This window comes from Pseudoxanthomonas sp. SGNA-20, assembly GCF_003931635.1.
Lineage (GTDB): Bacteria > Pseudomonadota > Gammaproteobacteria > Xanthomonadales > Xanthomonadaceae > Pseudoxanthomonas.
Genome location: NZ_RRYK01000003.1, coordinates 112,103 through 222,968, shown reverse-complemented (window position 1 = coordinate 222,968; position 110,866 = coordinate 112,103). Strand labels below are relative to the sequence as shown.

The following is a 110,866-nucleotide window of genomic DNA, read 5'->3' as shown; positions in this document are numbered from 1 at the left end:
CAGGCGCTCCTTGACCGCGCGCTCGACGCGGACCAGGCCCACGCGGAACACGTTCTCGGCCATCTCGCCGACCGAACGCACGCGGCGGTTGCCCAGGTGGTCGATGTCGTCGACCACGCCGCGGCCGTTGCGGATCTCGGTCAGCACGCGCAGCACGTCGAGGATGTCCGAGGTCTCGCCCTGCTCGGACACCAGCGCCTTGGACTCGTCGTCGGCGCGCTCGGCGAAGTACTTGTGGTCGTACAGCACGGCCGGGCCGACGACGTCCTTGCGGCCGACGCGGCGGTTGAACTTCATCCGGCCCACGGCCGACAGGTCGTAGCGCTCGAAGGTGAAGAACAGGTTGTGGAACAGGTTCTGGGCCGCTTCCTTGGTCGGCGGCTCGCCCGGGCGCATCATGCGGTAGATCTCGACCAGCGCCTCCAGCTGGGTGCGGGTCGGGTCGATGCGCAAGGTGTTGGACAGGTACGGGCCGCGGTCGAGGTCGTTCACCCACAGGGTGCCGATGCTGGACACGCCGGCCTTGCGGAACGCGGCCAGGTGCTCGTCGGTGATCTCGTCGTTGGCGGCGGCCAGCAGCTCGCCGGTGTTGGCGTCGACCACGTCGTGGGCCAGGATGCGGCCCAGCAGGTACTCGTCCGGCACCGCCAGCGCGGTGATGCCCGACTGCTCCAGCTGGCGCACGTGGCGCGCGGTGATGCGCTTGCCGGCCTCGACGATGACCTTCTCGCCGTCGGACAGGTCGAAGCCCAGGGTCTCGCCGCGCAGGCGCTCCGGCACCAGTTCCAGCTGCACGCCTTCCGGCAGGATGTGGAAGGTGTTGATCTCGAAGAAGGCGCGCAGCATCTCCTCGTTGTTGTAGCCGAGGGCGCGCAGCAGGATGGTCACCGGCAGCTTGCGGCGACGGTCGATGCGGGTGTACAGGGCGTCCTTCGGGTCGAACTCGAAGTCCAGCCAGGAGCCGCGGTAGGGGATGATGCGGGCGCTGTACAGCAGCTTGCCCGAGCTGTGGGTCTTGCCGCGGTCGTGGTCGAAGAACACGCCCGGGCTGCGGTGCAGCTGCGAGACGATGACGCGCTCGGTGCCGTTCACGATGAACGTGCCGTGCTCGGTCATCAGCGGGATCTCGCCGAGGTAGACCTCCTGCTCCTTGACGTACTTGATCGCCTTGGTGGAGGACTCGCGGTCGTAGATCACCAGGCGCACGGTCACGCGCAGCGGGGCGCCGTAGGACAGGCCGCGGTTGCGGCACTCGCGCTCGTCGAACACGGGCTCGCCGAGCTTGTAGCCGACGTACTCCAGCGCGGCGTTGCCGCTGTAGCTGACGATCGGGAACACCGACTTCAGCGCCGCGTGCAGGCCGGTATCGCGGCGCTTGGCGGGGTCGGTGTCGGCCTGCAGGAATTCGCGGTACGAATCGACCTGGATGGCCAGCAGGAACGGCACCTCGAGGATGGAGCGCTGCTTGCCGAAGTCCTTGCGGATGCGCTTCTTCTCGGTGAACGAATACGTCGTCATGGATGTACCACCTTTGGCAGTGCGGGCCGCGCGTCCGCGGACCCGGGGGAACATGAAGCTGTCAGTCGGTAGTCGCTGGTATTGCCGGCACCAGCACGCCATCTCCCGCTACTTCCGACTACCAGCTCCCCTGTGCGGAACTGGGTTTTCTGTACTGCAGGCCCCTCGCGGGGCCCCTTCGGAGCCATGGGCCCCGGAAACGACCGAAGGCCGGGGGCTTTCGCCCCCAGCCTTTGGCGCATCACCGAGCGCTCCGGCGATGCAAGGTACTGCTTACTTGAGCTCGACGGTGGCGCCGGCGGCTTCCAGTTCCTTCTTGAACTTCTCGGCGTCTTCCTTCGACACGCCTTCCTTGACGTCCTTCGGGGCGCCCTCGACCAGGTCCTTGGCCTCCTTCAGGCCCAGGCCGGTGATGGCGCGGACGGCCTTGATGACCTCGACCTTCTTGTCGCCGGCGGCCTTCAGGACCACGGTGAACTCGGTCTGCTCCTCGGCGGCCGGACCAGCGGCGACCGGGCCGGCGGCCACGGCGACCGGGGCGGCGGCGGAGACGCCGAACTTCTCTTCGATGGCCTTGACCAGCTCCATCACTTCCATCAGGGTCTTGCCGGCGATGGCTTCGACGATCTGCTCGTTGGTAAGGGACATTGTGATTACCTTCTGAATGTTTTCTGGAAAGGGATTCGGAAATCGTCGATGACGCTTACGCGGTCTCGGCGGCAGCCTCGGCCGGCGCAGCCTCGCCGCCACCCTGCTTCTCGCCGACGGCCTTGACCGCGCGGGCGAACATGGTGACCGGCTCGGCCAGGACGCGGGCCAGCATGGCCAGGGCCTGCTCGCGGGTCGGCAGCGAAGCCAGGACCTCGACGTGGCTCGCCGGGTACAGCTGGCCGCCCATGGCGACCACCTTCGGCTTGAGCTTGTCGTTGGTCTTGGCGAACTCCTTGATCAGGCGGCCGGCGGCGCCGGGCTCCTCGGTCGAGAACGCATACAGCAGCGGACCCACGAGCGCGTCCTTGGCGCACTCGTATTCCGTGCCTTCGACGGCGCGCGCGACCAGCGTGTTCTTGACAACCTTCAGGAACACGCCGGTTTCGCGGGCCTTCTTGCGCATCGCGGTCATCTGCTCGACCGTGGTGCCAGCGTACTCGGCGGCGATCAGGGAGTGCGCGTTGGCGGCGACGTCGGCCAGTTCGGCGACGACTTCCTTCTTCTGGGACAGATTGAGAGCCATAACACTCCTCCGTATGAACTCCGCTCGCGGCTCCTGCCGCTTGCGGTCCTTGGCGGCGCCCCTCCCTGTGCGCCGGGGATGCCCGGGGCATCCCGGTGCTGGCCTTTCTGACCCGTACGTCCGAAGGTTCGGTCGTGCCGGGAACACATCCAGAAGGCGGCACCATCTACGCAGGCCAGGTCCCGGGGACCCGATTAAGCAGCCCCGCTGCACCGACGGCGATTCCCTGCCATAGCGAGCAATCCGTGCCCGTCGTCGATGTGCGCCGACCGCACCTGCGGTCTTTGACGGCTGTCGGCCCGTGGCGGCGCCGACTGCCCTCAAAAGCCGCCACCGTCCCGGGGCGGAGCCCGAAGCGGCAGCGGTGATTCCTTCACCCTGGTCCCGGCCGGAGCCGGGACCCGGTGTCTTCAGCTTCCAGCGCCCCGGGCGTGCCCCGGGGGCGCTGGTTCCCGGCCTGCGCCGGGGTGGTGCAACGCAAAGGCGCCCGCGCATGCGCGGGCGCGCCGTTGCATCACTTCAGGGACAGCGAACCCTGGTCGATGGTCACGCCCGGGCCCATGGTCGAGCTGAGCGAGATCTTCTGCAGGTACTGGCCCTTGGAGGTCGCCGGCTTGGCCTTGATCAGGTCCAGCAGCAGCGCCTGCAGGTTCGACTTCAGCGCCTCGTCGGCGAAGTCGGCCTTGCCGATGGTGGCGTGGATGATGCCGGCCTTGTCGGTGCGGTAGCGGACCTGGCCCGACTTGGCGTTCTTCACCGCCTCGGCCGGGTTCGGCGACACGGTGCCGACCTTCGGGTTCGGCATCAGGCCGCGCGGGCCCAGGACCTGGCCCAGCTTGCCGACCACGCGCATGGCGTCCGGGGTGGCGATGACCACGTCGTAGTTCAGGTCGCCGGCCTGCATCTTCTCGGCCAGGTCGTCCATGCCGACGGCGTCGGCGCCGGCGGCCAGGGCCTCGTCAGCCTTGGCGCCCGGCGGGCAGAACACGGCCACGCGCACGCTCTTGCCGGTACCGGCCGGCAGCACGGTGGAGCCGCGGACCTGCTGGTCCGACTTCTTGGCGTCCACGCCCAGGCGCACGGCCACGTCGACCGACTCGACGAACTTGGCCTTGGTGAAGCCCTTGATGATCTTCAGCGCCTCGTCGATGGGGTAAGCCTTGCCCGGCTCGACCGCTGCCTTGATCGCCTTCTGTCGCTTGTTCAGTGCCATGTGCTCAGCCCTCCACCACCAGACCCATCGAATGGGCCGAGCCCGCGATGGTACGAACCGCCGCATCCAGGTCGGCCGCGGTCAGGTCGGGTTCCTTCGCCTTGGCGATCTCCTCGAGCTGGGCGCGGGTGACCTTGCCGACCTTGTCGGTGTTCGGACGCTTGGAACCGCTGGTGATGCCCGCGGCCTTCTTCAGCAGGATGGTCGCCGGCGGCGTCTTGGTGATGAAGGTGAAGGTGCGGTCCGAGTAGGCGGTGATGACCACCGGAATCGGCAGGCCCGGCTCCATCTTCTGCGTGGCGGCGTTGAACGCCTTGCAGAACTCCATGATGTTCAGGCCGCGCTGGCCCAGCGCGGGACCGACCGGCGGCGAGGGGTTGGCCTGGCCGGCCTTCACCTGCAGCTTGATGTAACCGACGACTTTCTTTGCCATTTTTGTTTATCTCCGGGTGCTGACGCCTGTTCAGGCTCCCCATCGTTCCGGGAAAATCACGCGTCCCGGCCTCGCGTAGAACTCATGTGCCCCGTCGCGCGAAAGGCCGCCTGGGTGGCGGCCGTCGGGGTAGCCCGGCTGTCCGGACAGGAAGCCGCGCAGTATACCAGCTTTGGGGCCCCGTTGCCGGGGCCGGCGGCTCAGGCCTTCTCGACCTGGCCGAACTCCAGCTCCACCGGGGTGGAGCGGCCGAAGATGAGCACGGCCACGCGCAGGCGGCTCTTCTCGTAATTGACTTCCTCGACCACGCCGTTGAAGTCGTTGAACGGGCCGTCGATGACGCGGACCATCTGGCCCGGCTCGAACAGGACCTTCGGGCGCGGCTTCTCCACGCCTTCCTGGACGCGATCCAGGATGGCGGCGGCCTCGTCGTCGCGGATCGGCAGCGGGCGGTCGGCGGTGCCGCCGATGAAGCCCATGACCTTGGAGGTCTCCTTGACCAGGTGCCAGCTCTCGCTGTCGATGCGCGGGATGCCGTTCTCGTCGTGGGTCTCGATCTGGACCAGCACGTAGCCCGGGAAGAACTTGCGCTCGGAACGGCGCTTCTGGCCGGAGCGCATCTCCACCACTTCCTCGGTCGGGACCAGCACTTCGCCGAAGCGGTCTTCCATGCCGTACATGGCGATGCGGTCGCGCAGGGCCTGGGCGACGGACTTCTCGAAGCCGGAATAGGCGTGGACCACGTACCAACGCTTCACTTGGACATTCTCCTCAGCGGCCGAAGTTCAGGAACAGCTCGATCGCCCACTTAACGAAGAAATCGAAGCCAGCAAGGATCAGGCTCAGGACCACGACCACGGCGACCACGACCCAGGTCATGCGGGTGGCTTCCTGGCGGGTCGGCCACACGACCTTGCGCAGTTCGAAGCGCGACTCGGCCAGGAACTCGCGCATGGAGCGGCCCTTGGCGCTGAGCATGAACACGAAGGTGCCGGCGACCAGGCCGGCGATGACGGCGAGGGCCCGCAGCTGGCCGCCCCACTGGCCCAGCCGGGCCGCACGGGCGGCGTCACCGAACCAGAACCACACGAACAGCCCGCCGAGCACCAGCAGCGCCGCGAGCGCGTACTTGACCATGTCGCCGCCGCTGGTGGCGGTCTGTGCCGGATCGATCTTGCTGTTCAAGTCGCTGTCGCTCTCTTGACTGTTGCGGCGCGGGGACCGTTGCGGCCCCGCGTCGCGGGGGAAGTGGCACGCCAGGAGGGACTCGAACCCCCAACCTGCGGTTTTGGAGACCGCTGCTCTGCCAATTGAGCTACTGGCGTACGCGTGAACCTCGACCTTCCCTTAGACGGCGAAGGCGGACCGGGGTTCCGGCCCGCCCTTCGCGCTTTCTCCGGCGGCGGAGCCCGTCGCCGGGATCCCGCAGGGGGCTTACTTCAGGATCTTGGCGACCACGCCGGCGCCGACGGTACGGCCACCCTCGCGGATCGCGAAGCGCAGGCCCTCGTCCATGGCCACCGGGTTGATCAGCGACACCGACATCTTCACGTTGTCGCCCGGCATCACCATCTCCACGCCCTCCGGCAGCTGGACGGCGCCAGTGATGTCGGTGGTGCGGAAGTAGAACTGCGGACGGTAGCCCTTGAAGAACGGGGTGTGGCGGCCGCCCTCGTCCTTCGACAGCACGTACACCTCGGCCTCGAAGTCGGTGTGCGGGGTGATCGTGCCCGGCTTGGCCAGCACCTGGCCACGCTCGACCTCGTCACGCTTGGTGCCGCGCAGCAGCAGCCCCGCGTTGTCGCCCGCCTGGCCCTGGTCCAGCAGCTTGCGGAACATCTCCACGCCGGTGACGGTGGTCTTCTGGGTCGGACGGATGCCGACGATTTCCACTTCGTCGCCCACCTTGATCACGCCGCGCTCGATGCGGCCGGTCACCACGGTGCCGCGGCCCGAGATCGAGAACACGTCCTCGACCGGCATCAGGAACGGCTTGTCAACGTCGCGCTCCGGGGTCGGGATGTAGCTGTCCAGCGCGTCCACCAGCTGGATGATCGCCGGAACGCCGATCTCCGACTGGTCGCCTTCCAGCGCCTTCAGCGCCGAACCCTTGATGATCGGGGTGTCGTCGCCCGGGAAGTCGTACTTGCTCAGCAGCTCGCGGACTTCCATCTCCACCAGCTCCAGCAGCTCGGCGTCGTCCACCATGTCCGCCTTGTTCAGGAAGACCACGATGTACGGCACGCCCACCTGGCGGGCCAGCAGGATGTGCTCGCGGGTCTGCGGCATCGGGCCGTCAGCCGCCGACACCACCAGGATCGCGCCGTCCATCTGCGCCGCACCGGTGATCATGTTCTTCACGTAGTCGGCGTGGCCCGGGCAGTCCACGTGCGCGTAGTGGCGGGTCGGCGATTCGTACTCGACGTGCGAGGTCGAGATCGTGATGCCGCGGGCCTTCTCTTCCGGCGCCTTGTCGATCGCGTCGTACGCGTGGAACTCGCCGCCGAAACGCTCGGCACCGACCTTCGTCAGCGCGGCCGTCAGCGTGGTCTTGCCATGGTCAACGTGGCCGATGGTGCCGACGTTCACGTGCGGCTTGGTGCGCTCGAACTTACCCTTGGACATGGCTGCCTATCTCGCTGACGTTTTCGTGTTTGGGTGACTGCTGTGGTGGCGGCCAGGCGCCGTGGCGCCTGGCCTCCTGCGGGGAATCCCCGCGAATGGTGGTGCTCACGAATGGAATCGAACCATCGACCTCCTCCTTACCAAGGAGGTGCTCTACCGACTGAGCTACGTGAGCACAGGAAACCTGTTGTCGGAACCACGGGGGCGGCGCAATGGAGCGGGAGACGGGAATCGAACCCGCACCATCAGCTTGGAAGGCTGAGGTTCTACCATTGAACTACTCCCGCGAGGGGAACCGCTTTTCCCGGCCTACCGCTCCGGGCCTTGCCTCGTTGTTCCGTGTTACCTCTTCAAAAACTGGTGGAGGGAGGTGGATTCGAACCACCGAAGGCGTAAGCCAGCAGATTTACAGTCTGCCCCCGTTGGCCGCTTGGGTATCCCTCCGGGACCTCACCGCGGCTCAAATGCGACCGGGGTGAAACAGCCCGCTATTCTGGTCATGTCGAAACGATCTGTCAACGCTTCCGGCAACTTTTTTTCACATCAGACGTTGAAGCGGAAGTGCAGCACGTCGCCCTCCTGGACGCGGTACTCCTTGCCCTCCAGGCGCATGCGCCCGGCCTCGCGCGCGCCGGCCTCGCCACGGTACTTGATGAAGTCATCGAAGGCGATGGTTTCGGCGCGGATGAAGCCCTTCTCGAAGTCGGTGTGGATCACCGCCGCCGCCTGCGGGGCGGTGGCCCCGGCCTTCACCGTCCAGGCGCGGACCTCCTTCACGCCTGCGGTGAAGTAGGTCTGCAGGCCCAGCAGCTTGTACGCGGCGCGGATCACCCGGTTCAGGCCCGGCTCGTCCAGGCCCAGGTCGGCGAGGAAGGTGTCGCGGTCGGCGTCGTCCAGCTGCGCCAGCTCCTCCTCGATGGCCGCCGACACCGGCACCACCTCCGCGCCCTCGGCCGCGGCGTGGGCGCGCACGGCCTCCAGGTGCGGATTGTTGTCGAAGCCGTCCTCCAGCACGTTGGCGATGTACATCACCGGCTTGAGGGTCAGCAGGAACAGGTCGCGCACCAGCGCCCGCTCCTCCTCGTCCAGGCCGACGCTGCGCCCGGACTTGCCCTCGGCCAGGGCGGCCTGCAGCTTCAGCAGCACCGGCTTGCGCGCCGCAGCATCCTTGTCGCCGCCCTTGGCCGCGCGTTCGGCGCGGTTGAGCGCCTTCTCCACGCTGTCCAGGTCGGCCAGGGCCAGCTCGGTGTCGATCGTCTCGATGTCCGACAGCGGGTCAACCTTGCCGGCGACGTGGACGATGTCCGGGTGCTCGAAGCAGCGCACCACGTGGGCGATCGCATCGACCTCGCGGATGTGGGCCAGGAACTTGTTGCCCAGGCCCTCGCCGCTGGCGGCACCGGCCACCAGGCCGGCGATGTCCACGAACTCCACCGCCGTCGGCACCACCCGCTCGGGCTTGACGATCTCGGCCAGCTGGTTGAGGCGCGGGTCCGGCACCGGAACCACGCCCACGTTCGGCTCGATCGTGCAGAACGGGAAGTTGGCCGCGGCGATGCCCGCCTTGGTCAGCGCGTTGAACAGGGTCGACTTGCCGACGTTAGGCAGGCCGACGATGCCGCATTTGATGCCCATGTGAGGATCCGGGATTCGTGATTCGTGATTGGCGATTCGCGGCTTCCACGAATCACCAATCACCAATCACCAATTACGGTTTGCTGGTGTGGAGGCGCTTCATCGCCTCGTTGACGTCGCCGTTGACCACCAGCGGCAGCACGTCGATGGCGTCGTCGATGGCGCGCCCGATGAGGATATCGTCGTCCTTGCCCGGCTTGCCCAGCACCCAGCCCACGACCCGGTCCTTGTGCCCGGGATGGCCGATGCCGATGCGCAGGCGGTGGAAGCGGCCGTGGCCGAGCAGGCGGATGGTGTCGCGCAGGCCGTTCTGGCCGCCGTGGCCGCCGTCGAACTTCAGCCGGGCCGTGCCAGGGGGCAGGTCCAGCTCGTCGTGGACAAGCAGCGCCTGCTCCGGCTCGATCTTCCAGAACCGCAGCGCGGCGGCCACCGACTTGCCGGACAGGTTCATGAAGGTTGCCGGCTTCAGCAGCCACACCGGCTGCCCGCCGATCTCCACCCGCGCCGTCTCGCCGAACAGCTTCGGCTCCAGGCCGAAGCGCGCGCCCTGCCGAGCGGCCAGGGTGTCGACCAGGCGGAACCCGGCGTTGTGGCGGTCGAGGGCGTGCTCCGGGCCGGGGTTGCCCAGCCCGACGATGAGTCGGATTGCCATCGCGTGCGACACGGCCGTCGTCCCGCCCGGCGGACCGGGCGGGACGGCACGGACTTACTGGGCCTCGCCCTCGCCCGCCGGAGCGGCCTCGTCGGCCTCGCCCTGGGCGGCCTTGGCCACGACCACGGCCACGTCGTGGTCCGGGCCCAGGGCCAGCGCCGGGATCTCCACGCCGGTCGGCAGCTTCAGGTCGGACAGGTGGACGACGCCGCCCACGGCCAGGTCGGACAGGTCGACCTCGACCGCCTCCGGCAGGTCCTTCGGCAGGCAGGCCACGGTGACCTCGGTCAGCTCATGCATGATCACCACGCCGGCGGTCTTGCCGGCCGGGGACTTCTCCTCGTTGACGAAGCGCAGCGGCACGGCGGCGCGCAGCACCTGGTCGTCGCTGACGCGCTGGAAGTCCAGGTGCAGGATCTGCTGCTTGTACGGGTGGCGCTGCAGGTCACGCAGCAGGACCTTCTGGATGTCGCCGTTGAGGCTCAGGTCCAGGATCGAGGAGTAGAACCACTCGTTCTGCTGGGCCAGCCACAGCTTCTCGTGGTCCAGCTGGATGGAGACCGGCGGCAGCTCGCCACCGTAGACGATGGCCGGCACCTTGCCCGCGCGACGCAGGCGGCGGCTCGCACCCTTACCCTCGTCCTCGCGGCGTTCGACGTTGATCACATGATTTGCCATTTGTTTTTACTACCTGGGTTGATGAACCGCCTCGCGGCGGCTTGGGTGGCTTCCCCGCGACCAGGGAAGCCGGAAAAAGCGGCGATTCGTGATCCGTGATTGGGAAGGGCTTTTACGAATCCCCAATCCCCAATGCCGAATCCCGGCTCTTAATCCACGTACAAGGAACTGACCGATTCGCCGAAGGCGATGCGGCGGATGGTTTCGGCCAGCAGCTCGGCCACGCTGACCTGGCGGATGCGCGGGCAGTTGCGGGCCGCCGGCGACAGCGGGATGGTGTCGGTCACCACCAGCTCGTCGAGCTGGGAGTTGTTGAGGTTGTCCACCGCCGGGCCCGAGAGCACGGCATGGGTGCAGTAGGCGGCGACCTTGGTCGCGCCACGCGCCTTGAGGGCGGCGGCGGCGGCGCACAGGGTGCCGGCGGTGTCGACGATGTCGTCGACCATGACGCAGGTCTTGCCCTCCACGTCGCCGATGATGTTCATCACCGTCGACACGTTGGCGCGCGGGCGGCGCTTGTCGATGATCGCCAGGTCGGCGTCGTCCAGGCGCTTGGCCACCGCGCGGGCGCGGACCACGCCGCCCACGTCCGGCGAGACCACGATCAGGTTCTCGGTGCCGTAGGCGCGCCAGATGTCGGCCAGCAGCAGCGGCGAGGCGTAGACGTTGTCGACCGGGATGTCGAAGAAGCCCTGGATCTGGTCGGCGTGCAGGTCCACGGTCAGCACCCGGTCGGTACCCACCGCGGTGAACATCTTGGCCGCCACCTTGGCCGTGATCGGCACGCGCGAGGAGCGCAGGCGGCGGTCCTGGCGCGAGTAGCCGAAGTACGGCACCACCGCGGTGACCGAGGAGGCGCTGGCGCGCTTGAGCGCGTCGATGATCACCAGCAGCTCCATCAGGTTCTCCGCCGCCGGCGCGCAGGTCGGCTGGATCACGAAGACTTCCTGGCGGCGGACGTTCTCCTCGATCTCGACCTGGACCTCGCCGTCGGAGAAGGTGGAGACCAGGGCCTTGCCCGGGCGCACGCCCAGCTGGCGGCAGATGCTGTCGGCCAGCGGACGGTTCGCGTTGCCGCTGAAGATGAGCAGGTTGCGGTCTTCTTGCATCGTCTTCATCCCGGCGGCGGCTCGGATCGTTGGCGTTTCGGACAAGGTTGTTGGCGGTTGCCGCAGTCCGTGCGGCGTCTTGCATCCACGCCCCGCGGACGGGGCTGCGGGACCGTGGCAGGGGCGGCAGGATTCGAACCTGCGGATGCCGGGATCAAAACCCGGTGCCTTGGACCTCTTGGCGACGCCCCTGTGTCACGGTTCCACCGCCGCCGGGCGCGCAAGCGCGGCCCCGAGCGGCGACTGGTCCACGCCGGCGGCGAGCCAGGCCCGCAACCCGCGAGGCAACCGCGCCAGCGCCGCCTCGGCGCTGCCACGGTCGGGAAACTCGACGAAGCATCCGCTGCCGGTCCCGGTGAGCCTGGGCCTGCCGATCCGCGCCAGCGCGTCGAACGCGGCCTGCACGGCCGGCTCGCGGCGGCGCAGGACCGGCTCGAACGCATTGTCGAGCACCGTGCCTGCAGCGAAGTCCGCTATTGTCGCGGGCGGGGAATTACGCGTCAAATCCGGGGCTGCGAACAGGGCGGCGGTCGGCACCTGGACGCCGGGGTCGGCCAGCACGTACCAGGCCGGGGGCAGCTGCAGCGGCCGCAGCCGCTCCCCCACTCCTTCGGCCCAGGCGCTGCGGCCGCGCACGAACACCGGCACGTCCGCGCCCAGGCGCAGGCCCAGGCCCGCCAGCGCGTCCTCGCCCAGGCCCAGCCCCCACAGCCGGTCCAGGGCGCACAGCACGGTTGCCGCATCCGACGAGCCGCCGCCGAACCCGCCTCCGGCGGGAATGCGCTTTTCCACGGCGATGTCGGCACCAAGCGCGCAGTTGGCGTGCGATTGCAGGAGTTTGGCGGCGCGCACCATGAGGTCGTCGGCCTCCGCCACGCCGGGCACCGAGTCGCCGTGGCGCACGATCCGCCCGTCCCCGCGCACCCGCAGGCGCACGCTGTCACCCCAGTCCAGCAGGCGGAACACGGTCTGCAGCTCGTGGTAGCCGTCGGCGCGGCGACCGGTGATGCGCAGGAACAGGTTCAGCTTGGCCGGGGCCGGCCACTGGCTCCATCCACTCACGGGGCACTCCATCCATCCACCACCAGCCGCACCCGCGCCTCGCCGCGCTCGGCCTGCATGCGCCGCGGCATGGCCGGCAGGCCGCCGGCCGGCGGCATCCATTCCTGGTACTCGATGTTCCAGCCGGCGGCCCGCATCCGCTGCAGCCGGCCATCGGCGCCGTATTCGATCGCATCCGCGCCCGGGGTCTCCAGGCCGCGCACCCACCAGGCCAGCTCCTGCACCGGGACCTCCCAGCCGGTGGCCTCGCGCAGCAGCAGGGAGGCGTCCCCGCCCTGGCGCGGGCCGCCATCGATGCCCTCCAGCACCGCGCCGCCGCCGGGCAGCGAGGACAGCGACCAGCTCTGCCGGGTCACCGGCGCGCCCAGCGAGATCCGGTACTGCCCGTCCTGCCAGTTCCACTCCAGGCGGCCGCTGCCGCCCTTCTGGCCGTTGCTGATCGCCACCCGGGCCTGCAGCGACCAGGCCGCGATCCCTTCCAGTACTTCCCGGCGCTGGGCCTGCTGGCGCTCGGCCTCGGCCGCCGGCACCGCCGCGGCCGGGGTCCGGGTGGGGGTGCTGGTACAGGCGGCAAGCAACAGCAGCGGCAGCAGCGCCGCCAGGCGCATCCGGGCATGCATCAGGGCACCTCCGCGTGGCCGGCCGGGTCCGCCGGCGCGGCGGCCGGCTCCAGGCTGATCCCGAACTGCCGCAGCGCCCGGCGCAGGGCGCGGTTGTCCGGATCCAGCGCACGGGCCTCCTCGAAGTAGCGGCGAGCCTCGGCGCGGCGCCCCAGGGTCCACAGCACCTCGCCCAGGTGGGCGGCGACCTCCGGGTCCTTCATCAGCCCCCAGGCGCGGCGCAGTTCCACCAGCGCCTCCTGGGTACGGCCCAGGCGGTACAGCACCCAGCCGTAGCTGTCGACGATGGCACCGTTGTCCGGCTCGGCGGTGCGGGCGCGGTCGATCAGCTCCAGCGCCTCGCGGAAGCGGTCGGTGCGGTCGGCCAGGGTGTAGCCCAGGGCGTTGAGCGCGGCCACGTTCTCCGGATCCACCACCAGCACCCGGCGCAGGTCGGCTTCGGCGCGGTCGATCCGGTCCTGGCGCTCCCAGGCCAGGCCGCGCGCGTACAGCAGCGCCGGGTCGTCCGGCCAGGCGGCCAGGCCGCGGCCCAGCACCTCCAGCTCGCCCTGGGGATCCCCCTGGCGCTGGCGCATTTCCGCCTCCAGCAGGTAGGCGTCGCGGCGCACCTCGTCGGCCAGGGCCGCGTCGTCCTGCAGCGCGCGTGCCTCGGCATAGGCCTCGTCCTGGCGGTCCAGGGTGTGCAGGACCACGGCGATGCGCATGCGCGCCTCGGTGCGCTGGGGCCCGCCGGGCACGCCGCGGTACCAGTCCAGGGCCTCGGCCGGGCGCTCGAGGAACTCGGCGATGCGGCCCAGCAACAGGCGGCGCGAAGGGTCCGGACGGGCCGCGTCGGCCGCCAGCTCCTGGTAGAGCGCGGCCAGCTCGGCGGTGTCGCCGGCGCGCGCCAGCAGCGAGGCGCGCACGCCGTAAGTCGAGGTGTCCTGCGGGCCCTGGGCCATCACCCGGGCCGCGGCCGGCAGGTCGCGCGCGGCCTCGTAGGCCATCGCCAGCATCGCCCGGATCTCCGGGTCGCCCTCGGCCTGCGGTTCGACCTGGGCCAGGATCCGGCGCGCCTGCTCGCCCTGCCCGGCCTGCTGCAGCTGGGTCGCGCGCAGCAGCGCCACCCGCGGCTCGCCCGGGAAGCGCCTGACCACTTCGTCCATGATCCGCCGCGCCAGCTTCGGGTCGTCCAGGCGCAGGGCCATGCGCCCGAACTCCTGCCAGGCGGCGATGTCGGCGGGAATCGCGCCGCGCCGGACCAGGCGCTCCAGCACGCGCGCGGTATCGCGCGGCTCGCGCCCGCCGTTGAGGGCCATGGCCGCGTAGCGCCAGGCACGCGGGTCGCCGCTGGCCAGCAACGCCTCCAGTTCCGAGCCTGCGCGGCGCAGATGGCCGCCGCGCAGGGCCAGGGTGGCGCTGGCCGCGCGCATCGCCGGCGACTCCGGCGCCCGTTCCCGCCACAGCGCCAGCGCGCGGCCGGCGACCGCGTCGTCGTTGGCGAGGATGGCGATGCGGGTGGCGCGTTCGGCCAGCGGCACGTCGTCGCTGGCGCCGCGGGCGGCCTCCAGGTACCAGCGCGCGGCCTCTTCCAGCTGCCCGGACTGCAGCGCGAACTCGCCGGCCAGCAGCGGACCCAGCGCGTCGGCAGGCATGCCCTCGCCGGCATGCGCCAGCGGCGCCAGGACCAGGGCCAGCAACAGGACCAGGCGGCGCATGCGGCCGGCCCGGGGGCCGCGCGCGCGGCCCGGGAAAGGCAGCGGGGCGCGGGTGGAAAGCTTCAATTCGGGCATTGGCACCCACCGGGCCGTAAAATGGCGGCCCAAACAAGCCAGCAGATTAACGCAAGCACCTGAACATGACGCTTTGGCTCCTCGGCCTGAACCACCAGACCGCGCCGGTCGACCTGCGCGAACGGGTGGCGTTTGCCGGCGAAGCGCTGGGCCGGGCGCTGGGCGCGCTGCGCGCCCTGCCCGGGGTGTCGGAGGCGGCCCTGCTCTCGACGTGCAACCGCACCGAGGTCTACGCCATGGCCGAGGACGGCCAGGTGCTGGCCGACTGGCTCGAAGGCCACGGCGCCGGCATCTCCGCCTACCTGTACCGCCACCGCGACGCCGACGCGGTGCGCCACCTGTTCCGGGTCGCCACGGGGCTGGACTCGATGGTGCTGGGCGAGCCACAGATCCTGGGCCAGGTGAAGGACGCCTGGGCCCGGGCGCGCGAGCACGGCGCCCTCGGCAGCCGCCTGGACCGCCTGTTCCAGCAGACCTTCGCGGTGGCCAAGCGCGCCCGCACCGACACCCGCATCGGCGTGAACCCGGTTTCGGTGGCCTCCACCGCGGTGCGCCTGGCGCAGGATTCGTTCGCGCCACTGGCCGATTCCACCGTGCTGCTGATTGGCGCCGGCGAGACCATCGAGCTGGCCGCGCGCCACCTGGTGAAGGGCGGCGTGCGCCGCCTGCTGGTGGCCAACCGCACCCTGGCCCACGCCCAGGCCCTGGCCGAGCGCCACGGCGGCTATGCCCTGCCGCTGACCGAACTGGACCGGCACCTGGCCGAGGCCGACATCGTGTTCTCCGCCACCGCCGCGCGCGAGCCGGTGCTGCTGCGCACCCAGGTCGAGGCCGCGCTGGCCGTGCGCCGGCGCAAGCCGGTGCTGCTGTTCGACCTGGCGGTGCCGCGCGACATCGAGGCCGGCGTGGCCGCGCTGGACGACGCCTACCTGTATACCGTGGACGACCTGGAGCGCGCGGTGGAGGACAACCGCCGCGGCCGCCACGAGGCCGCCGAGGCGGCCGAGGCGATCATCGACCTGCAGGTGTCCCGCTTCATGGAGACCGTGCGCGCCGGCGAGCGCCAGGACACCCTGCGCCGCCTGCGCGCCATGGGCGATGCCGCCCGCGAGGAGATCCTCGCCCGCGCCCGCCAGCAGCTGGCCTCCGGGCGCGATCCGGACGAGGTGCTGCAGTTCCTCGCCCACACCCTCACCAACCGGCTGCTGCATCCGCCGACCGCGGCCCTGCGCGAGGCCGCGCTGGCCGGCGATACCGAGCTGGCGCGCGCCGCCGACCGCCTGTTCCCCGCCCGCGCGCCGTACTCGCACCCGGCCGCCGCCAACCTGCCCCCGCCCCGACTGCCCGATGACCCCGAGCCTGCGCCGCAAGCTTGAAGCGCTGGCCGAGCGCCGCGAAGAACTGGAACGCCTGCTCGCCGATCCCGGCGTGATGGGCGACCCTGCCCGCTTCCGCGACCTGTCGCGCGAGTTCGCCCAGCTGGAGCCGGTGGCCACCGCGCTGGCCGCCGAGGCCCGCGCCCGCGAGGACCTCGCCGCGGCCGAGGCCATGCGCGAGGACCCGGAGCTGGCCGGGCTGGCCGAGGAGGAAATCGCCACCGCGCGCGAGCGCCTGCAGCAGCTGGACCGGGAGCTGGCCCTGCTGCTGGTGCCCAGGGACCCGCGCGACGAGGGCAACCTGTTCCTGGAGGTGCGCGCCGGTACCGGCGGCGACGAGGCTGCGCTGTTCGCCGGCGACCTGTTCCGGATGTACGCGCGCTACGCCGAGCGCCAGGGCTGGAGGGTCGAGGTCGAGTCCGAAAATCCGGGCGAGCATGGCGGGCACAAGGAAATCGTGGCCCGCATCGTCGGGCGCGGCGCGTATTCCAAGCTGAAGTTCGAGTCCGGCACCCACCGCGTGCAGCGGGTGCCGGCCACCGAGTCGCAGGGCCGCATCCATACCTCGGCGGCCACCGTGGCGATCATCCCCGAGGCCGACGAGATCGAGGAGATCACCATCAACCCGGCCGACCTGAAGGTCGACACCTTCCGCTCCTCCGGCGCCGGCGGCCAGCACGTCAACAAGACCGACTCGGCCATCCGCATCACCCACCTGCCCAGCGGCCTGGTGGTGGAAAGCCAGACCGAGCGCAGCCAGCACGCCAACCGCGACAAGGCGATGAAGCGGCTCAAGGCGCAGCTGCTGGAGGCCGAGCGCAGCAAGCAGCAGGCCGCGCAGGCCGAGAGCCGGCGCCTGCAGGTGGGCAGCGGCGACCGCAGCCAGCGCATCCGCACCTACAACTTCCCCCAGGGCCGGATCACCGACCACCGCGTCGAAGGCCTGACCCTTTACGACCTGCCCAACATCCTCGAGGGCGACCTGGACCCGCTGGTCAGCCGCCTGCAGCAGGAATACCAGGCCGACGAGCTGGCGCGCCTGACCTCCGAATGAGCGCGGCCGGCGCGGCCCGCGCTAGGCTAGGGGCATGACCGTCCAGACCGACTTCGCCCCGCTGCAGCTGTGCGTGCTGACCGTGTCCGACACGCGCACCCTGGAAAACGACAGCTCCGGCGACTACCTCGCCGGCGCGCTGCAGGCCGCCGGCCACCAGCTGCACGCCCGCGCGCTGCTGCCGGACGACCGCTACAGGCTGCGCGCACTGGTGTCGGCCTGGATCGCCGAACCGGCGGTGGACGGCATCCTGGTCACCGGCGGCACCGGCTTCACCGGCCGCGATTCCACGCCCGAGGCGCTGCTGCCGCTGCTGGACAAGGAAATGCCCGGCTTCGGCGAACTGTTCCGCGCCATCAGCGTGGACGAGATCGGTACCTCCTCGCTGCAGTCGCGCGCCTTCGCCGGGGTGGCCAACGCCACCTTCCTGTTCGCCCTGCCCGGCTCGACCTCGGCCTGCCGCACGGCCTGGGAAAGGATCATCGTCCACCAGCTGGACGCGCGGACCCGGCCCTGCAACCTGGCCGGACTGCGCCCGCGCCTGCGCGAGGCCTGAGCCCGTCAGCCGACGCTGAAGCCCGGCGGCACCCGCTCCTGGTGCGGGAAGCGCTCCACCGCCTCGACCTTGGCCGTCGGCGGCCCCTGGCGCAGCCACTGCTCCAGCGCGTCGATCGCCTCCGGGCTGCCGGCGGCGACCACCTCCACGCGCCCGTCCGGCAGGTTCACCGCGCTGCCATCCAGCCCCAGGTGCAGCGCCTGCTCGCGGGTGGATGCGCGGTAGTACACGCCCTGCACCTTGCCGCTGACCAGGAAACGTGCCGCGTCCATGGCTCAGCCCTCCGCCTTGCCGGCCACCGCCAGCTCGATGTCGCTGGCGCTCACCGGCCCCAGGAACTGGCGCGCGACCTTGCCGTCCGGCGCGAGCAGGTAGGTCATCGGCAATCCGCGCGGAGTGGCAAAGTCGCCCGGCGGCGCGTACGGATCCAGCACCACGATCGGGTACGAGACCGGGCGCTCGCGCAGGAACGCCTGCATTTCCTCGGTGGCGATGTCCTCGTAGGCCAGGCCCACCACCTCGATGTCCTCGCGCATCTCGTGCAGCGCCGACAGTTCCGGCATCTCCTGCAGGCACGGCTTGCACCAGGTCGCCCAGAAGTTGACCACCACCCAGCGCCCGCGCTGCGCGGCCAGGTCGTAGGGCTTGCCGTCCACCGCGGTGCCGGTGAAGGACGGGTACTCGGCGGTCTGGTCGACCACGCCGGGGCTTTCCAGCGGCGGCGGCAATTCCTCGGCCGACGGCGGCGGGCTGGCGTCGGCCGCGGACTGCGGCTCCGTGGCCTGGCGCCCGCAGGCGCACAGCAGGGCCAGCAGGGCCAGGGCGGGAATCGGGAAACGCATGGTCAATCTCCGAGGGAATGGGGGTAGAGGGAGCCGACCCGGCGCCGCAGCACGTCGCGCAGCGGCAGGCGCAGGTCGTCGAGTACCGCGGTGGCGTCCTGGCCGAGCGGGTCCTCGCGGCACGGCAGCCAGGCCTCGTCCGCGGGCACGCGCACGCCGCAGGCCTCGTACAGCTCGCCCAGGCAGACGTCGTCCAGGTCGCGGCCCAGCAGCCACTCGCCCTGCTCGTCCCGGCGCAGCACGCGGATCTCCGCCAGCTGGGCGAGGAACTCCTGCAGCAGCGAGTCGGTGAGCATCGGCTCCAGCTCCAGGATCGCCGCCGTGTGCAGGCCATGGCCCTCGCGCCGGGCGTCGCGGAAGCGGCCGATCAGCCGCAGCAGCGCATAGACCTCGTAGCCGGCCGGCAGGCGCATGGACGCCGGCTGGTAGCGGAACGCGGCCAGCGACGAAGCCAGCGAGGCACCCAGCAGGATCGCGATCCAGCCCAGGTAGATCCACAGCATCAGGATCGGGATGAAGGCCAGCGCGCCGTACAGCTTCTGGTAGCCCTGGAAGCTGCCCAGGTACACGCCCAGCCCGGCCTTCACCGCTTCCAGCAGCAGCACCGCCAGCGCCGCGCCGGCCAGGGCGTGGCGCCACTTGACCGTGTGGTGCGGCACCACGCGGTAGACCAGCACCACCACCACCAGTTCGATCAGCACCGGCGCCAGGCCCAGGCTGAGGTCGGCGATGGCGCGCCCTTCCGGGGTGGCGAACAGCGGCAGGGCGAAGATCCGCGCCGAGATCGACAGCGAAGCGGCGGCCAGCAACGCGCCCAGGGTCAGCACCGTCCAGTACACCAGGTAGCGCGACAGCCGCGGCCGCGCGCTGGCCACCCGCCAGATGCGGTTGAAGGTGGACTCCACGCTGTTGAGGGTGACCAGCAGCGAGACCACCAGCGCAACCACGCCGGCGGCGGTGAGCTGGCGCGAGTTCTCGGCCAGGCGGTCCAGCGAGGACTCGATCGCGCGCGCCGCGGTCGGCATGAAGTTGGAGAACACGTAGTCGACCAGGGCGTTGCTCCACTGGTCGAACACCGGGAACGCGGCCAGCACGCCCAGCACCACCACCGCCAGCGGCACCAGGGCGAAGGCGGTGGTGTAGGCCAGCGCCGCGGCGGCCTGGAACAGGCGGTCGTCGACGAAGCGGTGCCACAGGAAGCGCGCGAATGCGACCGCGCGGGCGCGGTCGCGCATGCGTTCCCGCCAGTTTCCGGTCAGACCGTCCATGCGCATCGGGCAAGCCTACCCGATGCGCCGCACGCGCCGCATCGCCGATACTTGCGCCCCTGGCATACCCGAGGAAGCAGCACGCATGGCCGAGATCCTGGTCCTGTACTACAGCCGCGGCGGTTCGGTCGCGCGCCTGGCGCGGCAGATCGCGCGCGGGGTGGAGGAAGTGCCGGGCATGCAGGCGCGGCTGCGCACGGTGCCGCCGGTGGCGGCGGTGACCCAGCAGGCCGCCCCGCCGGTGCCGGAAGACGGCGCGCCCTACGTCACCAGCGCCGACCTGGCCGGGTGCGCCGGCCTGGCCCTGGGCAGCCCCACCCGTTTCGGCAACATGGCCGCGCCGGTCAAGCACTTCCTCGACGGGCTTGGTGGCGAATGGGCCAGCGGCACCCTCGCTGGCAAGCCGGCGGCGGTGTTCACCTCCACCGCCACCCTGCACGGCGGCCAGGAATCGACCCTGCTGAGCATGCACGTGCCGCTGCTGCACCACGGTTGCGTGATCGTCGGCATCCCCTATACGGAGCCGCTGCTGAGCAGCACCCGCAGCGGTGGCACGCCCTACGGCGCCAGCCACGTCGCCGGCGCCGACGACGACCCGCAGCCGAGCGAGGAAGAGGCCGTGCTGGCGCGCGCACTGGGCCGGCGCCTGGCCGATATCGCCGCGAGGCTGGCCCGCTGATGCGCGCGCCTTCGCACCGGGTGCTGGGCATCGCCCTGCTGGCCCTGGCCGGGCTCTACCTGGCCTGGTTCCACGACGACCGCCACGCCGCCGCGGCGCTGCTGGTGTTCGCCCTGCCGCCGCTGCTGCTGGCGGGGCCGGCCTGGCGCGGCGGGCGCAAGGCCGCGTTCTGGTCGGGCGTGCTGGCGCTGTTCTGGTTCAGCCACGGGGTGATGCACGCCTGGGCGCATCCGGAAGCCGGGCTGTTGGCCTGGGCCGCGATCGCGCTGTCGCTGGTGGTGGTCATGGCCTCCAGCTGGCCGGGGCTGAAGGCGCGCTTCGGCCGCCGCGGCTGAGCGAAGGTTTCATTCGCACCTTTTCGCCCACCGGCGCGATAATCGCGCCGCGGCGGTGCCCGGCACCGCCCTCCCCCGTCCACGGGTGCGGCCGCGGCCGCACCGCAGGAGCCGCTCCATGGAAGAACTGCTGATCGTCACCACCGGTGGCACGATCGACAAGATCTACTTCGACGACAAATCCGACTACCAGATCGGCGAGCCGCAGATCGGCATGATCCTGCGCGAGCTGGGGGTGAACTTCCGCTTCACCGTGATCCCGATCCTGCGCAAGGACTCGCTGCACATCACCGACGCCGACCGCGAGCTGGTGCGCGCCACCATCGCCGCGCAGCCGGCGCGCCACGTGCTGGTGACCCATGGCACCGACACCATGGTCCAGACCGGCATGGTGCTGCGCTCGATCGCGGACAAGACCATCGTCATGACCGGCGCACTGAGCCCGGCGCGGTTCCGCGGTTCGGACGCGGAGTTCAACATCGGCTGCGCGATCGGCGCGGTGCAGACCCTGCCGCCGGGCGTGTACATCGCCATGAACGGCCGGGTCTGGACCCCGGACAAGGTGCGCAAGAACGTGGCCGCCAACCGCTTCGAGCCGGCCTGAGGCCAGGCCCGTGTCGAAGGCGACCCGCGCCACCCGCGTCCTCGACGCCGCCGGCGTCGTCTACCGCCTGCATCCGTACGACTACGACGCCGAGGCCAGCGTCCTGGCGGGCGGCAAGGGCCTGCAGGCGGCCGCCGCGCTGGGCGTGCCACCGGAGCGGGTACTGAAGACGCTGATGGCCTGGGTCGACGCCCAGGCGGTGTGCGTGGTCCTGCCCAGCGACCGCCAGGTCCAGCTCAAGGCGCTGGCGGCGGCCGCCGGCGGCAAGGCCGCGCGGATGATGGAAGTGGCCGAGGCCGAGCGCCGCAGCGGCTACAGGGTCGGCGGTATCAGCCCGTTCGGCCAGCAGCGGCCGGCGCCCGTGTGCTTCGAGCGCGACGCGCTGGCCCAGCCGAGTGTGTTCATCAATGCCGGCCAGCGCGGCCTGCTGCTGGAGCTGGCGCCGGCGGATGCGGTGCAGGTGCTGCAGGCGCAGGTGGCGGCGATCAGCCGCGCATAGCCGCACGCAGCCGTGTCCGGCTACGCCACCCACGAATCCCGAATCCCGAATCCCGGCGCCCAGGGTGCGCGATGCGGACTCAGTACATCCCGGTCTCGAGGCGCGCGGCCTCGGACATCATGTGCCGGCCCCACGGCGGGTCGAACACCAGTTCCACGTCGGCCTGGCTGATGGTCGGGATCTGCTCCAGCTTGGCGCGCACGTCGTCCACCAGGATCTCGCCCATGCCGCAGCCGGGCGCGGTCAGGGTCATCTTCACGTCGATGCCGCGGGTGCCGTCGTCCAGGTGCTTCAGGCTGGCCTCGTAGACCAGGCCCAGGTCGACGATGTTGAACGGGATCTCCGGGTCGAAGCAGGTGCGCAGCTGGCTCCAGACCATGGCCTCGACCTCCTCGTCGCTGGCGTCGGCCGGCAGTTCCAGCTGCGGCGGCACTTCCTTGCCGATCGCGTCGGCATCCTTGCCCGCGATCCGGAACAGGTTGCCTTCCACGAACACGGTATAGCTGCCGCCCAATCCCTGGGTGATGTAGCCGACGCTGCCGGCCGGGAGGGTCACCGCCTCGCCCTGCGGCACCATGACGGCGGCGCAGTCGCGTTCGAAGCGGACGGGTTCGCTGCTGCGGGAGTACATGCGGCGGATATGGGGCAGCCCGCCCGCATATGCAAGGCGGCCAGCGGCCGGTGTGGGGAGGACGCTCATTCTAGCGCATGCCCGCCGGGCGTATCCTTGGCGACCCCTTCCGGATCCACCCGATGCCCCGAACCCTGCATTCCCATGGCCGCCCACGCCGCGCCTGGCTGTGGCTTCCCCTGCTGTTGCTGGCCATGGCCACCGCGGTGGTCGCCTGGGGCGCCCTGGGCCTGGCCAGCGGCCGCCAGCACGGCTGGGTGGCGCTGCTGGTGGCGCTGGAGTCGGGACTGATGCTGCGCCTGGGCGGGATGCGCCCCGGCTGGGGACGCGCCGTTGCCGCCGCCGTGGCCACCGTGCTGGTGGTGGTCGCGGTGCAGTGGGCGATTGCCGCCGGCCATATCGGCGCGCAGATGGGCATGGCACCGTGGCAGGCGCTGCCGAAGATGGGGCCGCGCTTCGTGCTGACCCTCAGCCAGCTGGCCAATACCCGCCTGGACCTGTGGTGCCTGGCGCTGGCGCCGCTGCTGGCGCTGCGCGCCGGACGCTGAGCCGCCACGCAGGCCCCGGCGGCGCGCGCCGGGGCCGCGTCCGCCTCAATGGCCGCCGTCCAGCGCCTTCAGTTCGCTGACCAGGGCGTTGGCCATGTCCGCGCCGTCGCCGTAGAGCATGCGGGTGTTGTCGGCGTAGAACAGTGCATTCTCGATGCCGGCAAAACCGGTGCCCTTGCCGCGCTTGATCACGATGACGTTCTTCGACTCGACCACGTCGAGGATCGGCATGCCGTAGATCGGGCTGGACGGATCGGTCTTGGCCACCGGGTTGACCACGTCGTTGGCGCCGATCACCAGCGACACATCGGTGTTCGGGAACTCCGGGTTGATGTCATCCATGTCCGCGATCAGGTCGTACGGCACGCCGGCCTCGGCCAGCAGCACGTTCATGTGCCCCGGCATGCGCCCGGCCACCGGGTGGATCGCGAACTTCACCTTCACCCCGCGCTCGATCAGCCGCTGCGCCAGCTCCCAGATCTTGTGCTGGGCCTGGGCCACGGCCAAGCCGTAGCCGGGCACGATCACCACGCGCTCGGCGTAGGCCATCATCGCCGCCACGTCGCCGGCCTCGATCGGCTTCTGCGAGCCGCTGATCTCCTGCGCCTGGCCGGCGGCGCCGAAACTGCCGAACAGCACGTTGCGGATCGGCCGGTTCATGGCCTTGGCCATCAGCCGGGTCAGCAGGATGCCGGCCGCGCCGACCATCATGCCGGCGATGATCAGCGCCTCGTTGCCCAGCACGTAGCCCTCGAACGACACCGCCAGCCCGGTGAAGGCGTTGTAGAGGGAGATGACCACCGGCATGTCGGCGCCGCCGATCGGCAGGGTCATCAGCACGCCCAGCAACAGTGCCACCAGGAAGAAGGCGATGATCGCCACCGGCTGCAGGCTGGTGGCCGCCCATGCCCCGAGCACCACCATGGCCAGCGCCACCAGCAGGTTGAACGCCTGCTGGCCCGGGAAGGCCACGCGCTTGTCCAGGCGCCCGTCGAGCTTGGCCCAGGCGACCACCGAGCCGGACAGCGACACCGCGCCGATCGCCGAGCCCAGCACCGCCAGCGCCAGTACCACTGCGCCCGGGCCGGCCGCCGGAGCCCCGGCCGGCGCGGCCTGCGCCAGCCCGGAGTAGCGCAGCAGCTCCACCGCGCCGATCGCCGCGGCCGAACCGCCGCCCATGCCGTTGTACAGCGCGACCATCTGCGGCATGTCGGTGATCGCCACCTTCTTGCCGGAGACCCAGGCCAGCACCGTGCCCAGCACCAGCGCCGCGACGATCAGCGCCAGGTTGTGCAGGTCCGGCAGCAGGAAGGTCGCGGCGGTGGCCAGCAGCATGCCGACGCCGGCCCAGTGGATGCCGCTGCGCGCGGTGGCCGGCGAGGCCATGCGCTGCAGGCCGAGCAGGAACAGGGTGGCGGCCACCAGGTAGCTGGCGCCGACCAGCCACAGGCGCAGGTCGAAGCCGCCGCTCATGCCTTGCCCCCGGGCTTCTTCGAGGACTTGAACATCTCCAGCATGCGCTCGGTCACCACGTAGCCGCCGGCGGCGTTGCCCGCGCCGAGGGCCACGGCGATGAAGCCCAGCGCCTTTTCCAGGGTGGTGTCGGCGTGGCCGAGCACCACCATCGCGCCGATCAGCACCGCGCCGTGGATGAAGTTGGATCCGGACATCAGCGGCGTGTGCAGGATCACCGGCACCCGCGAGATGATCACGTGGCCCGCGATGGCCGCGAGCATGAAGATGTACAGCGCTACGAAACCGTCGTTCATTGCGTCCTGCCTCCCCGGGCACGTGCCCGCCCGGATGATAACCGCAGGCTGAACCCGGCTGGCGCGTGTCAACCGCGGCCCGCGGCGGGCGTTTACTGGTGCATCGAACCGCCACGAACGGGTGCAGATGAAACCGACGATCCCGCCGCCGTTGCCCGCCATGGCCGTGGCGTCCGCCCGGATCCACGGTACCCGCACCGGGGGCCGTTAAGCTGTGCTGGTGACTCCGCCCGCATCGCCCGACACGGACGCGCCCGCCACCCCGGCCTGGGCCTCGCTGGACGCGTTCCTGGCCGACATCGGCACGCGCGCGTTCCGCTTCGCCGAGGCCGGCCTGCGCAACCGCGACGATGCGCTGGACGCGGTGCAGGACGCGATGATGCGCATGCTCGCCTACCAGGACCGCCCGGCCGCCGAATGGACGCCGCTGTTCTGGAGCATCCTGCGGCGGCGGATCATCGACCTGCAGCGGCGCTCGCGCTTCCGCCTGCGCTGGATGCTGCCGGCGGTGGCCAGCGACGATCCGCGCGGCGAGGACACCGGCATCGACTGGGCCGACACCAGCCCCGGCCCGGCCGAGGCCCAGGAGCGTGGCGAGACCTACGCGCGCCTGGTGGAGGCGCTGCGCCAGCTCCCGCCGCGCCAGCGCGAGGCGTTCACCCTGCGCGTGCTGGAAGAACTGGACGTGGCCACCACCGCGCAGGTGATGGGCTGCTCGGAAGGCTCGGTGAAGACCCACCTGTCGCGTGCGCGGCAGGCCCTGAATTCGCAACTGGAGGACGTCCTGTGACGACCGCACCCGATTCCCTCGACCGCCGCGCCCGGCAGCTGCACGCCGAAGCGCTGGCGCATGTCTCCCCCGAGGTGCGCGCGCGCCTGCGCCGGGCCCGTCACGAGGCCATCTCCGCCGGTACGGAGCGCCCGTCCTGGCGGCTGCCCTCGTGGCTGGCCGGCGGCGCCATGGCCGCGGCCCTGGTGCTGGCGGTGGTCCTGCGCCCGGACCCGGCGCCGCCGCAACCCGACGCCCTCCCCGCCGCCGGCGTGGCCGCCGCCACGCTGGAGGATCCGGCCGTCCACCTGGAGGAGGATCCCGGCTTCTACCTGTGGCTGGCCTCGGCCGACGTCACCGCCCTGGCCCTGGAGTAACCGCCATGAACCTGCGCCTGTCCCTCTGCCTTGCCGCGCTGCTGCTGCCGACCGTGGCCGCCGCCCGGCCCGCCCAACCCGCGCCCGCGCCGGCACCCGCCGCGCGCCAGGCGGAACTGCCGCGCTGGGAACAGCTGAGCGCCGAACAGCGCGAACTGCTGGTCGCGCCGCTGCGCGACCGCTGGAACGACAACCCGCAGGAGCGCGCACGCATGCTCGAGCGTGCCCAGCGCTGGAAGGAACTGCCGCCGGAGGCGCGCGAACGCGCCCGCCGCGGCATGCGCCGCTTCGAGCAGATGGACCCGGAGCAGCGCCAGCGCGCGCGTGCGATCTTCGAGGCCACCCGGCAGATGACGCCGGAGCAGCGCGAGCGTTTCCGCAAGGAGTGGGAGCAGATGAGCCCGGCGCAGCGCCAGGAATGGCTGCGCGCGCATCCGGCCAGGGACGCGCACTGAGTCGCGCGGGCCGGCCAGCGGCCGGCGGCTCAGGCCGCGGCGGTCGCCGCCGGCGGTTCCGGCCAGGCGGTCTTCGCCAGCAGTTCGTCGTTCCAGTCGAAGGACAGCGCGCCGTCCTTCAGGAACAGGGCCACGAAGTTGAAGACGTTGCGCGCGTACATCTCGCTGGCGTGCACCGCGCCCATGCTGGTCAGGTCGAGCGGACCGGCGATGGTCACGCCGTGGCGCTCGACGGTCTGCCCGCGCTCGGTCAGCTCGCAGTTGCCGCCGGTCTCGGCGGCCAGGTCCACGATCACGCTGCCGGGCTTCATGCCCGCCACCATCGCCGCGCTGATGATCTTCGGGGCCGGCCGGCCCGGCACCGCGGCAGTGCACACGATCACGTCGATGTTGCGTACATGCTCGGCCAGGCGCCGCTGCTGCTCGGCGCGCTCCTCGTCGGTCAGCGCGCGCGCGTAGCCGCCCTCGCCGGCCGCGCTCACGCCCAGGTCGAGGAACTTGCCGCCCAGCGACTCGATCTGCTCGCGGGTCTCCGGGCGCACGTCGAAGCCCTCCACCTGCGCGCCCAGCCGGCGCGCGGTGGCGATCGCCTGCAGGCCGGCCACGCCGGCACCGACCACCAGCACCTTCGAGGGGCGGATGGTGCCGGCGGCGGTGGTGAGCATGGGGAAGAAGCGCGGCGCCAGCTGCGCGGCGATCAGGGTGGCCTTGTAGCCGGCCATTCCGGCCTGCGAGCTGAGCACGTCCATGGCCTGGGCGCGGGTGGTGCGCGGCAGGCGCTCCAGCGGGAACGCCCGGATCCGGCGCGCCTGCAGCGCCGCGGCGCGGGCCGGATCGGCCTGCGGGTGCAGCATGCCCACCAGCACCGCGCCCTCGCGCAGCGCGCCGATCAGTTCCGGCGCCGGCGGCTGCACGCACAGCACCACCTCGGCGCTGGCGCGGGCATCGGCGGCGGCGGGCAGCGCGCCGGCCTCGGCATAGGCCTGGTCGCTGATGCCGGCGCCCAGCCCGGCGCCCGGCTCCACCCGCACCGTGGCCCCCGCGGCGACCAGCTTGCGCACCGTCTCCGGCGTGGCGGCCACGCGGCGCTCGCCAGCGGCGGCTTCCTTCAGCACCAGCACTTCCACTGTCATGCCGCGTCCCCTCGCAATGTCAGATCGGCCGGATGCTAGCAAACGCGGCCGGCGGCGGTTCGATGGTTTCAGCGGCATCCGCCCGCCGCGGGCGCACCCGGGCGGCGGCCCGGACTCAGTGCAAGGTGGCGCTGCCGCGCGCGGCGACCACGCTGTCCAGGCGCTCGATCACGCCCTGCATGGCGGCATCGAACGCGCCCTCGTCGGCCACGTGCATGCGCAGCCGGCCCAGCCGCACCATCGCCGCCAGCTCCTCGGCCGAGGCCACGCAGAAGCGCACGCCGCGGCGGTTGACGAACAGCAGGCGCTGCGAGATCGGGCTGATCCAGGACAGCTTGCCCGGCTGCACGCGGCCGTCCTTGTCGATGAAGTCCAGCCAGGTGCCCACCGGCAGGCCGCGGATGTAGTCGACATCGGCCTTGTCGAAGCCCTGGGCCTCGTCCAGCCCGGCCAGGTCGACCGGGCTGTTCTCCACCGGCGCCGGCTGCGGCAGGGCCACCGCCGGCAGCTCCGGCAGGGCCTTCTCCAGTTCCGGGCGGGCGGCGGCGACCGCCTGCAGGGTGTCGCCCATCGCCGCGATCGCGGCGCTAGCGGCGTCGCCGTGCAGGCCGACGCTGGCCAGCACCTTCAGCAGCGCCGGCTGCCAGGCCTGCAGCCACGGCTTGCCGACCACGTGCCGGCGCGCCTCGGCCACCTCGTCCAGCACGCCGTCGGCCAGCGCCATGGCCTCGACGAAGGCGGCGCCGGCGTCGCCCTCGCGCAGCAGCGCCAGGGTCACGTGGTGCTGCCAGGCGTTGTGCAGGAACTCGGAAATCGCCCGCGGCAGCTCCAGCCCCTCCACGCGCGCCGCCAGCTCCTGCTGGGCGCGCTGGCGCGCCTGCTCCAGGCGCTCCTGGCCCCGCTGGATCTCGGCCGCGCGGCGCTCGGTGATCTCGACCCGGCGGCGGTGCTGCTCGAGGAATTCGCGGAATTCCTCCTCCAGGGTCATGAAGATGGACAGGTTCTCGTTGAACTCGGCCACCAGGCGCTCGATGATCTCCTCGACCTTGGCCAGCAGCGTGCGCTCGGCCGCGCTCTCGCCCTGGTTGCCCTCGCAGGCCTCGGCCAGGGCGTTGAGCAGGCGCCGCGCCGGGTGGGTCTTCTGCACGAACATGCGGCGGTCCAGCAGGGCCACCTTCACGAACGGCACCACCAGGCGGCCGATCAGCTCGCGCGGGCGGTCGGCCAGGTCGCGCTCGTCCAGCAGCACGTCGAACAGCATGCCGACCAGGTCGATCGCGTCCTCGTCCTTGGGATCCAGGCGGGTGCTGGCCGGGTCCACGCCCAGCTGGCTGGCATTGGCCAGGACCTCGCTCTTGAGCCGCTGCGACAGCGACTCGTGCTGGTCGCCGATGGCCGCGCGCAGGGTCGCGGTGGGCGTGGCCTGCAGCAGCGACAGCACCGACAGCATCTCGCGCTGGGTCAGCGGGCGCTGCTGGCCCTGCGCCTGCTGGATGGTGCCGGCCGCCTGCTCGGCGCCGCCGCGCAGCTGGCGGCTGTGCTCCAGCAGGTGGTGCAGGGCTTCCAGCAGCATGCCCTGGGCCGCCGGGTCGCCGGGCAGGAAACCCTGCCCGCCGGCACCGGCACCGGCACCGGCACCCGCGGCCGCAGCGCCGGACGCGGAATGCTCGCCGGCCATGCGCTGGCCGCCGGCCCAGCGCTCCATGAAGCGCGCCGCCCAGGCCGGGGAATACTCCTCCACCGGCGCCTCGGCCCAGGCCTGGCCGGCCTGCGGTTCCTCGGGCACACGTTCGAACAGGTCCTCGCCGGGCGCGGTGGCCGGGCGCGGCGGCGGTGCCGGGCGCGCCGCCGGGCGCGCCGGGGCCGGGCCCTGCACCCCGGCGCGGGCAAGGCGCTGGTCCAGGCCCTCGTAGAGCCGGGCCACCAGCGGCGCCAGGTCGCGCTCGCACAGCTTGATCAGCACCAGGCGCACTTCCGGCGCCAGCTCGCAGGCGGCGAAGGCCTGGTGCACGGCCACGCCGATGTGCTCGGGGCCGATCGGGTTGCTGTCAGCGTCCAGCACCTCGCCCCCGGCCACCCAGGCCAGGCGGCGCTCCAGCCGGGCCAGCACGTCCTTGCATTCGCGCTGCAGGGCGGCGGCCAGGTTGCGCACCGCCAGGCGCGATTCCAGCTCCTGCTCGGAGACCAGGCTCAGCCCGCCCTGCTGCCCGGACAGGGCGCCCTCGGCCGACAGCGGCTCGCCTTGCTCCAGCGCGCGCCAGGCACGGGCCAAGTGCTCGCGGAAGCGCACGGCGATCTCCTCGCGCCGGCGGCGCAGCTCGCGCATGCCGTCCAGGAACAGCAGCTGCGAGGAGCCGGCGCGCTCGGCGCGGTCGAACAGCACGTCGTCGTAGCGCGCCACCGCCACCGCGAAGGCCTCGCCCAGCGCCGGCAGGAAGGCTTCCTTCGCCTGCGCGAGCAGCGCGGCATCGGGGGCCTTCAGGCGGTGGAACTCGGCTTGGGCTGGACTCATGCGCGTGGGGCTCCGGCACGAAGGCGGAGGACATTACGAATGGGGGGCGGCTCCCTACCGCTCCTGTGCATCGTACGTCCTGCTTCCGCGAAGCAACCGTGATCGGGTCGGCAATTCGCGGCTGGCGGTCAGGAACTTTAACAGCAGTGGCGGCTCCTGCCTGCGGTGCCGTGCCCACGCCGCCCGCGCGCCCCGGCCTCCCGCGCCGGCTCACCTATAATTCAATGACTTCGGCAACATACGCCGCCCCCCGCGGCCAGGAGTCCATGCCCACTTTCCCCAGCCTGGAGGCGCTGGACCAGCGCCGTTCCGTCCCGTCCATGCAACTGGGCGAGCCCGGTCCCGACGAGGCCACCCTGCTGCGCATGCTGGCATCGGCGGTGCGGGTGCCCGACCACGGCAAGCTGGTCCCGTTCCGCTTCCTGCGCATTGCCGGCGACGCGCGCCACGCGCTGGGCGAGTTCGTTGCCGCGCGTGCGTTGCAGCGCGACCCGCAGGCACCGCCGGCGGCGGTGGAGAAGGACCGGATGAGGTTTTCCCGCGCCCCGCTGGTGGTGGCGGTGGTCGCCCGCCTCCAGGCCGGGCACAAGGTGCCCGAGCAGGAACAGCTGCTGAGTGCCGGCTGCGCCTGTTTCGCCCTGCTGCAGGCCGCCCAGGCCATGGGCTTCGGTGCGCAGTGGCTGACCGCGTGGATGGCCTACGACCCGGAGGTGGCGCGGGTGCTGGGGCTGGCGGCGAACGAGCGCATCGTCGGCTTCGTCCACATCGGCACGCCACAGGCCGAGGCGCCGGAACGCCCGCGTCCGGATCCCCGCGCCCTGCTGTCGGACTGGGCACCGTGAGCGCCGCCGGGCCAGGCCTGCCCGCCTCCGCGGTGCCCGCGCCACGGCCGCCGCTTTACCTGGTCGACGCCAGCCTGTACGTGTTCCGCGCCTGGCATTCGATGCCCGATGCCTTCCGCGACGCCCAGGGCTGGCCGACCAACGCGGTGCACGGCTTCGCCCGCTTCCTGCTGGAGCTGCTGGAACGCGAGCGCTCGGGGCACATCGCCATCGCCTTCGACGAGGCGCTGGACAGCTGTTTCCGCCACCGCATCTACCCGGCCTACAAGGGCAACCGCGAGCCGGCGCCGGAGGAACTGCGCCGCCAGTTCGCGCACTGCAAGGCGCTTTGCGCGGCGCTGGGCCTGGCGGTGCTGGCGCATACCGAATACGAGGCCGACGACCTGATCGGCAGCGCCCTGCACCGGGCGCGGCCGGCGGGCTTCCGCGGGGTGATCGTCTCGGCCGACAAGGACCTGTCGCAGCTGCTGGGCGAGCACGACGAGCAGTGGGACTTCGCCCGCGGCCAGCGCTGGGGCGCGGCCGGGGTGAAGGCGCGCCACGGCGTACACGCGCACCAGATCGCCGACTACCTGGCCCTGACCGGCGACGCGGTGGACAACATCCCCGGCGTGGGCGGCATCGGCGCCAAGACCGCGGCGGTGCTGCTATCCCACTTCGGCAGCCTGGACGCGCTGCTGGAGCGGGTCGACGAGGTTGCCTTCCTGCGCCTGCGTGGCGCCGCCCAGGTCGCGGCGCGGCTGCGCGAGCAGCGCGAGCTGGCACTGCTGTTCCGCCAGCTGACCACCATCGCCTGCGATGCGCCGCTGGACTACGCCGTCCCGGCCACGCCGCGCGGGGCGGCCGATCCGGAGATGCTGGACGGGCTGGCCACGGCGCTGCGCTTCGGGCCGATGACCCGGCGCCGGCTGCGGATCGCCGCCGGGCTGGAGGAGCCGGCGCCGGCCTGGAGCGACGGCGCCCCGGCCTGAGCGCGGCTGACGCGCGGGCGCCGACGGCTTAGGATCGGGCGCATGGACACCACCGACAAGGACGCCCCGCGCGTCGTCTACGAGGGCCGCTACCAGCGCATGGTCGTGCGCGGGACGTGGGAGTACTCCGAACGCACCCACGCCGGCGGGCTGGCCGCGATCATCCTCGCGGTGACGCCGGAGGACCGGATCCTGTTCGTGGAACAGTTCCGGGTGCCGCTGCAGGCGCGCACGATCGAGATGCCGGCCGGCCTGGTCGGCGACATCGATGCCGGCGAATCGATCGAGGCCTCGGCGATCCGCGAGCTGGAGGAGGAGACCGGCTGGACCGCCGAGCGCGCCGAGGTGCTGATGATCGGCCCCACCTCCTCCGGGGCCAGCAGCGAGAAGGTCGCGTTCGTGCGTGCCACCGGCCTGCGCAAGGTCGGCGAGGGCGGCGGCGACGGCACCGAGGACATCACCGTCCACGAGGTCCCGCGCGCCACCGCCGCGGCCTGGCTGGTGCGCAAGATGGGCGAAGGCTACGAGCTGGACTCCAAGCTCTGGGCCGGGCTGTGGATGATCGAGCATGAACTCGACGGCACCCCGCGTGCCCCCTGACGGCCGGCACGCCACGCTGCTGCAGGCCGGCGACCCTGCGCCGCTGGAGCTGCTGCGCCCCGACGGGACCTCGCCCTGGCTGTTCGTGGTCGACCATGCCGGCCAGGCGATCCCGCGCGCGCTGGGCGACCTGGGCCTGCCGCCGGGCGAGATCGACCGCCACATCGGCTGGGACATCGGCATCGCCGGGGTCGCGCGGCGGCTGGCGGAACTGCTGGACGCCTGGACCATCCTGCAGCCGTACTCGCGCCTGGTGATCGACTGCAACCGGCCGCTGCAGTCTCCGACCTCGATCGTCGAGGCCAGCGACGGTACCCCGGTGCCGGCCAACCTGGGCCTGGACGAGGCCGCCCGCGCCGCGCGCCAGCGCGCGATCTTCCAGCCCTACCACGCACGCATCGCCGCTGCCCTGGACCAGCGCGCGGCCCAGGGCCGCCCGACCCTGCTGGCCACCCTGCACAGCTTCACCCCGTCGATGGCCGGCTTCGACCGCCCCTGGCACTGCGGCGTGCTCTACCACCGCCACACCGCCCTGCCCCACGCCATGCTCGCGGCGCTGCGCGCCGAGGGCGACCTGGTGGTCGGCGACAACCAGCCTTATGCGGTCACCGCGACCAGCGACTACGCGATCCCGGTGCACGGCGAGGCGCGCGGACTGCCGCACGTGGAACTGGAGATCCGCCAGGACCTGATCGCCGACGAGGACGGACAGCTGCTGTGGGCGCAACGGCTGGCGCGGATCTTCGCCGCACTGGCGCCGCGCTTTGCCGGCTGAACCGGCCGCAACGCCAGCCACGCCCGGCGGGAAAGCGTTTCCATCCGGGTCGTCCAAGCCGCCGCGGTTCCGGCATACTCGGTCGGCCAACCTGTTTCACCGAGTCACCATGCCAGGCCACCGCTTCCTTCCTCCGCTCGCCCTGCTGGCCCTGCTGACCGGCTGCGCCATGGGACGTGGCGTGCCGGAACGTTCGGCTTTCGAGACCTTCGAGTCCGCCAACACCTACTCGCGCAGCTTCGACCATTCCCCGGCGCAGACCTGCGAGGCCGCGCGCCGCGCCCTGCTCAGCCAGGGCTTCGTGGTCGGCCGCGCCGAGGCCGACGTGGTCGAGGCACGCAAGTACTTCCAGCACGACGACAACCACGAGCAGGTGGAATTCCGCGCCGTGTGCATGCCGCAGCTGCGCGGCGAGCAGCAGACGGTGGTGTTCGTGAACGCGGTCCAGGACCGCTACGTGCTCCGCCGCAGCAATACCTCCGCCAGCCTGGGCGTGAGCGCGCTAGGCTCGGTCTCGCTGCCGATCGGCTCGATCGAGGATTCGCTGGTCAAGGTGGCCAGCGAGACCCTGCAGGATTCCAACTTCTACAAACGCTTCTTCGCCGTGCTCGAGCGCTTCCTGCCGGAGGAGATCGAGCGCCCCGCGCGGCCGGCGGCGCAGACCCAGCCGATGCTGTTCCCGGTGCAGCAGTACCCGCAACCGACCCCGGGCGAGCTGATGCCGGGCGTGCGGATCGAGGACCTGCCTGCGCCGCCGCCGGCCGTTTCCCCGGCTCCGGCCCAGCCCGCCGGTGCGCCGGAGCCGGCGCCGCCCGCGCCGATGCAGCCGGTGCCGGCGACACCGCCGGCGGGCGGCTGAACCCGCCGCGCGTCCGGCGGCCCGAAGCGGCCCGACGCGCGGATGCCTCGCCTCAGGCGAAGGCGTCGGTGGCGCGCACCAGCGCGTCCACGTTCTCCGGCTCGAACGCCGAGTGGCCCGAGGCCGGGGTGATCTCCAGCTTCGCCTTCGGCCAGGCCCCGTGCAGGTCCCAGGCATTCTGCAGCGGGCAGACCACGTCGTAGCGGCCATGCACGATCACGCCGGGGATGTCGGCGATGCGGTGCGCATCGCGCAGCAACTGGTCCTCGACCTCGAAGAAGCCGCCGTTGACGAAGTAGTGGTTCTCGATCCGGGCGAAAGCCAGGGCGAACCGCGGATCCTCGTGGCTGGTGACGAAGTCCGGGTCCATGTGCAGGAAGCTGGTCGCGCCTTCCCACACGCTCCAGGCCTTGGCCGCGGCCAGGCGGGTGGCCTCGTCCTCGCTGGTCAGGCGGCGGTGGAAGGCGGAGATCAGGTCGTGCCGCTCCACCTCCGGGATCGCCTTGACGTAGTGCTCCCAGGCGTCCGGGAACAGGCGGTTGGCGCCTTCCTGGTAGAACCACTCCAGCTCCCAGCGGCGCAGCATGAAGATGCCGCGCAGCACCAGCTCGGTGACCCGCTGCGGGTGGGTTTGCGCATAGGCCAGCGCCAGGGTCGAGCCCCAGCTGCCGCCGAACACCTGCCAGCGCTCGATGCCGAGCTTTTCGCGCAGCTTCTCGATGTCGGCCACCAGGTGCCAGGTGGTGTTGTCGACCAGGTCGGCGTGCGGGGTGGAACGGCCGGCGCCGCGCTGGTCGAACAGCACGATGCGGTACTTCGCCGGGTCGTGGAAGCGCCGCATCTTCGGGCTGCAGCCGCCGCCGGGGCCGCCGTGCAGCAGCACCACCGGCTTGCCTTCCGGGTTGCCGCACTCTTCGTAGTACAGCTCGTGGCGGCCGTCGACCTTGAGGGTGCCGGTCGCGTACGGTTCGATCTCGGGATACAGGCTGCGCATGCGGATTCCTTGCGGCGGAAAGCGCCCATTGTATCGGGCGTCCCGCGCACGCCCCGCCTCAGCCGGGACGGCGCCCGTAGCTGACCCGGTCGCGCTGTTCCAGGTCCTGCGCCGTGGCCACTTCCACGAAGCCGGCCTGCCCCAGCAGCGCACGCACGGCCGCGCCCTGGTCCCAGCCGTGCTCCAGCAGCAGCCAGCCGCCGGGGACCAGGTGCGCCGGGGCGGTGGCCACGATCATGCGGATCGCATCCAGGCCGTCGGGCCCGGAAGCCAGTGCGCGGGGCGGCTCGTGGCGCAGGTCGCCCCGGGCCAGGTGCGGATCGCCTTCGGCGATGTACGGCGGATTGCTGGCCACCAGGTCGAAGCGGTCGCGGCCCAGGGCCTGGCACCAGTCGCCGCGGCGGAACCAGACGTTGCCGATGCCATTGGCCTGGGCGTTGCGCACCGCGACGGCAAGGGTGGCCTTGGCCACGTCGGTGGCGACCACCGCCGCCAGCGGCCGCTCGCTGGCGATGGCCAGGGCGATGGCGCCGGTACCGGTGCCCAGGTCGGCCACCCGCACCGGCTCGTCGGCCGGCAGGCGTTCCAGCGCCAGCTCCACCAGCAGCTCGGTTTCCGGGCGCGGGATCAGGGTGTCTGGGGTGGTTTCCAGGTCCAGGGTCCAGAAGCCGCGGCGCCCGGTCAGGTAGGCCACCGGCTCGCCGGCCTGGCGGCGCGCCAGCAGCGCGCGATAGGCCCCGGCCTGGTCCGCCGGGACCGGATCGTCGCCATGGGCGAACAGCCAGGCGCGGTCCTGCTGCAATGCATGCAGCAACAGGGGCTCGGCATCCTCGCGCGGCAGCCGGCCGGCGGCCTCCTGCAACAGGGTCCTGGGGGTGGGAGCTTGGGTTTGTTCCATCGCGCCACCATGAAGCAGGGCAAGGGGAATTGCCAAGCTTGATGATTCAGGAGAGGAATTCTCCGGATTCGATAGATGGAACCTATCTATCCAATCCTTTCAATTGATTTGCCCTGTCTATCAAGAGCGCCTAGCATGGCGTCTCAGTTTTCACCCCAACCGAGAGAGGACCCATGTCCCTGATCAACACCACTGTCCAGCCCTTCAAGGCCAATGCCTTCCGCAACGGCGAGTTCATCGAAGTCACCGATGCCGACCTGAAGGGCAAGTGGTCGGTCGTGATCTTCATGCCGGCTGCCTTCACCTTCAACTGCCCGACCGAGGTCGAGGACGCCGCCAACAACTACGCCGAGTTCCAGAAGGCCGGTGCCGAGGTCTACGTCGTGACCACCGACACCCACTTCTCGCACAAGGTGTGGCACGAGACCTCCCCGGCTGTGGGCAAGGCCCAGTTCCCGCTGGTCGGCGACCCGACCCACCAGCTGACCCGCGCCTTCGGCGTGCACATCGAGGAAGAGGGCCTGGCCCTGCGCGGCACCTTCATCATCAACCCGGAAGGCGTGATCAAGACCATGGAGGTCCATGACAACGCCATCGCCCGCGACGTTTCCGAGACCCTGCGCAAGCTGAAGGCTGCCCAGTTCGTCGCCGCCAACCCGGGCCAGGTCTGCCCGGCCAAGTGGAAGGAAGGCGCCAAGACCATCGCTCCGTCGCTGGACCTGGTCGGCAAGATCTAAGGCCGTACCCGCCCCGGCGCCCGCGCCGGGGCATCCCTCCCCTGCCCAAGGCGGGGGAGTGGACCGGAGCCATCGCATCCCACGCAGCCGCCGCGCCGCGGCACGCCACGCAGGCCGCGTCGGCTCCGGTCCACTTCCCCATCCACGGGCGCCCGCCACGGCGGGCGCCACGGTGGCGGCTTGCCCGCCGCCGGACCCACTTTCCACTTCCCGGAGTCGCCCCGATGTTGGACGCCAACCTCAAGACCCAGCTGCAGGCCTACCTGGAACGCCTGACCCGCCCGGTGCACCTGGTCGCCTCGCTCGACGACGGCGACAGCTCCAAGGAGATGCTCGAGCTGCTGCAGGACATCGAGGGCCTGTCGCCGCAGGTGAGCCTGGAGGTGCGCCGCGACGACGCCGAGCGCAAGCCCTCCTTCGCCATCACCAGCCCCGGCCAGGACATCAGCCTGCGCTTCGCCGGCCTGCCGATGGGCCACGAGTTCACCTCGCTGGTGCTGGCCCTGCTGCAGGTGGGCGGCCACCCGTCCAAGGCCGCGGCCGAGGTGATCGAGCAGGTGAAGTCGCTGCAAGGCGAGTTCAGCTTCGAGACCTATTTCTCGCTGTCCTGCCAGAACTGCCCGGACGTGGTCCAGGCGCTGAACCTGATGGCGGTGCTGAACCCGAACATCAGGCACGTGGCCATCGACGGCGCCCTGTTCCAGGACGAGGTCGAAGCGCGCCAGGTGATGTCGGTGCCGGCGGTGTTCCTCAACGGCGAACTGTTCGCCTACGGCCGCATGGGCCTGGAGGAGATCGTGGCCAAGCTCGACACCGGCGCCGAGGCGCGCGAGGCGGCGAAGATCGCGCAGAAGGCCCCGTTCGACGTGCTGGTGGTCGGCGGCGGCCCGGCCGGCGCCGCGGCGGCGATCTACGCCGCGCGCAAGGGCATCCGCACCGGCGTGGCGGCCGAGCGCTTCGGCGGCCAGGTGCTGGACACCATGGCGATCGAGAACTTCGTCTCGGTGCAGTACACCGAGGGCCCGAAGCTGGCCGCCGCGCTGGAGCAGCACGTGCGCGAGTACGACGTGGACGTGATGAACCTGCAACGCGCGCAGGCCCTGGTCCCGGCCGGCGCCGACGGCCTGGTCGAGGTGAAGCTGGCCAACGGCGCCTCGCTGAAGTCGAAGACCGTGATCCTGGCCACCGGCGCACGCTGGCGGCAGATGAACGTCCCCGGCGAGGACCAGTACCGCACCCGCGGCGTGGCCTACTGCCCGCACTGCGACGGCCCGCTGTTCAAGGGCAAGCGCGTGGCGGTGATCGGCGGCGGCAACTCCGGCGTGGAGGCGGCGATCGACCTGGCCGGCATCGTCGGCCACGTCACCCTGCTGGAGTTCGACGGCAAGCTGCGCGCCGACGAGGTGCTGCAGCGCAAGCTGCGCAGCCTGCCGAACGTGACCATCATCACCAGCGCCCAGACCACCGAGGTGCTCGGCGACGGGCAGAAGGTGACCGGCCTGGTGTACAAGGACCGTGTCGGCGGCGACAGCCACCGCCTCGAACTGGAGGGCATCTTCGTGCAGATCGGCCTGCTGCCCAACACCGAGTGGCTCAAGGGCACGCTGGAGCTGAGCCCACGCGGCGAGATCGTGGTCGACGAGCGCGGCCAGACCAGCCTGCCGGGCGTGTTCGCCGCCGGCGACTGCACCACGGTGCCGTACAAGCAGATCGTGATCGCGGTCGGCGAGGGCGCCAAGGCCTCGCTGGCGGCGTTCGACCACCTGATCCGCACCTCGGCCCCGGCCGCCTCCATCCCGGCGGAGGAAGTCGGCGCCTGACGCGGCGGGCGGGCCCCGCCCGCCCGTCCCCCGGCGGGAACGAAGCAATGAACCTGCGCGACCTCAAATACCTGGTGGCCCTGGCCGATCACAAGCACTTCGGCCGCGCGGCCGCGGCCTGCTACGTCAGCCAGCCGACCCTGTCCACCCAGATCCGCAAGCTGGAGGACGAGCTGGGCGTGCCGCTGGTGGAACGCGCGCCGCGCAAGGTGATGCTCACCCCCGCCGGGCGCGAGGCCGCCGAACGCGCCCGCCGCATCGTCGCCGAGGTCGAGCAGATGAAGGAAGCGGCACGCCGCAGCCAAGACCCGGAAGCGGGCACGGTGCGGCTGGGCATCTTCCCCACCCTGGCGCCGTACCTGCTGCCGCACGTGGTGCCGCGCGTGCTCGAGCGCTTCCCGCACCTGGAACTGCTGCTGGTGGAGGAGAAGAGCGACGAGCTGCTGGCGCGCCTGCGCGAGGGCAAGCTGGACGCGGCGATCCTGGCCCTGCCGGTGCACGACGACCAGCTGCACGCAGAGTTCCTGTTCGAGGAGCCGTTCGTGCTGGCAGTGCCCGGGCAGCACCCGCTTGCGCGGCGCGCGAACGTGACCCTGGACGAGCTGGCCGAGCAGCGCCTGCTGCTGCTGGAGGACGGCCATTGCCTGCGCGAACAGGCGCTGGACGTGTGCCGGGTATCCGGCGCGCACGAGAAGACCGGGTTCCGCGCCACCAGCCTGGAAACCCTGCGGCAGATGGTGGCCGCCAACGTCGGCGCGACCCTGTTGCCGGTGCTGGCGGTCAAGCCGCCGGTGGCGCAGTCGGACAACATCCACCTGCTGGGCTTCTCCGACTCCCACCCCAGCCGCAGCCTGGCCATGGTCTGGCGCCGCAGCTCGGCGATGGGCAGCTTCCTGGTGCGGCTGGCGGCGGTGGTCGGCGACCTGCCGCCGGACCTGCTGGCGCCCCAGTGCGGCCTGCCGGCGGCCCCTGCCGCCACGGCCGGGACCACGGCCCGCGCCTGAACACCCCCGGCGCCGCGCCTGCGGGCGCTTGAAACCATTCCTGTTACCGGCTACGGTGCAGGCACAAACCCGATGACCCGAGGCGGATGCGGAAACGCGCCCGCCTTTTCTTCATGCGCGCCCGGCGCGCCCCCAACCGTGAGGTATACCGATGTCGACAACCCAGCCCGTCAGCGGCCTGCCCCCTTCGCTGATCGTTTCCGCCCGCGACATGGCCCGCCTGGAGGCCATGCTCGACTCCCCGGTCCTGAGCCGCCATCCCGCCGCGATCGCGCTGATGGACGAGCTCAACCGGGCCGAAGTGGTACCGCCGGAACAGGTGCCGGCGGACGTGGTGACCATGCACTCGCAGGTCGAGTGCGAGGACGAGGCCAGCGGCGAGAAGCACGTGCTCACCCTGGTCTATCCCAACGAGGCGGACGTGGAGAAGGGCCGCGTCTCCGTGCTGGCCCCGGTCGGCACCGCCCTGCTTGGCCTGTCCGTGGGCCAGAGCATCGACTGGCAGGCACCGGGCGGGCGCCCGTTGCGGCTGCGGGTCACCGCGGTGCGTTACCAGCCCGAAGCCGCCGGCGACCTGCATCGCTGAGCTGACTGGCGCGGGTCGCGCGGGCCGGGCAACCCGGCAGGCGGCGCGACCCGGCGCAACCGGCGCCGGACCGTTACCGGCGCCCCATCGGACGGATCAAAGCCACTGCTGCCACGGCAGGTCGGTGTCGCCCAGGGCGATGAAGTCGCCGTTGAGCAGGGTCTCGCGCCGGTTGTAGCGGAACGGCTTGCCGGTGTCGGCCGCCAGCAGCGCACCGCCGGCGGCGTGCAGCACGCACTGGCCGGCCGCGGTGTCCCACTCCGAGGTGGGGCCGAAACGCGGGTACACGTCCAGCCGGCCCTCGGCGATGCGGCAGAACTTCAGCGACGAACCCAGCGCCACTTCCTCGATCTCGCCCATGCGGTCCAGCACCGCCTGGGTGCGGGCGTCGCGGTGCGAGCGGCTGGCCGCCACCCGCAGCGGCGCGCTGGCCGGGGAGCGCACGCGCAGCGGTTCGTCGCGCTGGCCGTCGCGGCGGTAGGCCGCCTCGCCGCGCACCGCGTGCCACACCTGGCCGCCGACCGGCGCCTGGACCACGCCCAGCACCGGCGCGCCCTGCACCACCAGGGCGATGTTCACGCTGAACTCGTCGTTGCGCTTGACGAACTCGCGGGTGCCGTCCAGCGGGTCGACCAGCCAGTAGCTTTGCCACAGGCGGCGGACCTCCCACGGCACTTCCGCCGATTCCTCCGACAGCACCGGCAGTTCCGGGGTCAGGCGCTGCAACCCCTCGACGATGATCCGGTGCGCGGCCATGTCCGCCGCGGTCAGCGGGCTGGCGTCCTGCTTGTGGGTGACCTCGAAGCCCTCCCGGTAGATCTCCATGATCGCCTCGCCTGCCTGGCGGGCGATGGCGATGACGGTCTCGCGCAGGTCGACGGTGATCCGGGTCATCGCCGCGCCAGCCACTCGCGTGCCACGAACAGCGCCGCCAGCGAGCGCCCCTCGGAGAAATCCTCTCGCAACATCAGTCGGTCCAGTTCCTGCAGCTTCCAGGGAATGACTTCCAGCTCCTCCGGCTCGTCGCCGGGCAGCCGCTCGGGATACAGGTCGCGCGCCAGCACCAGCCAGGAGACGTGGCCCATGTAGGTCGGCACCAGGGTCAGCTGGCGCAGCACGTCCAGGCGCCGTGCGCCGTAGCCGGCCTCTTCCTTCAGCTCGCGGTTGGCGGCCTGTTCCGGGGTCTCGCCCGGATCCATGCGCCCCTTCACCAGGCCCAGCTCGTAGCGGTTGACGCCGGCGGCGTACTCGCGCACCAGCAGCACGGTGTCCTCGTCCAGCAGCGGCACCACCACCACCGCGCCGGGGCCACGCGGCACCATGCGCTCGAAGCGCCGGCGCTCGCCGTTGGAGAATTCCAGGTCCAGCCGCTCCAGGCGGTACGGGCCGGCATCCTCCGTGGTGATGCCGTGGATGACAGGCAGCCGCCGGCTCACGGCAACGCTCCGCGATCCGGCCCGGGAGCGACCGTTATCATGGACGGATGCAGGAACGTATTCATCAGCAGGCCATGCTAGCAGAGACACCGGTGCCAGCGGACGCGCCCTGGCGCGCACGCGACCTGGCCGTGCTCTGGCACCCGTGCACGCAGATGCGCGAGCATCCGGACGTGCTGCCGCTGGTCCCGATCGAGCGCGGCGAGGGGGCGTGGCTGCACGGCTACGACGGACGCCGCTACCTGGACGCGGTCAGCAGCTGGTGGACCAACCTGCACGGGCATGCCGAACCGCGCATTGCCGAGGCCATCGCCCGCCAGGCCCGCAGCCTGGAACAGGTGATCCTGGCCGGTTTCTCGCACGCCCCTGCCATCGAGCTGGCCGAGCGCCTGCTGGCCATCGCCCCGCGCCAGCCCGGCCGCGCCCCGCTGTCGCGCGTGTTCTATGCCGACAACGGCTCGGCCGGAGTGGAGGTGGCGCTGAAGATGGCCTTCCACTGGTTCCGCAACCGCGGCGAGGAGCCGCGCACCCGCTTCATCGCCCTGGAGAACGGCTACCACGGCGAGACCCTGGGCGCGCTGGCGGTGGGCGACATCCCGCTGTACCGGCGGGTGTACGCGCCGCTGCTGGCCGAGGCCCTGTTCGCGCCCTCGCCCGACGCCTACATGGCCCGCCCCGGCGAGAGCGACGAGCAGTGCGCGCTGCGCGCGGCCGACGCCCTGGCCGACCTGTTCGACCAGCACCCGGGCGAGATCTGCGCCCTGATCCTGGAGCCACGCCTGCAGTGCGCCGGCGGCATGCGCATGCACCATCCGGCCTACCTGCGCCGGGCGCGCGAGCTGTGCGACGCCAACGGCGTGTTCCTGGTCGCCGACGAGATCGCCACCGGCTTCGGCCGCACCGGCACCATGTTCGCCTGCGAGCAGGCCGGCATCGCCCCGGACCTGCTGTGCCTGTCCAAGGGCCTGACCGGCGGCTTCCTGCCGCTGGCCGCCGTGCTCGCCAGCCAGACCATCTACGAAGGCTTCCTCGACGACTCGCGCGAGCGCGCCTTCCTGCATTCGCACAGCTACACCGGCAATCCGCTGGCCTGCGCCGCGGCGTTGGCCTCGCTGGACATCTTCGAAGTCGATGGCGTGCTGGAGCGCAACCGCACCACCGCCGCACGCATGGCCACCCTGGCCGCGCAGGTGGGCGCCGGCAGCCGGCATGTCGCCGACGTGCGCCAGGCCGGCATGGTCGTGGCCTTCGAACTCGCCCGGGACGGCGCCCGCGACACGCCGTTCGACCCGGCGCTGCGGGTCGGCCTGCGCGCCTACCGCGCCGCGCTGGAACGGGGCGTGCTGCTGCGCCCGCTGGGCGACGTCCTGTACTGGATGCCGCCGTACTGCATCGACGAGGCCCAGCTGCAGCTGCTGGCCGAAACCACCGCCGCCGCCATCGCCGAGGGCACCGCATGCGCCTGACCCGCTGCCACGTCGAGCTGCCGCTGCAGCCCGGCACCACCGTCGTCCTGCCCGAGCACGCCGGCAACCACCTGGCGCGGGTGCTGCGCCTGCGCGAGGGCGACCCCTGCGTGCTGTTCAACGGCGACGGCCACGACTACGCGGCGCGCCTGGCCGCGGTCGGCAAGCGCGAAGTCAGCGCCGAGGTGGTGTCGGCCAGCACGGTGGACAACGAGTCGCCGCTGCGCATCGTGCTGCTGCAGGGCATCGCCCGCGGCGAGAAGATGGACCTGATCCTGCAAAAGGCCACCGAGCTGGGCGTGGCCGCGATCGTGCCGGTCAACGGCGAGCGCACCGAGGTGCGGCTGGACGCCGAGCGCGCGCAGAAGCGGCTGGCGCATTGGCGCAGCGTGGTCGGGTCGGCCTGCGGGCAATCCGGCCGCGCGCGCGTGCCGGAGGTGCATGCGCCGGCGGCGCTGGACGCGGCTGCCGCGGCGCTGCCGGGCAATGCCCTGCGCCTGCTGCTGGATCCGCAGGGCGAACACCGCCTGGCCTCGCTGCAGCTGCAGGACACGGACACGGTGGTGGTGGCGATCGGCCCGGAAGGCGGCTGGTCGCCGCGCGACCGCGAGGTGCTGCACGCCGCCGGCTTCCGCGGCCTGCGCCTGGGCCCGCGGGTGCTGCGCACCGAGACCGCGGGCCTGGCGGCGATCGCCGCGCTGCAGGCGCGTTTCGGCGACCTCTGACCCGGACACGGAAAAACACCGGCGCGAGGCCGGTTCCATGCGTGCCCTGCATGCGCCGGCCACGGCCGGCGCCAGGGTCAGGCGATCGCGCCCAGGGCGTCGACCACCAGCTGCTCGATGCCTTCCAGGTCCGGCAGCAGCGCGCCCTGCTCGCCCAGCAGCACGCGCATCTGCACGCCGCGCGGCAGTTCGTCCTCGGATGCGTCGGCCAGCAGGCTGTCGCGCGGCACCGAGACCAGCTGCGGGAACGAGGTGGTCTGCAGCGCGAAGTACGGCAGTCCCTCGTCGCCGCCCAGCGCCTTGAGCACCACCACGCGGATGCGCCCCGGCGGATCGCCGCCCAGCCCGGCGAGGCGGGCGAAGTCGACCAGCGGAACGTCCCACCCGTGCCAGGCGACATGGCCCGGCAGCCAGCCCGGCGTGCCTTCCAGAGGCTGCACCTCCACCCGCGCCAGCACCTCGGCCACGGTGGCATTGGGCAGCAGCAGGCGCTCCTGGCCCGACTGGATCATGACGCCGCGGATTTCGTCGCTCTTGAATGCCATCTGCAGGTCTTCCTCCGCGCGCCGGGCTCAGCCCAGGCGCGCCACAAGCTGGTTGGCCAGCATCGCCGGCGCGGCCAGCGGGGCGCCGCCGGCCTCCAGCATGCGGGCCGCGGTGGGGTCGTAGCAGCCGTCCAGCGCCTGGCCGGCGACATAGGCGCCGCGCGCGGCCAGCGCCAGCACCGCGTCCATGCGCGCCGGCTCGGCGCCGCTGAGCACCAGCACCGCGCTCTCGGTCGGCGGCAGTGCCTCCACCGGCTCGTGGCCGGGGCCGGCGTCGATGAAGCGCAGGCCATTGCCGGCCGGTTCCACGCCCACGCCGTCGGGCAGCACGTAGGCCGAGCCCGGAGCCACGGCGTCGCCGGGCATGGCCAGCGCCACCGGCACGGGCGAGACCCGCGCCATCTGCTTGACCAGGTTGTCGTAGCGGCCGCCGTCCAGGCGCAGCTGCACCAGCACCGGCTGCGGGAAACCGGCCGGCAGCGCGCCGAGCAGCTTGCGCACCGCGTCCGGGCCGCCGATGCCGGCCAGTACCAGCACCGCACCCTTGGCCACCGGCGCGCCGGTATCGACCGGCTCCAGCTCGACCAGCGAGAGGTTGCTGAAGTCCGGCAACGGCGGCGGCGCGGCAGCCGGGGCCGGGCCCGGGGTGGCCGGGGCGTCGTCGGCCAGGGTCCACGCCGAGGGCTCTGGCAGAGGCGGCGGCACCGCGGGCGCGGCGGCCGGGGCCTCCGGCTCCAGCGCGGGGGCCGCGCGCTCCCAGGGCGCGTGCTCGTCCCAGGCCAGGGCGGCGCTGCCGTCCTCCCACGGCGCGGGCGCCGGCGGCGCCTCCACCGCGGGCAGCGGCGGCGGCAGGTCCGGCGGCAGCTGCGCGGCCAGGTCCACGGTTTCGCCACCCAGCGCCAGGTCCGCGTCGATGCCGGCATGCGCCTGCTGCAACGCAGCCGGGCGGCCGGGCTGCAGCTGCGCCGAGAAGTCGATGTCGTGCTCGCGGCCGGGCGGCAGCACGTCGTCGTGGCCGTGCAGCTTGGCCGCCAGGTGGCGGATCCAGCGCTGCGCCTCCCAGCCGTCGCGGCGCGCGGCCAGGTCGGCCTCGTCGAAGATCACCAGCAGGTCCGGCGACTCCAGCACCGGCTCCAGCGCCACCAGCGCGTCCTCCACCGCCGGCTCCAGCGCCACCAGCACCGCCTGCGCGCCGATCCCGGCCAGGGTGGCCAGGTCCAGCTCGACCGGGTCGGCTTCCAGCACCACGTTGCCGCCGGCGGCGTCCAGCGCCTGGCGCAGCCGCTCCCGGGCCGCGCCCTGGCGGGCCAGCAATGCGACCGTCTTCGAGGAATCAGTCGCGGGCACGGGCGATCCCCAGCAGGTCGTACACGTTTCGCATCAGGTCCAGTTCCTGGTACGGCTTGCCCAGGTACCGCTGGACGCCGATCTCGAACGCACGCTGGCGGTGCTTCTCGCCGGTACGCGAGGTGATCATCACGATCGGCACGCCGCGGAAGCGCGCGTCGGCGCGCATCGCGGTCGCCAGCTCGTAGCCGTCCATGCGCGGCATCTCGATGTCCAGCAGCATGAGGTCGGGCACGCGCTCTTCCAGCTTCTCCAGCGCCTCGATGCCGTCGCGCGCGGTCACCACCTCGAAGTTGTGGCGTTCCAGCACGCGGCCGGTGACCTTGCGCATGGTCAGCGAGTCGTCGACCACCATCACCAGCGGCACGTGGCGCTGCTGCTGCGCCTCGGCCTCGGCGGCCGGGCGCTGCGGCTGCGCCAGGTGGCGGCGCACCAGCGGGGCGACGTCGAGGATCACCACCACGCGGCCGTCGCCGGTGATGGTGGCGCCGTAGATGCCCGGCACCGACGCGATCTGCATGCCGACCGGCTTGACCACGATTTCGCGGTTGCCGACCACCTGGTCGATCGCCACCGCGGCGCGCAGGTCGCCGGCGCGCACCAGCAGCAGCGGTACCTGGGCCTGGCCCTCGGCCTTGGCCGGGCCCTGCCCGACCAGCAGGCCGAGGTCGTGCAGCGCGTATTCCTCGCCTGCGTAGCGGTAGCCACCGGTGCCGCTCTCGAAGCGCTCGCGCGAGATCCGGCCGATGCCGCTGACCGAGGCCACTGGCACCGCGTAGGTGGTCTCGCCGATCTGCACGAACACCGCCTGGGTGACCGCCAGGGTCTGCGGCAGGCGCAGGGTGAAGGTCACGCCGCGGCCGACCACCGAGTGGATTTCCACGGTGCCGCCGAGCTGGCGCACTTCGTTGCGGACCACGTCCATGCCCACGCCGCGGCCGGCCAGCTGGCTGACCTGCTCGGAGGTGGAGAAGCCGGCCTCGAAGATCAGCGAATCCAGCTCGGTGTCGGTGAGCACCGCGCCCGGCTTGAGCAGGCCGCGCTGCTCGGCGCGGCGGCGGATCGCGTCGCGGTCCAGGCCGCGGCCGTCGTCGGACACCTGCAGCACGATTTCCGAGCCCTCGTGGCGCAGGGCGATGGTGATCGTGCCTTCCTCGCTCTTGCCCGCGGCCACGCGCTCGGCCGGGGTCTCCAGGCCGTGCGCCACCGAGTTGCGCAGCATGTGCTCGATCGGCGCGACCATGCGGTCGAGCACGTTGCGGTCCAGTTCGCCGTGGGTGCCGTCCAGGCGCAGCTGCACCTGCTTGCCGGTGTCGTGGCCGGCCTGGCGGACCACGCGGCGCAGGCGTGGCACGACGCTGTCGAACGGCACCATGCGCGCGCTCATCAGGCCGTCCTGCAGGTCCGAGCTCACGCGCGACTGCTGCTGCAACAGCACGTCGTACTGGCGGGCCAGGTCCTCGAGCACGCCCTGCAGGCCGGTAAGGTCGGCGGCGGACTCGTTCAGCGCGCGGCTGAGCTGCTGCAGGGTGGAGAAGCGGTCCAGCTCCAGCGGGTCGAAGGTCGGGTCGGCGCTGTCCTGCTCGCGCTGGTAGCGGGCGACGATCTGCGCCTCGGTCTCCAGGTCCAGGCGGCGCAGCTGGTCGCGCAGTCGGGCGTTGGTGCGGTCCAGCTCGGCCATGGCCGCGCGGAACGCGCCCAGCTGCTGCTCCAGGCGGGCGCGGTAGATCGCCACTTCGCCGGCGTGGTTGACCAGGTTGTCCAGCAGGTCGGCGCGCACGCGCACCTGTTCCTGCGGGGCGCGCGGGGCGATGGCTTCCTCGGCCGGCGCCTCGGCTTCCTCGTCCACCGGGGCCGACAGCGGCGGCAGCGCCGCGGCGGTGGCGGCCAGCTGGACCTCGGCGGCGACATGCACCGGCTGCGGCTGCGGCTGCGGCGCGGCAGCCGGAGCAGCCTCGGCGTGCGGCTGCGCGGCCTCGGTGGGCGCCGCGGCGGCCGGCGCAGCGGCCGGGACGTCGTCCGCGACCGCGGGCACGGCCTCGCCGCGGATGCGCGCCTCGAACGCGGCGATCAGCGCGTGCGGCATGGCGGTGGCGCGGTGGGCACGGGTCTGCACCAACAGCTGGTGCAGGGTGTCGAAGCCGCGTTCCAGCAGCTGCACGTCACCGCGGCCCAGCTCGGTGCGATGCTCGGCGGCCGCTTCCAGCAGCGACTCGATCACGTGGCCGAGGTCGCCGATGGTGGCGATGCCGGCCATGCGCGCGCCGCCCTTGAGCGTGTGCAGGTCGCGCTGCAGGCCGATGATCGCCTCGCGCGCGGTGCTGTCGGCGCGCAGTTCCACCAGCAGCGCGTCGATGTGGTCGAGCAGGTCGCCGCCTTCCTCGACGAAGATGTCGACCAGGTCGCGGTCCAGCTCGCTGAAGTCCAGCATCGGCGCGTCGGCCGGCGCCACCTCGGTTTCCGCCGGCAGTACCGGGGCGGCGGCGGGTGCCTCGGCGGCAACCGCGGGCGCCTCGGCCACCTCCGGCTGCACCGGCGCTTCCGCGGCCGGCTCGTCCGGGGCCGCAGTGGTTGCGGTCGCGGGGACTTCCGGCGCGGCCGCTTCCAGCGCGGCCTCGATGGCCTCGTGCAGCGGCGCCAGCACCGGGTCCGGGCTCGCGGCCACCGGCCCGGCCGCGGCCATGGAGGCGTCGTCGACGGCCGGCGCGGGACTTTCTTCCGCCACCGGCGCAATGCCGGCCGGCTCCACGGCGCCGCTGTCGGCCACCGGCTCCAGGTTCCAGTCCGCGGCTGCCGGCTCGATGGCCGGCTCCACGGCGACCGGCGGGTCGATGGTGGCCTGCGCGATGGCCGGCGGTTCGGCCGCCGGGGCGGCGGGCTCCGCGGCGACCTCGGGCGGGGTCCAGTCGAAGCTGAAATCGCCCGCATCGGTCGCAGCCTCTTCGCTGCCCGCGGGCGCGGCCGGCATGGCCTCGCCGGCGAAATCGGACGCGGCGCTGGCGTCCGCGCCGGCGAGCGGCTGCTCCACCTCCCACTGCCGGACGGCCGGGGCGCTGGTTTCCGGGGCCGCCGTCCCGGCGGCGTCCAGGTTCCAGTCCGGCACCTGGGGTGCCGCGGGCGCGGCACTGCCGGCATCGACCGCGGCCGGCTGGGCCTCGTCGCCACCCAGCGCGTCGACCAGGAAGCCGCTGAGGTCGACGCCGGTGAGTTCCATCGACGGATCCGGCGCCGCCGGCACGGCCGCGGCTTCGTCCTCGAGGATTTCCGGCTGCGACCAGCGCGCCTCCGGCAGGGTGTCGGCCATCGCCCGCAGGCGCGCGGCCAGCGCGGCATAGCTGGGGATACGCGGCGACTCGGCCTGCAGCGCCTGGATGCAGGCGCGGATCGTGGCCGCGGTGTCGGCCAGGGTCTGCACTTCCTCCGCGGAAGGCACGTGGCCGGCGGCGATGCCGCGCTTGATGTAGGTCTCGGCCGCGTCGGTGACCGCGGTGATCTCCGGCACGTCGGTCATCGCGAACGCGCCGTTCATGGTGTGCATGGCGCGCAGCAGCGGATCGTTGACCGCCTGCGGCGCCTGGCGCGCGGCGGCAATCCACGCGTCCACCGTCTCCAGGTGGGTGGCGACCTCGGTCTCGAGGATCTCGCGCAGCACGCTGTCGACCGAGGCCGGGGTGCCTTCGTCCACCACGGCGGCCACGGCCGCCGGCGGCGCCGGCATCGAGTAGAACGCTTCCTCGCCGGCGGCGATGCGCTCGGCCACCGACTCGATCGCGTGCAGGTCCAGGGCAAGCGCGCCGGTGCCGCGCAGCGCGGCATCGAACTGCGGCAGCACCTCGGTGGCCTGCTGCACCATCGCGACCACCGCCGGGCTGGCCGGACGGGTGCCGTCGAGCACGCGGTTGAGCATGCTCTCGATCTTCCAGGCGAACTCGCCCAGGGCACTGGCGCCGACCAGGCGGCCACTGCCCTTGAGCGTGTGGAACACGCGGCGGATCGGACGCAGGCGTTCCAGGTCGTCCGGCGCGCGCAGCCACAGCGGCAGCAGGCGCGCGAGGTTGCCGCGCTCTTCCTCGAACTCCTCCAGGAAGACTTCGCGGATGTCGGCGTCGATGTCCTGGTTGTCGTCGAAGCCGCCGTTGCGGGTGGCGGCAGGTGCCGGTGCGGCCGGCACGACCCCCGGCGGCGCCGGCGGCACGGCCGGGGCGGCACCGACCGAGGCCGGCGGGATCGCCGCGGCGGCGGCGGCCATCTCGGCCAGCAGCGGATCGACGGACCCGGCGGCCGGAGCGGCCTCGCCACTGGCGGGAGCCGGAGCGGCCGGAGCGGCCGGGGCGGCCGGCGCGCTCGCCGGCGGCGCGGCTTCGGCGGCCGGCGGCTCGGCCGGCACGCGCGGACGGATGTGCACGGTCAGGTCCAGCCACTGGCCATGGCTGGCCGCGGCAGGCTCGGCCGGGGCGACCGGCGGCACCACGGCGGGCGCTTCCGGCAGCGGCGGTGGAACCGGGGCGGTCGGGGCCGGTGCGGATTCGGACGCGCTGGCGACGAACACCGGCTCCTCGTCGGCCGGCAGCGGCGGCGGCACCGCGGCGGTACCGGCATCCGGGGCAGCGGCGGCGGCTTCGGCAATGTATTCGCCGGACACCGGGTCGTAGACGAAGCGCGGAGCGTCGCCCAGCGACGGGATCGCCGGCGGCTGCGGCACCACCGGCGGCAGTTCGACCTCCAGCGCCGGAGCTTCCAGCACTTCGCGGACCGGACCGGCGATATCGGCCGGTTCCGGTGCGGCGACCGGGGCCGGCGACAGTTCGACCGAATCCCAGTCCAGGCCGGCCGGCGCGGCCGGCGCCTGCGGCGCGGCGGCAACCGGTTCCGGGGCGGGCAGCGGCGGCGGCACGGCGGCGGCCGGGGTGCTCGCCGGCGCCGCGGCCGCGGGGGCCTCGGCGGCGTGGGCGTCCGGCAGCGGCCAGTAGTTCAGGCTTTCCAGGCTGCTGCGCGCGATCTCCAGGATCTCGGCGCGGTTGGGCCGGCGGTCGCGCAGCGCCTCCAGGTAGTACTCCAGGCTGGCCATGGCGTCGGCCAGGGTGTCCAGCTGGCGGCCGCTGGGCACGCGCCGGCGCCCGATCAGCTCGGTCAGGATGTAGCGGCGCACGCCTTCCAGGTAATCGGCCGGTTCGCCCAGCTCGAGCATGCGCAGCGCGCCGGCCACTTCCTCCAGCAGGCGCGGCACCGATTCCAGCCGGGCATGGTCCCAGTTGGTCTCGATGAAGGCGACGAAGTCCTCGCGCGCGGCGGCGAAGTTGGCCAGCGCCTCGTGCGCCAGCACCTCCACCGTGCGCCGGGCCTCGGCCGCGGCGGCGTCCTCCGCGCCCTCCTCGCCCGCGCCCAGGCTGGCAACCTGGTCGTCGAGGGTGGCGTCCACGTAGAGCAGCGCGCCGGCGATGTCCAGCAGCGCGCCCTCGCTCGCCGGCGCGTTGCCGGCGGCGATGGCCTGCAGCGCGTCGCGCTGCTGCAGCACCACGTCGCGGGCCACGCCCAGGCCGAGCATGCCCAGGGTGTCGGCCACCCGGGTCAGGTCGGCGGCCTGCGGCTGCAGCGCGGCGACGTCGCCGCCGGTGCGCAGGTGCAGGTCCAGCGCGTCCTTCACCCGCAGCAATTCCTCCTTGACCACCCCGCCGACGGTGTTGAGCAGGTCGCGGTTGCGGCCGGCCAGGCTGCCGCGGGCGTGGTCCAGCTCGGCCTCGCTGGGCATCTGCGCGTCCAGGTCGAACGCGCGGCGCAGTTCATCCAGCGCCGGGTGCGGCGTGCGCGCGTAGGCGACCGCGTACAGCAGCTGGCGGGTCGGCTCCTGGGTCGACACGCCGCGCGAGGCGGCCGGCAGGGCCTCGTTCTCGCTGGCCTGCTGCAACGCGCGCAGCGCGGCGGCGAAGGCGCCGCGCAGGTTCTCGTTGCCGGCCAGGGCGCCGTCGCGCAGCGCGGCGGTCACCGAGGACAGCACCCACAGCATGCGCCGGGTGGTCTCGTGGCTGGCGTTGCGCAGCAGTTCGGCGGTCGCCTCGGCCAGCATCGCGGTGTCGCCGGGGGCGCCGTTCTCCGGCCACGCCAGCATCGCTTCCTGGAAACGGCGCAGGGCGGCGGCGACCAGGTCCTGGCGCTGCGCCCACGGCAGCGCGGAGGGCGCCGGCAGCTGCGCCGGCAGCGGCGCGCTCAGGTCCGGGGCGAACAGCACGCTCTCGTTGAGTCCGGCGGCACCGCGCGCGGCGCGGATGTCGTTGAGCAGCGGCAGCAGCACGATCGGGATGTCGCGATGGCCGTTCTGCAGGCGCTCCAGGTAGTCGGGCAGCAGCACGGTGCCGCGCATCAGGGTGGCGCAGGCCTCGTCGCGGTCGTTGGCCGCGCCCTGCTGCAGGGCCTGGGCCAGCAGCTCCATCTCCTCGGCGACCATCGCCGGGGCGTACAGCTCGACCATCCGCAGCGTGCCCTGCACCTGGTGCAGGTAGCCGGCGCAGAAGCGCATGCGGCTGCTGTCGGAGGGGTTCTCGACGAACGCCTCGATCTCCCCGCGCGCCTGGCGCAGGGTCTCGTCCAGCTCGGGCTTGACCCAGCCGAGTACGGCGTGGCTCATCGCGTCGCGCAGCGCACTCATGCCTGCCCCCATGCCGCCGGGCAGCCAAGGCGCGGATACCGGGCCATCTTCATTCCATCATCCCCCGTCAGGCCCATCTGATCAGCCAGGCAGCTTGAAGTCGGCGACCGAGCGGCGCAGGTCGGCAGCCAGCTGCGCCAGGTGTCCGATCGATTCGGCCGTCTGGCCCGCGCCCCGCGAAGTCTGGGCGGAAATCTGGCGGACCACTTCCATGGTCTTGGTGATGTCGGCGGCCGCGCCGGCCTGCTGCTGGGCGGCGACCGAGATGTTCTTGATCAGCTCGTTCAGGGCGTTGGACACGCGCTCGATCTCGGTCAGCGCGGTACCGGCGTCCTCGGCCAGGCGGGCACCGGACACCACCTCGGCGGTGGTCTGCTCCATCGAGCTGACCGCCTCGTTGGTGTCGGCCTGGATCGCCTGGACCAGGCCTTCGATTCGCCGGGTCGCGTTGGAGGTGCGTTCCGCCAGGCGCTGCACTTCGTCCGCCACCACCGCGAAGCCGCGGCCCGTCTCGCCCGCCGCCGCCGCCTGCACGGCCGCGTTGAGCGCCAGGATGTTGGTCTGCTCGGAAATGTCGTTGATCAGTTCCACGATCGAGCCGATCTCCTGGGACGACTCGCCCAGGCGCTTGATGCGCTTGGAGGTCTCCTGGATCTGGTCGCGGATCTGGTCCATGCCGTTGATGGTCTCGCGCACCACGCCGGCGCCCTCGGCCGCGATGACCACCGAGCGCTGCGCCACTTCCGCCGATTCGGTGGAGTTGCGCGACACCTGCTCGATGCTGGCCGCGATTTCGGCGATGCGCTGGGAGGCGGCGTTGATCTGCTCGGCCTGGTGGTTGGACGCCTCGGCCAGCTGCAGCGCGGTGGCCTGGGTCTCCTGGGACGCGGCCGCGACCTGCACCGAGGTGTCGTTGATCGTGGTCACCAGGTTGCGCAGCTCGTCCACCGCGTAGTTGATCGCGTCCGCGATCGCGCCGGTCATGTCCTCGGTCACCGAGGCCTTCACCGTCAGGTCGCCTTCACCCAGCGAGCTGATTTCGTCCAGCAGCCGCATGATCGCCTGCTGGTTGCGGCTGTTGAACTCCACCTGGGCCTGGTAGCGCAGCTCCTGCTCGCGCTGGCGGTTGCGCACCGAGCTCCACACGAAGCCGATCAGCGACAGCAGCGCCAGCACGCCGGAAACCACGCCGATCCAGAAGTTCGGGAACACGCGGGTGTCGCGGGCCGAACCGAAGGCGGCGAACGCCTCGAACACGCGCTTGCTGTCCTCCAGCATCTGCGACGAGCCGGCCACCAGGCTGGCGGCCGCGGTCTGCGCGGCGAACAGGTTGCGCGAGCTGGCCAGGATCGCCTCGACGTCCTTGCGCATCTCGTTCCACTGTTCCTGCGACTGCTGCAGGGCGGCCTGGGCGGCGGGGTTGCGGACCTGGGCGATGCCCAGTTCCTCGTTGCCCTCCATCAGGCCGGTCAGCACCTGGGTGAACACCACCGCGTCGCGGGCCAGGGCGTCGCCGGCGGCGCTGGCGCCGGGACCGCCGGCGCGGATCTCGGTGACGCGGCGGGCCATGGTGCCGGCGACCACGACCTGCTGCAGGGCATTGAACACCTGCGCGGCGGGCGCGCCGCCGGCGGTCATCGCGCGCACCACCTCGTTCAGCTGCGCCTGCAGCTGCGGCACGCGGCCGACGAAGCGGTCGGCGTTGCCGGCCAGGGCCAGCACCGCCTCCTCGGACTCAAGGATCTGCGCCGATTGCTGGGCCAGCGGGTTCCAGGTGCGGCCCAGCTGCTGCAGCGGCGCGGCCACGCCCGGCTCGCCGCCGAAGCGCTGCTGCAGCCCGCTCACCGTGCTGACGATGCGGGTGCGGGTCTGGCGGAAGGCGGTGAACGCCTCGGCGTTGCCGCCGACCGCGTCGCGGCCCTGGTTGGCAAGCTGCTGCGAGAGCACCTGCAGGTCGGCCGCGCCGGTGCTGGCGCCGGCCAGCCGGCTGCCCTGGTAGGTCGCCACACCGGTGTTGGTGGCGAACACCACCACCGACAGCACCAGCAGGACCAGCCAGAACCCGGTGCTCACGCCACCCAGGCGGCTGGTCTTCGGGGATTCCGGTGCAGTGCTCATTCGCGTATTGCCTCGATCGGATTCTTGGAGGGGCCGCCGCTCACGCCGCGGCCTGCCTGAATTCAGGGGTACGGGCCAGCCTGGACAGGGAGAACACCGCCCAGTCCGCGCCCTCGCTGTGGAACGCGCGCTCGACGAAGTGGGCGTAGCGGCCGCGGGCCAGCGGCGCCGGGTCGATTGCCTGGTCCTCGCTGAAGGCGCGCTGGCCGTACAGCTCGTCGATGGTCAGCGCCACGTCGCCGCCCTGCTGGCGCATGACCAGCACGCGCTGGCCCTCGTGCAGGACGGTGCGCTCGCCTTCCAGGAACAGCTTCAGGTCGATGACCGGGAACAGGTTGCCGCGCAGGTTGCCGATGCCCAGCAGCCACGGCTGCGCGCCGGGGACGGGCGTCACCGGCGGCATCGGCATGATCTCGACCACCTCGCCGAACTGCGACACCAGCCGCTGCCGGCCGATGCGGTAGCCGACGCCGCGCCAGGTCTCCGGGCCCAGCTCGCGCGCCGGCAGCTGCACCGCGTGCGCCAGGCTGCGGCGCTCGTAGTCGGAAAGGATGTCGAACGGAGTGCGCATCAGGCCGCGCCCACCAGCTGGTTGATGCGCGCCATCAGGTCCTCTTCGCGCGGCGGCTTGACCACGTAGTCCACCGCGCCCTGGCGCATGGCCCAGGCGCGGTCGGTCTCCATGCTCTTGGTGCTGACGATCAGCACCGGGATCTTGCTGGTGGCCTCGTCGCGGCTGAGCGCGCGGGTGGCCTGGAAACCACTCATGCCCGGAAGCACCACGTCCATCAGGACGAGGTCGGGCAGCTGCTTGCGTGCCAGTTCAAGTCCGTCCTCGGCGTTGGTCGCGAACAGGACCTGGTGTCCGCCGCGCTCCAGCCACTGGGTGAAGACGGCACGATCGGTCGGCGAATCTTCGATCAGCAGGATTCGAGCCATGTTTTGCCTGCCCCCCGGTCAGGCGTTGACGTACGTACGGATTGCCCCGAGCAGTTCTTCCCGCGTGAATGGCTTGGTGAGGTATTGCTCGGAGCCGACGATGCGGCCGCGCGCCTTGTCGAACAGGCCGTCCTTGGAGGACAGCATGATGACCGGCGTCGACTTGAACTTCTGGTTGCCCTTGATCAGCGCGCAGGTCTGATAGCCGTCGAGCCGCGGCATCATGATGTCGACGAAGATGATCTGCGGCTGCTGGTCGGCGATCTTGGCCAGCGCCTCGAAGCCGTCGCTGGCCGTGACCACCTCGCAGCCCTCGCGCTTGAGCAGGGTCTCGGCGGTGCGGCGGATGGTCTTTGAGTCGTCGATGACCAGTACCCGCAGGCCACCCAATGCCCCGGCTGGGGCCGTGTTGTCAGTCATTACCCTGGTTCCCCTTGCGCGCGGCGCTTCTTCATTCCCGGCACCGCTGCTTGGGTGTCTATATCCCAGTACCGGGAAAACCTGTCAAGCCCGGCGTGGGTTTGTGCACCTGCGTCACCGGCGCGGCGCGACCGCCGGCACGCCGCGCGGGCCGGGGCCGCCCGGGCCGGTCGCGGCCGCGGACGATGGGCTAACATCACCGGCCTGCCTTCCCTACGTGTGCGGCCCGCCCCAATGCCCCTGGACGTCGTCGTGGTGATGGACCCGATCGGGTCGATCAAGATCGCCAAGGACACCACCTTCGCCATGCTCCTGGAGGCGCAGCGGCGCGGCCACCGCCTGCACTACGTCCGCCCCGGCGGGCTGGGCCTGCGCGACGGCCGCGCCGTGGCCACCGCCGCCCCGCTGCGGGTGCGCGACGACAAGGCCGGCTGGTACGAGCTGGGCGATTACGCCGAGCTGGCATTCGGCCCCGGCCAGGTGGTGCTGATGCGCAAGGACCCGCCGTTCGACGGCGAGTACCTCTATGACACCCACATCCTGGACATCGCCCGGGCGGCCGGGGCGGAGGTGGTGAACAACCCGCAGGGCCTGCGCGACTTCAACGAGAAGCTTGCCGCCCAGCTGTTCCCGCAGTGCTGCCCGCCGACCCGGATCAGCCGCGACCCGGCCGCGCTGAAGGCCTTCGCCGCCGAACACGGCCGGGTGGTGCTCAAGCCGCTGGACGGCATGGGCGGGCGCTCGATCTTCCTCAGCCAGGCCGGCGATCCCAACCTGAACGTGATCCTGGAGACGCTGACCGAGGGCGGGCGCAAGCTGGCCCTGGCCCAGCGCTACATCCCGGAGATCACCGACGGCGACAAGCGCATCCTGCTGATCGACGGGGTGCCGGTGGACTATTGCCTGGCGCGGATCCCGCAGGGCGACGAGTTCCGCGGCAACCTGGCCGCCGGCGGCCGCGGCGTGGGCCGCCCGCTGTCCGAGCGCGACCGCTGGATCGCCGCCCAGGTCGGCCCGGAGATGCGCCGCCGCGGCATGCGCTTCGTCGGCCTGGACGTGATCGGCGACTACCTGACCGAGGTCAACGTCACCAGCCCCACCTGCGTGCGCGAGCTGGACGCGCAGTTCGGCCTGAACATCGCCGGGCTGCTGTTCGACGCCATCGAGGCCGGGCCGGCGGCATGAGCACGGCCCAGGTGGCACCGCCGCGGATCGGGGAGCGGCAGCGCCTGAGCGCCACCCTGGTGCTGTCGGCGCTGGTCCACGGGATCCTGATCCTGGGCCTGGGCTTCGCCTTCCGCGGCGAGGCCCCGCTGGTGCCGACCCTGGACGTGATCTTCAGCAACACCAGCACCGAGCTGACCCCGGAACAGGCCGACTTCCTGGCCCAGGCCAACAACCGTGGTGGCGGCGAGCACGACCGTGCGCAGCGCCCGCGCGACAGCCAGGCCGGCGCGGTGCCACGGGCCGAGCCGGGCGAGGCGCCGCTGCCGCAGCAGCGCCAGGACCCGGCGCCGGCCCCGGAGACCCAGGCCCGGGTGGTGGCCAGCCGCCGCGGCGAGGACGCGGTGCCCGAGCCGCAGCCGCGCGAGCAGGCCGATACCCTGCACCCGGTCAGCCCGGCCAAGGCCGCGCGCGACGCGGAGATGGCGCGGCTGGCGGCCGAGGTCTACCTGCGCTCGGAGCTGTACGCCAAGCGCCCGACCCGCAAGTTCGTCTCCGCCAGCACCCGCGAGTACGCCTACGCCAACTACCTGCGCGCCTGGGTGGACCGCGCCGAGCGCATCGGCAACCTCAACTACCCGGACGAGGCCCGGCGCCGCCGCCTCGGCGGCCAGGTGGTGATCAGCGTCGGCGTGCGCCGCGACGGCACGGTGGAAAGCACCCGCATCCTGCGCTCCAGCGGCACCCCGCTGCTGGACGCCTCGGCCGAGCGCATCGTGCGCCTGGCCGAACCGTTCCCGCCGCTGCCGGACACCAATGACGGGGTCGACGTGCTGCACGTCACCCGCACCTGGGTGTTCAAGCCCGGCGGCGAGCTGCACACCGAGTAAGCCGCCACCCGCCCGCCAAGCGGGAAAACGCCGGCCCATGGCCGGCGTTCCCGGGTGCACCGCGGGGCGGGCGGCTCAGTCGCCCTGCCACTGCCCCAGCGCGGCCAGGCCATTGGCCCTGGCCCTGGCGTAGACCAGGTCCTGGGCCTTGCGCAGGTTGTTCTCCATGTCCCGCGCCCACAGCTGCAGCGCGGCCTGCTGCATGGCCCGGCCGTAGGAGAAGCTGAGGGTCCACGGGTTGGGGCCAAGCCGGTTCATCGCGTCCAGGTGCGCGGTGGCGCGCTCGTCGTCCTGGCCGCCGGACAGGAACACGATGCCCGGCAGGATCGCCGGCACCGTGGTCTTCAGGCACATCAGGGTGGACTCGGCCACTTCCTGCACGTCGGCCTGCTCCGGGCAGTCCTTGCCGGAAATGACCATCGAGGCCTTCAGGATCGTGCCTTCCAGCAGCACGTTCTGGTCGTACAGCGAGCCGAACAGGGAGCGCAGCACGGCCTCGGTGACCTCGTAGCAGGTCTCGATGTCGTGGCCGCCGTCCATCAGCACCTCCGGCTCGACCACCGGCACCAGGCCCTGCTCCTGGCACAGCGCCGCATAGCGCGCCAGGGCGTGGGCGTTGACGTCGATGCAGGTGCCGGTGGGGATGTCCTCGCCGATGGTGATCACCGCGCGCCACTTGGCGAAACGCGCGCCCAGCCGGTAGTACTCCTGCAGGCGCTCGCGCAGGCCGTCCAGGCCCTCGGTCACCAGCTCGCCGGGGTAGCCGGCCAGCGGCACGGTGCCCTTGTCGACCTTGATGCCCGGCAGGATGCCCTGCCCGGCCATGTACTGCGGGAACGGCACGCCGTCGCCGGTGGCCTGGCGGATGGTCTCGTCGTACAGGATCGCGCCGGAGATGTGCTCGGACAGCTTCGGCGTGGTGAGCAGCAGCTCGCGGTAGGCGCGGCGGTTCTCCCCGCTGTTGTCGATCCCGACCGCGGCGAAGCGCTTGCCGATGGTCGCGGTGGACTCGTCGATGGCGATGATGCCCTTGCCCGGGGCGACGAGCGCCTGCGCGGTTTCGGCCAGCTGTTCGATGCTCATGGGGGGTCCTGCGCGGGGGACGGGGGCCGTGAAGTATAGCCGCCGCCCTCGCCACGCCCCGTGCAGCCCGGCGCGCCGGCAAGGCCCGCAAACAGGACGGGCGCCCGCAGGCGCCCGTCCGTCGCGACAGGTTCCGGCCGACCCTTACAGGTCGCCCAGGCCGCTGGCGCGGCCGTCGGGCCCGACTTCCAGCAGGCGCAGGGTATTGGTCGCGCCGTGGGTTTCCATGTGCTCGCCGGAGGTGAACACCACGCGGTCGCCGCCGGCCAGCATGCCGGCGTCGACCAGCACGCGGATGCTGCCGCGCGCGGCCTCGCGCGGGGTCAGGCCGCGGCTGTCGAAGTTGATCGGGAACACGTCGCGCATCAGCGCCATGCGCCGGCGCGCGCCGTCGTGGCGGGTGATGGCGTAGATCGGGGCCTTGGCGCGGAAGCGCGACAGGTAGCGCGGGGTGCCGCCGGACTCGGTCATGGCCACGATCGCGCGCACGCCGATGTGCTCGGACAGGAACATGGTGGCCATGGCGATGGCCTGGTCGGCGCGCTCCAGGTTGCGCTGGGCCTTGCTGAAGTCGGTCTCGGTCTGGAACTGGCGCTCGGCGCCCAGGCAGATCCGGGCCATCGCCTCCACCGCCTTGACCGGGTAGGCACCGGCGGCGGTCTCGGCCGACAGCATCACCGCGTCGGTGCCGTCGATCACCGCGTTGGCCACGTCCAGCACCTCGGCGCGGGTCGGGATCGGGCTCTCGACCATCGACTGCAGCATCTGGGTGGCGGTGATCACCACGCGGTTGCGCGCCAGCGACTCGCGGATGATCTTCTTCTGCAGGCCCGGCAGCTCGGCGTCGCCGATCTCCACGCCCAGGTCGCCGCGGGCGACCATGACCACGTCGGAGGCCTCGATGATCTCGGCCAGGTTCTCGATCGCCTCGGTGCGCTCGATCTTGGACACCAGCGCCGCGTCGGAGCCGTGCTCGCGGGCGATGCGGCGGGCCTCGTTCATGTCCTCGGCGTTGCGGCAGAAGGACACGGCGATGAAGTCCACGCCGATCTTGGCGGCCACGCCGATCAGCTCGCGGTCGCGGTCGGTCAGCGCGCCCAGGGACAGGCCGCCACCCTGCTTGTTCAGGCCCTTGCGGTCGGACAGCACGCCGTCGTTGAGCACCGTGCAGACGATGCGGGTGCCCTGCACCTGCTCCACGCGCAGCTGCATCAGGCCGTCGTCCAGCAGCAGCACGTCGCCGGGCTTCACGTCGCCGGGCAGGCCCAGGTAGCTGACGCCGACCTGGGTGGCGTCGCCGGCCGGGAAGTCGGCCTCGGCCACCAGATCGAAGCGGTCGCCGGCCTTGAGGTTGACCTTGCCGGTGGCGAAGCGCTCGATGCGGATCTTCGGACCCGGCAGGTCGGCCAGGATGCCGACCTCGGCGCCGACCTTCTGCGCGGCGATGCGGACCTCGGCGGCGCGCTTGGCCTGGCCGGAGGGATCGCCGTGGGAGAAGTTCAGCCGCACGACGTTGACGCCCGCGCGGAACAGCGCCTCGAGGACCCCCGGCGGGTCGGTGGCCGGTCCGAGGGTGGCAAGGATCTTGGTGCGGCGCAGGCGGTCGGTCATCTTGGCAGGGGCTTCCGAAAAGGCAGGGAAAACTATCACAAAGGGCGCACCCGACGGCAGCGCTGTCAATGGCGCAAATACGCATGGGGCAAGGATTTCCCGGCGCATGTCACATACGCCGGAGAATGGGACGCAGCGTGTTGGTACCGCTACCATCCACAGCATCGCATAATCGGGGTGTACCCGCCCATCCCCGCCCCGCGGAGGAGCGGCACAACCGTTGCCCGATCCCAGGAAACGACATGACCAGCACCGACACCTCTTCCCCGTCCCGCCTGCAGCAGCTGCGCGAACTGTCCGTGGTGGTGGCCGACACCGGCGACTACGACGCCATCGCCCGGCTCAAGCCGGTGGACTGCACCACCAACCCCACCCTGGTGAAGAAGGCCCTGGACCTGCCGGTCTACGCCGGGCTGATCGAGCGCGAGCTGGAATGGGCCCGCGCCCAGGGCGCGCCCGGCAAGGCCGTGGTCGACGAGGTCGCCGACCGCCTGACCGTGGGCGTGGGCGCGATGCTCAGCGAGCTGATCCCGGGCCGGGTCTCGACCGAGGTCGACGCCGACCTGGCGCACGACACCGCCGCCACCGTGGCCAAGGCGCGCAAGTTCATCCAGATGTATGCCGAGCGCGGCATCCCGCGCGAGAAGGTGCTGATCAAGGTCGCCGCCACCTGGGAAGGCGTGGAGGCCGCGCGCCAGCTGCAGGCCGAGGGCATCGACTGCAACCTGACCCTGATCTTCAACCCGACCCAGGCCCTGGCCTGCGCCGAGGCCGGCGCGTTCCTGATCTCGCCCTTCGTCGGCCGCATCCTCGACTGGTACAAGGCCCGCGGCCAGGTGCCGGCGAGCATCGACGAGGACCCGGGCGTGAAGTTCGTGCGCGGCGTGTACAACGAGTTCAAGAAGCGCGGCCACGCCACCGTGGTGATGGGCGCCTCGTTCCGCTCGGTGGACCAGGTGCTGGCCCTGGCCGGCTGCGACCGCCTGACCATCTCGCCGGACCTGCTCGAGCAGCTGGCCAGTTCCACCGGCGTGGTGGAGCGCAAGCTGTCGCCGCTGCCGCGCGAGGACCGCGCCGTGGCCCCGGTCACCGCCGAGAGCTTCGCCGCCGACCTGGCCGCCGATGCCATGGCCTCGGAGAAGCTGGCCGAAGGCATCGCCGCCTTCGCCAAGGACCTGGACGCCCTGCGCGCCGACATCGGCGCCCGCCTGGGCGCCTGATCCCCACGGCGGCCCTGCCGCCCCCGGCCCGAACCGGAAAGGCCGCCCCAGGGCGGCCTTTTTCCTTGGGTGCATCGGGCTGCACGACCGCGGTGGCGCCACGGAGGCACGGCCGGTCGGAGCCGCGCCTGGACGCCGCGCCATGCCCATGCCCGCCCGGAACGGCAGCCCCTCCCAAGCCGGCTGCCCGCGCTTGCCGTCGTCCGCGGGCGGCACCGCTCAGATCGGGCAGGACACTCCCGTCCCGCCCAGCCCGCAATAACCGTTCGGGTTCTTGGACAGGTACTGCTGGTGCAGGTCCTCGGCGTAGTAGAACGGCGGCGCCGGGTACAGCAGCTCGGTGGTGACCGGCGGATAGCCGGCTGCCGCCAGCGACGCCTGGTAGGCCTCGAGGCTGGCCTGCGCCGCCGCGTGCTGGGCGGCGGTATGGCTGTGGATGGCCGAGCGGTACTGGGTGCCGACGTCGTTGCCCTGGCGCATGCCCTGGGTCGGGTCGTGGCTTTCCCAGAACAGCTTCAGCAAGTTGGCGAAGTCCACCCGGGCCGGGTCGTAGACCACCCGCACCACCTCGGCATGCCCGGTGCGGCCGGAGCAGACCTCCTCGTAGGTGGGGTTGGGCGTGCCGCCGCCGGCATAGCCGACCGCGGTGGTGAACACCCCCGGCACCTGCCAGAACTTGCGCTCGGCGCCCCAGAAGCAGCCCATGCCGAACTCCACCTGCTCCATGCCGGGGAATTCGCCGCGCAGCGGGCGGCCGTGGACGTGGTGGACGTTGTGCAACGGCAGCGGGTCCGGGCGGCCCGGCAGCAGGTCCTCCGGGCGCGGCATGCGTTGCTTCCAGGCACCGATGCCAAGCAGGGATTCCAGGCTCATGGGGTCTCCTTCAGGCCGGCAGCAGGCCGGGGTCGGCCTCCGGGATGGGGTCCTCCGGGTCGGCCCGCAAGCCGGCGGCGCGCAACGCTGCATCGGCCAGGGGCAGCGAGGAGTCGGGCACGCATACCCGCAGCACCCCGAACAGGGGCAGCTCCCCGGCCGCGCCCAGCAGGTTCTCGCCGAAGACGAAGGCCGGGATCCCGGCGTCCTCCAGCACGTGCCGGGCCAGGTGGGCGTCGATCAGGTTATGGGCGCGGTAGGCGACCTGCATGGGGGCTCCCGGGGGATGGGCTGGCCCCGAGCATACGCCCGGCCGGTCCGGCGGCCCTGAACGGCCGCGGCACCGCGGCCCGGGGACCGCGGTGCTCGGCTAAACTTGCGGTTTGCCTTCGCAGCCCCCGCCACGATGTCCGAAGCCACCACGCCCGCCACCGAAGCCGTTCCCGAGAAGCGCGACTTCATCCGCCAGATCGTCCGCGAGGACCTGGCCAGCGGCAAGCACACCGCGATCAAGACCCGCTTCCCGCCCGAGCCCAACGGCTACCTGCACATCGGCCATGCCAAGGCGATCTGCCTGGACTTCGGCATCGCCGCCGAGTTCGGCGGGCGCTGCAACCTGCGCTTCGACGACACCAACCCGGCCAAGGAAGACCCCGAGTTCGTGCGTGCCATCCAGGACGACGTGCGCTGGCTGGGCTTCGAATGGGCCAGCCTGCGCCATGCCTCGGACTACTTCGAGGTCTACTACCTGGCCGCGGAGAAGCTGATCAAGGACGGCAAGGCCTACGTCTGCGACCTGTCGCCGGAGGAAGTGCGCGCCTACCGCGGCACCCTGACCGAGCCGGGCCGCGAGTCGCCGTACCGCAACCGCAGCGTCGAGGAGAACCTGGACCTGTTCCGGCGCATGCGCGCCGGCGAGTTCCCGGACGGCAGCCGCACCCTGCGCGCCAGGATCGACATGGCCAGCGGCAACATCAACATGCGCGACCCGGCGCTGTACCGGATCAAGCACGTCGAACACCAGAACACCGGCAACGCCTGGCCGATCTACCCGATGTACGACTTCGCCCATTCCCTGGGCGACGCCATCGAGGGCATCACCCACTCCCTGTGCACCCTGGAGTTCGAGGACCACCGTCCGCTGTACGACTGGTGCGTGGACAACGTCGACCTGGCCGGGCACCCGGAGCTGCTGGAGCCGCTGAAGGCCAAGGGCCTGCCGATCGAGGCCGCCAAGCCGCGCCAGATCGAGTTCTCGCGCCTGAACATCAACTACACGGTGATGAGCAAGCGCAAGCTGACCCAGCTGGTCGCCGAAGGCCTGGTCGACGGCTGGGACGACCCGCGCATGTACACCCTGCAGGGACTGCGCCGGCGCGGGTACACCCCGGCCGCGCTGCGCCTGCTGGTGGACCGCGTCGGCATCTCCAAGCAGAACTCGGTGATCGACTTCTCGGTGCTCGAAGGCTGCCTGCGCGAGGACCTGGACGCCACCGCGCCGCGGCGCATGGCGGTGATCGACCCGCTGAAGCTGGTGCTGACCAACCTGGCGGAAGACCACGAGGAGTCGCTCAGCTTCCCGAACCACCCGAAGGACGAGGCGCTGGGCCAGCGCCAGGTGCCGTTCTCGCGCGAGCTGTGGATCGAGCGCGAGGACTTCGCCGAGGTCCCGCCCAAGGGCTGGAAGCGCCTGGTCCCCGGCGGCGAGGCCCGCCTGCGCGGCGCCGGCATCGTGCGCATCGACGAAGTGGTCAAGGACGAGGCGGGCAACGTGATCGAGCTGCGCGGCTGGCTGGACCCGGAATCGCGCCCGGGCATGGAAGGCGCCAATCGCAAGGTCAAGGGCACCATCCACTGGGTCTCGGCCAGGCATGCCGTGGCCGCGGAGATCCGCCTGTACGACCGCCTGTTCCTGGTCGAGAAGCCGGACGACGAATCCGACGGCAAGACCTACCGCGACCACCTCAACCCGGACTCGAAGAAGATCGTCCGCGGCTGGGTGGAACCGGCCGCCGCCGGGGCTGCGCCGGAGCAGTCGTTCCAGTTCGAGCGCACCGGCTACTTCGTCGCCGACCGCTACGACCACCGCGCCGACGCGCCGGTGTTCAACCGCAGCGTGACCCTGCGCGACACCTGGGCCGGCTGACCCACCCCTGACCCGTCGCGTGGCCGGCCGCGGCCGGCCACGCCCGATCCGCGATGTCGCCACCTGCCCCCCATCCGCGCACGCCCCCGGGCCTGGCCGGGGGCGTGGCCAGCGGCGTGGCCGCCGGCGCGCTGTGGGGCCTGGTGTTCCTGGCGCCGCAGCTGCTGCCGGACTTCGGCGCGCTGCAGCAGTCGGTGGCGCGCTACCTGGCCTACGGCGTGCTCGCCCTGGCCCTGCTCGTACCGCGATGGCGCCACGCCACCGCGCCGCTGGGCAAGGCGGAATGGCGCGCGCTGGTCGCGCTGAGCCTGCTGGGCAACCTCCTCTATTTCGTGCTGCTGGCCAGCGCCATCCACGCCGCCGGCGGCGCCGCGACCGCGCTGATCGTGGGCCTGGTGCCGGTGGTGGTCACCGTGGCCGGCGTGCGCCGCCACCATGCGAGCGGCCCGCGCCTGCGCGCGCTGGCCGGCCCCTGCGTGCTGTCGGTGCTGGGCATGGCCCTGGTGGCCGTCGATGCGGTGCGCGCCGGACGCGGGCTCAGCAGCGATGCCGCCAGCAGCATCGGCGGGCTGGCCTGCGCGGTCGGCGCGCTGGTGTCGTGGTCGGCGTACTCGGTCGGCAACGCACGCTGGCTGGAGCGGCGTCCGGACATCTCCAGCCGCGACTGGTCGCTGCTGACCGGCGTGGCCACCGGCGGCCTGGCCCTGCTGCTGGCGCCGCTGGCGCTGCTGTGGGATGCATCCGCGCACGAGCCGGGCGCCTGGCTGCGCCTGCTGGGAATCTCCTCCGCGCTGGCCCTGTTCGCCTCGGTGGTCGGCAACGCGTTCTGGAACGCGGCCAGCCGCCGCCTGCCACTGAGCCTGGCCGGGCAGATGATCGTGTTCGAAACCCTGTTCGCCCTGCTCTACGGCTTCCTGTGGGAATGGCGCCTGCCCGGGCTGCTGGAAATCGCGGCCATCGCCTGCCTGCTGGGCGGGGTGCTGTGGTGCGCGGCGCTGCACGCACCGGCGCAGGCGCCCGCGCACGCCGGTTAGCCGCGGCCGGGGGCGGCCGATACACTGCACGATTCCCCCGTACTTCCCAGGAACACCATGCTGCACGCCCAGGTCCACCTCACCCTCCCGGTCTGGATCCACGAGGCCGTCGATCCGGCCGCCGTCTATGCCACGGACGAGGACAAGGTGGCGCTGGCGATCGAGCTGTCGCGCCGCAACGTCCAGGCGCGCAGCGGCGGTCCGTTCGGCGCGGTGGTGTTCGGGCCGGATCACCGGGTGATCGCGGCCGGCGTGAACCGCGTGGTGCCGCACACCACCTCGCTGGCGCATGCCGAGAACATGGCCTACATGCTGGCGCAGCAGAAGCTGCAGACCCCGCGCCTCAACGACGTGCTCTCGCCGGTGACCCTGGCCACCTCCTCGCAGCCGTGCTGCCAGTGCTACGGCGCCACCATCTGGGCCGGGATCGACCGCCTGCTGATCGGCGCCCGCGCCGAGGACGTGATGGAACTGACCGAGTTCGACGAGGGCCCGCTGCCGGCGGACTGGACCGGCGAGCTGGAGCGCCGCGGCATCGCGGTGGCGCGCGACATCCTGCGCGGGCAGGCCCGCGAGGTGTTGCGCGCCTACGGCGAGAGCGGCGGCGACAAGTACTGATGCGATCCACGCAGATGCCGGAGGCCACCCGATGAACGGACTGCTCGGCTACTGCCGCCAGGGCTTCGAGCCGGAACTGGCCGCCGAGCTGGGCGAGCGTGCCGCGGCCGCCGGCATCCCCGGCTACGCCCGCGCCAGCCGCGACGACGGCTACGTGCTGTTCGTCACCGGCGACGCGGCCGACGCGCGCGCGCTGGAGCGCGCCCTGCCGTTCCGCGAGCTGGTGTTCGCGCGGCAGAAGCTGCGCCTGCTGGCCGAGCTGCGCGGGATCGATCCGAAGGACCGGCTGGCGCCGCTGCTGGCGGCGTTGCCGGAGGGCCTGCGCGTGGGCGATGCCTGGGTCGAGCATCCGGATTCGGACGCCGGCAAGCCGCTCTCCGGCCTGGCACGCAGCTTCGGCAACGCGCTACGCCCGGCGCTGCGCAAGGCCGGCGTGCTCGGCGCGAAGGAAGACCCGCGCCTGCCGCGTCTGCACGTGTGCTTCCTGGCCGGCGACCACCTGCTGCTGGCCCTGGCCGACCCGCGCGACAGCGCGCCCTGGCCGCTGGGCATCCCGCGGCTGAAGCTGCATCCGGAAGCGCCCTCGCGCTCGGCGCTGAAGCTGGAGGAGGCCTTTCTGGTCCTGCTGGGCGAAAGCGAGCGCGAGCGCCTGCTGCGTCCCGGCATGACCGCGGCCGACCTCGGCGCCGCGCCCGGCGGCTGGACCTGGGTACTCACCCGCCACCACCTGCGCGTGACCTCGGTCGACAACGGCCCGCTGCGCCAGCACGTGCTGGACACCGGCCTGGTCGAGCACCTGCGCGCCGACGGCTTCCACTGGAAACCGGCCCAGCCGCTGGACTGGATGGTGTGCGACATGGTCGAGCAGCCCAGCCGGGTGGCCGCGCGCATGGCGCAGTGGTTCGCCGAAGGCTGGTGCCGGCAGGCGGTGTTCAACCTCAAGCTGCCGATGAAGAAGCGCTGGCAGGAAACCCGGCTGTGCCTGGACCTGTTCGCGGCCCAGGCCGGACGCCCGCTCACCATCCGCGCGCGCCAGCTGTACCACGACCGCGAGGAGATCACGGTCCTGGCGATGCCCGCCGGCTGAGCCGGCGGCCCGTGCCCGCCGCCATCCGTGGCGGCCGGCCCCGGGGTCTTTCTTATTCGCCGGTCGCGTAGGGCGAACGCAGCGGCTGCGGCTGGCGCCCGAGCGAACCGCCGTAGCGGTCCAGCAGGAAGCGCAGGTACAGGTTGGTGCCGAACTGCTGGTAGTCGCGGGCGTTGTTGAGGTCCATGCGTCCGCCCAGGAACAGCTGCCGCGACAGCTGCCATTCCGCCGCCGCGCTGAGGTTGTAGGACACCCCGGTCTTGCTCTGGCCCGCGTACACCGGCTCGAGGTACTGCGGGGTCAGGCCCAGCAGCGCGGCTAGCGAGGCGGCCTCGTAGGCGGCGGCCTGCAGCTGCGGATCGTCCGGGAAGTACGGTGCCGGATCGACCCGGAAGTGCTGCACGCCGACGCTGGCGTCCACCTGCCAGGCCAGGCGCTGGCTGGCGCTGCGCCCCGTCCAGTGCGCCGGGAAGCCGAGGTCGAAGTACGACTGCGGGCTGAAGTAGCCGCCGTGGCCGTAGGTGAAGCCGCTGAGGTTGCGGTCGTGGCGCATGGCGGTGAGGTTGAGGCCGGCGGTCAGCGACTGGTTGTCGGTCTCCAGCGCGTGCACGTAAACGCCCACGCTGGCCTCCTGGCGGTCGTTGCCGGCCACGTTCTCGCCTTCCAGCCGGTGCCAGGCGAAATTGCCATAGGTGCCCAGCAGGCCGTTGTCCATGGTCGCCTCGACCTTGGCGCCGGTGGCGGTCACTCCGCCCCACTGCATGCCGGTGCGCGGATCCTCCACGCCGGCGAAGGACAGCAGGCTGTCGGTCAGCGGCCGGCGCGAGGTCTCCACGCCCCAGCTCACGGTCTCGCCGGCCTGGCCGCGGTACGCCACGCCGCCGACCACCTGCGACTGGCGGAAGCCCAGCGGCGTGCTGCCGATGTCCAGGCGCAGGCCGCCGTGTTGGTAGGCGACCGCCACGCCCGCGCCGCTGGCGTCCTGGGCGCCCACCGGGCGCGCGCTGGCGGCGTTGGCGACCATCGCGTACAGCGTGTCCTGGAACGCCAGCGGGGTCTGGGTCGCGCTGGAACCGCGCGCCAGCCCCTGCAGCTGCGCCTGCTGCTCGGCGGTGAGGCCGCGCGCCAGGGTGGCGTTGCCGAGGATCTGCGCGGCGATGTCGCCGATCGGCAGGTTGCCCAGGTCGCGCGAGAGCACGTAGGCCGGCAGCGGATCCTGGTACAGCGCCTGCAGCGCCGCGGCGCGGCGCTCGGCCGCGGTCAGGGCGCCGTCGGTCTGGTTGTACAGCTCCTGGTAGCGGCCGCTGGCCAGCGCGGTGTCGTAGATCAGGTTGCGGGTGGCGTTGGTGTCGCCGCGGGTCAGCAGCAGCTGGTACAGGCTGGAGCCGACCAGCTTGTCCACCGGCTCGCGGTCGGCGGCCAGGGCCCCGGCCAGCGCCGCCTGCGGGCCGCCGCCGAAGCGGCTGGCCACCCCGTACCCGGCATCCATGCTGCCGGCGTCGAGGATGGTCGGGGTGACCGCCACCTGCAGCTTGCCCTCGCCCACGGCGAAGCGGCCCTGCAGCGGCACCTGCAGGTCGTCCAGCCGGCCCAGGCCGGCCTCGCCGTCGCGGCTGCGGTAGGCCGCGGCCACGCCCAGCTGGCTGCTGTTCTGGCCCTGCAGTTCGCGCAGCTCGTCCAGCACCGGGTTCAGGCTGGCGCGCTGCGCGCGCGGCGGGGCCGCCAGGGCCGGCTGCGGCGCGCTGGCCACGGCCGTGCCCGGCACCGGCAGGGCCAGGGCCGGCTGCGCTGGCGCCTGCGGGACGACCGCCTGCAGCGCGGCCGGCGGCGGCAGGTCGGTGCCGCGCGTGGGCAGCGGATCCGGCGCGAACCCGGTGGTGGCCGCCGGCGGCGGCAGCGCGCCGTTGGCGGCCGGCAGCATCGCCACCGGTGCCGGCGCCGCCGCGGCCGGCGTGGCCAGCGGATCGAAGCGCTCGCCGCGCAACGCCCTGCCACGGGCCTGGCCGCCGGTCAGGCCGGCGAACGGGTTGAAGGCACGGCCGCCGCTGCCGGCCAGCGCGGTGCTGGCCGCCGGATAGCCGTGGTCGGCCTGCCCGGCCTCGCGCGCCTGCGCGGCCAGGGCAGCACGGAAATAGCGCTCGGCCTTGCGGTTCTGCCCGGCGGCGCGGTACGCGCGGCCGGCGCCGGCCAGCACCTCCGGCGACTGCGGCTGGCGCGCCAGCGCCTGGCCCAGGTAGTACTCGGCGGTGTCCAGGTCGCGCAGGGCGGCGGCGCTGCCGGCGGCGGCAACCATCGCGTCGACGTCGTCCGGGGCCAGCTGCAGCTGCTGCTGGTACAGCGCCAGGGCCTGGCGGTGGTCGCCGGCGGCCGCGTACAGCCGCGCCAGCGCGGCCACGGTGCGCGGATCCTGCGGCTGTTCGGCCAGGACCGGGGCCAGGGTCTCGTAGGCCGCCTCGAGGTTGCCCATCTCGCGCAGCGCGTCCACCTGGCGCAGCACGTAGCCGGTGCGCAGGTCGCGGTAGCGCGCGGCCTGGGCCGGGGTCATCGGCGCCTCGTCGAGCTTGCGCAGCAGCGCCGCCAGTTCGGCGTCCTGGCCGGCGCGCAGCAGCACCGCGGCGTATTGCAGGCGTTCCTCGGTGCCGGCGTCGGGACCGGACAGCAAGCGCTGCGCCAGCACCAAGGCGCGCTGGCGGCTGCCGATCCGGGCATAGGCCTCGGCCAGCGCGCCGGCGGCATCCGCGCGCTGCAGGCGGTCGCCCAGCGAGGCCTCGACCCGCGCCAGCAGCAGCTGCGCCTCGCCGGTGCGCTGCTGCGCCGCCAGCTGCCGCGCGCGCGCGGCCTGCACGTGGATCCAGGCCACGTCGTGCAGCGCCGCCATCGCGCCGTCGCGCGAGCCGGCGGGGATGCGCTCGAGGGTGGCGTAGACCGCGTTCCAGTCGCCCTGCTCCTGGGCGTAGACCGCCGCCGCATGCAGCGCCTGCGGGGAATCGTCCAGGGCCAGCAGGCCTTCCATGATCGCCCGCGCCTGGTCGGGGCGGCCGCCGCGCTGGTACAGGCGCGCCAGCTCCAGCCGCAGCCAGGGATCGCGGCCCTGCTCCAGCAACGCGTCTTCCAGTTCGATCCGGGCCGCGTCAAGGTCACCGGCGGCCAGCGCCTCCTGGGCGCGGGCGCGGGCCAGCGCCGCGCGCAGCGCGCCGGCGCCGCCGGCCTGCTCGCGCTGGGCCGGGGTCAGGCGTTCGTACAGCGCCGCGGCCTCGGCGGCGCGGCCCTGGCGGCCAAGCAGGCCGACCAGGCCCTGCAGCGCGCCGGCGTTGGCCGGATCCAGTTCCAGCGCCTTGCGGTAGCCGGCTTCGGCCGCGGCCGGATCGGTGCCCTCCTGCAGCTGCGCCAGCAGCACGTGGCCGGCCGGTTCGCGCGGCATCGTCCGCACCGCCGCGGACACCCGGGCGATGGCGTCGGGCCCGCCGTTGCGGGCCTCCTGCAAGGCCTGCCAGTACTGCGCGGTGTCCGCCGCCTGCTGCCACTTGCGGTTGGCCGCCGCGGCCGGGCGCAGCAGCTCGCCGGCCTCGGCGAAGCGCTGCTGGCGCAGGCGCACCGAGCCCAGCCCGCCGAGCGCCTCCGGATCGCGCGGGCGCGCACGCAGCACCTGGGCGAAGCGCGCCTCGGCCACCGCGTCGTTGCCCTCCTCCAGCGCGCGGAAACCCTCGCCCAGCAGGCGCTGGTTGGGGTCCTGCTGCGCCGCCGCGCCCTGGCCGCGCAGCTGCGCGGCCTTGGCCGCGACCTCGCGGTCGTTCGGCTGCAGCTTGAGGAATTCCTCGTACAGCGCGGCGTCGCCGCGGCTGGCGTTGAGCCACAGCAGGGCCTGGCGCCAGGCCGCGCGCGCCGGGCCACCGACGTCCTCGCGCGAAGCCAGCGCGCGCAGGCGCGTGATGCCCTCGCGCCGGGTCGGCTCGCGGTAGGTCAGGACCTGGCCCAGGGCCAGCGACACCGCCGGCGCCGGGTTGTTGCCGGCCAGCCGGCGCAGGCCATCGCGCGCGCGCTCCCAGCCGTCAGGGGTGCCGGCCAGCACCTGGTAGTACTCCAGCGCCAGGTCGTCCGGCGGCGCGGCGTTGCCGAAGGCCTGGTCGTAGGCATGCACTGCCTCGGCGTAGCGGCCGGCGGCGGCGGCGCGGCGCGCGGCCTGCAGCTGGCTGGTGCCGCCGCCCCCGCCACCCAGGGCCATGCGCAGGCGCGTGGTCTGCGGCGCGTCCGGATGCGCCGACTGCAGCTGCGCCAGGCGCCGCTGCGCCTCGGCGCGGCGGCCCTGGTTGAGGTCGATCAGGCCCAGGCCCAGCAGTGCGTCCGGCTGGTTGGGGTCGACCGCCAGCAGCTTGCGCCAGGCATCGGCGGCCAGGTCCTCGCGGCCCTGGTCGAGCCAATAGTTGCCCTGGTTGACCAGCTGCTGGGTGGCCGAGGGCGACTGCGCCGCCAGCGGCGCGACCAGCACCGACAGGCCCAGCAGGCAGAGCGGTTTCAGCGTTTGGCGGAACATGGCGTACTCCAGGCGGGTTGCAGGCGCCCGTCGGCGGCGATGCGGTAGCGGCGATCGACCCAGCCCTTGCCGAACAGCACCAGGCAGCGGTCGTAGTAAGGCAGCGAATCGGCGGCTGCACCGGAGGCAGGCACCAGCGTAGCCTGGGCGCGGACCAGGGCGCCCTGGCCGTGCGCGGCCAGGTACGGCAGCAGCGCGGCGGCGAAACCCGGCGGCGGCGTGCCGATGCCGACGCCGTTGCGCACGTCCACCTTCTCGGCGAACGCGCCCTGCGCGCGCAGCATGCGCAGCGGCCCGGACAGCGCTTCCAGCAGCGGCTTGCGCAGCGGATCGGCCGGATGGGTGATGCCGGCCCACAGGTAGGTGCGGATGGCGTCGTAGCTGCCCATCGGCCCCTTGTCCGGATCGGTGACGAAGGCGCGCCCGTTCCAGCGGATCCAGTCCGGGGCGAAGCCGTTGGGCGCGGCCCGGCGCAGCAGGGCCACGCTGCGCTCGGCCAGCTTCGCCCACGGTCCCTTGGGGTCGGCCAGGGCGAAGCGGCGGAACGCGAACAGCGGCAGGTAGCAGGGATTGAGGGTCCAGGAGTCGCCGTGGGCAAAACCGCGGTTGCCCGGCAGCAGCATGGTGCCGAAACCGGGCAGGTCCACCACCTCGGCCTTGCGCATCAGCGCCAGCACCTGGCGCCCGGCCGCGGTGAAGCCCGGGCGGTTCCACAGGCGCCCGGCCTCGAGCAGGGCGTAGGCGATCCACAGCTCGCCGTCGGCGGCGGTGTTGGGGTCCAGCACCCGCCAGCTGCCGTCGCCCGCCCGCCCCCACAGCCAGGCCGGCAGGTTGAGGTCGGCGCGGCCGCCGCTGAGGTGGCGGCGGGTCCAGGCCAGGATCCGCTCGAACAGCAGCTGGTCGTTGTCGACCAGGGCGAAGAACAGGCCGTAGGACTGCGATTCGGAGGTGCTGCGCAGGTCGGGATTGGCGAAGTCCACCACCCGCCCGTCCTGCTCGACGTGGCGGGCGACGAACGCCTGCCATTCCCGCCACGGCCCCGGGCAGGCCGGGGCCGGGGCCGGGGTGGCGGCGCGCAGGCGCGCCGGCAGCGCGCCGGCGCCAGCCGCGGCCAGCAGCGCGCGCAGGGCGTGGCGGCGGACCGGATCCGGCCCGTGGCTGGCGTGCTCCATCAAGCCCCCGACTTCAGCCGGGCGGCGGCACGGCGCCGCAGCAGCCCGCGCGCGAGCAGCGCCAGCAGCAGGCTGCCCGCGCACACCAGCACCGCCAGCCACAACGGGTGGTTGGCGAAGAACCAGCGCATCGCCGTCAGCGGCGGCAGGCGGCCGACGTGGTAGGTCTGGTTGCCGGCCAGGCTCACCAGCCTGTCCCGCTGCAGCAGGACCACGCTGCCCTGGAACAGGGCCAGCTTCTGCGGGTCGAACCAGGCCTCGAACAGGCGCGTGGCCTGCGCCGGGTCGTCGGCCATCAGCGCGACCACGCTGCGGCGCGCGCGCAGCGGCGACTCGAAGCCCATCAGCACCACGTCGCCGGCCTCCGGGCGCACCGCCACCTCGGCGGTGGTCGGCAGGTCGGTGCGGCGCGCGTCCGGCGAGAGGAACGGCAGCTTGCGCCCGATCCAGTCGCTCAGCGCGAAGCGCCGGTCCTCGCCCTGCCCGCCCACCGGCAGGTGCGCGGCCCAGCGCTCGAACAGCGGCTGGTTGCGGCGCGAACCCAGCACCAGCAGGTCGCGCCCGGCGTGCTGCTCGACCTGGGCGGCGGAGACCACGCGCGCGCGCAGCGCCGGGTAGCCGGTGGAGGCACCCATGCGCCCGAACAGGGCCAGGGCATTGGCCACGTCGTCGGCGCCGGGGTTGTCCGGCATCACCAGCGCGGTCTCGGCCAGGTCGGCCAGGCGGGTGAACGGGAAGCCGGCGTTGCCGAACGCCGCCAGGTTGGGCATGGCGATGAAGTGGGCGAAGCCGCTGACGTCGATGGTCGAATCGCCATCGATCGCCGCCGACACGTCGGGGAAGGTGTTCTTGCAGGCCTCCGCCACCGGACGGTCGAAGAAGAAGTGGAAGCGCAGCTGGCTGCTGGCCGAGAACGGGCCGGTCGGCAACCGCAGCGGCTGCTCGATCGGCATGCGGCCCTTCGGCGCGACCTGGTGCCACAGCTGCACCGGCAACGCCCGCCCGCGCGGCCGCCCGTCCAGCGGCAGGGTGGCGACGAAGGCGTCGTTGATGCTGACGTTCAGCGCCGAGCGGTTCGCGCCCTCGGGCAGGGTGTAGCGGTAGCGCAGGTTCACCGGGATGCCTTCGCTCTCCCACACGAACAGGTCCGGGGCCAGGCGCAGGCCGATCCGGACCAGGTCCGGGTGGTAGCCGCGCACGTTGAGCGCGGCCGTGTCCGGCACCAGTTCGTCGAAGCGCACCGGGCGGTCGCCGGGCAGCCAGGCCGGCGCGTCGTAGGGCTTGCGCGGCGCGGCCTCGCGGAAGTCGCGGACCAGCGCACGCTCGCCCGCCAGCGGGGTGCCCAGCGCCAGCGCGCTGGCGGCGGTGCGCAGCTCGTCCTCGTCGCGGCCCAGCACCAGCAGCAGCTTGGCGTTGGGGTCCTGCGGGTGGGTGGCGACGGCCAGGGTCGGGCCCTCGACCTCCGGCAGCTCCACGCCCGGCGGCGGGTTGCGCGGGGTGCCGAACAGCACCGCGTGGCCCTGGGCCGGCAACATGCCGGTGTAGGCGGGGAACAGCGCGCCGCGGTAGCCGGCCAGGGCGCCGAACCAGGACGCGGTGATGCCGGCCGCCTGCAGGGTGGCGCTGGACGGCTGCCCGGCGAACACGAACGGCAGCTCCAGGCGCGCGGTGTCGCGCGGGTCGAAGAACGGCAGCGGCAGCAGCGACAGGTCGTCGGCCAGCTGCAGCGGCGCCCAGGCCAGCTCGATGTAGCTGCCGCGGTCGATGTTGGCCCACAGGCTGGTGTGGTCCGGGTCCTCGCAGTCGCGGGTGTAGTGGCCGATCAGCTGCAGGTTGATCCAGTTGTGGTCCACGAACAGGCGCGGGTCCAGCTCGATGTCGCGCTCCAGGTCGCGGCCGCCGTCCTCGGCGGGCACCGGCACGGTGGCCGCGGTGACGCCGTTGACCGTGACCTTCAGGTGCGACAGGTCCGGCAGCAGCGCCGGCGAATAGCTGTACTTCAGGTGCAGGGTGGCGCGCTGGACCACCTGGTCGCTGCGCACCGGAAACGGCACGCCGGCGGTGCCCTCGATGCCGCGCAGGGTGATCTCGTAGTCCACGCCCAGCTGGCGCAGGGTGGCGCGGCTCTGGCGCAGCTCCTGGCCCTGCGGCGCGGCGGCGGCCGGGTCCTGGGCATGGGCCAGTCCGAACAGGAAGGCGAAGGCGAAGGCGGCCGGGATTCTCAGGCGCATGCGGGCGGTGGTGGTCTGGGTGGAGGGTCGGTGGCGGGGGTTCATGCCTTCTCCCCCGCGCGCGGGCCGCGGAAGCCTTCGCGGCTGCTGCTGGCCACGTGCCGGCCCAGCGCCACGAAGCCGCGCATGCTGGCGCGCAGCACGCCGCCCAGCGAACCGAGGAAGGTGTCGCGGTCGTGGCGGCCCCACTGCGAGAGCCACAGGTCGGCGCGGGCGAAGGTGGAGGCCACCAGCCAGCGCTCCTGCTCCAGGTCCAGCTCGCGGAACTCGATGCTCAGGCCGTGCTCGTCGCGGTCCTGGCGCACCACCGCCGGCAGGCTGCAGCTGCGGCCGCGGTGGCCCAGCTCGACCTGGACCTCGGTGCCCGGGGCCAGCGGGTGCGGCGCGTCCGGGCGCAGGGCCATGCCGCCGGTGGAGAAGTCGATGGTGTGGCAGGGCACGCTGGTGCCGTCCGGCAGGTGCAGCAGCGCCGGCATGCGCAGCGGCACGCGGTGTGCGCGGCGGATCTGGCGCTGCTCGCTGCAGGTGGCGATGGTCGCGCCGAGGATCATCATGTTGTAGGCGGTCCAGCCGAGGTTGAGCCACAGCGTCTGCACCTCGCCCTCGGAGCCGCCGAACACCAGCCGCAGGATGCCGGCGGCCATGCCGGTGAGGTTGAGCACCAGCAGGAACAGGTAGGGCTTGGCGATCTGGGTGTCGAAGTAGCTGCGCTGCACCAGGCCACCCTTGGCGGTGACGTTGAACTTGCCCAGCTTCGGGTTGATCACCGCCATGGTGGTCGGCAGCAGGATGTACCAGGCGAGGGTGGTCTCGTAGACCTCGTTCCACAGCAGGCTGCGGTAGTGGCCCTGCACCCGCAGGTTGGTCAGGCCCGACTGCACGATGTGCGGCAGCGCGTAGGCCAGGATCATCAGCGCCGAGGCGTGGATCACGTGCGCGCCGAACAGCAGGAAGGCCAGCGGCGCGGTGAGGAAGATGATCCGCGGCAGGCCGTAGAAGAAGTGCAGCATCGCGTTGGTGTAGCAGATGCGCTGGGCGAAGCTCAGGCCGCGGGCGAACAGCGGGTTGTCGACCCGGAAGATCTGGGCCATGCCGCGCGCCCAGCGGATGCGCTGGCCCACGTGCGCCGACAGGCTCTCGGTGGCCAGGCCGGCGGCCTGCGGGATCGGCAGGTAGGCGCTGCCGTAGCCGCGCTGGTGCAGGCGGATGGCGGTATGCGCGTCCTCGGTCACGGTCTCCACCGCCACGCCGCCGACCTCTTCCAGCGGGCCGCGCCGGATCACCGCGCAGGAGCCGCAGAAGAAGGTCGCGTTCCAGGCGTCGTTGCCGTCCTGGAGCAGGCCGTAGAACAGGTGGCCCTCGTTGGGCACCTTGCCGAAGGTGCCGAGGTTGCGCTCGAACGGATCGGGCGAGAAGAAGTAGTGCGGGGTCTGCACCACCGCCAGCTTCGGGTCGCGCACCAGCCAGCCCATCGCCACCTGCAGGAACGAGCGCGAGGGCATGTGGTCGCAGTCGAAGATGGCGACGAATTCGCCGGAGGTCTTCTTCAGCGCGGCGTTGATGTTGCCGGCCTTGGCGTGGCTGTTGTTGGTGCGGGTCAGGTAGTGCACGCCGGCCTGCTCGCAGAATTCGCGCAGCTCGTCGCGGCGGCCGTCGTCGAGCACGTAGACGTTGAGCTTGTCCTCCGGCCAGTCCAGCACCGAGGCCGCCAGCACGGTGGTGCGCACCACCGCCAGCGGCTCGTTGTAGGTGGGGATGAACACGTCGACCGTGGGCCACTGCGACTGGTCCTGGGGCAGCGGCACCGGCCTGCGGTTGAGCGGCCAGGCGACCTGGAAGTAGCCCAGTACCAGCACCAGGAAGGCGTACAGCTCGGCCACCAGCAGGCCGCTGCCCAGCACCAGGTCCAGGGGGGTCCCCACGTCCATGGTCCGGGTCAGGCGCCACCAGATGTAGCGGGTGGACATGGCCAGCGACAGGCCCATCAGCGCCAGCACCACCAGCCGGCTGGAACTGCGCCGCAGCAGCAGCGCGGCGACGAACACCGCCGCCGACAGCACGAACTGCTGCTTCACGTCCAGCGGCACGCTGGCCACGAAGCCGACCAGCGCCAGCCCGGCGACCCACAGCGCGGCGGTCGCCAGCTTGCCGCCCACGACGCTTCCCTCCCGCTTGTCCCCCAGTCCCATTCGCATGTCCTCGTCGCGTCCGGGCGCCCGGATCAGTTCCCGCCGAACCCGGCAGGCGCCCGCCTGGCTGGATCAGTGGCCACGCAGCCGCCGCAGCGGGCTCTCGTTGCCGGTCTCCGCGCTGGCCCCTGCCAGGCGGTCGAACAATTGCTGCAACGGCGTGCGCGGCGCCGGCGGCAGCGCGCGGGCGGCAGCCGGGGCTGCCGGGACGGCGGACGCGTCTTCGCCGGCCCCGATCGCGATCGCGGGAGTCGTTGCCGTTGCCGTTGCCGTTGCCATTGCCGTTGCCGTTGCCGTTGCAGGTGCAGGTGCAGGTGCAGGTGCCGGCCTTGCCGCGGGCGCAGGCGCGGGCTTCGGCGTCCGCAGGCGCCGGGTGCCGAAATCGCGGTAGTCCACCCCGCCGTCTGCGCCGAGGCGGTTGAGCAGTCCGGCGACGTCGTCGTCGCCGCTGCTCGGGGAGTTCGGGTCGCGCATCGGGGAGGCCCTCAGGTCACGCGGCACAGCACGTAGCTGTCGACATGGCCGGCATCGGCCTGGGTACACACCACGTCCAGCACCGGCGCGCCTCCGGCGGCGTGGAACCAGGCGCGGTAGACGCCTTCCAGGTAGGCGGCAAGCCACGGCCGCCCGGTTCCGCCCGCGGCCGCCAGCGGCGAGGCGCCGTGCCGGACCAGCACGCAGTCAGGCTGCTCCTCGAATTCCACCCGGCCCCAGTCCAGCGCCGCCCACACCGCGTTGGCCGCGTCCTGCAGCGCCTGCAGGGTCGCCGCCTCGGGCAGCGGATGGGCTGCGGCGAAGCGCCCGCCGAGTCGCGCCATCAGGCGCGCGCGGTCGCTCTCGTCCAGCCCCTGTTCCAGTTCCTCGCACAGCGCGCGCACGAAGCCCTGCCATTGCGGCGAACAGCAACGGGAGCGGTAGTGGTCCAGCAGGTCGGCAGGGCTCATGCGGCAACTCCCCGGTCGAGGCCAGGGCAATGGGGGAAGGGGGATACGGACCCGAGCTTTCGCAAGACCGGCACCGAGTACCGGCGCACAAAAAATATGCGAATTATGTCGCAAAAACCAGCGCCACAGTATTCAGTTAGCCAACTGACGCACTACGTCACTTTCTGACGTATTGCGTCACACCCCTCGCCGGATCAGCGTTCTGGGGGCTCGGCCACCGAGAATACCTGACGCAGGTAGGCCAGGTAGCCCGGGTCGTCGACCATGGTCTTGCCCGGGCTGTCGCTGAGCTTGGCCACCGGCTGGTCGTTGCAGCGGACCATCTTCATCACGATCTGCAGCGGCCTGGGGCCGAGGTCGTTGGTGAGGTTGGTGCCGACCCCGAAGGACATGCGGCAGCGGCCGCGGAAGTGGTCGTACAGCGCCATCACCCGCTCGATGTCCAGGCCGTCGCTGAACACCAGGGTCTTGGTGCGAGGGTCGATCCGGTGGGCCTGCAGGTGGGCGATGATCCGCTCGCCCCATTCGAACGGGTCGCCGGAGTCGTGGCGCATGCCGTCGAACAGCTTGCAGAAGTACAGGTCGAAGTCGCGCAGGAAGGCATCCAGCCCGATCACGTCGGTCAGGGCCACGCCCAGGTCGCCGCGGTACTCGCGCGCCCAGGTATCGAACGCGGCCACCTGCGAATCGCGCAGGCGCGGGCCCAGGGCCTGGAACGCCTGCAGCCACTCGTGGGCCATCGTGCCCTGCGGCACCAGGCCGTACTTGCGCGCGAAGTACACGTTGGAGGTACCGACGAAGTGGCTGCCGAACTCGGCGCGCAGGTGCGGCAGCACCTCGCCGTGCCAGGCGTGCGAATAGCGCCGGCGGGTGCCGAAGTCGGTGATCACGCAGTCCTCGAAGCCCACCGCCTCGCGCAGGCGCGCGGTCTTGGCGCGGATCCGGCGCAGGCCTTCCTCACGGTCCGGCGGGCCGTAGGTGCCGGTCATGTACAGCTCGCTGACGATCGCCAGCAGCGGCACCTCGAACAGGATGGTGTGCAGCCACGGCCCGCGCACGCGCAGCTCGATGCCGCCGTTCTCGTCCGGGTTGGCGCGCAACTGCACGTACTTGCGGTCGAAGTGGAACAAGCCGAGGAAGTCGACGAAGTCCGGCTTGATGAAGCGTAGCCCGCGCAGGTAGTCCAGCTCCTCCGGGGTGGCGCGCAGCGCGCACAGGGCGTCGATCTGGTCGGAGATCGCGTCCAGGTACGGGACCAGGTCCACGCCTTCGCTGCGGCAGCGGAACAGGTACTCGACCTGGGCGCCGGGATGCTGGTGCAGCACCGCCTGCATCATCGTCAGCTTGTACAGGTCGGTGTCCAGCAGCGAGGGGATGATCGGCATGGGCGCCTCCAGGGGCGTCATCGGCGTGGCCACATCCCCGGCAGCTTCGCCGCGAAGTGGACCCAGATCGCCGCGAATACCGCGGCACGGACGGCGAGGCCGCGACGCGGGGCCTCGAAACGGGAGAAGTAGCGCCAAAGCCCGCGGTGCTTGTGCCACTCCACGAACAGCGGGCGCGAGCGGCTGGACACGCCGCGCACGTGCAGCACGGCCACGTCGTTGGCCACCGCCACCAGTGCCCCGGCCCGGCGCGCGCGGCGGCACAGGTCCAGGTCCTCGGCATGCAGGCGGTAGCCTTCGTCGAACCCGCCGATGCGCCCGAACAGCTCCCGCGGCACCAGCATCAGCGCGCCGGACACCGCGTCCACCGGCTGCAGCACCCGCTCCGGATCGGCCGCCACGTCCAACTTCGCCGCGGCCGCCGGGTTGCGCAGCATCGCCGCGAAGTCCGGATCGCGGCGGCGCGCGGCGCCGTCGTGCACGCCGTCCTCGCCGTACAGGTCCGCGCCCAGCAGGCAGGGCCCGCCATGGGCGAGCGCGTGCGCGCGCAGGCGCACCAGCGAGTCGCGCTCCACCTGCAGGTCGGGATTGACGAAGGCCAGCCACGGCGCATCGGTGTCCGCCGCGCCCTGGTTGCAGGCCACCGCGAAGCCGGGATTGTCGGGGTTGGCGATGAAGCGCACCCGCGGGTCGGCCACCGCGTGCTGGCGCGCGATCTCCAGGGTGCCGTCGTCCGAACCGTTGTCCACCACCCGGATCTGGGCGACCCCGTCGGCGATGCGCAGCCGGTGCAGGCAGGCGTCCAGGGTCGAGGCGCTGCGGTAGCTGACCACCACCGCGGCGATGTCCGCCGGCGCGCTCATGCGCTGGCCCCGGCAACGTCGAACAGGTCGTCCTGGCGGCTGTCGCGCAGGCGCCCGTGCAGGTCCTGCAGCTCGGCGCGCGCGGCACGCAACGGGTCGCGCATCAGGAAGTCCGCCAGCCGTGCCTGCCAGGCCGGCCAGCGCGCGGCCAGCAGGTCGAGGTCGCCCTGGGCCGCCCCGCCCTCGCCGCCGCGGGCGACGAACGCGGTCTCGCACAGCACGTTACGCCAGCCCAGCCCGGCCAGGCGCAGCGACAGGTCGGCCAGGGCCCCATACCAGGAGCCGAAACTGGCCGTGTCCAGGCCGCCGGCGCGGGCGCGCGCCGAACCGCGCAGGGCCACGGCGTGGTCGACCGCGGTCGGCAGCTCCGGGTGGCGCGGCGCCATCGCCGCGCAGGCCTGCGCGGTCAGCGCCGGATCGGCCGGCGCCGGCGCGACCTCGCCCAGGCGTGGCCAGCTGGCGACCTCGCCGGCATTGCACCACGGGGTGGCGGTGGCGATGGAGGCGTCACGCGCCAGGCAGGCGGCCAGCTGCGCCAGCCAGCCCGGCAGCGGCCGCGCGTCGGCCGAGAGCACCACCACGTCGGCGTCGCCGCAGGCGGCCAGCATCTGCTGCAGGTGCGCGACCGGTCCGACCGGCTGCGGGCGGCGGGTGTACTCGGCGCGCAGCCGGGTGCGCTGCAGCCAGCGCTCCACCAGGGCCACGCCGCGCGGGCCGGCCTGGGCGTCGTCGGCCAGCCACACCGGGGTGCCGGCGGGCGTGGCGGCGTCGAGCGCGGCCAGGCAGGCATCCAGCGCGTCCTCGTCGGCGGCAAGCGGCAGCAGCACGATGGGCAGGTCGCTCACGGCGGGACCGGGACTCCTTCTGGAAACGGCGCAACTTTAGCAGGGCCGCGCGCCCGGCCCGGATACGCGACGGCGCCCGCCGGGGCGCCGTCGTTCACTCCATGTCCGGGGGGCTCAGCCGACCCACACGCGCGCGTTGCGGAACATCCGCATCCACGGCGAGTCGGCGCCCCAGTCGCCCGGATGCCAGCTGAGGTTGACCGTGCGCGCCACCCGCTCCGGATGCGGCATCAGGATGGTGGCGCGGCCGTCCTCGCTGGTCAGGCCGGTGATGCCGTCCGGCGAGCCGTTGGGGTTGAGCGGATAGGTGGTGGCGATGTTGCCGTCGCCGTCCACGTAGCGCAGGGCCACGCGCGCGGCCGCCTGGTCCACCGCCGAGTCGAACTCGGCGCGGCCCTCGCCGTGCGCCACCGCCACCGGGATACGCGAACCGGCCATCCCGCGCAGCAGCACCGAGGGCGACTCCACCACCTCCAGCAGCGAGGTGCGGGCCTCGAACTGCTCGCTGCGGTTGCGCAGGAACTTCGGCCAGTGGCGGGCACCGGGGATGATGTCCTTGAGCTGGCTCATCATCTGGCAGCCGTTGCACACGCCCAGCGAGAAGGTGTCCTGCCGGGCGAAGAACGCGGCGAACGCGGCACGCAGCTCCGGGCGCTCCAGGATCGAGGTGGCCCAGCCGCGGCCGGCGCCAAGCACGTCGCCGTAGCTGAAGCCGCCGCACGCCGCCAGGCCCTTGAACCCGTCCAGGGTGGCGCGGCCGGCGACCAGATCGCTCATGTGCACGTCGACCGGGATGAACCCGGCGCGGTCGAACGCGCGCGCCATCTCGATGTGGCTGTTGACGCCCTGCTCGCGCAGGATCGCCACCCGCGGCCGCGCGCCGGTGTTGATGAACGGCGCGGCCACGTCCTCGGCCGGGTCGAAGCTCAGCTGCGGCTTCAGTCCCGGGGCGGAGAAATCGCGCGCCACCGCGCGCTCCTCGTCGGCGCTGTCGGGGTTGTCGCGCAGCTTCTGCATGGCGTGGGTGACCGACCACCAGGCATCGAACAGCTCGTCCCACTCCCACTGCGCCAGCAGCGCGCCGGAATGGCGCACGCGGACGCGCGGAGTGCCGGTCGGACGGGCGATGCGCTGGGCGCACTCGGTCAGGGCATGGCGCTCGACCAGGTCGGCGAACGCGGCGCGGTCCTCGTCGGCGACCTGCACGATCGCGCCCAGCTCCTCGTTGAACAGGGTGCGGAACGGATCATCGCCCCAGCCGTCGAGCACGATGTCCAGGCCGCGGCGCGAGGCGAAGGCCATCTCGCACAGCGCGGCGAAGGCGCCGCCGTCGCTGCGGTCGTGGTAGGCCAGCAGCAGCCCGGCCTCGCGCGCGTCGCGGATGAGGGCGAAGAAGTTGCGCAGGCGCTCGGGGTCGTCCAGGTCCGGGGCCTCGCCGCCGAACGCCGGCAGCTGGCCTTCGGCGTGCACCTGGGCCAGCACCGAGCCGCCCAGGCGCTGGCGCCCGCCACCCAGTCCGATCAGCCACAGGTCGCTTTCCGGCTCGGCGGCCAGCAGCGGGGTCAGCTGCCGGCGCACGTCGGCCACCGGCGCGAACGCCGAGACCACCAGCGACACCGGCGACACCGACTTCTGCGGCTGGCCGTCGGCCTGCCACTGCGCCTGCATCGACAGCGAGTCCTTGCCCACCGGGATGCTGACCTCCAGCTCCGGGCACAGCTCCATGCCGACCGCGTGCACGGCGTCGTACAGCAGCGCATCCTCGCCCGGGTGGCCGGCGGCCGCCATCCAGTTGGCCGACAGCTTGACCTGCTCCAGCGCCTCGACCGGCGCCGCACACAGGTTGGTGATCGCCTCGCCCACCGCCATGCGCGCGGCCGCGGCCGAATCCAGCAGGGCCAGCGGGGTGCGCTCGCCGATCGCCATGGCCTCGCCGGCCACGCCGTCGTAGTCGGCCAGGGTGATGGCGCAGTCGGCCAGCGGCAGCTGCCAGGGGCCGATCATCTGGTCGCGCGCGGTCAGGCCGCCGACGCTGCGGTCGCCGATGGTGACCAGGAAGCTCTTGGCGGCCACGGTCGGGTGCGCGAGCACGCGCAGGCCGGCCTGGCGCAGGTCCAGCGCGGCGGTGCTCAGCGCCGGCCACGGCGCGGGCGCCGGGTGCACGGTGTCGCGGTGCATCTTCGGCGGCTTGCCGAACAGCACGTCCATGGGCAGGTCGATCGCCGGGTCGGCCGGGATGTTGCCCGGGGTCGCGCCGTAGGCCACGACCAGCCGCTGCTCGGCGGTGGCCACGCCCACGGCGGCGAACGGGCAGCGCTCGCGCGCGCAGATCTCGGCGAACTCGTCCAGGCGTTCGGCCGGGATGCCCAGCACGTAGCGCTCCTGCGACTCGTTGCACCACAGCTCCAGCGGCGACAGCGACGGGTCGTCGGTCGGCACCTTGGCCAGGTCGATCACGCCGCCCACGCCGGAGTCGTGCAGCAGCTCGGGGATGGCGTTGGACAGGCCGCCGGCGCCGACGTCGTGGAAGAAGTGGATCGGGTTGCGCTCGCCCATCGCCACGCAGCGGTCGATGACCTCCTGGCAGCGGCGCTCCATCTCCGGGTTGTCGCGCTGCACGCTGGCGAAGTCCAGGTCCTCGGCGCTCTCGCCGGAGGCCACCGAACTGGCGGCGCCACCGCCCAGGCCGATCAGCATCGCCGGGCCGCCGAGCACGATCACCGCGTCGCCGGGCTTGAGCGGGATCTTCTCCACCTGCACGCGGTCGATCGCGCCCAGGCCGCCGGCCAGCATGATCGGCTTGTCGTAGGCGCGGACCAGCTTGCTGCCGTCCGGGCCCTCGCCTTCCGGCAGCTCGAAGCTGCGGAAGTAGCCCAGCAGGTTCGGCCGGCCGAACTCGTTGTTGAACGCGGCGCCACCCAGCGGGCCGTCGAGCATGATCTCCAGCGCCGGGGCCATGCGCGGGTTGAGCGCGCGCTCGCCCTCCCACGGCTGCGGCAGCGTGGGGATGCGCAGGTGGGACACGGTGAAGCCGGTCAGGCCGGCCTTGGGCTTGCCGCCGCGGCCGGTGGCGCCCTCGTCGCGGATCTCGCCGCCGGCGCCGGTGGAGGCGCCCGCGAACGGCGAGATCGCGGTGGGATGGTTGTGGGTCTCGACCTTGATCTGGAACGCCGAGGGCACCGGCGGCTCGCTGCGGTACTCGCCGGTCGCCGGGTCCGGGCGGTAGCGCGAGGCCACGTGCCCCTCGATCACCGCGGCGTTGTCGCTGTACGCGCTGAGCGTGTGCTGCGGCGCCTTCTGGTGGGTGTTGCGGATCATCCGGAACAGGGAACGCTCCTGCTCCTTGCCGTCGATGGTCCAGCTGGCGTTGAAGATCTTGTGCCGGCAGTGCTCGGAGTTGGCCTGCGCGAACATCATCAGCTCAACGTCCGAGGGATCGCGGCCCAGCTCGGCGTAGCGCGCGCGCAGGTACTCGATCTCGTCCTCGGCCAGGGCCAGGCCCAGGCGGCGGTTGGCCGCTTCCAGCCCGTCCAGCGGGATGCGCTCCAGCGGGCGCCGCGCCGGGGCGGCGAACAGCGCCGAGGCCGCCTCGCGCGACTCCAGCAGCGACTGGGTCATCGGGTCGTGCAGCAGCTTGCCGAGCGCGGCCTGGGTGGCGGCGTCGTCCGGCCAGCCCGCCAGGTCCAGGCGCATGCCGCGCTCGACCCGGGCGACCGGCTGGCCGGCGCCCTGCAGCAGTTCGGTGGCCTTGCTCGACCACGGCGAGCGCGTGCCCAGGCGCGGCACCACGTAGCGCGACAGCGCGCCTTCGGCCCGCGGCGCCGGCTCCGGGCCGGCCTGGAGGATGCGGTTGAGCGCGTCCGGATCCGGTGCGGCATCGCCCGGCTGGACGAAGTAGACGTGCCAGGCGCCTTCGATGCGCAGGCCGGGGACGAGGGACTGCAGGCGGGTTTGGAGCCGTTGCCGGCGGAACGGCGAAAGGGCGGGCGCGCCCTCGAGGACGATCATGTCCGGGAGATGTCGCTGGGAAAGGCCGGCCATTGTACCGGACCCGGCCGCCGGCTTCGCCGCGGGCGGCCGCGGTGGCGGCCGTGCCGGAAGCGGCGGTTCAGCGCCCGCCGGCGCCCTCGCCCTTGCCGGCCAGGCGGTCCAGCGCCTCGCGCAGCGCCGCCGGGGCCATGTAGCCGCCCAGCTGGGTGCCATCGGGCGCGAACACCGCCGGGGTGCCGTTGACCCCGACCCGCTGGCCGATCGTGTAGTGCATCGCCACCGGGCTGGTGCAGCTGCGCGCCTGCACCCGGCCGCCGGCCTTGGCCTCGGTCAGGGCGCGGCGCCGGTCGGGCGCGCACCACACCGAGACCATGTCGCGGAAGTCCTGGCTGGCCATGCCCATGCGCGGGAAGGCCAGGTACTCCACCGCGATGCCCTGGCGGTTGTACTCGGCGATCTGCTCGTGCATGCGCCGGCAGTAGCCGCATTCGACGTCGGTGAACACGGTCACCGTGTACGCCGGGTTGGCCGGCGCGAACACGATGCGCTCCTCCTTCGGCACCCCGGCCAGGACCTTGCGGCGGTAGGCGTTGAGGCCCGGGCTGGCGGCCGGCGCGCGCGCCTTCAGGTCGATCGGCTGCGACTGCAGCAGGTAGCGGCCGTCGTCGGAGACGTACAGCACCTGGCCCTCGAGCAGGACCTCGCGGAAGCCGGGGAACGGCGCCGCGCCGAGGTAATCCGGCTCCGCGCCCGGGACCACCTCCGCCAGCGCGGCGCGCACCGCCTGCTCGGGACCGCCCTTGCCGGCAGCGCCCGGTTTGGCGCCCCCTGCGGCCTTGTCGGGCGTGGACGGAGCCGGCTGGGCACAGGCGCCAAGGCTGATCGCGCACAGCAGCGCGACGGCAAGCGGTCGGAACATTCGGAAAACCTGTCGGGACTGAGGCCGGGGATTCTGGCACAGCGCCGATGAGCAGATCCGCACCGGGGCCTGGCCGGCGCTTCCTCCGCGGTATCGCGGCGCCTGCCCCCCCCCGCCGGCAGGGGCCCAGGGAGCCTGCCATCCCTGGCGCACGTCGGCTTAGGCCCCGGCCCGGCCATCCATGGCCGGGCGTTCGCCCCTTTTGCGGCATGCCGCAAAAGGGGCTCACCCCCTCGGATGGTGTTTTGCGTGGAGGCGTTGGAGGTGCTGGCGCGCGACCAGGGTGTAGATCTGGGTGGTCGACAGGCTGGAGTGGCCCAGCAGCAGCTGCAGCGCGCGCAGGTCGGCGCCGTGGTTGAGCAGGTGGGTGGCGAAGCTGTGGCGCAGGCCGTGCGGGGTCACCGAGCGTGGATCGATCCCGGCGGCGGCGGCATGGCGCTTGATCGCGCGCCAGAAGTCCTGGCGGGTCGGCGCGCTGCGGCCGGCACCGAGGAACAGCGGCACCTCGCCGCTGGCGTCGGGCGCCACCGGACGGCCGCCGGCCAGCACCGGGCGGGCCTCGCGCAGGTAGCGCTCGAGCCAGTCCTGCGATTCCTCGCCCAGCGGCACCAGCCGCTCCTTCGAGCCCTTGCCGCGCACCCGGACCACGCCCTGGCGCAGGTTGACCGCATTGGCCGGCAGGTTGACCAGCTCGCTCACGCGCAGGCCGGCGGCGTACATCAGCTCGAGCATGGCGCGGTCGCGCAGCCCCTCGGGCGTGGACACGTCCGGCGCCGCGAGCAGGGCCGCGACCTGGGACTCGGACATGGCCTTGGGCAGCAGCCGCGGCAGGCGGGGCGGGTCGATCAGCGCGGCCGGGTCGTCCCGGCGGATCCCCGCCAGGACCAGGTGGGCGTAAAACGCGCGCAGGCAGGCGCGCAGGCGGGCATTGCTGCGCGGGCCGTAGCCCTGGTCCGCGCGCCAGGCCAGGTAGGCGAACAACGCCTCGCGGTCGGCGCCCACCAGCCCGCCGCCGGCGCCGTCGCGCCAGCGCGCCAGCAGCTCCAGGTCGCGGCGGTAGGCCTCCAGGCTGGCCCGGGCCAGGCCGCGCTCGGCCCAGGCAGCGTCCAGGAAGCGCGCGATCGCGCGGGCATCGTCCTCGCGCAGCGGCGGCAGGGCCATGGCCTGCCCCCGGCGCTCGGCCGCAGTGCGGGGACGGTCGCTCACCGGGCGGCTCCGGCGGCGTGGCAGGCGGGGCAACGGCGCTTCATCGCGCAACAGGATACGTCGCCGCGCCGCTATCCTTTGCCGCATGCACGTCCCCGCCCAGCCCTCCCCAGCCGCCGAAGCGGCTTCCGCCGCGCGCCCATCGGCGCTGGTCCTCCGCCGCCTGCTGTCCCTGTGCTACGACCTGCTGCCGGTGGTGGCACTGTGGATGCTGGCCGCGATCCCGTTCGTGCTGCTGGACGTGGCCCTGCACGGCGGCGACACCCGCCACAACATCGAGCCCTTCAGCCTGATGTCCTGGCTGCTGTGGTCCGCGTGCTGGGCGGTCACCGGCCTGTACGCCACCGTCAGCTGGCGCCGCGGCGGCCAGACCCTGGGCATGCGCCCGTGGCGGCTGCGGCTGCGCACGGCCGACGGCGCGCCGCCGTCATGGCGGGCGCTGTGGTTGCGCTACGCGGTGGGCACGCTGTCGCTGCTGGCCGGCGGGCTGGGCTTCTGGTGGGCCTGGTTCGACCGCGGCCGCCTGGCCTGGCACGACCGCGCCAGCGGTACCGGCCTGGAGCGGCTGCCGAAGCGCAAGAAGTAGGCCTCAGCCGGACTTGCGCCGGAACAGCCACCACGAGGTGGCCAGCATCAGCATCGGCGGCAGGGCGTAGGCGATGCGGTAGTCGAAGCGGAACGCCCCGGCCAGCCGCCCGAACTGCATCTGCAGCAGCATGAAGCCCAGCGAGAACACGATGCCCAGGAACAGGCGCTTGCCCATGCCGCCGCTGCGCAGGCTGCCGAACGCGAACGGCACCGCGGCCAGGCACAGGGCCAGCACGTTCAACGGGTAGAACCAGCGGCTCCAGTAGGTGTCCTCGTAGTCGCGTGCGTCCAGGCCGTTGCGCCGGCGGTACTCGATGCTGGCCTGCAGGTCGGCGGCCGAGAGGTTGCGCGGACGGGTCACGCCGGCGGCCAGGGCGTTGGGATCCAGCTCCGAATTCCAGCGCTGCTCCTCGGCGGTGGTCTGCACCGCGCTGGCCTCGCCGAACGCCACCCGCCGCACCTGGCGCAGCTTCCAGCCGCCGGCGTCGTGCACGGCCATGCCGGCGCGGGTCAGCGCCAGCAGGCGGCCGTCCCCGCCCACCTGGTACAGGCGCACGTCGCGCAGCTCCAGCACGCGCTGGCCGCCCTCCACCCGCTCCTGGCCGTCGACCGCGTTGAGGAAGGTGTCGCCCTCGCGGGCCCACAGGCCGGAGTAACGGGCCATGGCCACGTTGTTGGTCTTGGCCGCCAGCTTGAGCTGGTCGGCCTGGCGCTGGCCCCAGGGGGCCAGGGTCTCGCCGGTCAGCACCATCAGCGCGGTCAGCAGCACCAGGGCCGCGGCCACCGAGATCGACAGCCGGCGCCGCGACAGGCCCAGCGCGCGCAGCGCGGTCAGCTCCGAGGTGCCGGCCAGCTGGCCGAGGCCCAGCAGCGAGCCGATCACCGCCGCGTACGGGAAGATCGTGTAGGCCCGGCGCGGCACCGAATAGGCCACCACCGCCAGCGCGGTGGGGAAGTCGTAGCTGCCCTTGCCGAGGTCGCCGAGCTGGCCGGACAGGGCCAGGACCACGTCCAGGCCAACCAGCACCGCCCAGGTCAGCAGCACCGAGGCCAGGACCACCCGGCCGATGTACAGGTCGTGCAGGCGCACCAGGGACCTCATGCCGCCACCCTCCGCGGACGCGGCAGGCGCCCGTCGCGCAGGTACAGCCACAGGGCGAAGGCCAGCAGCGGCAGGGTCAGCCACCACAGGCCCGCCGGTGCCGGCAGGCGGCCCTCGGCCAGCATGCGCACGCCGATGAACATCAGGTTGAGCCCCACCAGGTAGGCCAGGAAGCCCAGCATCAGCCGGCCGTAGCGCTGCTGCCGCGGCGAGCTGCGCGCCAGCGGCACGGTCAGCAGGGCAAAACCCAGGGCCAGCAGCGGCGGGGCCAGGCGGCCATGCAGCTCGGCAATCGCGGCCGGGCGGCCGTCGCCGAACAGGTCCAGGGTGGAGGCGATGGCGGGGTCGTCCTCGCCGCGGTCCTCGGCCCGGTCGGGCAGCGCCACCTCGTTGACCGCATAGCGCATCAGGCGGAAGTCCAGGCCGCCGCCGAGCGGACCTTCCACCCGGTGTCCGTCGACAAGCCGCAGGAAACGGTCGCGATCGCCGCCGAACTCCAGGCTTCCACCGCTGGCGGTGACCACGTCGATCCGATCCTCGCGCTCGCGCTGCAGGAACACGCCCTGCAAGGTGCGGCCATCCTCGCTCATGCCGTCGATGTACACGATCCCGCCGCCGGGCAGGGAGGTGAAGCGGCCCGGCTCCAGCCCGGCCACGATCAGGCTGCGGTTGGCCTGCTCGACCATCTTCGCCGCGGTGCGCTGGGCCCAGGGCCCCAGCCACAGCGAGCACAGCCCGACCAGCAGCACCACCGGCAGCACCGCCATCAGTAGCGGCCGCAGCAGGCGCCGCGGGCCGACGCCCACGGCGTTGAGCACGGCCATCTCCGAATCGCGGTACAGCCGGGCCACGGCCAGCATCAGGCCCAGCATCAGCGCCAGCGGCAGCACCAGCGGCAGGTACACCAGCAGCTGCAGGCCCAGCTGGGACAGCAGCAGGCGCGCCGGCAGGCCGCCGTCGGCGATCTCGCCCAGCACGTCCACCAGCACCCCGCCCAGGCTCACCGTGAGCAGCACGATCAGGGTCGCCAGGAAGCTCTGGACGAAGTCGCGCAGCAGGTATCGGTCGAGCTTCGGCATCGGCGGGGCCAGTCCTATAAAATCCCGGGTTCGCTTCGCGGACCCCGCCGGCCGGGATCTCCCGGCCCATGATCGAGGGGCGATCCGCGATTGTACGTACCTGCTCCCGGAATCTGATCAATGGCCCTGCAATTCACCCTGAACCGCGAGGCCGCCGCGGCGGCCGCCACCGACTGCGTCGTGATCGGCGCCTTTGCCGACAAGACGCTCACCCCCGCGGGCCAGGCGATCGACGAGGCCAGCGGCGGGCGCCTGCGCGCCCTGCTGGAACGCGGCGACCTCAATGGCCGTACCGGCAGCAGCCTGGTCCTGCACGACCTGGCGGGCGTGGCCGCGCCGCGGGTGCTGGTGCTGGGCCTGGGCGAGCCGGCCAAGTTCGGCGTGCCGCAGTACCTGAAGGCCGCCGCCGACGCGGTGCGGGCGCTGAAGACCGGCCCGGTCGCGCATGCCCTGTTCACCCTGTCCGAAGTCGCCGTCCCCGGCCGCGACGCGGCCTGGAACGTGCGCCAGGCCGTGGTCGCCGCCGACCACGCCGCCTACCGCTACACCGCCACCCTGGGCAAGAAGAAGGACGAGCCGGGCCTGCGCGCGCTGGCCATCGCCGGCGACGATGCGGCCGCCCTCGCCCAGGGCCAGGCCATCGCCGAGGGCGTGGCCTTCACCCGCGAGCTGGGCAACCTGCCGCCGAACATCTGCAACCCGGCCTACCTGGCCGCGCAGGCCGAGGCCTTCGCCGCCGCCCACGAGGGCGTGGAGGCCGAGATCCTGGACGAGCAGCAGATGGAAGCCCTGGGCATGGGCTCGCTGCTGGCCGTGGCCCGCGGCTCGGCCAACCGTCCGAAGCTGGTCGTGCTGAAGTGGAACGGCGCGGCCGACAAGGCGGCCAGGCCCTACGTGCTGGTCGGCAAGGGCATCACCTTCGACACCGGCGGCGTCAACCTGAAGACCCAGGGCGGCATCGAGGAGATGAAGTACGACATGCTCGGCGCCGGCAGCGTGCTGGGCACCTTCGTCGCCGCGGTGAAGATGAAGCTGCCGCTGAACCTGGTGGCGATCGCCCCGGCGGTGGAGAACGCGATCGACGGCAACAGCTACCGCCCGTCGGACGTGATCACCTCCATGTCCGGCAAGACCATCGAGGTCGGCAACACCGACGCCGAGGGCCGCCTGATCCTGTGCGATGCGCTGACCTACGCCCAGCGCTTCCAGCCGGCCGCCCTGGTCGACGTGGCCACCCTCACCGGCGCCTGCATGGTCGCCCTGGGCAAGTTCGCCACCGGCCTGATGAGCAAGCACGACGACCTGGCCAACGAACTGCTGGCCGCCGGCGAGCACGTGTTCGACCGCGCCTGGCGCCTGCCGCTGTGGGACGAGTACCAGACCCTGCTGGAGTCGAGCTTCGCCGACGTCTACAACATCGGCGGCCGCTGGGGCGGCGCGATCACCGCCGGCTGCTTCCTCTCGCGCTTCACCGAGGGCCAGCGCTGGGCGCACCTGGACATCGCCGGCTCGGCCAGCGACGAAGGCAAGCGCGGCATGGCCACCGGCCGCCCGGTGGGCCTGCTGAGCCAGTGGCTGCTGGACCGCGCGGCCGAAGGAAGCGCCGCGTAAGCGGCCCGCCATGCCCCGCGCCGACTTCTACCTGATCGCCAAGCCCCGGTTCGCCGGGCAGCCACTGCTGCTGGTGTGCGAACTGGCCAAGCGCGCCTACGCGACCAACCAGTTCACCCTGGTGCTGGCGCGCGACGCGGCCCAGGCCGAGGAACTGGACGACCTGCTGTGGTCGTTCGAGCCGGACGCCTACATCCCGCACCAGATCGCCGGCGACGAGGAGGACGAGCTGACCCCCGTCCTGATCGTCCCGCCGGAGATCGAGGCCCCGGCGCGCCCGCTGGTGATCAACCTGCGCGACGCCGCCTGGACCGCCGCCTGCGAACGCGTCCTGGAAGTGGTGCCCGCCGACCCCGCCGCCCGCGGCCCGCTGCGCGAGCGCTGGCGCCAGTACCAGGCCCTGGGTTACGACCTGAACAAACATGACATGTGAGGGGCTGTGATTCGGGATTCGTGATTGGTGATCCGAAAAGGCGACAGCAAAACCGCCTGCCACCCATCCCGGTCCGACGAAGCACTGCTCTTTGCAATGACGAATAACGAATCACCAATCACGGCCCTTATGTCCACTCTTCCCTCCGGCTACGAACCCAAGACCTTCGAATCGCGGCTTTACGCCGAATGGGAAGCCAGCGGCTGCTTCGCGCCGCGCGGCGAGGGCAGGCCGTACTCGATCCTGCTGCCGCCGCCCAACGTCACCGGCACCCTGCACATGGGCCATGCCTTCCAGCACACGCTGATGGACGCGCTGGTGCGCTTCCACCGCATGGACGGCTACGACGTGCTGTGGCAGATGGGCACCGACCATGCCGGCATCGCCACCGAGATGGTGGTCAGCCGCAACCTGGCGGCCGAGGGCAAGGGCGAGACCCGCGATTCGCTGGGCCGCGAGGGCTTCATCGCCAAGGTCTGGGAGTGGAAGGCCAGCTCCGGCGACACCATCGAGCGGCAGATGCGCCGCCTGGGCGCCTCCGGCGACTGGTCGCGCAGCACCTTCACCATGGACCCGCAGCCCTCGGCGGCGGTGGTCGAGGCCTTCGTGCGCTGGCACGAGGAAGGCCTGATCTACCGCGGCCAGCGCCTGGTCAACTGGGATCCGGTGCTGAAGACCGCGATCTCCGACCTGGAGGTGGAAAACGTCGAGGAGGACGGCTTCCTCTGGTCGATCCGCTACCCGCTGGCCGACGGCGCGAGCTACGAGTACGCCGAGCTCGACGCCGACGGCAACGAGGTCCTGCGCGAGACCCGCGACTACGTGGTCGTGGCCACCACCCGCCCGGAGACCATGCTGGGCGACACCGCGGTGATGATCCACCCGGAGGACCCGCGCTACCCGGGCCTGGTCGGCAAGGAAGTGGTGCTGCCGCTGACCGGCCGCCGCGTGCCGGTGATCGGCGACGAATACGTGGACCGCGCCTTCGGCACCGGCGTGGTCAAGGTCACCCCGGCGCACGACTTCAACGACTACCAGGTCGGCGTGCGCCACAAGCTGCCCCTGATCAACATCTTCACCCCCGAGGCCGCGGTCAACGACAACGCCCCGGAGAAGTACCGCGGCCTGGACCGCTACGAGGCACGCAAGGCCGTGCTGGCCGACCTGGAGGCCCAGGGCCTGCTGGTGGAGACCAGGCCGCACAAGCTGCAGGTGCCGCGCGGCGACCGCACCGGTCAGGTGATCGAGCCCTACCTCACCGACCAGTGGTTCGTGCGCATGGACGCGCTGGCCAGGCGCGGCCTGGAGCTGGTCGAGTCCGGCCAGGTGAAGTTCGTCCCGCCGAACTGGATCAACACCTACCGCCACTGGATGGAGAACATCCAGGACTGGTGCATCAGCCGCCAGCTGTGGTGGGGCCACCGCATCCCGGCCTGGTTCGACGAGGCCGGCAACTGCTACGTCGGCCGCAGCGAGGCCGAGGTGCGGCAGAAGCACGGCCTGGGCGCCGAGGTGGCCCTGCGCCAGGACCCGGACGTGCTGGAGACCTGGTTCTCCTCGCAGCTGTGGCCGTTCTCGACCATGGGCTGGCCGGACGAGAAGGCGATGGCCGAGCGCGGCTTCGACCGCTACCTGCCGTCCTCGGTGCTGGTCACCGGCTTCGACATCATCTTCTTCTGGGTGGCGCGCATGATCATGGCCACCGACCACTTCACCGGGAAGGTGCCGTTCCGCGACGTGTACATCACCGGCCTGATCCGCGACGCGCAGGGCCAGAAGATGTCCAAGTCCAAGGGCAACGTGCTCGACCCGCTGGACATCATCGACGGCATCTCGCTGGAGGACCTGGTCGCCAAGCGCACCCGCGGCCTGATGCAGCCCAAGCTGGCGGAGAAGATCGAGAAGGCCACGCGCAAGGAATTCCCGGAGGGCATCCCCGCCCACGGCGCCGACGCCTTGCGCTTCACCATCGCCGCGCTGGCCGGCCACGGCCGCGACATCAAGTTCGACCTCGGCCGCGCCGAGGGCTACAAGAACTTCTGCAACAAGCTGTGGAACGCCACCCGCTTCGCGCTGATGAACACCGACGGCGCCTCGTTCAGCGGCGTGCCGCAGCCGCAGACCGATGCCGAGAAGTGGATCCTGGCGCGCCTGGCCGCGGTCACCGCCGAGGCCCGCGCGCAGTTCGCTGCCTACCGCTTCGACCTGCTGGCGCAGGCGCTCTACGAGTTCGCCTGGAACGAGTTCTGCGACTGGTTCGTGGAGCTGGCCAAGCCGGCCCTGGGCGGCGACGACGCCGCGGCCGCGGCCAGCACCCGCCACACCCTGCTGTACGTGCTGGAGGCGCTGCTGCGCCTGCTGCACCCGCTGATCCCGTTCGTGACCGAGGAACTGTGGCGCCAGGTCGCCCCGCGCCTGGGCATCGCGGCGGCCACGGTGTCGCTGCGCCCGTACCCGGCCGAGGCCGACTTCGCCGGACACGACTACGCCGCCGCCGAGGCCGACATCGAATGGCTCAAGGCCATGGTCTCCGGCCTGCGCCGCGTGCGCAGCGAGCTGGGCGTGTCGCCGGGCAAGCCGGTGCGCCTGCTGCTGGCCGACGGCGTGGACGCCGACCGCGCCCGCGTCGCCCGCTTCGACTCTCAGCTGCGCTTCCTGCTGCGGCTGGAGTCGATCGAATGGTTGGCGGCCGGCGCCGCCGCCCCGGCCGCCGCCGCGGCCGTGGTCGGCGAGCTGAAGCTGCTGGTGCCGCTGGAGGGCCTGGTCGACCTGGACGCCGAGCGCGCGCGCCTGGACAAGGAGATCGCGCGCATCTGCGCCGAGAAGGAGAAGAGCGAGGCCAAGCTGGCCCGCTTCAGCGAGAAGGTGCCGCCGGCGGTGGTCGAACAGGAGCGCCAGCGCCTGGCCGACTGGACCACCAAGCTCGCCGCCCTGACCGAGCAGCGCGCGCGGCTTTGAGGACAGCGGGGCGGCCAGTGGCCGCCCCGTTTGCTTGCCGGCCCGGGAGCCCGCCCTGCGTGGGGCGCATGTTTGCGCGCCACGGACATGCATGTGCCGCATCCCGCAGGCGTGATGCCTCCGCGGATGCGCTGCGCTTGCCGGGGCTAAGCGGCCTCCGCAGGACGGCGGAACAGGGACGGGAGCGGCGCCGTCAGAGCGGCGGCATCCGGTCGATGTCGCCGGAGACCAGCTCCATCGCCATCACCAGCGCGTCCTCGCGGCCATTGTGCGCCGGGTAGTAGCGCGGGCGGCGGCCGATCTCGTTGAAGCCCTCGCTCAGGTACAGGGCGATGGCCGGTGGATTGGACGGCCGCACTTCCAGGAACACCCGGTGCGCGCCGCGGTCGCGCGCCATTCTCAGCAGCGCGCGCAGCACGTAGCGGCCCAGCCCGCGCGACTGCCGCTCCGGCGCGGTGCACAGGTTCAGCACGTGGGCTTCGTCGGCGGCGATGCTCATCACCCCGTAGCCGGCCGGCTGGTCGTCCTGCAGCGCCAGCAGCGCCGGGTACCCGGCCAGCAGGCAGTCGCGGAAGATGCCGCGGGTCCACGGGAACGGATAGGCCCGCTTCTCGATCGCCATCACCGCGTCCAGGTCGCCCTCGCGCATGGCGCGCAGCCGCCACTGCGGCCGCGCGGTCTCGCGGTAGGCGGCGATGCTCACGCCGGCCTCCGCAGCGCGCGCAGCAGCGGCCACAGCTGGCGCTTGGCGGCCGGGTCGGCGCGCAGGCGCTCGCTGGGCCAGTCGGCCAGCAGGGCCTGCAGCCGCGGGTCGGTCGGCGGCAGCCCGGAAGCGCGCAGCACCGCCAGCTGCAGGCGGTCGGGCAGGCCCACCGGGCGGCGCATGCTGCCGGGACGCGGCATGGACGTGGCGGCCGCGGGCGCCGGGGCCGCCGCGTCCGCCTCCGGTGCGGCCGGCGCGCGCCGGCGCGGCGGCGGCGCGATATCGCGGTCGGGATCGCGGCCGACCGGGGGCGCCGGACGCTCCGGCGCGGCCACCCGGGCCTGCACCGGCTCCAGCCGTTCCTCCTCCTCCGTGCCGGCCACGCGCAGCACGGTGTAGCCCAGCGCCTGCAGCCACCAGCGCTGGCGTGGGCTCCACGGCGTGCCGGCCTGGGCCTGCATGTCAGGCCACCTCCTGCGACGGCCGGAAGCGCTGCCAGGCCCACATCGCCGGCCCGGACAGCGCGTACAGGATGCCCACTGCCAGCAGCGCGCGCGGCAGGTCGATCACCAGTACCGCGATCACCACCGGCACCACCAGCAACACCGCGAACGGCACCTTGTCCGCGCGCGCCCCGCCCTCGCCGCTGCCCTTGAAGCTCCAGTAGCGGATCTGGCTGACCATCAGCAGGGCCGCGCACAGGGTCACGCCCAGCGCGACGTAGCGCAGCTCCTCGCCGCTCCAGCCCAGCTCGCCGTCGGCGAAGGCCCACACGAAGGACATCATCAGCCCCGCCGCCGCCGGGCTGGCCAGGCCGACGAAGAAGCGCTTGTCGACCACGCCCACCTGGGTGTTGAAGCGGGCCAGGCGCAACGCCGCGCAGGCCGCGTACAGGAAGGCGATGGCCCAGCCGACGCGGCCGGCGATGCCGCCGTCGAACTTCAGCGAGGACAGCGACCAGTGGTACATGACCAGGGCCGGGGCCAGGCCGAAGCTGACCAGATCGGCCAGCGAGTCGTACTGCACGCCGAAGGCGCTGCTGGTGCCGGTCAGGCGCGCCACCCGGCCGTCGATGCCGTCGGCGATGGCGGCGACGAACACGGCGATGGCGGCCGCGGTGAACTGGCTGTTGGCCGCCGCGATGATCGCGTAGAAGCCCGCGAACAGGCCGCAGGTGGTGAACAGGTTGGGCAGCAGGTAGATGCCGCGGGAACGCGGCGGCGGGCGATCGAGATCCATGCCGCCAGTGTACGGGGCGGCCGCCCGGCTGCGAACCGGTCCCTTGCCACGCCCGGCGGTGGATGCTGCAATCGGGGCCTCACGAAGCCTGGGGAGCCTGTCCGATGCGCCTGCCGTCCCGCACCTGCCTGCTGCTCGCGGCCGCCGCCTGTGCCAGCGGCCCTGCCCTGGCCGGCAACATCTACAAGTGGAAGGACGCCAACGGCGTCACCCATTCCTCGGACCAGCCGCCGTCGGGGCAGCACTACGAGGTCCGGCGGGTCGCCGGCAGCGGCTATGCGGTGGAGTCCGAGCCCGCCGGGGAAGCACCGGAAAGCGCCACCTGCACCCAGGCCCGGCGCAACCTGGCCGCCTTCGACGACCCGCGCCCGGTGCAGCTGGACAGCGACGGCGACGGCAAGCCCGACCGCACCCTGACCGACGAGGAGCGGCAGTCGCACCGCGCGGTCGCCGAGGCCGCGGTCAAGGCCAACTGCCCGGCCTGACCGCCCGGCCCGCGACATGGCTGGCCGGCCTGGCCAGCTCCCGCCCAGGGGCCCGTCCACCGGCCCAATGCCGCGTTTCCCGTTGCCGGGCTCCGGACGCAGCCCCGGCGGCCCGGCCCATCGGTACCGGTCCGCCGCGAAGGCGGTCGCCAGCGCACGGGCCCCGGCTCGGCCTGGCCCTCCCGCGCCGCCAGGGCCGCAGCCCGGCGCGGCCGCGCTGCCCGGCCATGTCCGCCGCGCCCTCCCCGCCCCCCGCCAGCCACGCCATGGCCAGGCGCCGGTGCTGCCGCGACGGCGTGCGTCGCATCCCACCACCGCCTGGCCGCCCTGATCCCGGGACCGGGACTGCCATGCGGCCTGGCCACGTCGCCGGGCGATCCGTCCTGCCTGGGGCCGGCTGCCGGCCCGCGCTGCCCGCGGTGCTGGCAGAATGTCCGGTTTCCGCACCCCCATTCCGGCATTCCAATGCGCCTTTCCCGCTTCCACCTGCACACCACCAAGGAAACCCCGGCCGACGCCGAGCTGGTCAGCCACAAGCTGATGCTGCGCGCCGGCATGATCCGCAAGCTCGCCGCCGGCCTGTACACCTGGACCCCGCTGGGCCTGCGCGTGCTGCGCAAGGTCGAGGCGGTCGTGCGCGAGGAAATGGACCGCGCCGGCGCGGTGGAACTGCAGCTGCCGACCATCCAGCCGCGCGAGCTGTGGGAGGAAACCGGGCGCTGGGGGAAATTCGGCGGCCAGCTGCTGAAGATCAAGGACCGCAAGGAAGCCGAATACTGCTTCAGCCCGACCGCCGAGGAGGCAATCACCGACTTCGCCCGCCAGGAACTGAGCAGCTACAAGCAGCTGCCGGTGAACTTCTACCAGATCCACACCAAGTTCCGCGACGAGATCCGCCCGCGCTTCGGCGTGATGCGCGCGCGCGAGTTCCTGATGAAGGACGCCTATTCCTTCCACGTCTCCGACGAGGACCTGGCGCGCGAATACGAGAACATGAAGGCGGCCTACATCCGCATCTTCACCCGCCTGGGCCTGGAGTTCCGCGCGGTGCAGGCCGATTCGGGCGCGATCGGCGGTGACGCCTCGCAGGAATTCCACGTCCTGGCCGATTCGGGCGAGGACGCGCTGGCCTTCTCCACCGCCTCCGATTACGCCGCCAACGTGGAAACCGCGCAGGCCGCCGCCCCGGGGCCGCGCCCGGCCGCGGCCGAGGAAATGCGCAAGGTCGAAACCCCGGTCCAGAAAACCTGCGAGGACGTGGCCGCGCTGCTGGGAATCCCGCTGCAGCGCACGGTCAAGTCGGTGGCGTTTTTCGGCGAGCAGGGCTTTGTCCTGGCCCTCGTGCGCGGCGACCATTCGGTAAACGAAATCAAGCTGGCCAAGGTTGACGGCGTGGGTGAATATCGCCCGGCCACCGAAGCGGAAATCCTCGAGCACCTGGGCAGCGAGCCGGGTTTCCTCGGCCCGGTGGGCGCGAAGAAGGCCATCCGCGTGGTTGCCGACCGCGAGGTCGCGGCGATGGCGGATTTCGTCGTCGGCGCCAACGAGCCCGGTTTCCACCTGGCCGGGGTGAACTGGGGCCGCGACCTGCCGGAGGCCGACGTGGTGGCGGACATCCGCAACGTGGTCGCCGGCGACCGCGCCGCCGACGGCGGCGAAATCCGCCTGGCGCGCGGCATCGAGGTCGGCCACGTGTTCCAGCTCGGCCGCAAGTATTCGCAGGCCATGGGTTTCACCGTGCTGGACGAAAACGGCAAGGCCGTGGTCCCGGCGATGGGCTGCTACGGCATCGGCGTTTCCCGCATCGTGGCCGCGGCGATCGAGCAGAACCACGACGAGGCCGGCATCGTCTGGCCGGTGCCGATGGCACCGTGGGCGGTGGCGATCTGCGTCATCAACCCGAAGAAGGACCCGCAGGTTGACGAGGCGGCCGAATCGCTGCTGCAGGAGCTGAAGGCAGCCGGCATCGACGCGGTGCTGGACGACCGCGGCCTGCGCCCGGGCCCGATGTTCGCCGACATGGAACTGATCGGCATCCCGCACCGCGTGGTGGTTTCCGCGCGCGGCCTGGAGGCCGGCACCTACGAATACCGCGCCCGCCGCGGCGGCGAGGCCGAGGCGCTGGACCGCGCGCAGCTGCTGCAGCGCCTGGCGGACTGAGCGCGCGTTTTCCCGGCGGTTATGGCGGCCCGATTATCCGGCGATAATCGGGCCGTTTTTTCTTGACGCACCGTTCATTGCCGGGTTTATTGCACTGGATTATCCTGCAGTCGATTGCCCAGGGACGGGCCTCCCATGATTGCCGGAGAATATGATGTCGATTGATCTGAGTACGCTGTCGCCCCGGGAACTGGGTTCCCTGATCGCCACCGCCAAGAAGCGCCAGGCCCTGCTGTCGAAGCGGGCCCCGATCGCCAAGGTCCGCAGCAAGCTGGTCAAACTGGCCAAGGCCGAGGGCTACACCATCGAGGAGCTGTTCGGCGCCCCGGGCGGCGGCCGCGCCAGCGCCGCGGCCGGCAGCGGCCGCGCCCGCAAGCTGGGCAAGGTGCCGCCGAAGTACCGCAACCCGGAAAACCCGAAGGAAACCTGGACCGGCCGCGGCAAGCAGCCGCGCTGGCTGGCGGCCTATGTCGCCCAGGGCCGCGATGTGGCCGAGTTCCTGATCCCGGGCGCAGCCGCCCCGACCCCGGCCAAGGCCGCCAAGGGCGCGCGCAAGCGGGTGGTCAAGAAGGCCCGCGGCAAGTAACCGCCCCCTACGTGGAAACGCCGGCCCCGGGGCCGGCGTTTCCTTTTGCGCCCGCACCGGCGGCTCAGAGATTCTTGCGTGCCGGCAGCAGCAGGTTGCCGAACAGCAGGCCCGCGACCAGGGCCACGACGATATTGATCACCAGCAGCATGGCGCTCTGCCCGGCGTCCACGTCCTGCTGCTGGACCATGGTCAGCAGCCCGCGCAGGCTGGCGCTGCCGGGCACCAGCATGATGATGCCGGGCAGGCGGATCAGTGCACCGGGCCGCTGCAGCCAGCGGCCGAAGCCGTTGCCGGCGGCGGTCAGCACCAGCGCCGAGAGGAAGATGCCCACCGGGCTGCCCCATTCGTGGCCGCCGAAGCGCGAGATCAGGTAGCCGGTGATGGCCGCGCCCATGACCCAGGGGTAGTCGCGCGGGCTGGCCTTGAACAGCACCGCGAAGGCGAACGAGGCCACCGCCATCGACAGCCATTCCACGCTTTCCGGTTGCGGCCGCAGCGCCCGCACCTGCGGCTCCAGGCCAAGCACGTCCAGCAGGTTCACCGCCACCACCGCGCCCACGGTCAGCTTCAGCACCGTGGTCAGGGCGCCTGCGAAGCGCACGGTGCCGGAGACCCAGTGCTGGCTGGACAGCTCGTTCATGGCGTTGGTGATCGCCATGCCGGGCAGCAGCGCCACCAGCGAGGCGATCACCACGGTATTGAGGTTCAGCGGCGCCACCAGGGCCGCGACCAGGCTGACCACCGCGCCGGCGGCCAGCGCCGACAGCGCCTCGCTGGCCTCGCGCAGCGCGGCGCGGCGGGCGCAGTACTGGTCGAGCAGGCCGATCATCAGCCCGGTGGCCGCGGCCACCGCGATGTCCAGCCACGGCAGCCGCCACAGCCCGGCCACGCCGGCCGCGGCCAAACCGTAGCCGAACACCTGCATGGCGCTGGCCAGGGCCGAGGGCGGCCGGTCCAGTGCGCGCAGCGCGGTATGGCCCTGGGTGATGGTCAGCTGGCCGCTGGCCACGGCCTCGGCGATGCGGTCGGCCTCGCACAGCTTGTGCAGGTCGTTCTCCCCGGGGGACAGGCGGATCACCCGGGTGGTGTCGGTGCTGCCCAGCGGCTTGCCGGGCTCGCTGAAGCTGAGGATCAGGCCGGTGGGGTTGGACCAGGCCTCGCACTCCAGGTCCAGGCGCTGCGACAGCGCGGTGATCGCCGCCTCCAGGCGCTGGGCGGTGGTGCCGTAGCGGTGCAGGCGCACCGCCATCTCGGCGACGAAGGCGATGCGCTGGGGATAGCTGGCCTGGGGCCGGGCGGGGACGTTGGACATCGCACTAGTATCGCGCCAGCGGCGGCGCAGCAGTCACCGCCTTGCCTGTATGCTGCGGCCGGACTATGGACCCGACCCCCCCGAACCCGCCCGGCTGGACCCTGGCCCCCGGCTCCGAGCAGGAGGCGCGCCTGGCCGGCGACTGGACGCTGGACCACGCCATGGAGCTGGCCGCGCGCCTGCGCGAGCTGCCCGAGGCGGTGACCGCGGTGGACGCCACCGGGATCGGGCGGATCGACTCGGCCGGGGTGATGCAGCTGATCCGCTTCGCGCGGCGCCGGCGCCTGCCGGAGGCGGCGGTGCGCTTCAGCACGGCGCACCTGCCGCTGGTGCAGGTGATCGAGGACGTGTCCGACGAGCGCCCGGCGCGCAAGCGCGACTACGGCTTCGCCGCCGCGCTGGAGCGCCTGGGCCGCGCCACCCACGCCGTCGGCCGCAACATCGTCGAGCTGCTGGGCTTCACCGGGGAGAACCTGGTCAAGCTGCTGCGCCTGCTGCGCCAGCCCCGGCGCTTCCGCCTCACCGCCACGGTGGCGCACATGGAACAGGTGGGCCTGGACGCGGTGCCGCTGGTGGCGCTGCTGTCCTACCTGGTCGGCGCGGTGATCGCATTCCTGGGCTCGACCATCCTGGCCGACTTCGGCGCCGAGATCTTCGTGGTCGAGCTGGTGTCGATCGCCTTCCTGCGCGAGTTCGCGGTGCTGCTCACCGCGATCGTGCTGGCCGGCCGCACCGCCTCGGCGTTCACCGCGCAGATCGGGGCGATGAAGGCGCGCGAGGAGATCGACGCGATCCGCACCCTGGGCCTGGACCCGATCGACCTGCTGGTGATCCCGCGCCTGGTCGCGCTGCTGGTGATGCTGCCCCTGCTGACCTTCGTGGCGATGATGGCCGGCCTGGCCGGCGGCGTGACCGTGGGCGCGTTCGACCTGGAGATCCCGCCGCAGATGTACCTGGCGCGGATGCACGAGACCCTGCAGCTGCGCCACTTCCTGGTCGGCCTGTCCAAGGCCCCGGTGTTCGCCATGGTGATCGGCCTGATCGGCTGCCTGGAAGGCATGCGCGTGCAGGGCACGGCGCAGTCGGTCGGCGAGCGCACCACCTCCAGCGTGGTGCAGACCATCTCGCTGGTGATCATCCTCGACGCGCTGGCGGCGCTCTGGTTCATGAACATGGATTGGTGAAAGGGCGGGATTGGTGATTCGTGATGGGTGATTCGACGAACGGTGATTGGTGATTCGTGATGGGTGATCCGAAAAAGCCAGAAGCAGGCCGCCGGGTTTCCGGAGCGAATGCTTTTGCTTTGACGAATGACGAATCACGAATCACGAGCGACCAGCCCGCGGACGCGGATGGCGGCGAGGCGGCCATCCGCGTCCGCGGGCTGGTCAACCGATTCGGATCCCAGACCGTCCACGACGGCCTCGACCTCGACGTGCGCCGCGGGGAGATCATCGGCATCGTGGGCGGCTCGGGCACCGGCAAGTCGGTGCTGATGCGCAGCATCCTCGGGCTGCAGCGGCCGACCGACGGCAGCATCGAGGTACTGGGCGCGGACGCGCGCTCGGACGATCCGCGCCAGCGCCAGCACATCCAGCGCCATACCGGGGTGCTGTTCCAGGACGGCGCGTTGTTTTCCTCGCTGACCGTGGGCGAGAACGTGGAGGTGCCGCTGCGCGAGCACCACCCGGAGCTGCCGGAGACCTGGCGCCGCGAGCTGGCGCTGCTGAAGGTCAAGCTCGCCGGACTGCCCGCCGACGCCGCGTCCAAGCTGCCGGCGCAGCTGTCCGGCGGCATGCGCAAGCGCGCCGGGCTGGCCCGGGCGCTGGCGCTGGACCCGCCGCTGCTGTTCCTGGACGAGCCCACCGCCGGCCTCGACCCGATCGGCGCCGCCGCCTTCGACCACCTGCTGCGCACCCTGCAGCAGGCCCTGGGCCTGACCGTGTTCCTCATCACCCACGACCTGGACACCCTGTACGCTATCTGCGACCGGGTGGCGGTGCTGGCCGACCGCAAGGTCGTGATCAACGCCCCGCTGGAGGAAGTCGAGCGCTTCGACCATCCCTGGGTGCAGGAATACTTCCACGGCCCGCGCGCCCGCGCCGCGCGCGGCCAGCGCAATCCCCCGCGCCAGGAGGCGGACTGAGATGGAAACCCGCGCCAACTACGTGCTGATCGGCGCCTTCACCATCGTGGTGTCGGTGGCCCTGCTGCTGTTCGGGCTGTGGGCGGCCAAGTACTCGTCCGAACGCAGCTGGCAGCGCTACATGATCGTGTTCGACGAGGCGGTGACCGGCCTGTCGGTGGGCAGCAGCGTGCAGTACAACGGCATCTCGGTCGGTTCGATCGACAAGCTGTCGCTGGACCCGCAGGACCCGCGCCGGGTGGTGGCGATCATCCGCGCCGACGCCAACGTGCCGGTCAAGACCGACACCCGCGCCAAGCTCGCCATCACCAGCCTCACCGGCCCCGCCATCATCCAGCTGTCCGGCGGCTCGCCCGGGGCGCCGCTGCTGACCGCGGTGGACACCCGCGACACTCCCCAGATCCAGACCTCGCCCTCGGCGCTGCAGAACATCACCGACACCGCCAACCGCATCGTCGAGCGCCTGGACCAGGTGCTCAGCGACCAGAACGTGGCCCACATCGGCCGCACCCTGGAGAACATCGAGCGCATCAGCGCCAGCATGGCGGCCAAGGACGAAGGCATGGAGGCGCTGCTTGCCACCGCGCGCGACGCCGCGCGCAGCCTCGACCAGACCCTGCAGAACACCAATGCCACCGTGCAGCGGGTGGACCAGAACCTGGTGCGGGAGCTGCCGGCGCTGATCAGCCGCCTGGACTCGACCCTGGCGCGGCTGGATTCGGCAGCGGGCAACGCCGACGCGATCCTTGGCGAGAACCGCGCCGCGATCAACAGCTTCGCCAACGACGGCCTGGCCCAGCTGGGCCCGACCCTGACCGAGCTGCGCGCGCTGATCCGCGACCTGCGCCAGATCAGCGACCGCCTCGAGAACAACCCGGCGCGCTTCCTGCTCGGCCGCGACGGAGCCAAGGAGTTCGAACCGCAATGACGCCCGTTCCCTTCCCCACGCCCGCCGCGCCCGCGCGCCGGCTCGCCTTCCTGGTCCTGGCCGCGACGCTGGCCGGCTGCTCGCTGGTCGGCAAGCCCGGCGACCCGGTGACCATCTACGCCCCCGAGGCCGCGGCCACGCCGGATCCCTCCTGGCCGAGGGTGGACTGGCAGCTGGCCATCGCCCGCCCGTCCGCCCCGCGCCTGCTGGACTCGCCGCGCATCGGCGTGCGCCCGGTCCCGGGCGAGCTGCAGGTGTACAAGGGCGCGGTCTGGGTGCAGCCGCCGACCGACATGCTGGAGGCTACGGTGCTGCGCGTGCTGGAGGACTCCGGCAAGATCGACGCGGTCGGCCGCGTGGCCACCGGCCTGCGCGCGAACTACCGGCTGGCGCTGGACATCCGCCGCTTCGAGGCCGACTACCGCGGCGGCGACCGCCCGGCGGCGGTGATCGAGGTGGTGGCCAAGCTGATGCACAACACCGACCAGCGCGTGGTCGCCAGCCAGACCTTCACCCAGGTGCAGCCGTCCCCGGCCACCGACATCGGCAGCGTGGCCGCGGCCTTCGACCAGGCCCTGGCCGAGGTCGGCCGCCAGGTCGCCGGCTGGACCCTGGCCGCAGGCCAGGCCGACGCCGCCAGCCGCCCCGCGCCCTGAGCGCGCGGCCCGTCCCCTGCAGCAAGCCAGACCCGCAAGCTCCCGGCTCCACCGCCCCCCCAACACTGGCGCCGCGCGCCCCCGGATGAGCCACATCGTCAGCTACTCGATCCGCGGCCTGGAGGCGATCTTCGCGCCGCACGGGTTCCGGATCAGCCCGCTGCCGGGCAAGAGCTACGCCAGCATCGCCGAATTCGACCCGGATCCGGCCCCGGAGGACTTCAGCGAGCGCATCTACCGTCCGCTGCCGGAGAACGACGCGCTGCTGGCGCGCTGCGGCCTGCTGCGCCAGGCAACGATCCAGAGCGCGCGCGCGTCCTACTACTTCGGCGGCTACCTGGAGCGCACCCGCTGGGCGCTGTCGCTGGACCGCGAGCTGGCGGAACTGCGCGACCAGCACGCCCGCCAGCTGCGGGAACTGGCGCAGCAGCACGAGCACGAACTGGCCGAACTCAGGGCGCAGCTGCCGCAGGCGGCGGACGCCGGGGATGCGGCTGCACCTGGCGGAAGGTCAGGTTGATGCGCGCGCCCACCGGCCGCGCGGTGCGCGGCAGGGCATGCTTCCAGTGGCGCTGGGTGGACCCGCCCATCAGCAGCAGGCTGCCGGGCTCCAGTTGAAGCGCCAGCTTGCGCGCCGGATCGTCGCGCCGGCGCAGCACGAAGCGGCGCGGCGCGCCCAGGCTCAGCGAGGCGATCAGCGGCTGCGGGCCCAGTTCCAACTCGTCGTCGCTGTGCCAGCCCATGGCGTCGCGGCCGTCGCGGTAAAGGTTGGCCAGTACGCTGTTGAAGCGCGCGCCCAGCTCGTCCTGCAGGCGCCTGCGCAGTGCCGCCAGTTCCGCGTTCCAGGGATGCGGCACGAAGCGGCTGCCGGAATAGCGGTAGACCGCCTGCGGGTCGCCGATCCAGCAGCTCAGCCGCGGCGAATCCACCTCGCGGCCGAAGATCCGGATCCGGTGCACCTCCCACGGCAGCCCGTCCAGCAGGCGCTGCATGAGGTCGGCCGCCGCCGCCGGCGGCAGCCAGCCGCGGGCCAGTTCCAGCCGGGCGTCGGGGAGCTCGAAGCGCTGCCATTGCATGCCCGCCACGCTAGCAGGCGCGGCCCCTGGCGCGCAGGGATTTGCCCCGCCGTCCGCGAAACCCGAGAATGCCGGGCCAGCCAGAACAGCCAGCCGGAGCCGTGATGACGGAAACCACCGCCCCAACGCCCACGCCCGAGGTGGAACGCGACGTGATGGAGTACGACGTCGTCACCGTCGGCGCCGGTCCCGCCGGGCTGGCCTTCGCCATCCGCCTCAAGCAACTCGACCCGCAGCTGTCGGTCTGCGTGATCGAGAAGGCCAGCACCGTCGGCGCGCACATCCTGTCCGGCGCGGTGATCGAGCCGGGCCCGCTGGACGCCCTGCTGCCGGGCTGGCGCGACAACCCGCCGCCGGTGTGCGTGCCGGCCACCGGGGACGAATTCTGGCTGCTGACCAAGGATGGCGGCACGAAGCTGCCCGTCGTGCCGCCGGGCATGCGCAACCACGGCAACTTCATCGTTTCCCTGGGCGCGATGTGCGCCTGGCTGGCGCCGCAGGCCGAGGCCCTGGGCGTGGAGATCTACGCCGGCTTCGCCGCCGCCGAGACCCTGCATGCCGAGGACGGCACCGTGCTGGGCGTGCGCATCGGCGACATGGGCGTGGCCAAGGACGGCTCGCTCAAGCCCGGCTACACCCCCGGCATCGACATCCGCGCCAAGGTCACGGTGCTGGCCGAGGGCGCGCGCGGCCACCTGACCAAGCGCCTCATCAAGCGCTTCGGCCTGGACGCGGACAGCGACCCGCAGAGCTACTCGATCGGCATCAAGGAACTGTGGCAGCTGCCGGAAGGCCGCACCAGCCCGGGCAAGATCGTGCACAGCTTCGGCTGGCCGGCGGACAACGACACCTACGGCGGCAGCTTCCTGTACCACCTGGAGAACAACCAGGTGGCGATCGGCTACGTCAGCGGCCTGGACTACAAGGATCCGGAGTACCGCCCGTGGGAGGCCTTCCAGCAGTGGAAGAACCACCCGCACGTCAAGCCGCTGCTGGAAGGCGGCAGCATCCTCTCCGCCGGCGCCCGCGCCATCGTCACCGGCGGCTACCAGGCCCTGCCCAAGGTGGAGATGCCTGGCGCGCTGCTGGTCGGCGACACCGCCGGCCTGCTCAACGTGCCCAAGGTCAAGGGCACCCACCAGGCGATCCGCAGCGGCATGCTCGCCGCCGAGCACCTGGCCGCCAGCGGCCTGGACCCGGCCGGCTTCGACGCAAAGCTGCGCGCCTCGGAGGTGGTGGCCGAGCTGAAGAAGGTCCGCAACATCAAACCCGGCTTCAAGAAGGGCCTGTGGCTGGGCATGGCCAACGCGGCATGGGAGACCGCCACCGGCGGCGCCTCGCCGTGGACGCTCAAGGGCTCGCCGGACTGGTCCTCGCTGCAGAAGCTGGGCCAGTACCAGGCCCCGGACCGCGGCTGGGTGGAGCGCACCCTGCCCCCGCGCGACCGCCTGCAGGCGGTGTACTACGCCGCCACCGAGCACGACGAGGACCAGCCGGTGCACCTGAAGGTGGCCGACACCTCGATCTGCGTGGAGCGCTGCACGGTCGAGTACGGCAACCCCTGCACCCGCTTCTGCCCGGCCGGCGTGTACGAGATGGTCGAGGACGAAGCCGGCAGGCGCCTGCAGATCAACGCCGCCAACTGCGTGCACTGCAAGACCTGCGACATCAAGGACCCGTACGAGATCATCACCTGGGTCACGCCCGAGGGCGGCTCCGGGCCGAACTACCAGAACCTCTAGGCCCGCCCGCGACCCGCGCCGCGGAAACCCGTTAGGATCGACCCCACTGCCTGGAGTGGGGGGAACGACCTTGCGGTTCTGTTTTCCGGACTGGGAAAGTCGCCACGGCGACCAGGATGCGCTGGCGCAGGCCTGGCTGGCCTCGCAGGAATTCGCCGCGCGCGGACCCGATGGCCTGGCCACAGAATGCGTCCTGTGCGGGACGCAGGCGCGGCTGAAGCTGCATGGCGATCCGGCCTCACCCGACTTCAGGGAAGGCCTGGTGTGCACCGGCTGCGGGCTCAACACCCGGCTGCGCGCCTCGCTGAAGCTGCTGCGTGAGCAGCTGGCCCGCTGGCAGCCGGCGCCGGCGCCGCTGCCGGACCTGCTGGCGAGGCTGGGCCTGCGGCCACGCCTGCCGCGGGTCTACGTCACCGAGCAGGCCACCGCCACCTTCGTCTGGATGCAGCGCCACCTGCAGGCCGAGCTCCACGGCGGCGAGTTCGAGCCCGACTGGCGGCGGCGCCGCGGCCTGACCCACGCGCTGCGGCGGATGGGCGGACGCGGCAGGGTCGTGTTCCGCGACCTGACCGCGCTGGATTTCGCCGATGCATCGCTCGACGGCGTGGCCAGCTTCGACGTGCTCGAGCACGTGCCCGACTACCAGGCCGCCATCGGCGAAATGTACCGCGTGCTCCGGCCCGGCGGCGCCTGCGTGGCCACCTTTCCGTTCACCGACCAGCCCACGACCCTGGTCCGGGCGCGCCTCGCCGCCGACGGCGGGATCGAACACCTCGAGCCGCCCGAGTACCACGGCGACCCGATCAGCGGCGGCATCCTCTGCTACTACCACTTCGGCTGGGACGTGCTCGACCGCTTCCGCGAGGCCGGCTTCAGCCAGGCCTGCATGGCCATGCCGTACTCGCTCGAGCACGGCCTGCCCTACGGGATGTGGACCCTGGTGGCGATCCGCTGACCGCCTGCGCGGCGGTCAGGCGGCGATCGGGACCCCGGTCTTCGCGCGCAGCTCGTCGAGGCCGACGCCCGGCGCGGTTTCCACCAGCTTCAGCCCGTCCGGGGTGACGTCGAACACGCCCAGGTCGGTGATGATGCGGTGGACCACGCCCACGCCGGTCAGCGGCAGGGTGCACTCGGGCAGGATCTTGTGCTCGCCGTTCTTCGCGGTGTGCTCCATCAGCACGACCACGCGCTTGACGCCGGCCACCAGGTCCATGGCCCCGCCCATGCCCTTGACCATCTTGCCCGGCACCATCCAGTTGGCCAGGTCGCCCTTGTCGGTGACCTGCATGGCACCGAGGATGGCCAGGTCGATATGGCCGCCGCGGATCATGGCGAAGGAATCGTGGCTGCCGAAGTAGCTGGCGCCCGGGCGCGCGGTCACGGTCTGCTTGCCGGCGTTGATCAGGTCCGGGTCGACCTCGTCCTCGGTCGGGAACGGGCCGATGCCCAGCAGGCCGTTCTCCGACTGCAGCCACACGTCCACGCCCTCGGGGATGTGGTTGGCGACCAGGGTCGGCAGGCCGATGCCCAGGTTCACGTAGGCGCCGTCCTCCAGCTCCAGGGCGGCGCGGCGCGCCATTTCGTCGCGGGTCCAGGCCATCACTTGCCTCCCTGCTGGCGCACGGTGCGCTGCTCGATGCGCTTCTCCGGCGCGGGGTTGTGGACGATGCGGTCGACGTAGATGCCCGGCAGGTGGACCTGGTCCGGGTCGATCGCGCCGACCTCGACGACCTCCTCCACCTCGGCCACGCAGACCTTGCCGGCCATGGCACAGGCCGGGTTGAAGTTGCGCGCGGTCTTGCGGAACACCAGGTTGCCGGCCGTGTCGGCCTTCCACGCCTTGACCAGGGCCACGTCGGCCACCAGCGCGGTCTCCAGCACGTAGTGCTTGCCGTTGAACTCGCGCGTCTCCTTGCCCTCGGCCACCACGGTGCCGTAGCCGGTGGCGGTGTAGAACGCCGGGATCCCGGCGCCGCCGGCGCGCAGGCGCTCGGCCAGGGTGCCCTGCGGGTTGAACTCCAGCTCCAGCTCGCCGGCCAGGAACTGGCGCTCGAATTCCTTGTTCTCGCCCACGTAGGACGAAATCATCTTGCGGATCTGCCGGGTCTCCAGCAGCAGGCCCAGGCCGAAGCCGTCCACGCCGGCGTTGTTGGAGATCACGGTCAGGTCCTTCACCCCCGAATCGCGCAGGGCCGCGATCAGTGCCTCGGGGATACCGCACAGGCCGAAGCCGCCGACCGCCAGCGTCTGCCCGTCGGCCACCAGGTCGGCCAACGCGGCGTGCGCGTCGGCCACCAGCTTGCTGCGGGATGTCCGGTTGCCCATCTGAGTCCTCGCCAATGCCGGGATGGGGCCATTCTAGTGGGTCCGCCGGG

At 72.3% G+C, this 110,866-nt stretch carries 102 protein-coding genes and 5 tRNA genes (1 of these 107 only partly in view); 43 read left to right on the top strand and 64 right to left on the bottom strand.

Annotated features, from left to right (window positions below):
- The 20 genes from rpoB to EIM48_RS07960 all read right to left on the bottom strand — a co-directional run.
- Positions 1-1,518, bottom strand: the 5' end (the start) of a protein-coding gene (rpoB, locus tag EIM48_RS08055; protein WP_019399924.1) for a DNA-directed RNA polymerase subunit beta. It extends 2,670 nt beyond the left edge of the window; the window shows 1,518 of its 4,188 coding nt (coding positions 1-1,518); the start codon lies at positions 1,516-1,518; its stop codon lies beyond the left edge, outside the window.
- Between the two features lie 273 nt (positions 1,519-1,791).
- The gene (gene rplL, locus EIM48_RS08050) at positions 1,792-2,166 is read right to left on the bottom strand and encodes a 50S ribosomal protein L7/L12 (RefSeq protein WP_019399925.1); all 375 of its coding nucleotides are present in this window, start codon (positions 2,164-2,166) and stop codon (positions 1,792-1,794) included.
- Between the two features lie 55 nt (positions 2,167-2,221).
- Positions 2,222-2,752, bottom strand: a complete 531-nt coding sequence (rplJ, locus tag EIM48_RS08045; protein ID WP_019399926.1) for a 50S ribosomal protein L10 — start codon at positions 2,750-2,752, stop codon at positions 2,222-2,224.
- 514 nt (positions 2,753-3,266) lie between these two features.
- A complete protein-coding gene (gene rplA / locus EIM48_RS08040) occupies positions 3,267-3,965 on the bottom strand; it encodes a 50S ribosomal protein L1 (RefSeq protein ID WP_019399927.1) in 699 nt (232 codons plus the stop codon).
- A 4-nt stretch (positions 3,966-3,969) separates the two neighbouring features.
- Positions 3,970-4,398 (bottom strand): 50S ribosomal protein L11, encoded by a 429-nt coding sequence (rplK, locus tag EIM48_RS08035; protein WP_028915805.1) that lies wholly within the window; start codon positions 4,396-4,398, stop codon positions 3,970-3,972.
- Positions 4,399-4,598: 200 nt separating this feature from the next.
- Positions 4,599-5,156: a transcription termination/antitermination protein NusG gene (nusG, locus tag EIM48_RS08030; protein ID WP_019399929.1), complete on the bottom strand. Its 558-nt coding sequence runs from the start codon at positions 5,154-5,156 to the stop codon at positions 4,599-4,601.
- Between the two features lie 13 nt (positions 5,157-5,169).
- Positions 5,170-5,583: a preprotein translocase subunit SecE gene (gene secE, locus EIM48_RS08025; RefSeq protein ID WP_125111437.1), complete on the bottom strand. Its 414-nt coding sequence runs from the start codon at positions 5,581-5,583 to the stop codon at positions 5,170-5,172.
- A 64-nt stretch (positions 5,584-5,647) separates the two neighbouring features.
- Positions 5,648-5,723 (bottom strand) — tRNA-Trp (locus tag EIM48_RS08020).
- A gap of 109 nt (positions 5,724-5,832) precedes the next feature.
- Entirely contained in the window at positions 5,833-7,023 is a 1,191-nt protein-coding gene (tuf, locus tag EIM48_RS08015; RefSeq protein ID WP_028915514.1) for an elongation factor Tu, read from the bottom strand.
- 99 nt (positions 7,024-7,122) lie between these two features.
- Positions 7,123-7,198, bottom strand: a tRNA-Thr gene (locus tag EIM48_RS08010).
- 38 nt (positions 7,199-7,236) lie between these two features.
- Positions 7,237-7,310, bottom strand: a tRNA-Gly gene (locus EIM48_RS08005).
- Between the two features lie 71 nt (positions 7,311-7,381).
- A tRNA-Tyr gene (locus EIM48_RS08000) sits at positions 7,382-7,467 on the bottom strand.
- Between the two features lie 99 nt (positions 7,468-7,566).
- Positions 7,567-8,658, bottom strand: a complete 1,092-nt coding sequence (ychF, locus tag EIM48_RS07995; protein ID WP_028915643.1) for a redox-regulated ATPase YchF — start codon at positions 8,656-8,658, stop codon at positions 7,567-7,569.
- 73 nt (positions 8,659-8,731) lie between these two features.
- On the bottom strand, positions 8,732-9,310 hold the full coding sequence (pth, locus tag EIM48_RS07990; RefSeq protein ID WP_028915644.1) for an aminoacyl-tRNA hydrolase: 579 nt from the start codon (positions 9,308-9,310) through the stop codon (positions 8,732-8,734).
- Positions 9,311-9,364: 54 nt separating this feature from the next.
- The gene (locus tag EIM48_RS07985) at positions 9,365-9,988 is read right to left on the bottom strand and encodes a 50S ribosomal protein L25/general stress protein Ctc (protein WP_037035146.1); all 624 of its coding nucleotides are present in this window, start codon (positions 9,986-9,988) and stop codon (positions 9,365-9,367) included.
- 149 nt (positions 9,989-10,137) lie between these two features.
- Positions 10,138-11,097, bottom strand: coding sequence for a ribose-phosphate diphosphokinase (locus EIM48_RS07980; RefSeq protein WP_026010196.1), 960 nt, complete (start codon positions 11,095-11,097; stop codon positions 10,138-10,140).
- Between the two features lie 115 nt (positions 11,098-11,212).
- Positions 11,213-11,289: transfer RNA gene (locus tag EIM48_RS07975), tRNA-Gln, on the bottom strand.
- A gap of 3 nt (positions 11,290-11,292) precedes the next feature.
- Positions 11,293-12,171, bottom strand: coding sequence for a 4-(cytidine 5'-diphospho)-2-C-methyl-D-erythritol kinase (ispE, locus tag EIM48_RS07970; protein WP_125111436.1), 879 nt, complete (start codon positions 12,169-12,171; stop codon positions 11,293-11,295).
- Positions 12,156-12,779, bottom strand: a complete 624-nt coding sequence (gene lolB, locus EIM48_RS07965) for a lipoprotein insertase outer membrane protein LolB (RefSeq protein WP_199728402.1) — start codon at positions 12,777-12,779, stop codon at positions 12,156-12,158. Before lolB ends, ispE begins: the two co-directional genes overlap by 16 nt.
- On the bottom strand, positions 12,779-14,413 hold the full coding sequence (locus tag EIM48_RS07960) for a tetratricopeptide repeat protein (protein WP_233581660.1): 1,635 nt from the start codon (positions 14,411-14,413) through the stop codon (positions 12,779-12,781). The genes lolB and EIM48_RS07960 overlap by 1 nt, the downstream gene beginning before the upstream one ends.
- Before the next feature lie 203 nt (positions 14,414-14,616).
- On the opposite strand from EIM48_RS07960, the gene hemA reads away from it, so the two are divergent.
- From hemA to moaB, 3 genes are read left to right on the top strand one after another with little or no spacing between them, the layout of a single operon-like run.
- Entirely contained in the window at positions 14,617-15,927 is a 1,311-nt protein-coding gene (hemA, locus tag EIM48_RS07955) for a glutamyl-tRNA reductase (RefSeq protein WP_125108782.1), read from the top strand.
- Positions 15,899-16,981 carry a peptide chain release factor 1 gene (prfA, locus tag EIM48_RS07950; RefSeq protein ID WP_019397151.1) on the top strand — a complete coding sequence of 361 codons (1,083 nt, stop codon included), beginning with the start codon at positions 15,899-15,901 and terminating at the stop codon, positions 16,979-16,981. Before hemA ends, prfA begins: the two co-directional genes overlap by 29 nt.
- Before the next feature lie 34 nt (positions 16,982-17,015).
- Positions 17,016-17,537, top strand: a complete 522-nt coding sequence (gene moaB / locus EIM48_RS07945) for a molybdenum cofactor biosynthesis protein B (RefSeq protein ID WP_125111435.1) — start codon at positions 17,016-17,018, stop codon at positions 17,535-17,537.
- A gap of 5 nt (positions 17,538-17,542) precedes the next feature.
- Here the strand turns inward: moaB and EIM48_RS07940 are convergent, their stop codons facing one another.
- From EIM48_RS07940 to EIM48_RS07930, 3 genes are read right to left on the bottom strand one after another with little or no spacing between them, the layout of a single operon-like run.
- Complete coding sequence (locus tag EIM48_RS07940) at positions 17,543-17,809, bottom strand: acylphosphatase (RefSeq protein WP_028915649.1); 267 nt, start codon at positions 17,807-17,809, stop codon at positions 17,543-17,545.
- Positions 17,810-17,812: 3 nt separating this feature from the next.
- Positions 17,813-18,379: a TlpA disulfide reductase family protein gene (locus EIM48_RS07935; RefSeq protein ID WP_019397148.1), complete on the bottom strand. Its 567-nt coding sequence runs from the start codon at positions 18,377-18,379 to the stop codon at positions 17,813-17,815.
- A 2-nt stretch (positions 18,380-18,381) separates the two neighbouring features.
- Entirely contained in the window at positions 18,382-19,647 is a 1,266-nt protein-coding gene (locus EIM48_RS07930) for a YihY family inner membrane protein (RefSeq protein WP_026010193.1), read from the bottom strand.
- Between the two features lie 22 nt (positions 19,648-19,669).
- Between EIM48_RS07930 and wrbA the strand changes: the two genes are divergently transcribed.
- The 4 genes from wrbA (at position 19,670) to ybaK (ending at position 21,764) form a co-directional block, all read left to right on the top strand.
- Positions 19,670-20,326, top strand: a complete 657-nt coding sequence (gene wrbA / locus EIM48_RS07925; RefSeq protein WP_186828174.1) for an NAD(P)H:quinone oxidoreductase — start codon at positions 19,670-19,672, stop codon at positions 20,324-20,326.
- Entirely contained in the window at positions 20,326-20,661 is a 336-nt protein-coding gene (locus tag EIM48_RS07920; protein ID WP_125111434.1) for a DUF2069 domain-containing protein, read from the top strand. Before wrbA ends, EIM48_RS07920 begins: the two co-directional genes overlap by 1 nt.
- A gap of 118 nt (positions 20,662-20,779) precedes the next feature.
- Positions 20,780-21,265 (top strand): asparaginase domain-containing protein, encoded by a 486-nt coding sequence (locus EIM48_RS07915; RefSeq protein ID WP_019397144.1) that lies wholly within the window; start codon positions 20,780-20,782, stop codon positions 21,263-21,265.
- Between the two features lie 10 nt (positions 21,266-21,275).
- The gene (gene ybaK, locus EIM48_RS07910) at positions 21,276-21,764 is read left to right on the top strand and encodes a Cys-tRNA(Pro) deacylase (RefSeq protein WP_125108783.1); all 489 of its coding nucleotides are present in this window, start codon (positions 21,276-21,278) and stop codon (positions 21,762-21,764) included.
- Positions 21,765-21,843: 79 nt separating this feature from the next.
- Here ybaK and sufT read toward each other — a convergent pair whose 3' ends face one another.
- Entirely contained in the window at positions 21,844-22,395 is a 552-nt protein-coding gene (sufT, locus tag EIM48_RS07905) for a putative Fe-S cluster assembly protein SufT (protein WP_019397142.1), read from the bottom strand.
- Between the two features lie 122 nt (positions 22,396-22,517).
- Here sufT and EIM48_RS07900 point away from each other — a divergent pair, with 122 nt between their 5' ends.
- Positions 22,518-22,943, top strand: coding sequence for a hypothetical protein (locus EIM48_RS07900; protein WP_019397141.1), 426 nt, complete (start codon positions 22,518-22,520; stop codon positions 22,941-22,943).
- Positions 22,944-22,988: 45 nt separating this feature from the next.
- Here EIM48_RS07900 and EIM48_RS07895 read toward each other — a convergent pair whose 3' ends face one another.
- Positions 22,989-24,416 carry an NAD(P)(+) transhydrogenase (Re/Si-specific) subunit beta gene (locus EIM48_RS07895; protein WP_019397140.1) on the bottom strand — a complete coding sequence of 476 codons (1,428 nt, stop codon included), beginning with the start codon at positions 24,414-24,416 and terminating at the stop codon, positions 22,989-22,991.
- A complete protein-coding gene (locus tag EIM48_RS07890) occupies positions 24,413-24,712 on the bottom strand; it encodes an NAD(P) transhydrogenase subunit alpha (RefSeq protein WP_019397139.1) in 300 nt (99 codons plus the stop codon). The genes EIM48_RS07895 and EIM48_RS07890 overlap by 4 nt, the downstream gene beginning before the upstream one ends.
- Before the next feature lie 214 nt (positions 24,713-24,926).
- On the opposite strand from EIM48_RS07890, the gene EIM48_RS07885 reads away from it, so the two are divergent.
- The 3 genes from EIM48_RS07885 to EIM48_RS07875 are packed head-to-tail and all read left to right on the top strand — an operon-like array spanning position 24,927 to position 26,313.
- Complete coding sequence (locus EIM48_RS07885) at positions 24,927-25,502, top strand: RNA polymerase sigma factor (protein ID WP_028915652.1); 576 nt, start codon at positions 24,927-24,929, stop codon at positions 25,500-25,502.
- Positions 25,499-25,858: a hypothetical protein gene (locus EIM48_RS07880; RefSeq protein ID WP_019397137.1), complete on the top strand. Its 360-nt coding sequence runs from the start codon at positions 25,499-25,501 to the stop codon at positions 25,856-25,858. The genes EIM48_RS07885 and EIM48_RS07880 overlap by 4 nt, the downstream gene beginning before the upstream one ends.
- Before the next feature lie 5 nt (positions 25,859-25,863).
- Complete coding sequence (locus EIM48_RS07875) at positions 25,864-26,313, top strand: DUF3106 domain-containing protein (protein ID WP_019397136.1); 450 nt, start codon at positions 25,864-25,866, stop codon at positions 26,311-26,313.
- Between the two features lie 29 nt (positions 26,314-26,342).
- Here the strand turns inward: EIM48_RS07875 and EIM48_RS07870 are convergent, their stop codons facing one another.
- Both EIM48_RS07870 and EIM48_RS07865 read right to left on the bottom strand, forming a co-directional pair.
- Entirely contained in the window at positions 26,343-27,446 is a 1,104-nt protein-coding gene (locus tag EIM48_RS07870; RefSeq protein ID WP_125111433.1) for an NAD(P) transhydrogenase subunit alpha, read from the bottom strand.
- A gap of 115 nt (positions 27,447-27,561) precedes the next feature.
- Complete coding sequence (locus tag EIM48_RS07865; protein WP_125111432.1) at positions 27,562-29,958, bottom strand: DUF1631 domain-containing protein; 2,397 nt, start codon at positions 29,956-29,958, stop codon at positions 27,562-27,564.
- A gap of 266 nt (positions 29,959-30,224) precedes the next feature.
- Here EIM48_RS07865 and EIM48_RS07860 point away from each other — a divergent pair, with 266 nt between their 5' ends.
- The 5 genes from EIM48_RS07860 (at position 30,225) to EIM48_RS07840 (ending at position 34,005) form a co-directional block, all read left to right on the top strand.
- Entirely contained in the window at positions 30,225-30,800 is a 576-nt protein-coding gene (locus tag EIM48_RS07860) for a nitroreductase (RefSeq protein ID WP_019397056.1), read from the top strand.
- The gene (locus EIM48_RS07855) at positions 30,797-31,771 is read left to right on the top strand and encodes a 5'-3' exonuclease H3TH domain-containing protein (protein ID WP_125111431.1); all 975 of its coding nucleotides are present in this window, start codon (positions 30,797-30,799) and stop codon (positions 31,769-31,771) included. The genes EIM48_RS07860 and EIM48_RS07855 overlap by 4 nt, the downstream gene beginning before the upstream one ends.
- Positions 31,772-31,813: 42 nt before the next feature.
- Positions 31,814-32,371 carry an NUDIX hydrolase gene (locus EIM48_RS07850; protein WP_019397054.1) on the top strand — a complete coding sequence of 186 codons (558 nt, stop codon included), beginning with the start codon at positions 31,814-31,816 and terminating at the stop codon, positions 32,369-32,371.
- A complete protein-coding gene (locus tag EIM48_RS07845; RefSeq protein ID WP_199728401.1) occupies positions 32,340-33,146 on the top strand; it encodes an N-formylglutamate amidohydrolase in 807 nt (268 codons plus the stop codon). The genes EIM48_RS07850 and EIM48_RS07845 overlap by 32 nt, the downstream gene beginning before the upstream one ends.
- Positions 33,147-33,255: 109 nt before the next feature.
- Positions 33,256-34,005, top strand: coding sequence for a DUF2242 domain-containing protein (locus EIM48_RS07840; RefSeq protein WP_125111430.1), 750 nt, complete (start codon positions 33,256-33,258; stop codon positions 34,003-34,005).
- 52 nt (positions 34,006-34,057) lie between these two features.
- On the opposite strand, the gene pip is transcribed toward EIM48_RS07840, so the two are convergent.
- Positions 34,058-34,999: a prolyl aminopeptidase gene (gene pip / locus EIM48_RS07835; RefSeq protein WP_028915661.1), complete on the bottom strand. Its 942-nt coding sequence runs from the start codon at positions 34,997-34,999 to the stop codon at positions 34,058-34,060.
- Between the two features lie 58 nt (positions 35,000-35,057).
- Positions 35,058-35,897 carry a peptide chain release factor N(5)-glutamine methyltransferase gene (gene prmC, locus EIM48_RS07830; RefSeq protein WP_026010732.1) on the bottom strand — a complete coding sequence of 280 codons (840 nt, stop codon included), beginning with the start codon at positions 35,895-35,897 and terminating at the stop codon, positions 35,058-35,060.
- A gap of 173 nt (positions 35,898-36,070) precedes the next feature.
- On the opposite strand from prmC, the gene ahpC reads away from it, so the two are divergent.
- The 4 genes from ahpC (at position 36,071) to rnk (ending at position 40,044) form a co-directional block, all read left to right on the top strand.
- Positions 36,071-36,634, top strand: a complete 564-nt coding sequence (gene ahpC, locus EIM48_RS07825; RefSeq protein WP_019399642.1) for an alkyl hydroperoxide reductase subunit C — start codon at positions 36,071-36,073, stop codon at positions 36,632-36,634.
- Positions 36,635-36,858: 224 nt separating this feature from the next.
- Complete coding sequence (gene ahpF / locus EIM48_RS07820) at positions 36,859-38,454, top strand: alkyl hydroperoxide reductase subunit F (RefSeq protein ID WP_125076682.1); 1,596 nt, start codon at positions 36,859-36,861, stop codon at positions 38,452-38,454.
- Between the two features lie 47 nt (positions 38,455-38,501).
- Positions 38,502-39,458 (top strand): LysR substrate-binding domain-containing protein, encoded by a 957-nt coding sequence (locus EIM48_RS07815; protein WP_019399640.1) that lies wholly within the window; start codon positions 38,502-38,504, stop codon positions 39,456-39,458.
- A gap of 151 nt (positions 39,459-39,609) precedes the next feature.
- Positions 39,610-40,044, top strand: a complete 435-nt coding sequence (rnk, locus tag EIM48_RS07810; protein ID WP_019399639.1) for a nucleoside diphosphate kinase regulator — start codon at positions 39,610-39,612, stop codon at positions 40,042-40,044.
- A gap of 96 nt (positions 40,045-40,140) precedes the next feature.
- Here the strand turns inward: rnk and cysQ are convergent, their stop codons facing one another.
- Together cysQ and nudE are read right to left on the bottom strand one after the other, a co-directional pair.
- Positions 40,141-40,938 (bottom strand): 3'(2'),5'-bisphosphate nucleotidase CysQ, encoded by a 798-nt coding sequence (cysQ, locus tag EIM48_RS07805; protein ID WP_019399638.1) that lies wholly within the window; start codon positions 40,936-40,938, stop codon positions 40,141-40,143.
- Complete coding sequence (gene nudE / locus EIM48_RS07800) at positions 40,935-41,480, bottom strand: ADP compounds hydrolase NudE (RefSeq protein ID WP_019399637.1); 546 nt, start codon at positions 41,478-41,480, stop codon at positions 40,935-40,937. Before nudE ends, cysQ begins: the two co-directional genes overlap by 4 nt.
- Before the next feature lie 47 nt (positions 41,481-41,527).
- Between nudE and bioA the strand changes: the two genes are divergently transcribed.
- The gene (gene bioA, locus EIM48_RS07795) at positions 41,528-42,946 is read left to right on the top strand and encodes an adenosylmethionine--8-amino-7-oxononanoate transaminase (protein WP_125111429.1); all 1,419 of its coding nucleotides are present in this window, start codon (positions 41,528-41,530) and stop codon (positions 42,944-42,946) included.
- Positions 42,937-43,671, top strand: a complete 735-nt coding sequence (locus EIM48_RS07790) for a 16S rRNA (uracil(1498)-N(3))-methyltransferase (protein WP_028915667.1) — start codon at positions 42,937-42,939, stop codon at positions 43,669-43,671. The genes bioA and EIM48_RS07790 overlap by 10 nt, the downstream gene beginning before the upstream one ends.
- A gap of 77 nt (positions 43,672-43,748) precedes the next feature.
- Here EIM48_RS07790 and EIM48_RS07785 read toward each other — a convergent pair whose 3' ends face one another.
- The 7 genes from EIM48_RS07785 to pilG all read right to left on the bottom strand — a co-directional run bounded on the left by EIM48_RS07785 (position 43,749) and on the right by pilG (position 55,683).
- Complete coding sequence (locus tag EIM48_RS07785) at positions 43,749-44,216, bottom strand: chemotaxis protein CheW (protein WP_019399634.1); 468 nt, start codon at positions 44,214-44,216, stop codon at positions 43,749-43,751.
- A gap of 27 nt (positions 44,217-44,243) precedes the next feature.
- Positions 44,244-45,563, bottom strand: coding sequence for a chemotaxis protein CheB (locus EIM48_RS07780; protein ID WP_125111428.1), 1,320 nt, complete (start codon positions 45,561-45,563; stop codon positions 44,244-44,246).
- Positions 45,550-52,206, bottom strand: a complete 6,657-nt coding sequence (locus EIM48_RS15555; protein WP_233581655.1) for an Hpt domain-containing protein — start codon at positions 52,204-52,206, stop codon at positions 45,550-45,552. The genes EIM48_RS07780 and EIM48_RS15555 overlap by 14 nt, the downstream gene beginning before the upstream one ends.
- A gap of 81 nt (positions 52,207-52,287) precedes the next feature.
- Complete coding sequence (locus EIM48_RS07755; protein WP_125111427.1) at positions 52,288-54,324, bottom strand: methyl-accepting chemotaxis protein; 2,037 nt, start codon at positions 54,322-54,324, stop codon at positions 52,288-52,290.
- A gap of 40 nt (positions 54,325-54,364) precedes the next feature.
- The gene (locus EIM48_RS07750; RefSeq protein WP_019398632.1) at positions 54,365-54,895 is read right to left on the bottom strand and encodes a chemotaxis protein CheW; all 531 of its coding nucleotides are present in this window, start codon (positions 54,893-54,895) and stop codon (positions 54,365-54,367) included.
- The gene (locus EIM48_RS07745) at positions 54,895-55,263 is read right to left on the bottom strand and encodes a response regulator (RefSeq protein ID WP_028915670.1); all 369 of its coding nucleotides are present in this window, start codon (positions 55,261-55,263) and stop codon (positions 54,895-54,897) included. The genes EIM48_RS07750 and EIM48_RS07745 overlap by 1 nt, the downstream gene beginning before the upstream one ends.
- Before the next feature lie 18 nt (positions 55,264-55,281).
- A complete protein-coding gene (gene pilG, locus EIM48_RS07740) occupies positions 55,282-55,683 on the bottom strand; it encodes a twitching motility response regulator PilG (RefSeq protein WP_013536059.1) in 402 nt (133 codons plus the stop codon).
- Positions 55,684-55,917: 234 nt separating this feature from the next.
- On the opposite strand from pilG, the gene gshB reads away from it, so the two are divergent.
- The gene (gene gshB, locus EIM48_RS07735) at positions 55,918-56,868 is read left to right on the top strand and encodes a glutathione synthase (RefSeq protein WP_125076678.1); all 951 of its coding nucleotides are present in this window, start codon (positions 55,918-55,920) and stop codon (positions 56,866-56,868) included.
- Complete coding sequence (locus tag EIM48_RS07730) at positions 56,865-57,737, top strand: energy transducer TonB (protein WP_028915671.1); 873 nt, start codon at positions 56,865-56,867, stop codon at positions 57,735-57,737. Before gshB ends, EIM48_RS07730 begins: the two co-directional genes overlap by 4 nt.
- Before the next feature lie 75 nt (positions 57,738-57,812).
- Here EIM48_RS07730 and EIM48_RS07725 read toward each other — a convergent pair whose 3' ends face one another.
- Entirely contained in the window at positions 57,813-58,820 is a 1,008-nt protein-coding gene (locus EIM48_RS07725) for a class I fructose-bisphosphate aldolase (RefSeq protein WP_028915672.1), read from the bottom strand.
- Positions 58,821-58,964: 144 nt separating this feature from the next.
- The gene (gene pyk / locus EIM48_RS07720) at positions 58,965-60,431 is read right to left on the bottom strand and encodes a pyruvate kinase (protein ID WP_019398638.1); all 1,467 of its coding nucleotides are present in this window, start codon (positions 60,429-60,431) and stop codon (positions 58,965-58,967) included.
- Between the two features lie 242 nt (positions 60,432-60,673).
- Between pyk and EIM48_RS07715 the strand changes: the two genes are divergently transcribed.
- Positions 60,674-61,651: a transaldolase gene (locus tag EIM48_RS07715; protein ID WP_019398639.1), complete on the top strand. Its 978-nt coding sequence runs from the start codon at positions 60,674-60,676 to the stop codon at positions 61,649-61,651.
- Positions 61,652-61,870: 219 nt separating this feature from the next.
- Here EIM48_RS07715 and msrA read toward each other — a convergent pair whose 3' ends face one another.
- Together msrA and EIM48_RS07705 are read right to left on the bottom strand one after the other, a co-directional pair.
- Positions 61,871-62,509: a peptide-methionine (S)-S-oxide reductase MsrA gene (msrA, locus tag EIM48_RS07710; RefSeq protein ID WP_026010520.1), complete on the bottom strand. Its 639-nt coding sequence runs from the start codon at positions 62,507-62,509 to the stop codon at positions 61,871-61,873.
- Between the two features lie 25 nt (positions 62,510-62,534).
- Entirely contained in the window at positions 62,535-62,795 is a 261-nt protein-coding gene (locus EIM48_RS07705; protein WP_019398641.1) for a DUF2007 domain-containing protein, read from the bottom strand.
- 135 nt (positions 62,796-62,930) lie between these two features.
- On the opposite strand from EIM48_RS07705, the gene EIM48_RS07700 reads away from it, so the two are divergent.
- Genes EIM48_RS07700 through rlmM form a run of 4 tightly spaced genes read left to right on the top strand, consistent with a single transcriptional unit; the run spans position 62,931 to position 67,409 of the window.
- A complete protein-coding gene (locus EIM48_RS07700; RefSeq protein ID WP_125111426.1) occupies positions 62,931-64,670 on the top strand; it encodes a glutamine--tRNA ligase/YqeY domain fusion protein in 1,740 nt (579 codons plus the stop codon).
- 53 nt (positions 64,671-64,723) lie between these two features.
- Positions 64,724-65,704 (top strand): DMT family transporter, encoded by a 981-nt coding sequence (locus EIM48_RS07695; RefSeq protein WP_125111425.1) that lies wholly within the window; start codon positions 64,724-64,726, stop codon positions 65,702-65,704.
- Positions 65,705-65,761: 57 nt separating this feature from the next.
- Entirely contained in the window at positions 65,762-66,322 is a 561-nt protein-coding gene (locus tag EIM48_RS07690; protein WP_125076673.1) for a nucleoside deaminase, read from the top strand.
- A 31-nt stretch (positions 66,323-66,353) separates the two neighbouring features.
- Entirely contained in the window at positions 66,354-67,409 is a 1,056-nt protein-coding gene (gene rlmM / locus EIM48_RS07685; protein WP_125108793.1) for a 23S rRNA (cytidine(2498)-2'-O)-methyltransferase RlmM, read from the top strand.
- A 52-nt stretch (positions 67,410-67,461) separates the two neighbouring features.
- Here the strand turns inward: rlmM and EIM48_RS07680 are convergent, their stop codons facing one another.
- The 12 genes from EIM48_RS07680 to xerD all read right to left on the bottom strand — a co-directional run bounded on the left by EIM48_RS07680 (position 67,462) and on the right by xerD (position 87,639).
- Positions 67,462-71,940, bottom strand: a complete 4,479-nt coding sequence (locus tag EIM48_RS07680; RefSeq protein WP_125111424.1) for a cellulose biosynthesis protein BcsC — start codon at positions 71,938-71,940, stop codon at positions 67,462-67,464.
- Entirely contained in the window at positions 71,922-73,112 is a 1,191-nt protein-coding gene (gene bcsZ, locus EIM48_RS07675; protein ID WP_125111423.1) for a cellulose synthase complex periplasmic endoglucanase BcsZ, read from the bottom strand. The genes EIM48_RS07680 and bcsZ overlap by 19 nt, the downstream gene beginning before the upstream one ends.
- Complete coding sequence (gene bcsB / locus EIM48_RS07670) at positions 73,112-75,388, bottom strand: cellulose biosynthesis cyclic di-GMP-binding regulatory protein BcsB (protein WP_125111422.1); 2,277 nt, start codon at positions 75,386-75,388, stop codon at positions 73,112-73,114. Before bcsB ends, bcsZ begins: the two co-directional genes overlap by 1 nt.
- Positions 75,385-77,499 (bottom strand): UDP-forming cellulose synthase catalytic subunit, encoded by a 2,115-nt coding sequence (gene bcsA, locus EIM48_RS07665; protein WP_232207935.1) that lies wholly within the window; start codon positions 77,497-77,499, stop codon positions 75,385-75,387. Before bcsA ends, bcsB begins: the two co-directional genes overlap by 4 nt.
- Positions 77,500-77,604: 105 nt before the next feature.
- Entirely contained in the window at positions 77,605-78,006 is a 402-nt protein-coding gene (locus EIM48_RS15420) for a hypothetical protein (RefSeq protein ID WP_199728400.1), read from the bottom strand.
- A gap of 11 nt (positions 78,007-78,017) precedes the next feature.
- Positions 78,018-78,476, bottom strand: a complete 459-nt coding sequence (gene bcsD / locus EIM48_RS07655) for a cellulose biosynthesis protein BcsD (RefSeq protein WP_019399538.1) — start codon at positions 78,474-78,476, stop codon at positions 78,018-78,020.
- Between the two features lie 194 nt (positions 78,477-78,670).
- Positions 78,671-79,861 carry a nicotinate phosphoribosyltransferase gene (pncB, locus tag EIM48_RS07650; RefSeq protein ID WP_026010716.1) on the bottom strand — a complete coding sequence of 397 codons (1,191 nt, stop codon included), beginning with the start codon at positions 79,859-79,861 and terminating at the stop codon, positions 78,671-78,673.
- Positions 79,862-79,878: 17 nt separating this feature from the next.
- Positions 79,879-80,724 (bottom strand): glycosyltransferase family 2 protein, encoded by an 846-nt coding sequence (locus EIM48_RS07645; protein WP_125111420.1) that lies wholly within the window; start codon positions 80,722-80,724, stop codon positions 79,879-79,881.
- Positions 80,721-81,569 carry a glycosyltransferase gene (locus EIM48_RS07640; protein WP_125111419.1) on the bottom strand — a complete coding sequence of 283 codons (849 nt, stop codon included), beginning with the start codon at positions 81,567-81,569 and terminating at the stop codon, positions 80,721-80,723. The genes EIM48_RS07645 and EIM48_RS07640 overlap by 4 nt, the downstream gene beginning before the upstream one ends.
- Before the next feature lie 114 nt (positions 81,570-81,683).
- Positions 81,684-85,577, bottom strand: a complete 3,894-nt coding sequence (gene purL / locus EIM48_RS07635; protein ID WP_125111418.1) for a phosphoribosylformylglycinamidine synthase — start codon at positions 85,575-85,577, stop codon at positions 81,684-81,686.
- Between the two features lie 100 nt (positions 85,578-85,677).
- The gene (locus tag EIM48_RS07630) at positions 85,678-86,478 is read right to left on the bottom strand and encodes a thioredoxin fold domain-containing protein (protein WP_019399543.1); all 801 of its coding nucleotides are present in this window, start codon (positions 86,476-86,478) and stop codon (positions 85,678-85,680) included.
- 225 nt (positions 86,479-86,703) lie between these two features.
- The gene (gene xerD, locus EIM48_RS07625; protein WP_199728405.1) at positions 86,704-87,639 is read right to left on the bottom strand and encodes a site-specific tyrosine recombinase XerD; all 936 of its coding nucleotides are present in this window, start codon (positions 87,637-87,639) and stop codon (positions 86,704-86,706) included.
- A gap of 130 nt (positions 87,640-87,769) precedes the next feature.
- On the opposite strand from xerD, the gene EIM48_RS07620 reads away from it, so the two are divergent.
- The gene (locus tag EIM48_RS07620) at positions 87,770-88,270 is read left to right on the top strand and encodes an RDD family protein (protein WP_125111416.1); all 501 of its coding nucleotides are present in this window, start codon (positions 87,770-87,772) and stop codon (positions 88,268-88,270) included.
- A 3-nt stretch (positions 88,271-88,273) separates the two neighbouring features.
- Here EIM48_RS07620 and lptG read toward each other — a convergent pair whose 3' ends face one another.
- Entirely contained in the window at positions 88,274-89,374 is a 1,101-nt protein-coding gene (lptG, locus tag EIM48_RS07615) for an LPS export ABC transporter permease LptG (protein WP_019399546.1), read from the bottom strand.
- On the bottom strand, positions 89,371-90,453 hold the full coding sequence (lptF, locus tag EIM48_RS07610) for an LPS export ABC transporter permease LptF (protein ID WP_028915686.1): 1,083 nt from the start codon (positions 90,451-90,453) through the stop codon (positions 89,371-89,373). The genes lptG and lptF overlap by 4 nt, the downstream gene beginning before the upstream one ends.
- A 120-nt stretch (positions 90,454-90,573) precedes the next feature.
- Here lptF and EIM48_RS07605 point away from each other — a divergent pair, with 120 nt between their 5' ends.
- The 3 genes from EIM48_RS07605 to EIM48_RS07595 all read left to right on the top strand — a co-directional run bounded on the left by EIM48_RS07605 (position 90,574) and on the right by EIM48_RS07595 (position 95,455).
- On the top strand, positions 90,574-92,064 hold the full coding sequence (locus EIM48_RS07605) for a leucyl aminopeptidase (RefSeq protein WP_125111415.1): 1,491 nt from the start codon (positions 90,574-90,576) through the stop codon (positions 92,062-92,064).
- A gap of 10 nt (positions 92,065-92,074) precedes the next feature.
- Complete coding sequence (locus tag EIM48_RS07600) at positions 92,075-92,497, top strand: DNA polymerase III subunit chi (protein WP_019399549.1); 423 nt, start codon at positions 92,075-92,077, stop codon at positions 92,495-92,497.
- 129 nt (positions 92,498-92,626) lie between these two features.
- Positions 92,627-95,455 carry a valine--tRNA ligase gene (locus EIM48_RS07595; RefSeq protein ID WP_125111414.1) on the top strand — a complete coding sequence of 943 codons (2,829 nt, stop codon included), beginning with the start codon at positions 92,627-92,629 and terminating at the stop codon, positions 95,453-95,455.
- 193 nt (positions 95,456-95,648) lie between these two features.
- On the opposite strand, the gene rimI is transcribed toward EIM48_RS07595, so the two are convergent.
- Genes rimI through pssA form a run of 3 tightly spaced genes read right to left on the bottom strand, consistent with a single transcriptional unit; the run spans position 95,649 to position 97,397 of the window.
- Entirely contained in the window at positions 95,649-96,104 is a 456-nt protein-coding gene (gene rimI, locus EIM48_RS07590) for a ribosomal protein S18-alanine N-acetyltransferase (RefSeq protein ID WP_051403747.1), read from the bottom strand.
- Between the two features lie 50 nt (positions 96,105-96,154).
- Complete coding sequence (locus tag EIM48_RS07585; protein ID WP_125111413.1) at positions 96,155-96,619, bottom strand: hypothetical protein; 465 nt, start codon at positions 96,617-96,619, stop codon at positions 96,155-96,157.
- A gap of 1 nt (position 96,620) precedes the next feature.
- Positions 96,621-97,397 (bottom strand): CDP-diacylglycerol--serine O-phosphatidyltransferase, encoded by a 777-nt coding sequence (gene pssA / locus EIM48_RS07580; protein ID WP_019399553.1) that lies wholly within the window; start codon positions 97,395-97,397, stop codon positions 96,621-96,623.
- A 104-nt stretch (positions 97,398-97,501) separates the two neighbouring features.
- Between pssA and EIM48_RS07575 the strand changes: the two genes are divergently transcribed.
- From EIM48_RS07575 to EIM48_RS07565, 3 genes are all read left to right on the top strand, one after another.
- Positions 97,502-97,882: a DUF4124 domain-containing protein gene (locus tag EIM48_RS07575; RefSeq protein WP_019399554.1), complete on the top strand. Its 381-nt coding sequence runs from the start codon at positions 97,502-97,504 to the stop codon at positions 97,880-97,882.
- A gap of 465 nt (positions 97,883-98,347) precedes the next feature.
- Positions 98,348-100,042 carry a proline--tRNA ligase gene (locus tag EIM48_RS07570; RefSeq protein WP_019399555.1) on the top strand — a complete coding sequence of 565 codons (1,695 nt, stop codon included), beginning with the start codon at positions 98,348-98,350 and terminating at the stop codon, positions 100,040-100,042.
- Positions 100,043-100,196: 154 nt separating this feature from the next.
- Entirely contained in the window at positions 100,197-100,628 is a 432-nt protein-coding gene (locus EIM48_RS07565; protein ID WP_026010717.1) for an H-NS histone family protein, read from the top strand.
- 64 nt (positions 100,629-100,692) lie between these two features.
- Here EIM48_RS07565 and EIM48_RS07560 read toward each other — a convergent pair whose 3' ends face one another.
- Entirely contained in the window at positions 100,693-101,943 is a 1,251-nt protein-coding gene (locus tag EIM48_RS07560; protein ID WP_125111412.1) for a threonine/serine exporter family protein, read from the bottom strand.
- A 65-nt stretch (positions 101,944-102,008) separates the two neighbouring features.
- Here EIM48_RS07560 and EIM48_RS07555 point away from each other — a divergent pair, with 65 nt between their 5' ends.
- The 5 genes from EIM48_RS07555 (at position 102,009) to EIM48_RS07535 (ending at position 106,193) form a co-directional block, all read left to right on the top strand.
- Positions 102,009-103,127, top strand: a complete 1,119-nt coding sequence (locus EIM48_RS07555; protein WP_051403743.1) for an MlaE family lipid ABC transporter permease subunit — start codon at positions 102,009-102,011, stop codon at positions 103,125-103,127.
- Between the two features lie 119 nt (positions 103,128-103,246).
- Positions 103,247-104,089: an ABC transporter ATP-binding protein gene (locus EIM48_RS07550; protein ID WP_019399559.1), complete on the top strand. Its 843-nt coding sequence runs from the start codon at positions 103,247-103,249 to the stop codon at positions 104,087-104,089.
- Between the two features lies 1 nt (position 104,090).
- Entirely contained in the window at positions 104,091-105,017 is a 927-nt protein-coding gene (locus EIM48_RS07545; RefSeq protein WP_019399560.1) for an MlaD family protein, read from the top strand.
- On the top strand, positions 105,014-105,673 hold the full coding sequence (locus EIM48_RS07540; RefSeq protein WP_125076654.1) for an ABC-type transport auxiliary lipoprotein family protein: 660 nt from the start codon (positions 105,014-105,016) through the stop codon (positions 105,671-105,673). The genes EIM48_RS07545 and EIM48_RS07540 overlap by 4 nt, the downstream gene beginning before the upstream one ends.
- A gap of 85 nt (positions 105,674-105,758) precedes the next feature.
- The gene (locus EIM48_RS07535) at positions 105,759-106,193 is read left to right on the top strand and encodes a hypothetical protein (protein ID WP_125111410.1); all 435 of its coding nucleotides are present in this window, start codon (positions 105,759-105,761) and stop codon (positions 106,191-106,193) included.
- On the opposite strand, the gene EIM48_RS07530 is transcribed toward EIM48_RS07535, so the two are convergent.
- On the bottom strand, positions 106,126-106,749 hold the full coding sequence (locus EIM48_RS07530) for an alpha-ketoglutarate-dependent dioxygenase AlkB (RefSeq protein WP_039731652.1): 624 nt from the start codon (positions 106,747-106,749) through the stop codon (positions 106,126-106,128). The two genes, EIM48_RS07535 and EIM48_RS07530, sit on opposite strands and share 68 nt — an antisense overlap.
- Positions 106,750-106,853: 104 nt before the next feature.
- Here EIM48_RS07530 and EIM48_RS07525 point away from each other — a divergent pair, with 104 nt between their 5' ends.
- Both EIM48_RS07525 and EIM48_RS15305 read left to right on the top strand, forming a co-directional pair.
- Positions 106,854-108,491, top strand: coding sequence for an electron transfer flavoprotein-ubiquinone oxidoreductase (locus EIM48_RS07525; protein ID WP_125111409.1), 1,638 nt, complete (start codon positions 106,854-106,856; stop codon positions 108,489-108,491).
- Between the two features lie 70 nt (positions 108,492-108,561).
- Complete coding sequence (locus EIM48_RS15305) at positions 108,562-109,446, top strand: class I SAM-dependent methyltransferase (RefSeq protein WP_148099517.1); 885 nt, start codon at positions 108,562-108,564, stop codon at positions 109,444-109,446.
- Positions 109,447-109,461: 15 nt separating this feature from the next.
- Here EIM48_RS15305 and EIM48_RS07510 read toward each other — a convergent pair whose 3' ends face one another.
- Positions 109,462-110,091, bottom strand: coding sequence for a CoA transferase subunit B (locus EIM48_RS07510; protein WP_019399566.1), 630 nt, complete (start codon positions 110,089-110,091; stop codon positions 109,462-109,464).
- Positions 110,091-110,816 (bottom strand): CoA transferase subunit A, encoded by a 726-nt coding sequence (locus EIM48_RS07505; RefSeq protein ID WP_028915697.1) that lies wholly within the window; start codon positions 110,814-110,816, stop codon positions 110,091-110,093. Before EIM48_RS07505 ends, EIM48_RS07510 begins: the two co-directional genes overlap by 1 nt.
- Positions 110,817-110,866: the final 50 nt, after the last annotated feature.

What these genes read in the sequence shown, in the direction of transcription:
- rplL (WP_019399925.1), bottom strand. Translation starts at nt 2,166, where the DNA reads ATGTCCCTTACCAACGAGCAGATCGTCGAAGCCATCGCCGGCAAGACC.
- rplJ (WP_019399926.1), bottom strand. Translation starts at nt 2,752, where the DNA reads ATGGCTCTCAATCTGTCCCAGAAGAAGGAAGTCGTCGCCGAACTGGCC.
- rplA (WP_019399927.1), bottom strand. Translation starts at nt 3,965, where the DNA reads ATGGCACTGAACAAGCGACAGAAGGCGATCAAGGCAGCGGTCGAGCCG.
- rplK (WP_028915805.1), bottom strand. Translation starts at nt 4,398, where the DNA reads ATGGCAAAGAAAGTCGTCGGTTACATCAAGCTGCAGGTGAAGGCCGGC.
- tuf (WP_028915514.1), bottom strand. Translation starts at nt 7,023, where the DNA reads ATGTCCAAGGGTAAGTTCGAGCGCACCAAGCCGCACGTGAACGTCGGC.
- ychF (WP_028915643.1), bottom strand. Translation starts at nt 8,658, where the DNA reads ATGGGCATCAAATGCGGCATCGTCGGCCTGCCTAACGTCGGCAAGTCG.
- pth (WP_028915644.1), bottom strand. Translation starts at nt 9,310, where the DNA reads ATGGCAATCCGACTCATCGTCGGGCTGGGCAACCCCGGCCCGGAGCAC.
- EIM48_RS07985 (WP_037035146.1), bottom strand. Translation starts at nt 9,988, where the DNA reads ATGGCAAATCATGTGATCAACGTCGAACGCCGCGAGGACGAGGGTAAG.
- EIM48_RS07980 (WP_026010196.1), bottom strand. Translation starts at nt 11,097, where the DNA reads ATGCAAGAAGACCGCAACCTGCTCATCTTCAGCGGCAACGCGAACCGT.
- ispE (WP_125111436.1), bottom strand. Translation starts at nt 12,171, where the DNA reads ATGGAGTGCCCCGTGAGTGGATGGAGCCAGTGGCCGGCCCCGGCCAAG.
- lolB (WP_199728402.1), bottom strand. Translation starts at nt 12,779, where the DNA reads ATGCATGCCCGGATGCGCCTGGCGGCGCTGCTGCCGCTGCTGTTGCTT.
- EIM48_RS07960 (WP_233581660.1), bottom strand. Translation starts at nt 14,413, where the DNA reads ATGCCTGCCGACGCGCTGGGTCCGCTGCTGGCCGGCGAGTTCGCGCTG.
- hemA (WP_125108782.1), top strand. Translation starts at nt 14,617, where the DNA reads ATGACGCTTTGGCTCCTCGGCCTGAACCACCAGACCGCGCCGGTCGAC.
- prfA (WP_019397151.1), top strand. Translation starts at nt 15,899, where the DNA reads ATGACCCCGAGCCTGCGCCGCAAGCTTGAAGCGCTGGCCGAGCGCCGC.
- moaB (WP_125111435.1), top strand. Translation starts at nt 17,016, where the DNA reads ATGACCGTCCAGACCGACTTCGCCCCGCTGCAGCTGTGCGTGCTGACC.
- EIM48_RS07940 (WP_028915649.1), bottom strand. Translation starts at nt 17,809, where the DNA reads ATGGACGCGGCACGTTTCCTGGTCAGCGGCAAGGTGCAGGGCGTGTAC.
- EIM48_RS07935 (WP_019397148.1), bottom strand. Translation starts at nt 18,379, where the DNA reads ATGCGTTTCCCGATTCCCGCCCTGGCCCTGCTGGCCCTGCTGTGCGCC.
- EIM48_RS07930 (WP_026010193.1), bottom strand. Translation starts at nt 19,647, where the DNA reads ATGGACGGTCTGACCGGAAACTGGCGGGAACGCATGCGCGACCGCGCC.
- wrbA (WP_186828174.1), top strand. Translation starts at nt 19,670, where the DNA reads ATGCGCCGCACGCGCCGCATCGCCGATACTTGCGCCCCTGGCATACCC.
- EIM48_RS07920 (WP_125111434.1), top strand. Translation starts at nt 20,326, where the DNA reads ATGCGCGCGCCTTCGCACCGGGTGCTGGGCATCGCCCTGCTGGCCCTG.
- EIM48_RS07915 (WP_019397144.1), top strand. Translation starts at nt 20,780, where the DNA reads ATGGAAGAACTGCTGATCGTCACCACCGGTGGCACGATCGACAAGATC.
- sufT (WP_019397142.1), bottom strand. Translation starts at nt 22,395, where the DNA reads ATGTACTCCCGCAGCAGCGAACCCGTCCGCTTCGAACGCGACTGCGCC.
- EIM48_RS07900 (WP_019397141.1), top strand. Translation starts at nt 22,518, where the DNA reads ATGCCCCGAACCCTGCATTCCCATGGCCGCCCACGCCGCGCCTGGCTG.
- EIM48_RS07895 (WP_019397140.1), bottom strand. Translation starts at nt 24,416, where the DNA reads ATGAGCGGCGGCTTCGACCTGCGCCTGTGGCTGGTCGGCGCCAGCTAC.
- EIM48_RS07890 (WP_019397139.1), bottom strand. Translation starts at nt 24,712, where the DNA reads ATGAACGACGGTTTCGTAGCGCTGTACATCTTCATGCTCGCGGCCATC.
- EIM48_RS07875 (WP_019397136.1), top strand. Translation starts at nt 25,864, where the DNA reads ATGAACCTGCGCCTGTCCCTCTGCCTTGCCGCGCTGCTGCTGCCGACC.
- EIM48_RS07870 (WP_125111433.1), bottom strand. Translation starts at nt 27,446, where the DNA reads ATGACAGTGGAAGTGCTGGTGCTGAAGGAAGCCGCCGCTGGCGAGCGC.
- EIM48_RS07865 (WP_125111432.1), bottom strand. Translation starts at nt 29,958, where the DNA reads ATGAGTCCAGCCCAAGCCGAGTTCCACCGCCTGAAGGCCCCCGATGCC.
- EIM48_RS07860 (WP_019397056.1), top strand. Translation starts at nt 30,225, where the DNA reads ATGCCCACTTTCCCCAGCCTGGAGGCGCTGGACCAGCGCCGTTCCGTC.
- EIM48_RS07850 (WP_019397054.1), top strand. Translation starts at nt 31,814, where the DNA reads ATGGACACCACCGACAAGGACGCCCCGCGCGTCGTCTACGAGGGCCGC.
- EIM48_RS07845 (WP_199728401.1), top strand. Translation starts at nt 32,340, where the DNA reads ATGAACTCGACGGCACCCCGCGTGCCCCCTGACGGCCGGCACGCCACG.
- EIM48_RS07840 (WP_125111430.1), top strand. Translation starts at nt 33,256, where the DNA reads ATGCCAGGCCACCGCTTCCTTCCTCCGCTCGCCCTGCTGGCCCTGCTG.
- pip (WP_028915661.1), bottom strand. Translation starts at nt 34,999, where the DNA reads ATGCGCAGCCTGTATCCCGAGATCGAACCGTACGCGACCGGCACCCTC.
- prmC (WP_026010732.1), bottom strand. Translation starts at nt 35,897, where the DNA reads ATGGAACAAACCCAAGCTCCCACCCCCAGGACCCTGTTGCAGGAGGCC.
- ahpC (WP_019399642.1), top strand. Translation starts at nt 36,071, where the DNA reads ATGTCCCTGATCAACACCACTGTCCAGCCCTTCAAGGCCAATGCCTTC.
- ahpF (WP_125076682.1), top strand. Translation starts at nt 36,859, where the DNA reads ATGTTGGACGCCAACCTCAAGACCCAGCTGCAGGCCTACCTGGAACGC.
- EIM48_RS07815 (WP_019399640.1), top strand. Translation starts at nt 38,502, where the DNA reads ATGAACCTGCGCGACCTCAAATACCTGGTGGCCCTGGCCGATCACAAG.
- rnk (WP_019399639.1), top strand. Translation starts at nt 39,610, where the DNA reads ATGTCGACAACCCAGCCCGTCAGCGGCCTGCCCCCTTCGCTGATCGTT.
- cysQ (WP_019399638.1), bottom strand. Translation starts at nt 40,938, where the DNA reads ATGACCCGGATCACCGTCGACCTGCGCGAGACCGTCATCGCCATCGCC.
- bioA (WP_125111429.1), top strand. Translation starts at nt 41,528, where the DNA reads ATGCAGGAACGTATTCATCAGCAGGCCATGCTAGCAGAGACACCGGTG.
- EIM48_RS07790 (WP_028915667.1), top strand. Translation starts at nt 42,937, where the DNA reads ATGCGCCTGACCCGCTGCCACGTCGAGCTGCCGCTGCAGCCCGGCACC.
- EIM48_RS07785 (WP_019399634.1), bottom strand. Translation starts at nt 44,216, where the DNA reads ATGGCATTCAAGAGCGACGAAATCCGCGGCGTCATGATCCAGTCGGGC.
- EIM48_RS15555 (WP_233581655.1), bottom strand. Translation starts at nt 52,206, where the DNA reads ATGAGTGCGCTGCGCGACGCGATGAGCCACGCCGTACTCGGCTGGGTC.
- EIM48_RS07755 (WP_125111427.1), bottom strand. Translation starts at nt 54,324, where the DNA reads ATGAGCACTGCACCGGAATCCCCGAAGACCAGCCGCCTGGGTGGCGTG.
- EIM48_RS07750 (WP_019398632.1), bottom strand. Translation starts at nt 54,895, where the DNA reads ATGCGCACTCCGTTCGACATCCTTTCCGACTACGAGCGCCGCAGCCTG.
- EIM48_RS07745 (WP_028915670.1), bottom strand. Translation starts at nt 55,263, where the DNA reads ATGGCTCGAATCCTGCTGATCGAAGATTCGCCGACCGATCGTGCCGTC.
- pilG (WP_013536059.1), bottom strand. Translation starts at nt 55,683, where the DNA reads ATGACTGACAACACGGCCCCAGCCGGGGCATTGGGTGGCCTGCGGGTA.
- gshB (WP_125076678.1), top strand. Translation starts at nt 55,918, where the DNA reads ATGCCCCTGGACGTCGTCGTGGTGATGGACCCGATCGGGTCGATCAAG.
- EIM48_RS07730 (WP_028915671.1), top strand. Translation starts at nt 56,865, where the DNA reads ATGAGCACGGCCCAGGTGGCACCGCCGCGGATCGGGGAGCGGCAGCGC.
- EIM48_RS07725 (WP_028915672.1), bottom strand. Translation starts at nt 58,820, where the DNA reads ATGAGCATCGAACAGCTGGCCGAAACCGCGCAGGCGCTCGTCGCCCCG.
- pyk (WP_019398638.1), bottom strand. Translation starts at nt 60,431, where the DNA reads ATGACCGACCGCCTGCGCCGCACCAAGATCCTTGCCACCCTCGGACCG.
- EIM48_RS07715 (WP_019398639.1), top strand. Translation starts at nt 60,674, where the DNA reads ATGACCAGCACCGACACCTCTTCCCCGTCCCGCCTGCAGCAGCTGCGC.
- EIM48_RS07705 (WP_019398641.1), bottom strand. Translation starts at nt 62,795, where the DNA reads ATGCAGGTCGCCTACCGCGCCCATAACCTGATCGACGCCCACCTGGCC.
- EIM48_RS07700 (WP_125111426.1), top strand. Translation starts at nt 62,931, where the DNA reads ATGTCCGAAGCCACCACGCCCGCCACCGAAGCCGTTCCCGAGAAGCGC.
- EIM48_RS07695 (WP_125111425.1), top strand. Translation starts at nt 64,724, where the DNA reads ATGTCGCCACCTGCCCCCCATCCGCGCACGCCCCCGGGCCTGGCCGGG.
- EIM48_RS07690 (WP_125076673.1), top strand. Translation starts at nt 65,762, where the DNA reads ATGCTGCACGCCCAGGTCCACCTCACCCTCCCGGTCTGGATCCACGAG.
- rlmM (WP_125108793.1), top strand. Translation starts at nt 66,354, where the DNA reads ATGAACGGACTGCTCGGCTACTGCCGCCAGGGCTTCGAGCCGGAACTG.
- EIM48_RS07680 (WP_125111424.1), bottom strand. Translation starts at nt 71,940, where the DNA reads ATGTTCCGCCAAACGCTGAAACCGCTCTGCCTGCTGGGCCTGTCGGTG.
- bcsZ (WP_125111423.1), bottom strand. Translation starts at nt 73,112, where the DNA reads ATGGAGCACGCCAGCCACGGGCCGGATCCGGTCCGCCGCCACGCCCTG.
- bcsB (WP_125111422.1), bottom strand. Translation starts at nt 75,388, where the DNA reads ATGAACCCCCGCCACCGACCCTCCACCCAGACCACCACCGCCCGCATG.
- EIM48_RS15420 (WP_199728400.1), bottom strand. Translation starts at nt 78,006, where the DNA reads ATGCGCGACCCGAACTCCCCGAGCAGCGGCGACGACGACGTCGCCGGA.
- bcsD (WP_019399538.1), bottom strand. Translation starts at nt 78,476, where the DNA reads ATGAGCCCTGCCGACCTGCTGGACCACTACCGCTCCCGTTGCTGTTCG.
- pncB (WP_026010716.1), bottom strand. Translation starts at nt 79,861, where the DNA reads ATGCCGATCATCCCCTCGCTGCTGGACACCGACCTGTACAAGCTGACG.
- EIM48_RS07645 (WP_125111420.1), bottom strand. Translation starts at nt 80,724, where the DNA reads ATGAGCGCGCCGGCGGACATCGCCGCGGTGGTGGTCAGCTACCGCAGC.
- purL (WP_125111418.1), bottom strand. Translation starts at nt 85,577, where the DNA reads ATGATCGTCCTCGAGGGCGCGCCCGCCCTTTCGCCGTTCCGCCGGCAA.
- EIM48_RS07630 (WP_019399543.1), bottom strand. Translation starts at nt 86,478, where the DNA reads ATGTTCCGACCGCTTGCCGTCGCGCTGCTGTGCGCGATCAGCCTTGGC.
- xerD (WP_199728405.1), bottom strand. Translation starts at nt 87,639, where the DNA reads ATGGCCCTGCCGCCGCTGCGCGAGGACGATGCCCGCGCGATCGCGCGC.
- EIM48_RS07620 (WP_125111416.1), top strand. Translation starts at nt 87,770, where the DNA reads ATGCACGTCCCCGCCCAGCCCTCCCCAGCCGCCGAAGCGGCTTCCGCC.
- lptG (WP_019399546.1), bottom strand. Translation starts at nt 89,374, where the DNA reads ATGAGGTCCCTGGTGCGCCTGCACGACCTGTACATCGGCCGGGTGGTC.
- lptF (WP_028915686.1), bottom strand. Translation starts at nt 90,453, where the DNA reads ATGCCGAAGCTCGACCGATACCTGCTGCGCGACTTCGTCCAGAGCTTC.
- EIM48_RS07605 (WP_125111415.1), top strand. Translation starts at nt 90,574, where the DNA reads ATGGCCCTGCAATTCACCCTGAACCGCGAGGCCGCCGCGGCGGCCGCC.
- EIM48_RS07600 (WP_019399549.1), top strand. Translation starts at nt 92,075, where the DNA reads ATGCCCCGCGCCGACTTCTACCTGATCGCCAAGCCCCGGTTCGCCGGG.
- EIM48_RS07595 (WP_125111414.1), top strand. Translation starts at nt 92,627, where the DNA reads ATGTCCACTCTTCCCTCCGGCTACGAACCCAAGACCTTCGAATCGCGG.
- rimI (WP_051403747.1), bottom strand. Translation starts at nt 96,104, where the DNA reads ATGCGCGAGGGCGACCTGGACGCGGTGATGGCGATCGAGAAGCGGGCC.
- EIM48_RS07585 (WP_125111413.1), bottom strand. Translation starts at nt 96,619, where the DNA reads ATGCAGGCCCAGGCCGGCACGCCGTGGAGCCCACGCCAGCGCTGGTGG.
- pssA (WP_019399553.1), bottom strand. Translation starts at nt 97,397, where the DNA reads ATGGATCTCGATCGCCCGCCGCCGCGTTCCCGCGGCATCTACCTGCTG.
- EIM48_RS07575 (WP_019399554.1), top strand. Translation starts at nt 97,502, where the DNA reads ATGCGCCTGCCGTCCCGCACCTGCCTGCTGCTCGCGGCCGCCGCCTGT.
- EIM48_RS07570 (WP_019399555.1), top strand. Translation starts at nt 98,348, where the DNA reads ATGCGCCTTTCCCGCTTCCACCTGCACACCACCAAGGAAACCCCGGCC.
- EIM48_RS07565 (WP_026010717.1), top strand. Translation starts at nt 100,197, where the DNA reads ATGTCGATTGATCTGAGTACGCTGTCGCCCCGGGAACTGGGTTCCCTG.
- EIM48_RS07560 (WP_125111412.1), bottom strand. Translation starts at nt 101,943, where the DNA reads ATGTCCAACGTCCCCGCCCGGCCCCAGGCCAGCTATCCCCAGCGCATC.
- EIM48_RS07555 (WP_051403743.1), top strand. Translation starts at nt 102,009, where the DNA reads ATGGACCCGACCCCCCCGAACCCGCCCGGCTGGACCCTGGCCCCCGGC.
- EIM48_RS07545 (WP_019399560.1), top strand. Translation starts at nt 104,091, where the DNA reads ATGGAAACCCGCGCCAACTACGTGCTGATCGGCGCCTTCACCATCGTG.
- EIM48_RS07540 (WP_125076654.1), top strand. Translation starts at nt 105,014, where the DNA reads ATGACGCCCGTTCCCTTCCCCACGCCCGCCGCGCCCGCGCGCCGGCTC.
- EIM48_RS07535 (WP_125111410.1), top strand. Translation starts at nt 105,759, where the DNA reads ATGAGCCACATCGTCAGCTACTCGATCCGCGGCCTGGAGGCGATCTTC.
- EIM48_RS07530 (WP_039731652.1), bottom strand. Translation starts at nt 106,749, where the DNA reads ATGCAATGGCAGCGCTTCGAGCTCCCCGACGCCCGGCTGGAACTGGCC.
- EIM48_RS07525 (WP_125111409.1), top strand. Translation starts at nt 106,854, where the DNA reads ATGACGGAAACCACCGCCCCAACGCCCACGCCCGAGGTGGAACGCGAC.
- EIM48_RS07510 (WP_019399566.1), bottom strand. Translation starts at nt 110,091, where the DNA reads ATGGCCTGGACCCGCGACGAAATGGCGCGCCGCGCCGCCCTGGAGCTG.
- EIM48_RS07505 (WP_028915697.1), bottom strand. Translation starts at nt 110,816, where the DNA reads ATGGGCAACCGGACATCCCGCAGCAAGCTGGTGGCCGACGCGCACGCC.